The organism is [Actinomadura] parvosata subsp. kistnae, from assembly GCF_900323885.1.
In the GTDB taxonomy this organism is placed as follows: Bacteria; Actinomycetota; Actinomycetes; order Streptosporangiales; family Streptosporangiaceae; genus Nonomuraea; species Nonomuraea composti.
In genome coordinates this window covers 2124364-2237987 of sequence record NZ_OOHJ01000018.1, presented here as the reverse complement: position 1 = coordinate 2237987, position 113624 = coordinate 2124364, and the positions used below count along the sequence as shown (strand labels likewise).

Sequence of the window (113624 nt, the reverse complement as noted above, 5' to 3'; positions counted from 1 at the left end):
CGCCGCCGGCCAGCCGCTCCTCGACGATGGCCGCGGTCAGGCCGCCCCGCACGGCGCGGTCCACGACGTTCTCGCCCGCCGGCCCCGCCCCGATGACGATGACATCGAACTCGTCAGCCACCCCTGCCTCCACAAGACTCGTTCGGCTATCGAGAAGATGCTTTCACGGCCGATCGGCGCCCCGCGAACCCGGCCCCGAGGCGCGGGTCACCCCCGGCCATTCGCCCGCACGTAGGGGCGGCGTCGAAGTCCGTTAACCCGCGCGCCCTAGCGTGCCCGCATGGCGGATGACTACCCGACTTCGGTGCCGTTCCGGCAGGCGACGGACGGCTACCACACGTTCCGGATCCCGGCGGCCGTGGTGACGCGGGCCGGCACGGTGCTGGCGTTCGCGGAGGGGCGGCGCGGGTCGGCGTCCGACTCCGGGCACATCGACCTGGTGCTCAAGCGGTCGTCCGACGGCGGCCGGACGTGGGGCGGGCTCCAGGTGGTGGCGACGGAGCCGCAGCGGGGCACGGCGGGGAACCCGGCGCCGGTGGTGCTCGACGACGGCCGGATCCTGCTCGTCTTCGTGCGGCAGGGCCCGTCGGCCACCGAGGAGAAGATCCGGCGCGGCCAGGTCCCCGCGGCGGCAGGGCGGCGGGTGTTCGCACAGGTCAGCGAGGACGACGGGGCCACGTGGTCGGCGCCCAGGGAGATCACCGGGAGCGTGAAGAAGCCCGAGTGGCGGTGGTACGCGACCACGCCCGGGCACGCGGTCCAGCTCCGGCAGGGCGAGCACGCCGGGCGCGTCGTCGTGCCCGCCAACCACTCGCTGCCGCCCAGCGGGCAGGACAACGGCACCGAGGGCAAGTACAACGGCGGCCACGCGCTGCTGAGCGACGACGGCGGGCAGACCTGGCGCATCGGGTACGTCGACGACAACCCCGACGGCTACGTCAACGTGAACGAGACCACCGCCACCGAGCTGCCCGGCGGCCGGCTCTACCTCAACACCCGCACCGACTCCACCGCCCCCGGCACCAGGGCCGACGCCTGCTCGGCCGACGGCGGGCAGACGCTGGAGCTGCCGTTCCGCCCGCAGGCCGGGCTCGCCGGGCCGGTGGTGGAGGGCAGCGTGCTGTGGTGCGACGAGCCGGAGGTGCTGCTGTTCTCGGGGCCCGCGGCGCCCGACGCGCGGGCCCTGATGACCGTGCGCGCCAGCCACGACCACGGCGTCACCTGGCGGGTGGCGCACACGGTGTCGGGGCTGCCCGCCGCCTACTCCGACCTGGTGCGGGTGGACGGCGAGACGGTGGGCCTGCTGTTCGAGACGGGGAACTTCGGCCCGTACGAGAGCATCGCCTTCCGCCGGATCCCGGTCGCGGAGCTGGCCGCCCGCTGAGGGGAGCCAACGGCCGGCCGGGCGCTGCCGGGAGCCACTGGCCGGCCGGGCGCTGGGGGAGCCGCCGGGCGGCTGGGCGCGCGTAAGCTGCGGCGGTGGACACGGAAGCGGTGCGATCGTTCGTCCGGGCGGCGGAGCTCGGCCAGTTCCAGTACGCGGCCGACGAGCTGGGCGTGACCCAGCAGGCGGTCTCGAAGCGGATCGCCGCCCTGGAGCGCGAGCTGGAGGTGCGCCTGTTCACCCGCACCGCCCGGGGGGTCGAGTTGACGCCCGGCGGCCAGGCGTTCCTCCCGCACGCGCGGGGCATCGTCGCGGGCGTCGAGCACGCCATGGGCGCGGTCCGGCCCGACGCGCGGCTGCTGCGGATCGACGTGCTGGGCTTCCGCAGCGCGCAGGCCGTCGTCCTGCACGACTACTGGCGCTCGAACCCCGGGATCCAGCTCGACGTGGTCGCGTTGAAGGCGGGTGACCCCGGGACGGCGGTCGCGGCCGTCCGGGCGGGCGAGGTCGACGCCTCCTTCCGGGCCGTCACCGACCCGGCCGCGCTGCCCCGCGACGTCGAGATGGCCCGGGTGCTCGACGTCCCCTTGGAGCTGCTCGTGGGGCCGGGGCATCCGCTCGCCGCCGCCCGTACGGTGACGCCGGAGCAGCTGCGCCCGCACCGGATCCGGATCGCGGGCCTCGCGCCGCGCAGCGAGTGGGCCGACTTCTACGACCAGCTCGCCACCGCCTTCGGCCTGCGCATCGACGGGGAGGGCCCCAACTTCGGGATCGAGCCCTTGCTCGACACGCTCGCGGAGTCGGGTGACGTGGCCACGCTCGTCGGCGCCCGCGACCGGCTCGCCTGGCCGGCCGGCCACGACCTGCGCCGCATCCCGATCGTGGACCCCGTGCTCGCCTACCCGCACGCGCTCCTCATGCCACGGGCGAACCCGCACCCCCGGCTCCGGCCGATCATTGACTACTTCCGGAGCCTGGCGGGCGCGCCCAGGACGGCCTGGGTGCCGTCCTGGGCCACGTCACGCCGCTAGGGCTCGACGACGATGACCTCGTACGTCGGCGACGTCGGCGGGATCGTGCCGAGGTGGCCGTTGACCACCGCGAGCCGGTGACGGTCGATGAGCGCGGCCGTGGTGGGGAAGTCGAAGAGCGGGCTGGTGATCGTCTTCTCCAGCACGCCGCCGGACAGGTCGTGGCTCAGGCGGAAGCGGGAGACCTGGCTGGTCGAGTTCACCACCCAAAGGCGGTCGCCGGACAGGACGAGGCCGTCGGGGCTCGGCACGTCCACCCCGGCGATGGGCGTGCTGGCGCCGGTGGCGGGATCGACCGTGTAGAGCCGGCCGAGGCCGGTGTGGGCGACGATGGGGGTGCGGCCGGCGACCTGGATGCCGTTGAGGTTGACCTCGCCGCTGGTGTCGGCGGCCGGGCCGGTGACCGTGAGCGTGCGGGCGGGGCCGAGCCGGCCCTTGTGGCCGATCGGCACGAAGTACAGCTCGGCCCGCCCGGAGTTGGTGAACCACACGCCGTCGCGGCCCAGGGCCGCGTCGTTGATGAGCCCCGCATCGGGCGCGGCGAGCTGGTACGTGGCCACCTCCACTCCGGAACGCAGGTCGTAGACGTACGCCTGGCCGGTGAAGCCGCCCGCGACGAACAGCAGGCCGTGGCGGTGATCGGCGACCATGCCCACCGCCATGCGCCCGTCGGGCGCGTCGATGAAGCGCTCGGCGGTGCCGCGCCGGGCGTCGCCGCGGAAGATGTCGCCGCCGAACAGGTCGCCGGCGTAGAAGGTGCCGCCCGGCCCGGCGGCGATGCCCTCGGCGGAGGTGGCGCCGGGCAGGACGATCACGTTGTCCTGTGCCACGGCGGCGGCGGCGGGCGCCCACGCGGCGACCGCGAGGGCCGGCACGAGGAGCAGCCTCAGGAATAAGGAACGACGGGGTTTCACACGCATGCGCATCTCCTAGCCGTCGGAGTTGACCACGTTCATCACCATGATGAGGCCATGAACGGTGTCGTCCTCCGTGCGCAGGTGTGAGAGCTGCACGGTGAGCGGCGCGGGGCGGCCCCGGCGGTTGACCGCGTCGAGCACCAGCCCCTCCACCTCCACCAGCGGGTTGGTGCCGTTGGCGAGCGCGGCGCGCAGGCGCGGCAGGAGCAGGTCGAGGGGCAGGCCGATGTCGAGCCCGGCCAGCGGCTCGCCCACGGCCTCGTCGGAGCGCACCCCCCACAGCTCCTCGGCGCCCGGGCTCCAGACCACCACGCGCAGGTCGTCGTCGAGCACCACCACGGCGTCGCCGAGGCTGCGCACCACCGAGGAGACGAACCGGTTGACCTCGTCGAGCTCGATGGTGCGGGCGGTCAGGGCGTCGTTGATGTGCTGGAGCTCGTCGTTGGTGGACTGGAGCTCCTCGTTCATCGTCTCCAGCTCTTCGTTGGTGGACTGGAGCTCTTCGTTGGTGGTTTCCAGCTCCTCGTTCGTGGACTGGAGCTCCTCGTTGGTGGTCTCCAGCTCCTCGTTGAGCGACTGCAGCTCCTCGTAGGCCTGCTCGAGCTGCCGGTTGGCCTGCTCCAGCTCGTCGCGCAGCTTGCGGTAGCGCGTGACATCGTAGAAGTGGATACCCATCCCGACCAGATTGCCCGAGGCCAGCAGGGGGACGACCGAGACGTCGAAGACGCTGGGCTCCGGCGACCCGACGCGGTGCCAGACGACGTCCTGCAGCTCCACCGGGCGCAGGTCGTGGCGGGCCTGCTCGATGACCGAGCGCAGCTCCACGGGGCGGTAGGAGACCTCAAGGTCCTGGAAGGGGCGGCCGACGTCGCGCGGGTTGAGGTTGAACAGCGCCTCGGCCTTGGAGTTGGCCAGCGCCAGGTTGCCCGAGACGTCGACGACGAGCTGCGCCACCGGGCCGGACGCCAGCGCCACGGACGCCAGCGTCGGCAGCCGCGAGGCCAGGTCGGTGGCGGCGCCGGTGACCGACCACGGGGCGCGGTTTCCGTGGTTGGCCGGCCTGATCTTCCTGAACAGGCGCATGCGCAGGTCGACGGGCTCGAACTTGTCGCTGTGGTTGAGCAGCATCTCCGCCTTGCCCAGGAACAGGAACCCGGGGTCGGACAGCGCGAAGTGGAAGCGCCGGATGATGTTGAGCTGCATCTCCGTGTTGAAGTACATCAGCGTGTTGCGGGCCAGCAGCAGGTCGACGCGGGAGATGGGCGCGTCGTGGGTGAGGTCGTTGCGGCCGAAGATGAGCTGGCGGCGCAGGTCGCGGCGGAAGGTGTAGCCGTTCTCGACCCGCTCGAAGTAGGCCTCGCGCAGGTCGATCGGCACGTCGGCGAGCGCCCGGTCGTTGTAGACGCCCGTGCGGGCGACGTGCAGCGCCTTCTCGTCGAGGTCGGTGCCGTAGATCTTCACCCGGTCGCGGAACCCGTCCATGCCGAGCTCTTCGGCCAGCACCATGGCGATGGTGTAGGCCTCCTCGCCGGTGGCGCACCCGGCGCTCCAGATGCGGATGGGCTGGCCCGCCGGCTTCTGGTCGAGCAGGGCGGGGATGACGAGCTCGCGCAGCCGCTGCCACGCGGCCGCGTCTCTGAAGAAACTGGTGACATTGATCAAGAGACTGTCGAAGAGTCGGGTGAACTCCTCAGGCTCCAACTCCAGTAGATCGCGGTATTCGCCGTAGTCGTGCAGCTTGAGCGCCTCGAGCCGGCGGGCGATCCGCCGGATCAAGGTGTTGCGCTTGTAGCCCGTGAAGTCGAAACCGCGCGTCTCCTTGAGGAGAAGGAGGAGGTCGTCGAACTCACGCTCTTCCTCTGTCGTCACAACGGAAGCCTACGCCGATCGACCCTGCTCAGTCCGCCAGCAGCGTGTCACCATTGCGACCGATGCGCGATTGCAGCATGCGAATGGTGTTCAGTGCCTCGCTGGTGCGTTCCTCCTCCTCGTGGAAGTAACGCAGCGACAGCTCCTGGCCCCGCTCCTCGGCGGAGCGGCGCATGCGCTCCAGCACCCGCAGCCGCTCCTCCAGCCGCTGGATGGCCACCCACAGGGCGCGCTCGACGGCGTCGGACTGCGCGTTGATCATGCTGTCGCGCGACCAGGCGTGGCCGACGCGGCACACGTACCGGGAGGATGTGGCGCTCTTCTGCTCGTAGATGGGGCCGTTGCACTCCGGGCAGCTGAACGCGATCAGTTCCCCTTCCGGCTCGCCCAGGGACGGCGCCTCGCGCAGGAACTGCTCGATCTCGCGCTCCATCTCGTTGTCGTACACCTGGACCTCCGTACTCACAGGGGTACGGCTCTGCTCCAGGACCCACCCGGCCAGCTCGCGCACGGGCAGGGCCCGCGCGGCCGGCACCGCCGTCATGGCGGCTCGCGGCATGCCGGGAAACGCGCACTCCGCAAGATCCTGTACGGCGACCGCACCCCCGTGCTTGTAGATCGCCTCGCACCCTCTCGCCCCGTCGTCCAGGGTGCCGCTCAGCACCACGGCCGCCACGCGCGCTCCCGCGTCGAGAGCCGCGCTCACGAACAGCGGATCGGCCGCCGGGCGGTGCCCGTTGTGCTGCGGGCCGCGCGTCAGCCGGATCATGCCGTCGCTCATGAGCAGGTGGAAGTCGGGGCGGGCGACGTACACGCGGCCAGGACGGATGATCTCCTGGTCCTCGGCGGGGGCCGCCTTGAGCGGCCCGGCCCGGTCGAGGATGCCGGCCAGCCTGCTGCTGCCCTGCGGCGGCACGTGCAGCACCACCAGCACCGCCGCCGGCAGGTCCGCCGGCAGCTCGCTCAGCAGGACCCGCAGTGACTCAACGCCGCCCGCCGATGCGGCGACCACGACCACGTCACGTCCTGGAGCCTCCATGTCCCCCCTCTATCCCGGATGAGAGGCCTCATGCGCGCTCAGGACAGATGGGGCCGCTCCTGGCTCGCCTCGGCCAGCGTCAGGATCGAGCGGGCTTCCGACAGGCTGCTGCGCATGGCCATCAGGCTGTCGTCGCAGCGCCGCCGGGTCGTCAGGAGCCGGGCGCGGGCCTGGGCCGCGGCGGTGAGCCGGTTGTTCAGCGCCTGCTGCTGGTGCAGCGCCTGGTCGCGCAGCGAGCGCGCCTCGAAGATGACCGACGGCAGGCTGCTCACGTCGAGCTCGATCTCGGCCGCGCTCGGGCGGGCGGCCTGGGCGGCCTGGGCGGCCTGGGCGGGCGCCGGCTCGCGCCGCGACCTGGCCTGCGCCCGCACGGGGGACGGAGCGCGCGGCACGGTGCGCAGCCGGGGCAGGTGGCGGCGCCGCAGCGCCGGCTCGGCCGGTTGGTACGCCTCCACGCCCGCCGCCGCCAGCGCCTCGGCCATCGTGGCGAACACCGGGATCGTCGCCGCCGACTGCTCGGTCATCAGCGCGATGAGGCGGCGCAGCGGCGGCTGCACCTCCGCCAGGGCCAGGTGACCGCCCTTCTCCTGCAGCGCGCGATGGGTGCGCGCGAGCAGGTCGAGGCCGTTGAGGTCGCAGAACCACAGATCGCCCGCGGCCACCAGCACGTGCTTCACCGTGGTCTGCGGCAGCGGGTCGAGGAAGGCGGCCAGCACGGGTTTCGTCGTCGAGTCGAGCTCTCCGGTCAGCGCGATCACCAGTGTGGTGTCGTCGACGGGCACCAGGCGTACGGACAGCTGCATCATGGCGAGCCCCCTCCCTCTGGGTCGGCGCGCCTTCGGGGACGGTCGCGCGCGGCAGATTGCGGCTCGAACCCCATCTTCCCGCTCCACCGCCCAAAGAGCCAGAAGATTGGGCTCACGCGTGGCTGTGCGCGCCGAGATAATTCGGCAGACCGGTCCAGCTGTCGCCCGGCGGAGCGCCGTCCAGGCGGGCCACCAGGTGGGCCTTGACCATGAGACGCGCGCCGAAGAGCGCGCCCCTGGCCGCCCGTACGTCGGGGGTGTCCGGCAGCGCCGCGAACGCCCGCCTGGCGGCGGCGGCCACGACCTCCCACAGCCGGTCCTCGGCGTCCCTGTCGCCCTGCCCGAACAGCGCGATCAGGCTGCCGAACGTGGTGCCGGCCAGCGAGCCGAACAGCTTGGCGTGCAGCACCGCCGGATCGTCGCTGAGCAGCCTGGGGCTGACCGGCGGCACCTCGATCCCGTGCCGGGCCAGCCGGGCGGGGCTGATCCGCACGTCGGCCAGATCCCGGTAGACCAGCCGGTACGGCAGGCCGTCCGCGCCCAGCGCCACCAGCAGGTTCTGCCCGTGCGCCTCCAGCGCCACGCCGAGCGCCAGCAGCCCCAGCGTGTCCGTCAGGGCCAGGCGGGCGAACGCGGCCAGCCAGGCGGCCGGGTCGCTCACCATGGAGCGGGTGACGGCGGCGACCGGCAGCACCGTGCCCGGCTCGGCCGTGGGCTCGCGAAGCATGCAGGACAGGTCGGCGCTGTGCCGGCCCGCCACCTGGCCGGCGGCCCCGGCCAGGTAGCGGGCGATGCGCAGGGTGCCGCCGCACTTGGCGGCCAGCGTGGTGAGCAGGTCCGACAGCGGGACGCAGTCGCGGACCGAGCCGGGCGAGATGTCCCTGATCCCCGAGGTCATGCGGGTGGTGAAGGCGGTCTTGAGATGCGGGCCGCCGTCGAGCGGGGCCAGCGTGCGTACGGACATGAGCGGGCGGGCCCGGACGACGCCCGTCGCGTGGGGACGCAGGCCCAGGGCGGGCAGGACGTGCCGGGTCTGCCACGGGTGCACGGGCAGCAGCAGCCGGTCGCCGTCCACGAGCGAGGCCGGCCACGGCCCCGTGACCAGGCATTCGCGCAGCGGCAGCGCCAGGAGGTCGAGGGCGACGGTGGGGCGGTGCTCGGGCATGTACGCCAGCTGCTCGGCCACCGACACGCCGGGCCGGTTGCGGCAGCCCGGATGGTACGGGTGCCCGTCCACCACGCTCTGCTCGTGATCCTCCACGGTGTCGCCGGGCCGCGGGGAGGCGCCGGCGCGCGACAGCGCCATGGAGGCCACGCTGTGGTCGAGGTCGTCCACGAGGCGGGCCGAGCCCGGCAGCCCGAGGGCGGCCAGCAGCTCGGCCGGATGGCGGTACGGGCGGCCGGCCAGCCGGAGCTCGGGTTCCTCCCGCAGGTCGTACGGCCGCCGCTCCGGGCCCGTCAGCTCGCGGCCGTCGGCCAGCAACACGCGGGACGGGCCGGTGGCGGTCAGGCGGGGGAGGGGTTCGTACAGGAGCCCTCGCCACAGCCGCCCCAGGACGGCGGCTCGCGCGCCGGGCAGGGCCGCCGTGTAGCGGTCCGACAGGTCGGGCCGGACGAGAGCCAGTTCGGCGGCGAACTCGCCCTCTAAACGCCTCATATCTCTCATCTTTCCCAGAAACCCGCCTGATAGCTACTCTGTGGGCATCAATGGGGACAAAGGGTAGGAGTAGGGTCGCCATGGCATTCACTGACGGCCTCCTGCCCGCCGCAGGGCCGGGGCTCGAAGCCGAGTCCCTTGCGGTGACGGCGCTGCTGAACTGTCTCCTCCGCGAAGTCGCCACGCCCGCCGACCCCTCGGCTCCTGCCGGCCCCGTCGCGTCCGCTGAGCCCTTCGCGTCCGCCGGCCCCTTCGCGCCCGCCGAGCCTCGCTTTTTTGTGCTGCCCGCGACCGGGCATGTGCTGCGTGTCGGTGGTGCCCGGTTTCCCGCCGAGCCCGCCCTGCGCACCCCCGACGGCTGGCGGCCGATCCCGCTGCCGGAGCTCGTCGAGCTGACCGCCGCCGAGCTGCGGGCCGCCACCGGGGCCGCCAACGACGCGCTGCCCGGCGAGATCCTCGACAGCCGGGACGTCACGGCCGTCCTGCTGGCGGCCAGGCGTGCCACGGTGCCGCCCGCCGACGCGTACCTGCGCTCCGAGCAGGCCCTCGTCGCCGGCCACCGCTACCACCCCGCGCCCAAGGCCAGGGGCGGCGGCGGGCCCAGGGAGTGGCTGCGGTACTCGCCCGAGGCGCGGGCGAGCTTCGCCCTGCCGCTGCTCGCCGTACCGGCGGACGACCTGGTGGTGGACGGGGACGCGAGCGCGCTGGACCGCCTCGGCCCCGCGCCGGGCGCCGGCCTGGCCCTGCTGCCCGCCCACCCCTGGCAGCTCGAACTGCTGGGCGAGACCGGCCTGCGGCAGGCGGGCGTCAGCGCCGCCACGGCGGTGGCCACCGCGTCCATCCGCACGGTGTACCTGCCGGAGGCGGACCTGTTCTGCAAGTTCAGCCTCGACGTGCGGATCACGAACGACGTCCGCCGCCTGTGGCTGCACGACCTGCGCCGCCTCTCGCTCGTCGCGGCCCTGGTGGACGTGGCCTTCGACGACCTGCCGTGCCACCTGCCCCGCCCGGCCGTGCTGCGCGACCGGGGCTGGCGCAGCGCCCGGCTGGGCGGCGACGGGGGTGAGGGGCTGGCCGTGATCGTCCGCGACGGGCTGGGCGAGCACCTGCTCCCCGGGCTGACCGCGCTGCTGGCGGCGGGCATCAGCGAGGGCTTCCCCGGCAACCCGATCGACGGCCTGGACGAGGACGGGGCGCTCGTGTGGTGGGAGCGGTATTTGGAACATGTGGTGCCGCCGGTGCTGCACGCGTATTTGAGGCACGGGGTCGTGCTCGAATGTCACCTGCAGAACGTGCTGGTCGCGGTGGACGCGCACGGACTGCCGGGGCAGGCGCTGTTCCGCGACCACGAGGGCGTCAAGCTGGTCGCCGAGCGCCATCCCGGGCTCACCGCGCCCGTGCTGGGCGGCGTACGGGCGTGGGAGCGGCTGGTCTACTGCCTGCTGACCAACAACCTGTGCGAGATCGCGGGCGCGGTGGCGGAGCGGCATCCCCGCCTGGTCGGCGAGCTGTGGACGCGGGCCAGGGCCGTGTTCGCGGCGGCGGCCAAGGAGTACGGCGACCCGCCGGAGCTGCGCGACCTGCTGGCCGCCACGCACATCCCGGCCAAGGCCAACCTGCTGCTGCGCTGGCTGGACGCCGACGGCGCGGCCATGCGGTGGGTGCCGATCCCGAACCCGCTGCGGCTGTTCGCACCCTGATCGCTCAAGAGCACATCCTGATCGCTCAAGAGCACATCCTGATCGCTCAAGAGCACATCCTGATCGCTCAGAGCACGTCCTGATCGCCTCAGGGCACGTCCTGATCGATCAGGGGCGCTCCTGGAGCCAGGACGGCGGCGCCTGCTCGGCGTCCTCGTGGTGCCGCTTCTTGGACGGCCGCGGCGCGGCACCCACCACGATGCCGTACAGCACGTGGTCGGCCAGCAGCGCCACCCGCTCGGCCCGCCCGTGCCGGCGCGTCAGGCCCAGTGCGGGCGCGATCGCCGTCTCGAAGGCGGCCCAGGCCAGCACCCCGTAGACGGGCCCCGCCCAGCGCCGCCGGCGCACCGCCTTGGGCAGGAGGCCGAAGAACGCCCCGCCGACCGCCCCGTACGTCCAGTGCACGGCCTCCACGACGGCCGGCCGCCGCTCGTCCGGCACGCTGTGGAAGGCTTTGGGCGCGGTCCGCTTGAGCACGGACTCGGGTGGCGTGCTCGGCACCATGCCGAGCGCGGTGGTGAGCTGCCGCAGGCCCGACATCGCCATGGAGCCGATCACGCCTCTGGCGGCCGCCCGCACGATCGGCCTGCGCTCGCGTTCGGGCTGAACGTCCTCGCGCAGGTGGGCGGGCTTCTGCAGGGTCTGAGTCATGGAGTGCCGCCTACCGAACGGCGCGCGGGCTAAACCTCCTCGGGCAGCGAGCGCATCCGTCCGATGATGGCGGTCGTGGAGCGGTCCGGCAGGTAGCCGAGCACCCGCACCTCGCCGCCGAGCGCGCGCACCAGCGGCGCCTCGGGCAGCATCTCCGCCGTGTAGTCGCCGCCCTTCACGTACAGCTCGGGCCGCATCATCCTGATCAGCCGCTCCGGCGTGTCCTCGTCGAACTCGGTGACGTAGTCCACGTCGTTCAGCGCGGCCAGCACCGACATCCGGTCCTCGCACGAGTTGACCGGCCGGCCGGGGCCTTTCAGCCGGGCCACGCTGGCGTCGCTGTTGACCGCGACCACCAGCACGTCGCCGAGCTGCCCCGCCTGCTCCAGGTACGTCACGTGCCCCCGGTGCAGCACGTCGAAGCAGCCGTTGGTGAACACCACCCGCTCGCCCCTGCGCCGGTGCTCGTCGAGGAGCTGGGCCAGCCGCTCGGCCGTCTGCACGGTGCCCTCCTGGCGGCGCAGTGCGCGTACCAGGTCGTAGCGGGTGCAGACGGCGGTGCCCTGGCGGCGCACGACGACGCCGGCCGCCGCCTGCCCGGCCTCCGCCGCCTCCTCCGGCGAGGCGCCGCTCGCCAGCCAGAGCGCGAACGCGGCCGTGTACGTGTCGCCCGCGCCCGTCGCCATGTGCTGCGGCGCGGGCTGGGCGTAGGTCCGGTACGGCGGGTGGCCCCGGCGGTGCAGCAGCGTGCCCTCGCCGTCCAGCGTGGTGACCACGATCCCGGCGCCGGTCAGCTCCAGCAGCCGCTCGGAGCGGCCCATCAGGTACGCGGGCCGGTCCACGGCGCCGCCGTCGTCGCCGAGCAGCCGGACGACCTCGGCGTAGTTGGGCAGCACGGCGGCCGGGGCGCACTCCCGCCACGGCGCGACCGCGTGCGCGTCCACGACCAGAAGCGGCAGCCCCGCCAGCGCCCGCCGCACGGCCGGGGTGCACACGCCGCCGCCGTAGTCGCAGGCCACCACCACGTCGGCGCCCGCGACGGCCTCCTCGACCCGCGCGAGCAGGTCGCGCTCGGCATCCTCGGGGATGACGGACAGGTCCTCCTCGTCGTAGCGGGCCGTGAGCTGGCCGCTGGTGACCAGCCGGCGCTTGTGCGCGGTGCGCCGCCCCGGCACGGTCAGCAGGTCGGTGCCGACGCCGAGCAGCCGCAGCGCGTTGTCCAGCTTCTCCCCGCACTCGTCGTCGCCCACCACGCCGACGAGCCGGACACGGGCCCCGAGCGCCACCAGGTTGGCGGCGGTGTTGGCGGCGCCGCCGGGGGCGTCCTCGGTCGCCTCCAGGCTCATCACGGGCACCGGCGCCTCCTGCGCGAGGCGCTTGGCCGAGCCGTGCAGCCACGAGTCGAGCATGACGTCGCCGACGACCACGGCGTTGATGATCTCATCTGTGCCCATGAGGAGCGTGTACCTGCAAAAGACCAGCTCAAACCCTATATAAGGGAAGTTACGGACGCTGAGGGCCGGGTAGCCAGGCCGCTATGCACCGCCCTTCAGACCTCGACGTGCTCGTCCCGACCAGGGACCGGCCGGCCGCGCTCGCCGTGACGCTGGCCGGGCTGGCGGCCCAGAGCGCCCGCGGGTTCCGGGTCGTCGTCTCCGACCAGTCGGAGATGCCGGTCACCGGTGACCCGCTGGTCGCGAGCGCCGTACGGATCCTGGAGCACCTCGGGAGCGAGGTGGCGCTGCTGCGGCACGTCCCCGCGCGCGGGCTGGCCGAGCAGCGCCAGTACCTGCTGGAGCAGGCGGGCCGGCCGCTGTGCCTGTATCTCGACGACGACGTGTGGCTGGAGCCCGACGCCGTGGGCGTGCTGCTCGCCGCGATGGCGCAGCTGCGGTGCGGGTTCGTCGGGTACGGGCTGCACGGGCTCTCCTACCGCGACGACCGGCGGCCCGACGAGCTGGAGCCTTACGAGGAATGGGCCCGCGAGGTGTGGCCCGAGCGGGTCCGCAGGGGCAGCCCCGCCTGGGGGCGGCACACGCTGCACAACGCGGCCAATCCGCTGCACCTGGCCGAACGGGTGGGGGCGCGGCTGGCGTGGCAGGCGTACAAGGTGGCCTGGATCGGCGGCTGCGTGCTCTACGACCGGGAGCGGCTGGAGGAGTGCGGCGGGTTCGCGTTCTGGCGCTCGGTGCCGCCCGCGCACGCCGGCGAGGACGTCGTCGCGCAACTGCGCGTCATGGAGCGGTACGGCGGCGCGGGGCTGCTGCCCAGCCGCGCCTACCACCTGGAGCTGCCGACCACCGTCGTGGACCGCGGCGCGGAATGCTACGACTACGTGCTGGACCGAGCATGAAGGCACCCGGACCTGACACGAGGGCGCTCATCGGGGACGTGCGGCGCATCGCGGTGCTGCGGGCCAACGCCATCGGCGACTACCTCATGGCCGTGCCGGCCCTGGAGGCGCTCAAACGCGCCTACCCCGGCGCCCGCCTGACCCTGCTCGGCACCGCCTGGCACGCCGCCTTCCTCACCGGCCGCCCCGGCCCCGTGGACGACGTGGTGGCGCTGCCGCCGATCTCGGGCGTCTCCACCCGCGAGCCGGGCCACCGGGCGCCGGAGGAGCTGTGCGAGCGGTTGCGGCAGCGCGAGTTCGACCTGGCGGTGCAGATCCACGGGGGCGGCCGGTTCTCCAACCCGTTCGTGCGCCGGCTGGGCGCCAGGGTGACCGCGGGGCTGCGCGCGCCGGGGGCCGAGCGGCTGGACCGCTGGGTGCCGTACACCGACTATCACCACGAGACCCTGCGCTTCCTCCAGGTGGCGGCGCTGGTCGGCGCCGTGGACGGCGGGCTGGAGCCGCGCGTGGCGGTCACCGCCGCCGACCGCGCCGACCTGGCCCGCGCGCTCGGGCAGCCGCCCGCCGGGCTGGTGGCCGTGCACCCGGGCGCGACCGACCCGCGACGGCGCTGGCCGGTGGAGCGCTTCGCCGAGGTGGCCGATCAGACGGGCCGCCCCGTGGTCGTGACCGGCACGCGCGATGAGCAGGACCTCGTGATGGGCGTGGTCGAGGCCATGCGCCGGCCCGCGATCCCCGTCGTGGGCGCGCTCGGCCTCGGCGGGCTCGCCGCCCTGTACGAGCGCTGCGACCTCGTGATCGCCAACGACACCGGCCCCCGCCACCTGGCCGCCGCCGTCGGCACCCCCACCGTCGCTATCTACTGGTGCGGCAACCTGATCCAGGCCGGCCCGCTCAGCAGGACCGCGCACCGGCCCCTGATCTCCTGGACCACCGCCTGCCCGCGCTGCGGCGCCGCCGGCGTGGACCCGGCCGCCGAGCGCTGCCCGCACGACGAGTCATGGGTGCGCGACGTCACCGTGGACATGGTGGCGGAGCAGGTGGACGACCTACTGACCAAGGGGGACCGATGAGCGGACACGCCGTGCTCGACGAGCTGCGACAGGCCATCGACGAGGTGTTCCACGGCCGCGAACGGGTGGCGATGCGCGACGTCTACGCCCAGGCCTCGCGGCACGTGAACCTTTCCGCCGACCTGCTGACCCACCTCAACGAGCTGCCCGAAGGCCCCTACGACCGGCGGGAGCTGACCGAGGCGATCAACGAGGTGATCACCCGCAGGGGCGAGCAGGACACGCTGGGCCTGCTGGAGGTGCCCCAGCAGGCCGGCGCGGCCCCGCTGGAGTACGTCAACCCCACCCCGACCGTCCCCGACGAGAACGAGGGCCCCGACCTGATGCGCTAGAACTCTTGTCGATCCAGGCATAGCGGGAGCACCACCGGGGCGTCTGAGAGGGTGATGTCGATTCCCTGGAGGTGACCGTGGACGCCGCGGACGAGCAACGGTTCCGCGAGTTCGTTGACGCGCGTTCTCCCGCCCTCATGCGGCTCGGGTACCTGCTCACCGGCGGTGACCAGCACGCGGCCGAGGACCTGGTGCAGACCGCGCTGGCGAGGCTGGCGGCCAAGTGGCGGCGGGTGACGGCGCCCGAGGCGTACGCCAAGCAGATCATGTACCGGCAGCAGGTCAGCTGGTGGCGGGCGAGCACGCGGCGGGGCGAGGTCTTACAGGCCGGCCCGCCCGAACGGGAGGCGCGCGACGCGCACCACCAGAGCGAGCTGCGCCTCGTGCTGCGCTCCGCCCTCGCCCGGCTCACCGCCCGCCAGCGCGCGGTGGTGGTGCTGCGTTACTACGAGGATCTGCCCGAGCAGGAGGTGGCCCAGGTGCTGGGCTGCTCCGTCGGCACGGTCAGGAGCACCGCGCACCGATCGCTGGCGCGGCTGCGCGAGACGGCCCCCGAGCTGGCCCTGGAGCTGGCCCGCGACCTGGAGGTGACCACGTGACCCGGCTGCTGCGCGACACGCTGGAGGACTGGGCGGGCGAGGCCAGGGTGCCCCCCGGCCTGGCCGACCGGGCGCTACGGAGGCGCGCCTGGAAGCCTTACGGGGCCGCCGTGCTGGTGGCGGCCATGATCGCGGCCGTCGCCGTGTTCGTCACCGTGCAACGCGACCCCGTGCCGCCCGTCGCCCGCCCGCTCAGCGGCATCACGCTGCCGCCCCGGCCGTCGCCGGCGCCGACGGACATCCGCACGGACACCGAGCACAGCCCGCCCGCCAAGCTCGTCGCCGCCGGGCGGATGGCGGTGTCGGCGTACTACGTGACCCGGCAGGAGCCGGTCGAGGGCGACCGCACGCGCGTCCGGCGCACCTGGTCCGTGTACGACCCGGGCACGGACGGCTACCGCGAGACCCCGTACGCGTGGGTGGACGTCGCGCCGGGGCTGCAGGTCGCGGCCGTGATCCAAGGGGACCTGATCGGCAACCGGGTGGGCGTGCTCAACCTCGACACGGGGCAGATGCTGGCCACGTACGAGCTGGAGCACCCGGTGGGATCCGTCGTGTGGTCCCCGGACGGCACCAGGATCCTCGCCACCGCCTACTCCAGCTACCCCGATGTCTTCCAGGAGGACAGCGCCGAGATGGGCAGCCCGCGCACCGGCTACTACGTCATCGACACGGGGACGGGCGAGTCGGTCTACCACGAGCTGCCCCCGCTGCCCGACGGCATCTACAGCGACGCCGAGTACACCAACGGCAACGGCCGCCAGGACCTCGGCTGGAGCCTGGACGGCGAGCTGATCTGGGGCCCCACCTCCTCCTCGCCCGACAGGCGCTTCTACACCCTGGACGGCTCCCCCACGGACGCGCCCAAGGGGGAGCGCTACCGGCGCGGCAGCGGCCTGTCGGCCACCTCTCCCGACGGCCAGCTGGTGCTGGGGGATGACGGCATGCCCACGAAGATCACCGAAGCCGCGACGGGGAAGGTCGTCGGGCGGCAGCGCGTCCTGCAACTGCACGCCTGGGCCGACAACGACAACGTCCTCGCCCTGGGCTGCGCCGGGAAGTGCGAGAACGAGTTCAACAACGGTCTGGTGCTGGTCAGCGTGGACGGCTCGAAGACGATCCAGCTCGCCGCCAACCGCGACAGCGACGCCGACGGCTCCTGGCGCTGGGTCCTCACCCCGAGATAACTGCTTGTCTCCGGACGATCCGCTCGGATAGGAAGCATGCGTGCTGAAAGGCAAGAAAATCGGGCTCAGGGCCCGCCATGAGGACGATATTCCGATCCTGCTGACCGAGCTCTACGACGACCCCGTCAACTCCTCCCGCGCCGAAGGCGGGCCCTGGCGGCCGATCACGCCCGGCACGAACGACTCGCGGCTCGTGCCGGACGACAAGGACCAGTCGAAGGTCCCGTTCTCGGTCGTGGAGCTCGACGGCGGGACCCTGGTCGGCAGCGCCAACCTGTGGGGGATCGACACCCACAACCGGTCCGCACACATCGGGCTGGGGCTGCTGCCGTCCTGCCGCGGCAAGGGCTACGGCAGCGACGTGGTGGCGACGCTGTGCCACTACGGGTTCGTCCTGCGCGGGCTGCGGCGGCTGCAGATCGAGACGCTGTCCGACAATTACGCGATGCTGCGGGCCGCCGAGCGCAACGGCTTCGTCCGCGAGGGCGTGCTGCGCTCGTCGGCGTGGGTGCTGGGCCGCTTCATGGACGAGGTGCTGCTCGGACTCCTCGCCGAGGAGTGGAAGCCGGACACGCCGAGCTAGGCACTGGGAGCTCAGATGAGGCCCGCGTCGTGGGCGAGGAGTGCGATCTGGGTGCGGTTGTCCAGGTCGAGCTTGGTCAGGATGCTGGAGACGTGGGCCTTCACGGTCGTCACGCCCATCACGAGATCGGCGGCGATGTCGGCGTTCGTCCGGCCCTGCGCGATCGCCAGGGCCACCTCGTGCTCGCGCGGCGTGAGGGCCGCCAGCGCGGCGCGGGCCCGCTCGTAGGCGCCCGCCTGGGCGATCGTGCGCTCCATCAACCGGCGGGTGATGTGCGGGGACAGGATCGGGTCGCCGGCGGAGACACGGGTGATCGCCTCCACGATCCGCGGCGGCGGCGTGTCCTTGAGCAGGAACCCGGCGGCGCCCGCGCGCAGCGCGTGCAGCACGTTCTCGTCGGTGTCGAACGTGGTCAGCACGATCACCTCGGGCGGCCGCGCGCGGGCCCGCAGCCTCCGCGTGGCCGTGATGCCGTCGAGGCGCGGCATGCGCAGGTCCATCAGGACGACGTCGGGCGCGTGCGCGTCGGTGGCGGTGATCGCCTCCTGGCCGTCGGCCGCCTCGGCGACGACGGTGATGCCCGCCGCTCCGTCGAGCATCATGGACAGCCCGGCCCGGACCAGGGCGTCGTCGTCGACCAGGAGGACACGGATCACGGCGGCCATGGTAACCGAGCCCGCAGCACGAACTCCGCGCCGGTGCCCTGGTGGTCGAGCCGCCCGCCCGCCAGGCGTACCCGCTCGGTCAGCCCCACCAGGCCGAGGCCGCTGCCGGGCACGATCGGCGCGGTGCCCGGCGGGGGCAGCGGGTTGCGCACGTCGATCAGCAGCGGTGTCCCCGGCGCGCCCTCCAGCAGCACCTCCACCGGTTCTCCCGGCGCGTGCTTGCGGGCGTTCGTGAGCCCCTCCTGCACGACCCGGTAGGCGGTACGGGACACGGCCGGCGGCAGGGACGTGGTGCCGGTGATGCCTTCGCGCAGGCGTACCGGCTGGCCCGCCTCCCGCGCCTCCGCGACCAGGCCGGGCAGGTCGGCCAGGTCCGGGTGCGGTTCGAGGTCGTCACCCTCGTCGTCCTGCTCGCGCAGCAGGACGATCACCTGCCGCAGCTCCTCCAACGCCTGGTGCACGCCCGTGCGCACCACCCCGGCCGCCTTGGCGATCCGGTCGGGAGAGGCGTCCGGACGGTACTCCAGCGCCCCCGCGTGCGTGGCCACCAGGGACAGGCGGTGGGCCAGCACGTCGTGCATCTCCCTGGCCAGCCGGTGCCGCTCCGCCATGCGGGCCTCCGCCACCCGGCGCCCCTGCTCGGCCTCCGCTCTGGCGGCCCGCTCGCGCAGGGAGATGAGCAGGGCCCGCCGCGAACGGGCCAGCGCGCCCCAGCCCAGCAACGCACCGTACGCGGCGCAGATCAGCAGCAACCACCAGCCGAACGAGATGCCCGAATTGGGCCGCCACAACCCCTGCACCAGGTGAGCCGCCATGCCCGCGGCCGTCACGGCCGCCGCCACGGGGAACCGCCTGCGCTGCGCCACCTGCAACGCGCCCGTCGTCGCCGCCGGCGTGGCCGCCGGGGAGAGCGTGGCCAGCACGGTGGCGGCCAGCGCCCCGTGGACCGGCCAGCGGAGCTGGGCCAGCGCGGCGACCAGGCTCACCGCCGCCACCGCCACGTCCAGCCACCACGTCGGCCCGACCTCCCGATCCCACAGACTCACGGTGCTCAGCGCGCCGATCGTCAGGCCCACGGCCGCCACCGCCAGCGGGTGCGAGGGGCGTATCTGACTCATGCGGCCAGGCTAAACGGGGGGCTGGCGGGGCCGGCACCTACGAAAGTAGGAGCCGTACCCCGCTGGGGGAGGGGACGGCGCGGCCGGGCGCCCGATGTGGCGGGGCGGGGTGACGGGCGAGGCTGATCCGCATGAGAAACGTCTCGACGAACAGCAGGCCCACCCCCTCCTCCTCACGCAGAAGGCCGAGCGACATGAACACTCCCGCCAACCCCACGCCCGCCGGCACGACGCCCGCCGGCACGACGCCCGCCGGCACGACGTCCGCCGGCACGACGTCCGCCGGCGCGACGCCCACCGGCACGACGTCCGCCGGCACGACGTCCGCCGGCGCGACGCCCACCGGCACCAGGCCTGCCCGCACTCGCGTCAGGCGGCTGCTCGTCGTGATCGGCGCGTCCGTGGCCGCCCTCGCCGGATGGGATCTGGCGGTCCCGGTGGGGGGAGCGGACCTGAGCGCGCGGATGGGCGCCGGCACGGACCCGCAGCCGGTCGGGCCGGTGGCGGTCGTGGTGGCGAGCCTGCTGGTCGGCCTGGCGGGCTGGGCGCTGCTGGCCGTGCTGGAGCGCTTCACGCCGCGCGCCGCCCGCATCTGGACGATCGTCGCCCTGATCGTGCTCGCCCTGTCCCTGCTCGGCCCGCTCGGCAACGCCGTCGGCCTGGCCGCGACGCTGGTCCTGACCGCGATGCACCTGGTCGTCGGTGCCGTGCTGGTGACCGGGCTGCCCCGCCGATGATCCACCTGCTCGCCTCGGAAGGAGACCTGACATGACGGTGCTGGCCAGAGCGATCGACGTGACCCGCCGTTACGGCGGCGTGCGGGCGCTCGACGGCGTCTCGCTCGACATCAGGGCGGGTGAGCTGGTCGGGCTGCTCGGCCCGAACGGCGCGGGCAAGTCCACCCTCATCAACCTCCTCGTCGGGTTGCGCCGGCCGACGTCGGGCACGGTGGAGCTGTTCGGCGGCTCGCCGCTGGACCCGGTCATGCGGCGCGGCATCGGCGTGACGCCGCAGGAGACGGGGCTGCCGGAGTCGTTGCGGGTCGGCGAGATCGTCGACTTCGTCTCCGCGCACTACCCGGAGCGGCTGGGCACGGGGGAGCTGCTGGCCAGGTTCGGCCTGGGAGAGCTGGTCAGGCGGCAGGTCGGCGGCTTGTCGGGCGGGCAGCGGCGGCGGCTGGCGGTGGCGCTGGCGTTCGCGGGCCGGCCGAAGCTGGTGTTCCTCGACGAGCCCACGACCGGGCTGGACGTCGAGGCGAGGCGGGCGCTGTGGGACGGCATCAAGGCCTTCCACGAGGACGGCGGCACCGTCCTGCTCACCAGCCACTACCTGGAGGAGGTCGAGGCGCTGGCCGAGCGGGTGCTGGTGGTCGGCCAGGGCCGGGTGCTGGCCGACGACACCATGCGGGCGGTGCGCGGCCTGGTGGGCACGCGCCGCGTCTCCCTCGTCGCCGACCGCCTGCCCGACCTGCCGGGCGTGCTGAGCGCCGAGCGGGTGGACGGCCGGATCGACCTGGTCGTCACCGACCCCGACCGGCTGGTGGTGGAGCTGGTACGTGCCGGGGTGCCGTTCTCCGGCCTGGAGATCAGGCCGGCCACCTTGGAAGAGGCGTTCCTCGCCCTGACCACGAATCCCCCGAAGGAGACCGCTCATGTCTAATCTGGTCCTCGCCCACACCCGCTACCTGGTGATCGAGCAGATCAGGGTGCCGATCGGGATCCTGGCCAGTGCGTTCTTCCCGGCCCTCTCGATGGTGGCGTTCGTGGTGCCGTTCGCGGGCCAGGACCCGGTGGGCGCGACCACGGCGACGGGCTCGCTGATGCTGTTCGGCGCCGTGTCCGCGGCGCTGACGGGGCTCGGCATCGCGGTCTCGCAGGATCGTGAGCAGCCGTGGAACCCGTACCTGCGCACGCTGCCCGCGGGCCCGCTGCCGCGGTTCGCGGGGCGGATCCTGGCGACGCTCGCCGCCGTGCTGATCTCGGTGGTGCCGGTGCTGGTGGTGGGGGCGCTGCTCACGGAGGCGACGATCACGCCGGTCCGGCTGCTGGCGGGGCTGGGTGCGCTGGTGGCGGGCGTGCTGCCGTTCATGCTGATGGGGTTGTTCGTCGGGTTCGTGCTGGCGTCGAAGGCGGCGATGGCGGTGTCGCAGCTGCTGTTCTTCCCGATGGCCATTCTCGGCGGGTTGCTGCTGCCGCCGGCGGTCATGCCGGAGTTCGTGCAGGCCCTGTCGCCGTACGTGCCGACCAGGGGTGCGGCGGAGCTGGTGTGGTGGGCGATCGCGGGGATCCCGGCGAACGGGGTGTCGATGGCGATGCTGGCCGTCTGGACGGTGGCGATGGCGGCGGCGGCCGGCTGGGCGTACCGGCGGGACGAGGGCAGGCGTTTCTCCTGACCCCCGAATTGGACCGATCGTTCTCGATACTGCTAGGGTGCACGACGTGGCAAGAACCAAGGAGTTCGACCCCGAGGTCGCGTTGCAGCGGGCGCTGGAGCTGTTCTGGGAGCGCGGCTACGAGGCGACCTCAATGGCCGACCTCGTCGACCGGCTCGGGGTGGCGCGGGCGAGCATCTACGCGACGTTCGGCGGCAAGCGCGAGCTGTACCTGAAGGCGCTGGAGCGCTACCTGGAGCAGCGCAACGTGGTCGAGCCGCTGTCCCAGCCGGGGCCCGCGCTGCCCGCCATCCGGGCCTTCCTCGACTCCTACGTGGCCGAGATCCTGGCCGACGAGCTGCGGCGGGGCTGCATGGTGGTCAACACGGCCGTGGAGTTCGCCTCGCGCGACGCGACCGTGCTGGCCAAGGTGGCGGCGAGCTGGGCGGAGCTGGAGACCGCGCTGGCCGGCACCCTGGTCAGGGCGCGCGCCCAGGGGGAGATCCCGGCGGGCAAGGATCCGTACGCGCTGGCCAGGTTCCTGCTCGTGCTGCTGCAGGGGCTCAGGGTGCTCGGCCGGGCCGACCCGGACCCGCGCCGGTTGCGTGACGCGGTCGATCAGGCCATGACGGCTGTCCAAATTTGAGAATGATTGGTCTTGAATAAGATGACTCAACGGTTCGCAGGCAAGGTCGCGCTCGTCACGGGCGCGAGCGGGGTCGTGGGGCGGGCGGCGGCGCTGGCGTACGCGAGAGAGGGCGCGGCGGTCCTCGTCGCCGGCCGCGACGCCGACCGGCTGGCCGAGGTCGTGAAGGCGATCGAGGCGGACGGGGGCCGGGCCGGCGCGTTCACCGCCGACCTGACCCGGTCTTCCGATGTCGCCGCCATGGTGGAGGCCGCCGTCAGCCGCTTCGGCGGGCTCGACGTCGCGCTCAACACGGCCGGCGTCTTCGGCATGCTCGCGCCGCTGGCCGACTACGACGAGGACGTGTGGGACGACGTCCTCGCGATCAACCTCAAGGGCGTGTTCCTGTCGATGAAGCACGAGATCGCCCACATGCGCGCCCACGGGGGCGGCGTCATCGTCAACGTCTCCTCCAACCTGGGGGCGCACTGGCGGCTGGCGGGCGCGAGCGCGTACGCCGCCTCGAAGGCCGCCGTCAGCCACCTGACGCGGGCGGCGGCCCGCGACCACATCGCCGACGGCGTCCGCATCAACGCCCTCAGCCCCGGCCCCATCGACAGCCCCATGTCGGCGCGTCCCGGCGAGACCAGGGAGCAGCGCGACGAGCGCATGCGCGCCGCGCTGCCCATCGGCCGGGTGGCGGCCCCCGAGGAGATCGCGGCCGCCGCGCTGTGGCTGTCGTCACCGGAGTCGAGCTTCGTCGTGGGCGCCGACCACGTGATCGACGGCGGCGCGACCGCCTGACGGATCAGCTCGTGGGCTCGCCGAACCACTGCCGGAGCCGGCCGTCCAGCTCCCGCTGGCCGTCACCGACCCAGGCGACATATCCATCCGGACGCAGCAGGACACCCGGAACGTCCAGATCGGCGGTGGGATCCGCGAGCAGGTCGACCCGATCCGCCCAGCCGCCGGCACTCAGACGTCCGGTACGGTCCAGCAGCAGGCCGCGCCCCTGGTGCAGCAGGTCGTAGAGACGGCCCTGCTTCACCTCGACGTCCGGCAGCCGGCGGCCGAGCAGGTCGTGGCCCTCGCCGAGGTCATACCGGACACTGATCGCGGTGATCTTCTCCGTCAGGTGGCGGTTCACGACGTCGAAGTCCATCAGCTCGGTGAGCAGCCGGCGCACCGCCCGCGCGCCCGGCTCGGCGGAGTACAGCTCCATCTGGGCGCGGGTGTTGTCCAGCACGTCCGCCGCGACCGGATGACGCTCGGCATGGTACGTGTCCAGCAACGTCCCGGGCGCCCAGCCGCGGATCTGCCCGGCCAGCTTCCAGCCGAGGTTGAACGCGTCCTGAACGCCCAGGTTGAGGCCCTGCCCGCCGGTCGGCGGATGGATGTGCGCCGCGTCGCCGGCCAGCAGCACCCGCCCCACCCGGTAGTGCTCGGCCAGCCGCGTGGCGTCCCCGAACCGGGACATCCAGCGCGGCGAGTGCACCCCGAAATCGGTGCCGGCGACGGCCCGCAACTGCCGCCGGAAGTCGTCCAGCGTGGGCGGCACCGCCCGGTCGCCGACCTCGGCGGCGGGCACCACGACGCTGTAGACCTTCTCGCCGAAGGGCCGCAGCCAGAACCGCTGAGGGGTGTCACCCAGCCGCCTCAGCGCGGCGGCGACCTCCTCCGGCGGCACGCCCACCTCCATCTCGCCCATCAGCGTGTCGGCCCGCGCGGGCTCGCCGGGGAACCCGACGCCGAGCAGCTTGCGCACCGTGCTGCGCCCGCCGTCGCACCCGACGAGGTAACGCGACCGCAGCCGCTCCCCATCGGCCAGCTCGACGGTCACCCCTTCGTCGTCCTGCTCGAGACCGGCCACCGCACACCCGTGCCGGACCTGCGCGCCGAGCGCGACCGCGTGCTCTTCGAGCAGCCGATTCACGACCGGCTGCGGAATGCCCAGCAGGTAGCCGTAGGCGGAATCCAGACCGGCGGGCGCCGGCTTGTGAATACCGGCGAACAACCCAGCGGCCGGCCGCTTCCGTCCGTGCGCGGCGACGCGCTCCAGCAGGCCGCGCATCGCGAGCAGTTCGAGACTGCGAACGTGCAGGCCGACGATCCGCACGAACGACCCGGGCTCGGTGTCCTTCTCCAGGACGAGAACCCGGACGTCGTGCAGCCGCAGCTCGGCGGCCAGCATCGCACCGGTCGGCCCGCAGCCGGCGATGATCACGTCGAACGAGAGAGGCGCGCGGTCGGCTTTCGAAGAAACCATGGGTGTTGCCTTTCGGAAGTGCCTTGTCTTGGAGGCGCTCCCGGCGACACCTACGTCAATCGCCCGACCGCGACGGCAAGGGGGAGCACCCATCGATACACAGTCATGGGTCTCACCTCCTCGGGCGGAGTCACGGTCACCGGCAAGCTACAAGCCCGCACTCGATCCCGTCCAACCCTTTTCCGGCAGACGCGGCCGCAGCCACAGGTAGAGGCCCATCGCCACGACGAAGACCGGCAACCAGACGCCCTCGCCGAAGCGATCCCACAGCCCGTACCTCAGGGGGCCGGCCGACAGGTCGTCACCGACACTGACGGCGAGCACGATCGTCCAGTAGCCGATGAGAACGGCCGGCGCACGGCGGGCCACCGTCGCCCCGGACACCGCGGCCACCTCCTCGCCCGGCCCCAGCACCTGCGTGGCGACCAGCACCAACAAGGCCGCCACCAGCGACGGCGCCCCCTCGTACGCGTGCCGGACCACCTCCCCGAACCACTGCCCGCCGAAGATCGGCACCGTCTGGCAGACCGTGAAGTCGAAGTACGGGGCGGACAACACCTGAAGCACCGCGAGCAGCGTGAGCCCCGCCGCCGCCCGCCGCCCCGCCGTCGCGGACCGCCGGCGGGCGAAGGCGGCCAGCACGATGATCGCGGGCACGGCGCTGAGGGACGATCCGCGCACGAGCAGGTTCAGGTCCGCCCGCAGGGGCTCGGCGAGGGGCTCTAAGAATTGCCGCCACGGCTCGTACTCGCGGAAGACCACACCACCGCACCAGAACAGCTGTCCCGGATTGACCACGGAACGCCAGAGCTGCCACGTCGGGAAGACGGCGGCCCCCAGGGCACCCACCCAGACGACGGCAAGGGTTAATCGCGACAAGTTGATCTCCATTCGGGGGACTCAGCAGCAGCGGATGCTCGCCTCAGCCTGCCCGAAATCCCCCGCCTGGAAGGCCTTCACCGGGATCGTGAAGTACATCGTCCCGGCATCACCCCACCCCCACCCCAGCTCGCCGTCCGAGGCCAGCTGCAGCAGGTGGACGGCGGGCCCGTCGGCGTCGCGGCGGGTCACCGGAGAGGCGTAGGAGGTGTCGGGCCAGCCGAACGCGGCGTGGCAGTCGGCGGTGTTGCCGTCGAGACCGTCCATCTCGGTGAGGATGAGCGACGACACGCCCCAGTGCTCGTCCTCGTCGAACTCGACGTCGCCGGTCTCGACGTCCCAGCAGTCGGGCAGCATGGTCACCGGCGCCGCGTGGACGGGCGTGGCCGGGTAGCTCCTGGCCGGCTCGGGCGCGGCCGCCTCGACCGCCCTCGCCGGATCGGCCGGGATCACCCGGCACGCGCCGGGATCGGACAGGTCCAGCTTCCGGTACACCTCGTACGGCACATCGGGATCGAGGTAGAAGAAGTTCAGCAGCCCGGGCCGCGTGGGCAACTCGTCCCCGAGCCATGGGACGAGGGCGTCGGTGTCGAGCACGGCATGCAGCGAAAGGGGAAAACCGCCCAGCTCAGGCCACGAAGCACCGGGTTCCAGCAACGCGGGTCCGCCGAGCCGGCAACGACCGGTGGCGGGCGCGGTGCCCGTGGACGGGGTCAGCAGGAAGCCGCGCCGGGCCATCGCCGCGAACTGCCGCCCGGCCCGCTCACCGAGCCGTTCCGTACAGATCTGGAGCATACGGACCGGATCATCGAATTCCATACCGGATCTTCTACCAGAGCGTGAGCACCGGCCGGGGGACAGCGGGAAGCCCTCGGCGTCGGAGCCTCGGCGCCGAGGGCTGGTTTGTGCCGCCGGTGGTGTTACGCCACCACCCGGTCGGGGTCGTCGAGCCAGATTTGCTGGCCGGAGGGGCTGACGGTCATGCCGAAGCGTTCGCGGCCGGGCTGGCCCCAGCTCACCCAGCGGAAATACGCGTTCAGGACCTCGTCCCAGAGGGGCCGGTCGCCCACCTGGTACAGCTCGTACTCCGAGGAGCCGGGTCGCCAGTCCAGGGCCAGCCAGGAGTAGGAGTCGCTCGGGTCGGAGAGCCAGAGGCGGTAGAGCTCGCCGTTCTCGTCGGACAGGTCGCGGCCGTTGGCTTCGAGGCCGGTCAGTGCCGCGATGGCCAGGTGCGCGCCGGGCGGGGCGTAGGCGATGACGCGCGGGTCGACGTACGTGGTCAGGTGGTGCTTGTCGGGGTGGGTCGTCCTGCCGTGGGAGCTGGAGCGCTGCGAGCGCATCATCATGTACGAGGCGTAGCCGGGGAAGCGGCCGACCGCGGTCCGGTCGGGGCGGACCACGAGCCGCAGCGAGTGATTGGTGCCGAAGTTGGGGCAGAACGGCAGCACGATCGTGGCGCCCGCCCGGCACTGCTCGACCCACGCGTGGGGCACGGAGCGTACCCCGCAGGTGACGTGCACGCGGTCGTAGGGTGCCCGGTCGGGGCAGCCCAGCGCGCCGTCGCCGATGAGCAGGGCCGGCTGGGCGCCGGCGGCGGCGAGGTTCTTGGCGGCCTGTTCGGCGACGGCGGCGTCCACCTCGATGGAGGTGACCTCGCCGTGCCGGCCCACCAGGTGGCAGAGCAGGGCGCTGGTCCAGCCCGTGCCGGTGCCGACCTCGAGGACGTGGTTGCCGGGGTCGGGGTCCAGCAGGGTCAGGAGGTTCGCGACCGTCCATGGTGACGACGACGAGGACGTGTAGCCGCCGTCCATCTCGGTCACGGGCGTGGTGCCGTCGCTGAGCTGGGTGATGATGGGCTCGTTGGAGTAGACGGTGTTCCACCAGCGGTGCGGGTCGGCGTTCCGGTCGATGAGGTACGCGGACGTCTTCTGCGAGACGAGCCCGATGGGAGGGACGAACTGGTGGCGGGGCACGGCGCGCATCGCGTGCTTCACCTCGTTCGAGATGTCCCCCTCGGGATCGAGCCCGGCGATCAGCCGGTCCATCAGGGGTGTGACATCCACTAGCGCTTGCCGTCCTTGTCCTCGTCGTCGTTGTGCTTGCCCATGCCCTTCTTGTATTCGTCGCCGGTGCTGCCCATGCCTCCTTGCTCCTCGGGGTCGAACGGCTTGTCCTTCGGGGTGTCGGGGTTCTCGTGACGTCCCATGTGCGCTCCTCCGTGTTCGTTCTCTTGCTGAGAGTGACGATACAGGGGTTGGGCGTATCGAGACAGCCATATGGTCATTACTGTGCTGGAGCGGCTGGCGGTCGCGGCCTTGGGCGAGGGGTTCTTCGCCTTCATGGCCCGTGCCGGCATGCGGACAAGCGAACGGCCCGCGCCCGGGAGGGGGAGCGGGCGCGGGCCGTTCGGTGCGGAAGGGGTGCGGAAGGGTTACTGCTTGCTGATGCGGACCGCGTCCGCGATCACGTAGCCGGTGCCGGACGTCCACCGGCTCACCCCGACCACCGGGTACGTGCCGGCGTTCAGGGAGAACGAGCCGATGCTGCGCCAGGCTCCGCCGCCGGATCGTTGGTCGACGTAGACGGTCTGGTTGCCGCTGGAGGTCGCCACTATGTACGGCGCCGAGCTGTTGTATCCGGGGTCGGCCGGATACCAGACCTCGACCTGGTACGTGCCGGCGCTCGGGATCGTCGCCGAGTACCAGGCCGGGTCGCTGGCGGCGACGGGGTCGGCGAAGCGGTAGTCGGCGCCGTAGCGCTGGCTGGAGTAGGTGGAGGTGCCCCAGTTGTCACTGGCGGTGAACTGGCCGGAGGTGGTGTTGTCCACCGTGGTGGTCCACGAGGGGGTGCCGCCGCCACCGGTCACGTAGTTCATGTACGTGGTCCAGTTCCAGTGGGAGCCGGGGTCGGTGTGGGTGGCGCCCGGGACCTCGTTGTGGCCGATGATGCCGGTCCTGGTCTTGGGGATGCCGTACTTGTCGCAGAGGTAGCGGGTCAGCGCGGCGGAGGCCCGGTACATGGCGTCGGTGAACCAGGAGGCGTCGTTGACGTACCCCTCGTGCTCGATGCCGATGGAGCGGTTGTTGTAGGTGGAGTTGCCGGCGTGCCAGGCGACGTCCTTGTCGCGGACCATCTGGGTGATGGCGCCGTTGGAGGACTTGACCACGTAGTGGGCGGAGACCTGCGCGCTGGGGTTCTGGAACCAGGAGATGGTTCCGGCGTAGGAGCCCTGGGTGACGTGGATGACGACCCGGTCGATGTTGTAGCTGGTCTCGCGGTTGGAGACGCGGTAGTTGCTGGAGCTGGCCGGGACCCACGCGGCGGGCGGGTAGTCGGTGCTGGCGATGGCGACCGGCGAGTCGGCGGGCTCCCCGGCCTGCTTGCCGGCGCGGGCGTTGAGGTCGCGGGCGTTCGCGTACTCGCCGCGGTCGGCGGTGATCTCCTGCGGCTTCACCTGGACGCCGCGGGTGTCGATGCCGAGGCCGAGCTGCTCGTAGACGGCGTCGGCGTACAGGCGGGCCAGCTCGGGGGAGGAGGCGTTGCCGTACTGGGCGACGGCCCGGTACCAGCGGCCGGTGTCCTTCCTGGCGGCCTCGTCGAGGCCGAGCTTGTCGGCGAGGGAGCGGAGCACGGCGGCGCCGCCGAGGACGTTGGCCTCGTCGTCGGTCTTGAGCCGGTCGGCGGGGAGCCCGGTGAGCTCGGCCGCCTTCTCCAGCGAGTGGTTGGTGGGGTTGCTGACCAGGTGCATGACGCCGTAGCCGTTGCTGGCGCTGGGCTCGCCCTGGTGTCCGTCGAGGTGGGTCTCGGCGTAGGCGAGGGCGACGAGCAGGTCACGTGGTACGTCGTGCGCGGCGGCCGCCTTGGCGAAGGCCGCGGCCAGCGGGGTGTCCTTGACCGTCGCCGCCTGGGACTGCGACCAGGCGGCCTGGGTGGCGGTGAGGGGGGCGAGGGCGAGGATCGAGGTGGCGAGGGCTGCTACTAATCGCGTGCGGGCGAGAGTCATAAGGGGCTCCTCGTTCACATGGTGACGGGGAGCACGCTACGGCAAGGTTCTGACTGATGTCGATAATTGACATTACTTCTGAGTTAAGTGAAAATTCTCGCCTTTCGCGGCCCATGCCGGGAACGTCCGATGTTTGTGAAGACTATTGCGCTTTGTGGCGGATGCGCTGAAACTTCCCTTCGTGACCGCGCTCCCGCGTACCGTCCTCGCGGTGCTCATCGCCGCGCTCCTCAGCCCCTTCCTCAGCGCCCTCCACACCGCACCCGCCGCGGCGGCCGCCTGCGCCACCGACCCCGCCACCCCCAAACGGCAGCTCCGAGGCATGTGGATCTCCTCGGTCGCCAACATCGACTGGCCCAGCCGAACGGGGCTCAGCGTGTCGGCGCAGCAGGCGGAGTTCCGCGCCTGGCTCGACCTGGCCGTCTCCAAGCGCATGAACGCCGTGTTCGTGCAGGTCAGGCCGACCGCCGACGCGTTCTGGCCCTCTCCGTACGAGCCGTGGTCGCAGTGGCTGACCGGCACCCAGGGCGGCAACCCGGGCTACGACCCGCTCGCGTTCATGGTCAACGAGGCCCACGCCCGTAACCTGGAGCTGCACGCCTGGTTCAACCCGTACCGGATCGCCAACCACGACGACCCCGCCAAGCTGGTCTCCACGCATCCGGCGCGGCAGCACCCCGACTGGCGCTTCGCCTACGGCGGGAAGCTCTACTACAACCCGGGCATCCCGGAAGTACGCGACTTCATCGAGGACGCGATCATGGACGCCGTCTCCCGCTACGACGTGGACGGCGTGCACCTCGACGACTACTTCTACCCGTATCCGGTCAGCGGCCAGAGCATCCCGGACGCGGCCACGTTCACGAAGTACGGCGGCGGGTTCTCCAACGTCGGCGACTGGCGCCGCGACAACGTCAACCTGCTGGTGCGCGAGCTCGACCAGCGCATCCACGCCGCCAAGCCGCACGTGTCCTTCGGCGTCAGCCCGTTCGGGATCTGGCGCAACGCGGGCACCGACCCGCTCGGCTCGCGCACGTCCGGCCTGCAGTCGTACGACGCGATCTACGCCGACAGCCGGCAGTGGGTCAAGCAGGGCTGGGTGGACTACCTCGCGCCGCAGATCTACTGGCATCTCGGCTTCTCGACCGCCGCCTACGAGGTGCTGACGGCGTGGTGGTCGGAGCAGGTCAGGGGGACGGGCGTGCAGCTCGTGGTGGGCCAGGCGGCCTACCGGGCGGGCGCCTCCGGGCAGGACGCGGCCTGGCAGGACTCGGCCGAGCTGAGCGACCACCTGTACGACAACCGGCAGCATCCCGAGGTGGCCGGCGACATCTACTTCAGCGCCAAGGACGTGAAGGCCGACCGCATCGGATCGTTCACCAGGGTCGTCAACGCGCACTACAGCAAGCTCGCGCTGCTGCCGGCCCGCGGCTCGGCGGCGGCGCCGGCCGCGCCCGCGATCACCTCGGCCACGCGGACGTCGGGCGGCGTGCAGGTCTCCTGGACGGGCTCCGGCACGTCGTACGCCGTCTACCGGGTGGACGGCACGCCGTCGGCGGCCGACCCGTGCTTCTTCGCCGACGCCCGCAACCTGGTCAAGCTCACCCGGCAGACCTCGTTCACCGACACGACGGCCGCGGCCGGGTCGGCGTACACCTACTACGTGACCGCGCTGAACCGCACCCACCAGGAGAGCGCGGCGAGCGCGGGCCGGGCCGTCACCGGCTCCGGCGGCGGGTTCAGCGTGGTGGTCGACAACGCGGACGCCGGGTTCGCCGCGAGCTCCGCCTGGGGCACCTCGACGTACTCCGGCCAGCTGCACGGCTCCGACTACCGCTTCGCCGAGCCGGTCGCGGCCAGCGATCCCGCCTGGTTCCGTACGGCGGTGCCGAGCGCGGGGAGCTACCGGGTGGAGGTGTGGTATCCGGCCAACTCCGGCTACAACAGCGCGACCCCGTACATCGTGGCGGCTTCCGGCGGGAACCAGACGGTCACCGTCGACCAGCGCACCGGCGGCGGGGCGTGGCGCGAGCTGGGCACGTTCACGCTGAGCGCCGGCACCTACAACGTGGTCGGCGTCAGCCGCTGGACCTCCACCACCGGGTACGTCATCGCCGACGCCGTCCGGCTCACGAAGGTGTGACCGGCTACCCGTCCGGGGATGGGCAGACACGCCCGGTGATCGTACGATGAGGCGGTGGACGGTGCCCGCGCGCGACCGATCGACGCCGTCGCGGTCCTGGTCGCGGCAGGCCTGACGCCCCCGACCGGTTACACGGGCGCGACTCTCGTGATCGTGTCGGCGGGGGCGCTGCCGCTGTTGTGGATGCGCCGGGCGCCCCTCGCCGTGGCGTGGATCTGCGCGGGCGTGGCGCTCGCGGTGCCCGTGCTGGGGCTGGTGGCGCCGTCCGTGATCGCGCCACCGGCCGCGGACGCGCTCCTCTGGCCGCCCGCGGCGCCGTTCGCCGCCTACGGCGCGATGGTGTTCGCGGCGGAGCGGCGCCCGCTGCACCGCTGGATGCCGGTGATCGCGATCGCCTTCGCCGTGCTGACCCTGCCCGACCGGCTCCCGCTGGCCGGCCGCAGCGGCGCGGTGATCGCGATCGCGGTCACGTACGGCCTGTATGTCGCGGTCAGGGAACGGCTGCGCGCCGAGCTGGCCGAGCGCTCTGAGCGGATCGAACGCGAAAGGCTGGCCGGCGAGCTGCACGACGTCGTCACCCACCGCGTCAGCCGGATCGTGCTGCAGGCCGGCGTGCTGGCCCTGTCCGCCGGTGACGACCGGGCCAGGGCGGCGGCCGAGGACATCCGGGCGATCGGCTGCGACACCCTCGACGAGCTGCGGCACATGGTGGCGCTGCTGCGGCGCGGCACCGGCGAGGGCTTCGACCTGGGGCTGCCCATGCCCGACCTGCGGCCCCTGGTGATCGACTCGGCCCGCGACGGCGTGCCCGTCGAGCTGGTGGTGGACGGGCCGCCGGCGCCGGTCTCCGGCATGGTGGGGCGCACGGCGTACGTGGTGGTCGAGGCGGCCCTGGCCAACGTGCGCAAGCACGCGCCGGGGGCGGAGGCGCGGGTCCTGGTGCGGTACGCGCCCGGCACGGTGCGGATCGTGGTCCGCAACACGGGCGGCTCGCCGGACGCCTGGGTCCCCGCCACCGGGCCCGGCATGAGCCTGGCCGAGCTGCGGACCCGGGTGGAGCTGGCCGGTGGCACGCTGGTGTGCCGCTCGCCGGGCGATGGCGGCTTCCGCGTCGAGGCCACCTTCCCCACCGGCTGAGCCACCGGCCGAGGACACCGCCCGAGTCAGCGGCCGAGGACACCTCCTGAGTCAGCGGCCGTAGACGACCGACAGGAAACGCACCAGGACCGCCTCCCTGGCGGGCGCGGGCAGCGCGTCCAGGACGGTGTTGACCACCGCCATCTCCGGTTGGCCGGCGCCCGGCCGCAGGTCCACGCCCACCGACGCGCTCAGCTCCGCGAACGCCGCGTCGTCGATCGCCTCCAGGTCCAGCCCGGCCACCAGCTCGACCAGCCCGTCCGGCAGCACGACGGGGCCGCGCTCCCTGGCCGCTTCGGCCGACTCCGCGATCACCTTCAGCAGGGCCTCGACCCCGGCCAGCGTGACCCCGGTGACGGTGATGTGCAGGTTGGCCGGGATGCCGGCGTAGGAGAGCTGCGGCTGCAGGAACCAGCCGCGCGCCCGCGCCTCGTCGGCCAGCACGAACACGTCCACGCCGGCCCCCTCGAAGGCCACGAGCGACGACTCGGGCTCCCCGAGCACCCGCAGCCCCGGGATCGCGGCCAGCCCCTCGCGCAGCCTGCGGGTCGCCTCAAGGGTGGCCCGGCCCAGCTCGGCGTACCCGTCGCGGCCCAGCGCCTGGAGGGTGGCCCAGGCGCCGCCGAGCGGGCCCGCCGACCTGGAGCTCTGCACGGTCGCGTTGATGATCGTGTAGCCGGGCCAGGCCGCCGACGCGAAGTACGCCTTGCGCCGCATCGCCGGATCGGCGAACAGCAGCACCGAGGCGCCCTTGGGTGCGTAGCCGAACTTGTGCAGGTCGCACGAGATCGACGTCACCCCGGGCACCGACAGGTCGAACGGCGGCACGTCCGCGCCCGCCTCCCGCAGCCAGGGCAGCAGCCAGCCGCCCACGCACGCGTCCACGTGGAACGGCACGCCGTCCACCGCCGCCGCGATCTCCTCGATGGGGTCGATCACGCCCTGCGGGTACGACGGCGCGGAGGCCACCACGAGGATCGTGTCCTCGTCCACCGCGCCCGCCACGTCGCGGGCCCGCACCTTGTACGTCTCCAGGTCCACCGGCACGGCCCTGACCTCGACGCCCAGGTAGTGGGCCGCCTTGTGGAAGGCGGGGTGGGCGGTGACGGGCAGCACCAGGTTCGGGCGGGGGCGGGCGGCCCGGTCGCGGGCGGCCTTCACGGCCAGCATGATCGACTCGGTGCCGCCGCTGGTGAAGATGCCGTGCCCGCCGCCGAGCAGGTCCGCGACCGCGCCGACGACCTGCCGCTCCATCTCCACCACGCTGGGGAACGCGGTGGGGTCGAGGCAGTTGACCTCCAGCATCTCCAGGTACGCCCGCGTGGCCGCGTCGTGCACCCCGGCCCGGCCGGTGTCGTAGACGTAGGCGGTCACCTGGCCGCCGCGCACGGGCAGGTCGTGCTCCTTGAGCCGGGCCACCTCGGCGAGCAGGTCCTCGGTGGTTCTGCCGGTCGGCGGCAGGTTCACACGGTCTCCTTGGTGGTGAGCCGCCCGTACCGGATGACGAACGGCAGGCTGATCAGCATGAGCAGGGCGGGCAGCGCCGTGAACCCGAGCAGCAGCCCGGTCAGAGCGCCCGCCGGCTGCGCGACCGGGGTGTCGACCGGCGCGGAGACGAACCCCGACGCGGTCAGCACCAGCGCGAACAAGCCGGGGCCGAGCGCCAGGCCGGCCGTCTCGCCCGCCGTCCACAACCCGGTGAACGCGCCCGCCTGGGCGTGCCCGGTGCGGGCGGTGTCGGCGTGCACGGTGTCGGGCAGCAGTGACAGCGGCAGCAGTTGCAGCGCCGCGTAGCAGACCCCGGCCAGCGCGGTCAGCGCGAGCGTCGCCACGGTCCCGCCCGCCGCGACGGCCGGGATGAGCGCGACCGCGACGGCGCAGAACCCGGCGGAGGCCACCAGGTAGCAGCGCACGGGCCCGTGGACGCGGGCCAGCCGGGCCCACCCGGGCACGGCCAGCATGCTCGGCCCGACGAGGCAGACGAACATCACCGAGGTCAGCCCGTAGTCGCCGAGCCGGTAGGAGGCCACGTACGGCGCGCCCGCCAGCATCACGGCCACCGCCAGCGCCTGCGTCACGAACGCCGCCAGCAGCACGAAGAACGGCACGTTGCCCCTGGCCAGCCGGAACGCGGCGACCGGGCCGAGCTGCCGCGGGCCGGGCCTGGACGGCACCCAGCGGGTCGCCAGCGTCGCCCCGGCCAGCGCCGCCGCCATGACGGCGCCGACCGTCACGCCCATCACGGCGTAACCGGCCCGGCCGCCGCCCGACACGTCCACCACGGCCGGGGCCAGCCCCCCGGCGACGAGGATGCCGACCGTCAGGCACACCACCCGCCACGACATGATCCGGGTCCGCTCGGCCCGCTCGGCCGACATCTCGGCGGGCAGGGCCACGTACGGCACCTGGAAGCAGGCGAACGCGGTGGCGGCCAGCAGGAACGCCGCCCCCGCCCAGACCGCGCCGGACACGCCTTCCGGCACCGCGAACATCAGCGCGAACGTCACCGGCAGCGCCACCGAGCCGATCCCCAGCAGCCGGGTCCTGCGGCCGGTGCGCACGGCCTCGCGGTCGCTGGCGGCGCCGACCAGGGGGTTCAGCAGCACGTCCCAGATCTTGGGCGCCACCAGCACGAGGCCCGCCAGGGCGGCGGGCACGCCGAGCACGTCGGTCAGGTAGTACAGGAGCAGCAGGCCGGGCACCGCGGAGAACACGCCGGTGCCGACGGAGCCGATCCCGTAGCCGAGGAGGCGGCCCCGGCCCAGGCTCGTCACCGGAAGTCGCCGGGCAGGCCGAGCGTGCGGTGCAGGCTCTGGTGCAGGTGGGCGCGGAAGCGGCGGAGCGCGGCCCGGTCGCCGGCCGCGCGGCGGCGGCCCTCGGCGTCGAGCACGCCGCCCTTGGCGAAGCCGTGCACCGTCCAGATGACGCTCCAGACGGTGTAGTCGAGGTCGGTCTCGGCGGCGATCAGGCCGGCCTCGACGGCGGGGCGCAGCGCGGCGCTGACGGCGGCGAGCAGCGGCTGGACGTACTGGCGCTCCAGCTCGGTGATGTCACTGGCGTCGGAGAGCCAGCGGTGCATCCACAGCGCGGGCACCTCGGGGTGGTCCACGCAGAAGTCGAGGTAGTCGTCGGCCAGCCGGTGGATGGCGGCCACGGGGTCGTCGCCGGGCAGCCTGGACAGCGCCTGCTCCAGGGCAGCCTTCTCCGCCTGGTGGGCGGCCTCCATGACGGCGAGGTACAGCTCCCGCTTGCCGCCGACGTGGTAGTTGACGGTCGCGATGTTCAGCCCGGCGGCGTCGGCGATCTGGCGCGTGGAGGTGCCGTCGTAACCGAGCGCGGCGAAGAGCTGCGTGGCGGCCTTGAGGATCACGGCCGCCTGGCCGGAGGTCATGCGACCGAAGGTAGTTCGGTCACCCCCTCCCGGTCAATCATTTGATGGAAGCCCGGCTACTCGAAGCTCAGCAGGCGCTCCAGCTCCGCCTGGGCCGCGGCCGGGTCGTAGCCCGGCAGGGCCTCGCGCATCAGGTCGTGGGTCTGCCGCTCGGCGTCGGCCGCCGCCGCGCCCACCGCGGCCAGCGTCTCGTCGGCCAGCTCGTGGCTGCTCAGCCGCAGCGCGCGGGGCCCGTAGACGACGTCGAGAACCAGGCCGTTGGCATCGACCGTGGCCTTGACCTGCCCGGACGGCCCTTCGCCGGTGCCGATGACCTTGTCGAGCTCCTCGCGGGCGCTCTCCAGCCAGGCCAGCATGCGCTCGCCCCGGTCGGCGGCCTCGTCGATGTCGTGGTCCCTGAGATCGGCGGGATCCATCCGCCCGAACACATGTGCCTCCAGCTAAAGAAGATCGAGGGCCGCTTGCTCGACCCGTTGGCGCACGAACGTCTCGTCCAGCGGCGCCGGCAGGGACGCGCTCCTGCCCGCCGCCCGCTCGGCGATCTCCTGCGCCTGGCGCCCGGCCTCCTCCTGCGCGGTCCGCAGCACCTTCGTCACCGCCCGGCCGAGTGCCGCCTCGCCGAGCCGCAGCGCCCGCGGGTCGATGCGCAGCCGGGTGAGCACGCCCTGCCCGGCCGCGGCCGCCTCGATGAGCCCGTCGTCGCTCTCCGCCCGGCCCTCCACCTGCCGCATAGCGGCACGGGCGGCCTGGAGGTCGCGCAGGACGCGGCGGCTCTCGGCGAGGTACTGGGCCAGGTACTCGGCGTCGTCCTCCGGTGCGGGTGACCGCATCGTCCACCTCCGGCTGTCAGGGGCTTGCTGCGGCGCCAGTCTAGACAGATCCCGACCAGCTTGACGTTGAGGTGTATGTCTCATGAATCACATAAGTCAGACAAAGCTCGATATGGTGCACGGGTATGACGGGGTTTGAAATCGCGCTGGGCGCGGTCGGCCGCGAAAGTGAACGGGTCGGCGCCCACAGCGGGGAGTACGAGGCCGCCGTGCGGCGGCTGTGGGAACGCGGCGACAGCGTCGCCTCCTGGGCCGACGACGGCCTGTTCGCGGGGATCGTGGCCGCGTACGCCGAATGCAACCAGGTGTCGCTCATGGCACTGACGGGCGTCTCCGGCGAGATCGGCCACACGGGCGAGGCGCTGGCCGGCGTGGTGGCCAACACGCGGACCGTGGAGGATGTCAACGCCGAGAACGCGCGGCGGGTCACATGGGCCTGATGCTCTCGCCCGAGCTGGACGGATTCCTGAGCCTGCTCGGCATGCCGTGGCCGAACATCGACGAGGACGAGATCAGGAAGGACGCCACGGCCTGGCGGGTCGTGCAGGCCGGGTCGGAGCCGGTGGGCGCCGAGGCCGACGCGTCGGTCCGCAGGACGCAGCAGGTCTACCACGGCGACTCGGCCACGGTCCTCGCGCAGCACTGGAGCAGCGTCGGCGGGGACGGCGGCCACATCGCCCAGGCCGCCGCCGCCGCGCGCGTGGCGCCGCTGGCGCTCGACGGCACCGCGAACGTCGTCAGCGCGGTGAAGGTGGCGGTCGGCACGCAGGCCGCGGCCGGGTTGACGTCGGTCATGCAGGCGCTGGTCTTCGGCGGCGCGGTGGGCGCGACGGCGGCCACGGCCCGGATGTACCTCGTGCGGCACGCCATGGCGAAGGCGATGCGGGAGGGGTCCGAGGGCACCGCCAAGGTCCTGGCGCCGGCGCTGTCCAGGAAGGTGACCGACCCGATGCGCCGCATCCTGGACACCCTGCGCCGCCCGGGAGGCCCGGGAGGCACCCCCGCGCTGGCCGGCGCCGGCGGCCGGATCCCCGTCCGGCCCGCCGGGCTCAGGACGCCGGCCGGGCCGCGGTCCGTGCAGGACGGCATGGCCGCGATGGGCCGCAGGAAGGGCAACGCGGGCGGAGGCGGCGGCGGGGGCCGCGGGTTCAACAGCCGGCACGCCGAGCAGCGCAAGGAACAGCGTGACATCAGCCAGGGCGAGATCGATGAGACCCTGTCGAAGGGCTCCAAGAAACCCGGCAAGAACCCCGGGACGTCCGAGTACCAGAAGGACGACGTCGTGGTGATCAGGAGTGACACCAACTTCAAGATCGTCACGGTGTTCAGAAGGAACAAGAAGTAGCGGCGCGGGAAGGTTTGGCGTGCGGATCGAATACGGCGAGGAGAACGACGTCGCCTACATCTACCTGGCCGACCACATCGGCAAGGGCGAGGCGGTCAGGCAGGTGGTGGTCGACGACGACGACCTCCGGGGCGAGGTGATCATCGACGTCGACCGCGACGGCAAGGTGCTGGGCGTCGAGATCGTCGGCGCCACCCACGTCCTGCGGCCCGAGACCCTGGCGACCGCGGATCGCCACGACGAGGAGGACCCCTACGGCTGGCCGCCGCCCCCGGCGTCCTGACTCAGTCGGGGGCCCAGTACTTCTCCATGATGCGATCCAGCTCCCGGACCACCGGCTGCCAGGTCCGGGGCAGGTCGTAGGCGTCCGCCCGGCGCTTGCCGTAGGCCAGCGTGTACTTGATGAAGTCCGCGCCCTGCGGCGGCCGCTGCGAGTGGCCGATCTTCAGGTGCTTGAGGTGGCCGCGCAGCCTGCGCGCCTCCTTGGCGGTCAGGCACTTGTCGACCGTCGGCCCCGTACGGCGGCTGAGCCGTACGCAGCCGTTGCCGTAGACGACCACGCGGTCGTTCAGCCCCGCGAAGCCGCCCTGCTTGCGCAGCTCGACCAGCACCCGCTTCGCGGCCACCTCCGCCTGCGCCGGAGCCATGGACGTGCTCAGCGCCAGCATGAGCACGGGCAGGAGCACGATTCGCCAGATCCTCATGCTCTCTTGGACGTACGGGAGCGCCGATCGGCTCACCTGAGCGCGTCGACGGGCTCCATCCTGGCCGCGCGCAGCGCCGGGTAGAGCCCGGCCAGCAGCCCCACCAGGGCTCCCGCGACCGGCGCGGCGACCGCCAGCCGCACGTCCAGCAGCGGCGTCCACTGCTTGACCGCCGACACCGCGACCACCGCGACCACGCCGAGGGCGGCCCCGATCACGCCGCCGGTCAGCCCGATCAGCGTGGACTCCAGCAGGAACTGCGCCGCGATGTGCCGCCGGGCCGCGCCCAGCGAGCGGCGCAGGCCGATCTCCTGGACGCGCTCCATCACCGTCACCAGCGTCACGTTGGCGATGCCGACGGCGCCGACGACCAGCGAGACCAGGCCGAGGATCAGGAACAGCGCGTTGACGTCGTCCTGCGCGCCGTCCCGCGCCCGGGTGGGGCTGGGCGGGGAGATCACCTGGAGCAGGTCGCCGTTGCCGGGGCTGAGCGCCGACGGCGCCTGGCCGGCGATCAGGCCGGCGGCGCCCAGGCTCGTGTTCACCAGCACCCTCGTGACGTCGCGCAGCCCGAACTGGCGGCCCGCCGTGGGCGGCACCACCACGGCGGTGCGCAGGTCCCGCTCGCGGCGCAGGTCGCCGAGGATGCCGATCACCGTGTACGCGTGCTTCCCGATGAAGATCGCCGGCGCCCGGTCGAGCCGGGTGACGCCCAGCATCCTGGCCGCCTCGTCGCCGAGCACCGCCACCCGGTCGCCCCGCCTGACGTGCCCGTCGTCGTAGAAGCGGCCCTGCGTCATCCGGCCGCGCGCCGCCTCGGGCAGGCCGGGCGTGGCCGCCAGCACGGTCAGGGACTGCGTGGTGACCCGGGTGGGGTCCACGAGGTCGTTGGAGCGTACGGACAGGTTGGTGCCCTCGGCCGCGTCGGCCACCGCGGCGGCCGACTCCACGCCGCGCAGCCTGGTCACCCGCTCCACCGCGTCCCAGCTCACCAGCGGCGGGCCGGTCGTGGTGCCCGGCACCTCCACGGTGATGGCGGTGGCGACCAGCTCGTCGAACCGGCCGACGATCTGGTTGCCCGCGGTCGCGGCCACGCCGAGCGTGACGACCAGCGTCGTGATGCCGAGCACGGTGCCGAGCGTGGTCAGCGCCGAGCGCAGCGGCCTGGCCAGCACCCCGGCGACCGCCTCGCCCGCGAGGTCGCGTACGTGCATCACTCCTCCACCAGGACGCCGTCGGTGATCCGCACGCGGCGCCCGGCCCGCTCGCTGACCTCCTGCTCGTGCGTGATGACCACGATCGTCAGCCCCTGCTCCCGCAGCTCGGCGAACAGGTCGAGGACCGCCTCGGTGTTGCGGCTGTCGAGGTTGCCCGTGGGCTCGTCGCACAGCAGCAGCGACGGAGCTCCCAAGAGGGCCCTGGCGATGGCCGCGCGCTGGCGTTCGCCCCCGGAAAGCCGTCCCGGCAGGAAGCCGGCCCGGTGTCCGAGGCCCACCCGCTCCAGCGCCGCCAGGGCCCGCTCCCGCCTGCCCCTGCGTTTCCGCGCGCCGTAGACCTCGGCGAGCATCACGTTCTCCACCACACTGCGGTGGGGGAGCAGGTGGAAGGACTGGAAGACGAAGCCGATCCGGTCGCCGCGCAACCGGGTCCTGGCTCCGTCCCGCAGCGTAGTGGTCTCCGTGCCGTCCAGGAGGTAACTACCGGAAGTGGGGCGATCCAGGAGCCCCAGGACGTTCAGCAGCGTCGACTTGCCGGAGCCCGACGGGCCGACGATCGCCAGGTAGTCGCCCCGGTCCACGCGGAGCGAGATCTCGTGCAGGGCGCGGACCGGCGGCTGCGCGGGGAACCGCTTGCAGACGTCGCGCAGCTCGATGACGGGCTCCTCAGGCATCGCCGATCACCACCCGGTCGCCCTCCTTGAGCGCGCCGGTGACCTCGACGTTCCCGTCCGCCGTCAGGCCCGTGCGGACCTCGACGTCCTTGGTCCGGTCCGTGGCGTACTCGACCCGCACCCGCGCCTTCCCGTCCGCCGAGGTGATCACCGCGGCCACCGGCACGACCAGCACCGGCTCGTCCGTGGCCCCGACGGTGACCCGCGCGGTGACGGCGGTGCCCGCCCGCAGCCCCTTGCTCCCGGACGGCGTGATCAGGACGGGCAGCGAGCCCTCCGGCGCCTCCTCGCCGCCGGGCAGCCTGGCCTTGTCCCCGACGGCGGTGAGCACGGCCGGGTACGTCCTGCCCGCGTCCACCTCGACGGTCGCCTCCATCCCGGGCCGCAGCAGCTCCGACTCGGCCGCCTCCACCGACCCCGTCACCGCGAACGTCGAGCTGGTCACGGTCGCCACCTCGTCCTCCACCCGCCGGCCCGCCTTCACCGACACCTTCTGCAGGCGGGCGGGCAGCTTCGGCAGGAACACCACCTCGCCGGGCGGGATCGACACGCCGTACGTGCGGGCGAAGTCGGCCAGCAGCTCCTTGGCCGCCGCGACGTCCTCGCGCGCGTGGGCGACCTTGAGTCGGGCCGGGGAGAGCTGCCTGGCCTGGCGCAGCGCCTGCTCGGCGGTGACCACCGCCTCCTTCGCCGTCCGCACTGCCTTGCGCAGCTCTTCGAGCTTGGCGTCCCTGGCCTCGCGCGCCTCCTCGCGCGCCCGGTCGAGAGCGTCCTGGGCCGCGGCCAGGTCCGCCCTGGCGTTGGCCACCTTGAGTTCCAGCAGGCTCGTGTCCTCCTCGGACGGGGTGGGCTGGGGGACCGGCGTACCCGTCGGGGTGCCGGTAGGGGTGCTGGTCGGCCGGGTCCTCGCCGCCGTGAGCGCCTGCTCGGCCTCCGCCAGCCGCTCCTCGGCCGCCCGGACCGCCGACTCCGCCGCCGCCAGCCTGGTCTCGTCCGCGGGCGTGAGCTCACGGGACTCGGCCCCGGCCAGCGCGGCCCGCGCCGCCTTCAGGTCCGTGCGGGCGTTGTCCAGCCGGACCTTGAGCGGCAGCACGTCCCGGCCCCGGTCCAGGGCCTGCTTCTCGGTCGCGAGCGTCTCCTGCGCCGTCCGTACGGCCTTGCGCAGCGTTTCGTACGTCTGCCGGTCGGTCGTCGTCGGCTGCTGCGCCTCGTAGCCCTTCTTGGCGTACATCCTGGTCACGGCCGCGACCGTGGCCCCGTCGAACACGCCGGTGGACGGCGCGCCGTACCCGAGCCGGCGCAGGGCCCGCTGCAGCTGCTCGACGTCGTCCCCCTTGGTGCCGGGGGCGATCGTGCGGTGCATCGGCACGGTGCCGCGCAGCGCGAACACCGGCCGCCCGTTGACCTCCATCAGCACGGCGCCCTCCTTGATCCGGCCCTTGCGCGGCGCCCGGGTGACCCGCTGCTGCTCGGCCGTGCCGCCGACGACGCCGGCCAGGGCGATCGGCAGCGGGGAGCCGTACTCCAGGGTGCCGCTGAGCACGACGGTGCTGACGAGCTTGCGGCGCTCGACCGCGGCGGTGACGAGGGAGGCGGCGGGTGCGGCCCGGCGGGCCGCCTCGTCGGCGGGGGAGCGCAGCCGGGAGCCGACCGCCCAGCCGGCCCCGGCGACGACCACGACGCCGGCGACGACGCCGGCGAGGAGCTTCTTCATGGCGGGGTCGTCAGAACGCGAACTCGTCGTTGACCCGCCGCTGGACCTCGGCCGCCTTGGGGGCGTAGGCCGCGTAGAAGTCCTTGCCGCACTCCAGGTCGTCGAGGGCGGCCTTGATCTCCTTGTCCAGGTACGGGCGGGCCTGCTGCGGGGTGAGCGTCGGCATGACGAGCTGCTTGGTGTTCTTGGTCATCTTCGGGCCGCCGGCCATCTTGGGGTCCTGCTCGCGGCCGATGGCGCTCTGCCGCTCCATGAACTCGTTCTCGCCGCGGCGCGCGACGGCCGTCGGCTTGGTGTCGGAGACCCGGTAACCCTTGCCCTTGAGGCAGGTGCTCATGGTGGCGGCCAGCTCCACCAGGTCAGGGTCACCGTCGAGCTCGGCGGTCTTGGCGCGCCGGTGGGCCAGGGCCATGTGGTTGAAGTAGTCCATGTTCGACTTCAGGTCCAGGCCGAGCACCTGCTTGCCGACGACGACCATGCAGGCGTTCTTGGCCTCGTTGTAGGCGTCGAGCTGGGCGGTGGACAGGGAGCCCTGGATGTCGGCGTTCGGGTCGGGGTCGGCCATCTCGGAGCCGGGGCCCTGGATCTCCTTGGGGTAGACGTGCACGGCGAACACCCCGAACCCGTACTTCTGACGATATTTCAGCATCGCCTGGTAATCGCCTGAATCGCGCAGGCGCTCGTCCTCGCTGGCGGGCTCCGTCGGCCGCACGTACGGCACGTACTTGAAGCCCTTCTGCTTCATGCAGTCGGCCTTGGCCGCCTCGAACTGGTTCCGCTTGTCCTTGACCGCGGCGCTCGCCGCGGGCGAGGGCTGCGCGGCGGTCTCGGCGGCGCCCCCGCAGCCGCAGAGGACGGCCGCCGAGCAGGCCAGGGCAAGGGCCAGGTGTGATCGCTTGGGCATGGCAGGAGACCATACTCCGTTCTACGAAGTATGGTCAATCCAGACAGTGCCGCCGCTGCCGCAGCGGCGCGAACGCGGCGGCCACGAGCAGCAAGAAGAGAATCCCGGCGTACGCGAGGTGCTGCCGCTCCAGATACTCGACGTGGAAGGCCAGATCGCAGGAGAGCAGCAGAAGATAGATCCCCGACGCCAGCACCCACCGGTAGTCGCGCGTCAGATAGCCGGCCGCCACCACCAGCCCGAACACCGCCACCTCGACGCACATCCTGCTCAGGCTGATCGGGTACCGCGTCTCCTCCGGCAGCCACTGCGGCCCGGCCCACGCCACCGGCACGACCACCGCCCACCACCACCACGACCGGGCCCGCACCGGCCGCCGCGGCCACGCCAGCACCGCCAGGCCGATCAGCACGACCGCGTAGCCGGCCGCCACCACGAGCGGGTCGCTGTCCTGGAACAGGGCCCGGCCGGTGAGCCGGCTCGGCGACACCGGCAGCAGCGTCACGTCGAACGCCTGGAAGCCCGCGGCGATCCCCACCGCCTTCACGCCGGTGAGCAGCGTGAGCGCGAACGCCGTGCGCGACCGGCCGCGCAGGATCGCCAGCAGCGCCAGCGCCGACAGCAGCGTCCACAGCGGCAGCGCCTCCGCGTACGGCAGCAGCGCCGCCAGGTTCACCGCCGCGACGGCCGTCACGCCCAGGTGCACGCCGTCCACCCAGACGCTGCCGGTCGCCTGGTGCACGATCCGGCTGCGCACCCCGCCCGCCAGCAGCCCCCACGCCTCCCTGAGCACGGGGACCCTGCGGCCGGGGGCGGCGTCCTCCAGGAGCACGTCGAGCAGTTCGTCGCCGTGCTTGCGCCGGTACGCGCGCGGATAGGCCAGCAGCAGCCTGCGGTAACGCCGTTCGAGAGGTGTCATGCGCCGGACGGGCGCAGGACCAGGGCCGCCGCCTCCTGCATGCGCCTGGCCTCGGCCTCCACCAGCGCCTGGCCGTCGGAGGTGATCCTGAAGTAGCGCCGGTTGCGGCCGTTGACCGTCTCCTCGCGGTCGACGGTGATCACGCCGCGCTCGTTCAGCCGCTCCAGGATGCCGTAGAGCGTGCCCACGGACGGCTGGACCCGCCCCCGCGACAGCTCCTTGATCGCCTTGCTGATCGCGTGCCCGTGCAGCGGGCCGGCACGGAGGGCGGTGAGCACGAAGTACATCGGCTCGCTGACTTCAGAGGTTCCCCTGGGCATGGGGACGACAGTATTCCGTTCAACGAAGCGTCCGCAACGCCCAGGGGACTCACGTGCCTACTTGCAGCGCACGCCGTTGAGGTGGAACACCTCGGGCGCCGGGTTGGGGCCGGAGGCGTTCGTGCCGTTGAAGCCGAACGTCACCTTCTGCCCCGGCTTGATCTTGCCGTTCCAGCGCAGATCCTTCGCCGTCACCACCGAGCCCGACTGCGCCAGCTCCGCGCCCCACGCGTGCCCGGCCCGCTGGCCGCTCAGGAACGACCAGCGAAGGCTCCAGCCGTCCACGACCTTCTTGCCGGTGTTCTCGATCTCGACCTGCGCCGTGAACCCGCCCGGCCACGAGCCGTGCGCCGTGTACCGGACCCGGCAGTCGGCGCGCCCGCCCTCGTCGGCCAGGAACGCCGAGACCCAGGCCAGCGGCGAGTTCCAGTTGATGGTCAGCTCGTTCGTCGCCCACGACTCGATGTGGTCGATGTAGCAGAACTGCGGCTTGCAGCCCTTCAGCAGGCGCTGCGCGAGCGGGTCCTGGATGGCCGAGTTCGGGCCGCCGGCCAGGGTGCCGCGCGGCGGGTTCGGCAGGGACGCGTCGAGCTGGTGGGCGTACCAGCGGCTGTGCTGGTTCTGCGAGGCCACCTCGCCGTAGCCGGTCACGTACGACTGGTTGAGCGCGTTGCGGCCCAGGATGTAGTCCATGCCCTCACGCACCGCCGCCCGGTACTTCTCCTGGCCGGTCAGGTCGTACGCGGTGGCCATGACCACCATGTTGTTCAGCACCAGGTTGTTGGAGCCCCAGTCGAAGTCCGGCGGGTTGTACGGCAGGCCGTACGGGTGCGCCTGCTGCGTCGCCAGATACTTCTCCGCCCCCTCGACCACCGAGCGCCGCACCCGGTCCCGGTCCGGCAGCGCGTTCGGGACGGTCGCCAGCTCCAGGCGTCCGAGCTGCGCCGTGTTGCCCCAGTCGAAGCCGCGCTCGCGCCAGATGTCGCCGGTGTGGTGCGGCGAGGCCAGCACGAAGTCCCTGAACTCCTTCTCGCCCGTCGTGATGAACAGCTCCGCCGCCGCCCAGTAGAACTCGTCGCTGACGTCGCCGTCGTTGTAGGCGCCGCCGCCGACCCCGTCGTTCGGGTCCGCGTACTTGTCCGGGTTCGCCTTGGCCGCCGCCCACGCCTTGCGGGCCGCCGTCAGGTTCCGCGCCGCGAACTCGGCGTCGTACGGGGCGAACAGGCGGGCCGCCTGCGCGGCCGTCGCCGCCAGGTTCAGCGTGGCCGCCGTGGACGGCGGGTGCAGCTCGCGCGGCTGCGGGTCCAGGTGCGGCAGCAGCGGCAGGCCCGTCCAGTTCCGGTCGTGGATCTTGTGGTGCGCCATGCCCTCGAACGGCTTGCCGTCCGGAACCTGCATGCTCAGCAGGAACTCCTGCTCCCAGCGGGCCTCGTCCAGGATGTCCGGCCGGCCGTTGCCGCTCTCCGGGATGGCGAGCTGGCCGTCGCCGAACGCGGCCTTGTCCCGCTCGTACGTCGCCATCAGCTGATGGACCGAGATGCCGCCGTTGACCACGTACTTGCCGTGGTCGCCGGCGTCGTACCAGCCGCCCTTGACGTTCAGGCTGTAGTCGCAGACGCCCGGCTGGCACGGCACGTTCACGTCACCCTGGTTCGGCGCCACGCCCACGTGACCGGCGGGACGGCCGTAGCCGGGCCGCAGGTCGTCGCGGATCTCGATGCCGCTGCGCTGCGTGTAGTAGAACTTCAGCGCGTCCACCGGGAGCTGCTCGTACAGGTCCGCCGCGATGTCGAACGGCCGGCTCGTCTCGCCGTCGGCCGTCAGCGTGTAGTCCTCGCCCGCCTTGCGGTAGGCGCCGAAGTCGAGTGTGTGGACGTTCTGGCCCGAGCTGGCGTCCACACCCCTGGGGACGGTCTTCCCCTTCGCCACCGTCTCCTTGTCGGCGTTCTTCAGCTCCCACTCCAGGGGCTCGGTCGCCTCCGTCACCAGCGTGGCCTTCTTCGGGCCCGACGGCAGGTAGCCCACCATGTTCACGCGCACGCGCGGGCCGGTGTCCGGCTCGTACACCTCGGGCTCGGCGCCGCCCTTGAGCGACACGTCGTCCATGCAGAACCTCCAAGGCTCGGCGCTGCCGCCCAACTGGAAGACGACCTGCGCGTTCGGCAGCGACACGGGCGCGGTGAACGTGTAGGAGTAGCTGTTGCCCGAGACGCTCATCTCCGGCGCGGCCGACAGGTATTGCGTCCAGGGGTCCACCGGGAGCTGGATCAGCGCCTTGCCGACCTTGGCCGGGGTCGCCGAGGCGAAGAACCGGTAGGCGTACGTCTCGCCCTCCACCAGCGGGAGGTCGTTCTGGCCGATGATGACGTCCCACGGATTGGCGGTGCCGCCGGGGATGTCGGCGCAGGCCCGCCCGTCCTGGACGGTGAGGGCGGTGTTGCCGGTGGTCCACCAGGGGGCGGTGCCGGCGTCGAAGGTGCCGTTGACGATCTGCTCGGGCCCCTCGTCCTCGGCCAGCGCGGCCGGGGCGGGGGACAGGGCGACCATGGTGAGAAGGGCCAGTAAGGCGGCCCGGTATCGGGTCATGGAGGTCCTTGAGGGCGAAGGATTGGGAGCGCTCCCAAAAACAGCGCGGATTCCGATCCTCCTTTCCCGCCGCCGCCCCGTCAACGGCTGCGCACACCGGGCCGCCGAGAATCGTGAAACTTTCATGGACACCGACCGTGCAGGCGCCGAAGGATGGCCTCTGACCTGTGCTGATCGTAAGGGGCGGACAGGCGGATCGCCGTGGCCCGCGCCTGCTCGGCCGCCTTCCGCGCCCGGCCTGGGCGGCCGGCGGCCTCCAGGACGAGGGCGCGGGCCCAGCCGAGCCGGGCCGCCGCGCCCGGGTTCCGACTTCGGCAACCGGCAGACGATCGTCACCCGGACCGGCAACGTGACCTTCAACCTGCGCGAGTTCGACCCGCCCATCACCACCGGCGGCCTGGACCTGGGGAACGCGTGGGCCCACGGCTACCACTGCGACGACCTGGACGAGGGGGAGACCTACGGGGAGCAGAGCGTGCTGAAGTCGAGCACGTGGTCGTACACGGTCTGGCTGAAGCTGACCGGTCAGTAGGCCGGCGGGCCCCGCCGGATCCCCTCCCCGGCGGGGCCTTCTCCGGCGCGCGGGGATCTGGGAGGGTTCGAGCGTGGTCCTCTCCCTGGCGGGGCGCCCGCTGCACGAGCTGCTCGACCGCCAGACCGCCAAGCTGGCCAGGCGGCTCGTACGGGGCTTCGCCGAGCAGCTGCCCGTCTACCGGCGGCTGCCGGAGGAGGAGCTGGACGGCGACATCACGGCCATCACCGAGCACAACCTGCGCCTGATCTCCCGTGCCTTCCGCGAGCGCCGCCCGCCGGCCAGGGCGGACCTGGCGCCGTTGCGGGAGTCGGCGGCCCGCCGCGCCCAGGAGGGGGTGCCGCTGGAAGCGCTGCTCGCGGCCTACCACCTGGGGGCGCGGATGGTGTGCGAGCGGCTGTTCGCGCGGGCGGGGCCGGACGACCTGGGCGACGTGCTGGAGGCCGGGCGGATCGTGCTGCTCTACATGGAGGCCGCCACGACCGCCGTCTGCTCGGCGTACCTGGAGGAGCGGGAGAGCCTGCTCAGCCAGGAGCAGCACGCCATGCACGCCACCGTCGCCGCGCTGCTCGCGGGGGACCGCGCGGCGCTGGCGGGGGTGCGGCTGCCGCCGCGGTACCTGGTGCTGGCGGTCGCGGCGGGGCGGCATCCCGACGAGGACGGGCCGGGCGCGCCGGTCGCGGGGCGGCGCAAGCTGCACCGGCTGCGCACGGCGCTGCAGCGGTACGCGGCGGAGCCGGTGCTGCCCGCGCTCGACCCGGCGGGCGGGCTGGTGCTGGTGCCGGTGCAGGGGGCGGAGCCGGAGCCGGGCGAGCTGGCGGAGGCGGCGGGCAAGGCGGCGGGGGTGCCGGTGTGGCTGGCCGCCGAGTGCGCGCCGCCGCAGGGGGTGCCGGCGGCGGCGCGGCTGGTGGAGGAGGTGCTGGAGGTGGTACGGGTCTTCGAGCAGCCGCCGGGCGGCTACCGGCTGGCCGACGTGCTGCTCGAATACCAGCTCACCCGGTCGAGCCAGGCGACGGCGCTGCTGGCCGGGCTGCTCGACCCGCTGCTCGACAACCCCGACCTGCTCAGGACGCTGACGGCGTACCTGGACACGGGCCTGGACCGGCGGCGCACCGCGGAGTTGCTGCACGTGCACCCGAACACGGTCGACTACCGCCTGCGCAGGGTGGTCGTCCTGACGGGGCTGGACCCGATGGACCCGGCCCACCTGCAGCGGATCGGGGCCGCGCTGGCGGCCCGCCGGCTCATCCGGCCCCCGTGACGGCGGCGAGCGGCGCGCCGGCTCACAAGGCGCCCGTCACGGCGCCCGTCACGGCCGCGGTCACGACGCCGGCGAAGCCGCGCATGCCCGCCGCGTTCGGGTGGAACGGCGCGGCCGGCGAGGCGGGCACGTACGGCTCGATCCACCGCGTCGAGGACGAGGCGCACGGGTCGTGGCCGACGCTCGGGGTCTGCAGGTCGATGAAGCCGACGCCGGCCGCGGCGGCCTGCTCGGCCAGCATCTGGTTGAAGTACATGAGCGTGGCCCTGATGTAGTTGGCGTCCGCCTTGATGATCGGGACGCGCGGGTAGCAGCCGTCGGGCCGCGCGTACGTGCCGTACCCGACCATGAAGATCCTGGCCTGGGGGGCGCGGGCGCGGATGTCGGAGACGAGGGTCGTCAGGTGGGGGCGCAGCGCGTCGGTGTCGACCCGCCACTTGTCCTGGCCGCCCACGTTGTAGTCGTCGTTGCAGGCGTCGCCGATCGGCGGGGGCAGCAGGTTGAGGCAGTCCTCGATGAAGTCGGTCAGCCCGACGTCGTTCGCGCCGATCTGCACGGTGACCAGGGTGGTGTCGGGGGTGAGCGCGTCGAGCTGGGGCGGCACGTCGCCGAGCTCGGTGCTCTGCGGCTGGTACATGTCCTCGGTCTCGGCGCCGGAGCAGGTCGCGTCGCGGAACGTGGCGGCGCCGATGGCCTGGGCCGTCAGGCGGGGATAGTTGTGGTCGGAGCGCAGGCAGCCGAGGTGGATCTGGTTGGGCACCAGGGGGCCGGCGGCGGCCGAGTCGCCCAGCGCGACGTACACCTCGGCCTGGGCCGCGTGCGCGGGCGGGGCGAGGGAGAGGGCGAGCAAGAGCGGGGTGAGGAGGAGGAGCGTGCGGCGGACCATGGTGGACTCCTTCCGGCTGGGGGTGGGGGGTGCGGAATCCGTGGTCTGGAGGAGGCGCGGGCCCAGCGGCCGATGTCTGCGCCCGTGCCCGCGTCTGTGTCTGTGTCTGTGCCCGGGTCTGCGGCGGGTCAGCGGCGGAAGGGGCCCGTCACCTCGTAGGTGATGCCGCCGGTGCCGGCGGTCTCGCCGCTGGTGCCGCGCTGGGAGGAGAAGTAGAGCCGCGTCCCGTCGGGTGAGAACGCGGGCCCGGTGATCTCCGACCGCGCCTGCCCGTCGAGGCGCATGATCGGGGCGACGACGCCGTCGGGCGTGATGATGTTGATCTCCATGTTGCCGCCGTCCTCGGCCACGTAGAGATCGCCCTTCTGTCCGGTGATGTTGTCGACGCCGTCGAGCGTGCCGGTGCCGTCGTAGATCGCGGTGACGGTCTGGCGGGCGGTGTCGTACGCCCACACCTTGCGGTCGCCCTTGGCGGTGAAGTAGCAGACGCCGGCGGCATAGTGGCAGCCCTCGCCGCCGTTGAAGTGCCTGGCCTCCGGCACCTGGTGCCGGGTCTGGCGGGCCAGCACGCCGGGCGTGGGGTCGGGCACCTCACGCCAGGGGACGCCGTCGCCGCACAGCACCTCCAGCCGCCCGCTGGACAGGTCGCCCCAGGTCGTGGGCGTGAACCGGTAGAAGCAGCCGTCGCTCTCGTCCTCGGTGAGGTAGATGACGCGGTGGTCGGGGTCGCAGGCGGCGGCCTCGTGCTTGAAGCGGCCCATGGCGGGGCGGGGCTGGGCGGCGCGGGCGCCGTACGGGTCGGTCTCGTGGACCCGGCCGCGGAAGATCTCCTCGCACGACAGCCAGGTGTTCCAGGGGGTCGCGCCGCCCGCGCAGTTGAGGTTCGTGCCGCTGAGGATCCGGTACGCGCGCTCGATCGACCCGTCGGCCCTGAACCTGATCGCCGAGGCGCCCCCGATGAGCGGCACCTCGGAGTTGGAGACGTAGATCCAGCCGGTGCCGTCGGCGAAGCAGGCGCCGCCGTCGGGGGCGGGGTGCCAGAGCGTGCCGCCCACGCTGCCGCCGACACTGTGGCCGGACCTGGCGACGACGCGGCCGGTGAAACCGGCGGGTAACGCCATGCCGTTGGCGTCGGGCGCGCCGAGCGGCCCGTACGGGCTCTCGCCGGCGCGCACCGACGCCACGGCCTCGTGCCACACCGCCCCCGAGAACGCCACCGACGCGGGCAGGGCAGTCAGGAAGGTACGGCGGCGCATGTGGGCTCTCCCGTGGTCGCGGTTGGATTCGCAGACACACGATGAGCCATGCTCGTCATTCTGTGAACTGGACAGCGGAGTAAATGTCGGCGGTCAAATCTGTGACGCCTCACAAACGCGCCTCACGAACACATCAGACGGTTCCGGGCCGCCACATCGGCCAGTACAGGGTGCCGTCCGGCAGGGCGAACGGCTGCCGCGCCCGGTATCCGTGCCGCGCGTAGAGGTCCCGGTTGCGCGGGTCGCTGGCCTCCAGGTACGCGGGCAGCCCGTCGAGCCGGGCGTGCTGGTAGCGCAGCAGGGCGGTGCCGAGGCCCTCGTTCTGCCGGTCGGGGTGCACCGCCAGGAACGCGAGGTGCTGGTGCGGCTCGGCGGGATGGTTCTGCTCGAACAGCCCGTTGAGGACGCGGAACCGCTCGGCCCATTCGCCGGTGGCCTCGGTGAGCCGGCGCTCGTAGTCGGCGGGGGCGGGCAGCGGCGAGGTGTAGGGGAACCACACGGCCACGGCGGGGCCGTCGTCGATGAGGTGGATCTCGCCGTGCTCGACGGCGTGCTCGACGAAGATGCGGAAGCCGGCGGCGATGACGCGGTGCCGCGCCCTGCGGTCGGGCACCAGGTAGGCCATCGGCCGCAGCCCGGAGAACGCGGTCGCGATCAGCTCGGCGACCTGCTGGGCGTCGTCGGCCGTGGCCGGGCGGACGGCGGGTCGTAACGCGAACGCGGCCCCGCTCTCGCGGTGGTACACCGGCCAGGGCCCGAACGCCTCGCGCGTCACCCGGCCGGCCTCGTAGGTCTCTCCCATCGGCCCACATCTCCTCTCGTCGATCATGCGCCGTCGGGGACGGTGGCCGCCTTGGCGCCCGTCCCCACCGCAGCGTAAACGGCGGGTCGCCCGGCACGCAGCACGAACGCCCACACCACTCCGAGCACCGCGGCGACCGCGTAGACGGCCGGCAGCACCCAGGCCAGGGCGTCGCCCTGGGGCACGCCGAGCAGTGCCCAGAAGTTGTCCAGCGCGAACCACACCATCACGGCCAGCGCGATCGCGGCCGGCACCGGCGCGATCACCCGCCGGCCCAGCGTCTCGCCGCTGGGCCGCCTGGCGAAGAAGGCGATGACCGCGACGGAGGTCACGAAGATCAGCAGCAGCACGCCGAGGCCGCCGAAGGAGCCGCCGTAGAAGAAGAGCTGCACGAGCGGGTCGAGGCCGAGGAGCGCGTACAGCGTGATCGTGGCCAGGCCGAGCACGCTCTGGGCGATCGAGCCGGCCTGGGGCGCGCCGCTGCGGGCGCGCGTGCGGCCGAAGACGGCGGGCAGCACGCGCTCGCGGCCGAGCGCGAAGAAGTAGCGGGCGGTGGTGTTGTGGAAGGAGATCATCGCGGCGAGGACGCTGGTGGTGAACAGCACCCGGGCGATGTCCACGACGACGGGGCCGAGGTGCGCCTCGGCCAGCACGAAGATGGTGTCGGCCTGGTCGCGGCGGGCGGTGGCGACGATGGCGTCCGGCCCGGTGGCGACGGTCATGGCCCACGACGACAGCGCGTACACGAGCGCGATGATCGCCACGGACGCGTACGTGGCCAGCGGCACCGTCCGGCGCGGCTCCCGGCTCTCCTCGGAGAACACCACCGACGACTCGAACCCGACGAACCCGAGCGTGGCCAGCACCAGCAGCGCCCCACGCCCGGCACGAACAGCGCGGCCGGCGACAGCGTCCCGGTGGCGTAGCCGGCGGCGGCCGGGTTGGCCAGGTCGGCCAGGTCGAACAGCAGGATGACGGCCACCTCGGCGGTCAGCAGCACGGCCAGCAGGCGGCCGTTGACGTCCACCCGCATCAGGCCGAGCGCCGCGACGAGCGCCCAGGCGGCCAGCGAGAGCGCCCACCAGGCGGGCGTGACGCCCAGCCACCGCTCGAACAGCGGCGCCGACGCCACGCCGAAGGCGCCGTAGAGCGCCACCTGCAGCGTGTTGTACGCGATGAGCGCCACCCAGGCGGCCGCGATCCCGGCGGGGCGGCCGAGCCCCCTGGTGACGTAGGTGTAGAACGCGCCGGCGTTGGCCAGGTGGCGGGCCATGGCGACGTACCCGACGGCGAAGACCGCCAGCACGACGCCGACGACCAGGAAGGCGACGGGCAGCCCGGTGATCCCGGTGACGGCGTAGCCGGTGGTGACGACGCCGGCGACGACGGTGAGGGGCGCGGCGGCCGACAGGACGAAGTAGACGACAGTGGGCGCGCCGAGCCGGTCGGCGGCGAGAGCGCGGCTCACCGGGGCGGGCCCGGCGCCGCTCTGGGCGGTCGGCGGCTTGCTTGCTTCCGGGGGATGCGACACCCCCGTATGGTGCGGCCGATCGCCGGGTCCGGCCAGCACCTCGCGGGTCATCCCTTGTTTACGGGTGTCCGGTTCGTGACGACGTCATGGGTGATCGGTGATCGCCTCCATGGTGAGAGATCTGCTCTGATCAGCAGGCTTGTCCCCATGAAACGCCTGCTCGCGATCGGCGCGACCGCCGTCGTCACCCTGACCGCCCTGACCGCCCTGACCGCTCCCGCCACGGCCGCCACCACCTGGGGCCCGTGCGCGGCGGGCTCCGACCCGCGCCAGGAGTGCGCCACGATCGAGGTGCCGCTCGACTACGCCGCCCCGGCCAAGGGCTCGATCTCGCTGGCCGTCTCCCGGATCAGGACGGCCCGGCCGCAGTTGCGCCGCGGCGTGCTGCTGCTCGTCCCCGGCGGCCCGGGCAGCCCCGGCCTGTCCCGCCCGAGCACGTACGTCTCCCGCCTGCCGAAGGACGTGCTCGACCGCTACGACCTGGTCGGCTTCGACCCGCGCGGCGTCGGCGCCAGCACCCCGGTGAGCTGCGGCCTCGACCAGGAGGACCTGGCCTTCACCCGGTTGAAGCCGTACCCGGCGGCGGACGGCGGCATCGCGGAGAACGCCGCCTGGTCCCGGAGGATCGCCGAGGCGTGCGCGCGGAACGGCGGCCCGCTGCTGCGCCACATCAGCACCCGCAACGAGGCCAGGGACATGGACACGATCAGGAAGGCGCTCGGCGAGCGCCGCCTCTCCTACTGGGGCGTCTCGTACGGCACGTACGCGGGCGCGGTGTACGCCACGATGTTCCCCGAGCGGACCGACCGGGTCGTCCTGGACAGCAACGACGACCCCGACCCGGCCAGGGTGGCGCGCGCGTGGCTGGCCAACTACTCGGTGGGAGTGGAGGACCGCTTCCCCGACTTCGCGGCGTGGGCGGCCGGGCACGATGCCGAGTACGGCCTGGGCGCCGACGCCGCCGAGGTCCGCCGCACGTTCCTGGACCTGGCCGGGCGGCTCGACCGCGAGCCGCTGCCGTGGCCCGGCGCCAACCCGCCGCGGCTGACCGGCAACGCCCTGCGCGAGAGCATGCTGAACGCCCTGTACTCCGACAGCGGCTTCCCCGGCCTGGCGGCGCTGATGAAGGCGGCGCTGGCCGGGACGCCGCTGCCGGCCGCCGCCACGCCGCCCGCGGCCGTCATGCAGAACAGCGCCGCCTCCTCGGCGGCCACGCTCTGCAACGACGTGGAGTGGCCTGCCTCGATCGCCCGGCACGAGCGGCTGGTCGCGCGGGACCGGGCGGCGTACCCGCTCACGGCGGGCATGCCGGTCAACATCGGGCCGTGCGCGTCCTGGCCGTACCGTCCGGCCGAGCGTCCGGTGCGGGTGACCTCGCGCGGCCCGGCGAACGTCCTGCTGGTGCAGAACCTGCGGGACCCGTCGACGCCGTACAGCGGGGCGCTGAAGATGCGGGAGGCGTTCGGCGCGCGGGCGCGCATGGTGGCCGTGGACTCCGGCGGGCACGGCAGCTACCTGGCCAACGGCAACGCCTGCGGCGACGCGGCGGTGACGGAGTTCCTGGTCACGGGCGTGCTGCCGGGGCAGGACAAGCTCTGCTGACGTGTCCCTTACGCGGTTGGGAGATCCACTTGTCCCGCCCTGGGGTATCGGTGCCCGTGATCACGATCAGGAGGCACCGCAGATGGCCGACTTTCCCATCGTTGTCGGGATAAATCGCACCCAGGATGGCTCCATAGCCGTCGCGGTGGGCGAGTCCGGCATGTACAGCCTGCAAAAGGAACGCATCAGCCGCCGCAAGCACCACTGGGGCCGGCTCGGCGACCTGCCCGACCGTTACCTGCCCGCCATGCCGCTGCTGAAGGAGCCGGTGGACCTGGTCGTGGAGGGCTACTCGTCGGACACCGAGATCGAGCACGCGCCCGCGTACCAGGAAGAGGTGCGCGAGACGCTCGGGCTCAAGGACGGCGCGCCCATCGTGCTCGTCTCCCACCACCTCAGCCACCTCTACAGCGCCTTCTACCCCTCGCCGTTCGAGGAGGCGGCCGGGCTGGTGATCGACGCGCAGGGCAGCCACGTCCGCGACTTCACCGAGGACGTCCCGCTGCCGCCCGGCACCGACGGCGACCTGCTGGAGGTGGCCTCCTTCTACCGGTGCCGGCGCGGGCGCCTGGAATGCCTGGCCAAGCAGCTCTGGGACGGCGACTGGGCCAGGCCCGCCGGGCTCGGCTGCTTCTACGCGCTGCTGACCAAGATGTTGTGGCCGGAGGGCGAGGGCAATGAGGGCAAGGTGATGGGGCTGGCCCCGTTCGGCGACCCCGGCGCGCTCGGCCTGCCCGGCCTCGACGTGCACGGCCACGAGGTGCACATCCCGGACGCCTGGCTGGAGACGTTCCGGCATCGCGACGCGTTCGTCTACGAGCCGGGCGGCGAGGAGTTCCGCCGCGCCGCGAACCTCGCCGCCGCCGGCCAGCGCGCCTTCGAGGAGGCGCTCAACCGGGTGGTCGCCTGGCTGCACGCCGAGACCGGCCTCGACGCGCTCGCCTTCGCCGGCGGCACCGCGCTCAACTGCTCCGCCAACGGCCGGCTCATCCGCGAGTCGCCGTTCCGCGAGGTGTTCATCCCGCCCAGCCCGCACGACGGCGGCACGGCCGTCGGCTGCGCCCTGTACGGGCTCATCGCCTGCCTCGGCGTCGACAGCGGCTTCCGCTGGACCGACGACTTCCTCGGCCCCGACCCCGACGAGGCCGACATCGAGGCCGCCGTCCGCGCCCTGCCCGCCGGCCTGTACGCCGAGCAGCCGGCCGACCTCGTGGGCGAGCTGGCCACGCTGCTGGACAGCGGCCGGGTGATCGGGCTGCACCAGGGCCGCAGCGAGTCGGGGCCGCGCGCGCTCGGCAACCGCAGCATCCTCGGCGACCCGCGCAGCCCCGACATGCAGGACTACATCAACTTCCAGGTGAAGGGCCGCGAGTGGTTCCGGCCGCTGGCGCCGCTGGTACTGGCCGAGCACGCCGAGCAGATCTTCGAGGTGGACCGGCCCGCCCCGTTCATGCAGTACGCCGCCGCCGTCCGCCCCGAGCACCGCGACCGGCTGCCGGGGATCACGCACGTGGACGGCACCGCCAGGCTCCAGACGGTCACCCGCGCCACCACCCCGTTCCTGCACGCCCTGCTCAGCCGGTGGCACGAGCGCACCGGCACGCCGGTGCTGATCAACACCTCGCTGAACGGGCCGGGGGAGCCGCTCACGGAGACGCCGGAGCACTCGATCCAGACGCTGGCCGCGACCGGCATGCACGCGCTGGCGATGCCGCCGTACCTGATCCGCAAGCGCGAGGAGCCGCCGCTGCCGGGCGAGCCCGCCTGACCCGCGATCTTCAACCCAGGCGGTCGAGCACGTTCGCCGTGATGCGCTCGACCGCTGGCGAGGTCGCCAGGCCGCGCACCCAGTCGGTGGTGGCGGCGTTGAAGACGGTGCCGCCATCGGTGTAGAGGCCCATGGTGGCGGCCCCGTTGCCGAGCCCCCAGCCGCTCGCCCGCGCATCGCCCACGCCCAGGATCGTGAACCCGGGCGGCGTGCCGTCGGCCCCCGCAGGCACGTGGGGCGGCCCGGCGTCGCGGTCGAACGCGGCGCCGTCGCACTCGTACCCCACCAGGTTCTCCGCCAGCCCGAACACCTCCCCCTCACGCAGCCCCGTGCCCTCGTACACCCAGTGGCCGGCGTGCTGCACCCGGAAGCCCACCGGCAGCGGGTGCTCGTCGCGGTCGCGCTCGCCGCCGTTGCGGAAGCTCACGCCGATCAGCTCGTTCTCCGGCGCGCCCGCCTCGTGCCAGAAGCCGACCCGGGAGAAGGTGACGGCGTCGTGGAAGACGACCCGCCACCAGCAGGTGTTGCCGCCGAAGAAGGCCGCGTTCCCGCCGCCCGCCACGTGCCGCGCCACGGCCGCGCGCATGGCGTCGCTCCAGTACTCGTCGTGCCCCGCGCTCACCAGCAGCCGGTACGGCTCCAGCAGCTCCGCCCCCTCCCGGTGCAGGTCCACGTCCGTGCACAGGTCCACCGCGTACCCGTGCCGCTCCAGCCAGGCCACGAACGGGCCGTCCCAATGCACGTACGTCTGGCGCGGTGTCGGGTCGTACGGGTCGAAGTTCGTGATGTCGTACGGCGTCGCGCCCGTGCCGCCGCCCGGCCGGTGCAGCCCCACCCCGGGGGAGAGCCCGCCGGGCACCTCCTCGGGGCGCGGCATGTTGTACAGGCACCAGTGCCCGGACGCCTGCGCGGGGTCGTAGGCGTGCCCGTCGATGAGGTTGTAGGCGTGGTAGGTCAGCAGCGGCAGCTTGTAGAGGATGCGGGCCGCCGGTCGCGGGGGACGGACCACGAACAGGGCCTTGGCCGCGCGCCCGTCGGCCGTCGTCCGGTCGGGGTCGGTCCGGTCGCGGCCGCTCTCGTCGCCCTCCACCAGCACCGCGACGTACACGCCGGGCTCGGCGGGGGCCGGCATCGGGTAGGCGGGCCAGGCGGGCAGCGGCTCGCCGCGCAGCCCCGTGCCCGGCCGGCCCCAGTCGTGGGCGGGCAGGTGCGGGGGCGCGTCGGCGCCCGGCAGCCACGGCGACTTCTCGCACAAGGTCAGCCCGTCGCCGCACCGGTGCAGCTCCACCCTGAACCGGGGCGCGTCCGTCGACACCCGCAACGTCACCTCGCCGCCCGCGAACGGGCTCGGCTGCTCTGCGTAACCTCGGATCACACCCTCGGATCCTCACCGCCGCGCGTCCGGCGGAAACCCGGTTCGCGACACGAAATCGCAGGTCAGCGCCGGTCTTGGGTTTCCGGGGCGGGGCCCGGTACGGTCGGTGCCATGCGTGCTCACCGAGCCGGATCCGCGTCACCGGCCCCGCTCGCCCACCGAGCCGGGCCGGCGGCGCTGGCCCTGCTCACCGCGCTGTCCGCAGCCGGATGCGGTGGCGGTGGCGGTGCCGTGCCCGCCGCCCGGGAGGCGGCGCTGCCCGCCTCCCCGCCGTCCGGCAGCCCCTCCGGCACGGCGGCGCCGCTGGCCGGCAAGACCGTCGTCATCGACCCGGGGCACAACGGCGGCAACGCCGCGCACCCGAAGGAGATCAACCGCCAGGTCGACATCATCACCGGCCGCAAGGCGTGCAACACCACCGGCACCGAGACCGCCGACGGCTACCCCGAGCACGCCTTCACCTGGGACGTCGCCGGCGACCTGAAGCCGATCCTGGAGCGCATGGGCGCCAAGGTCGTGCTCACCCGCCCCAATGACAAGGGCGTGGGCCCGTGCGTCACCGAGCGGGCCGCGATCGGCAACGAGGCCAGGGCGGACGCCGTGCTGTCCATCCACGGCGACGGCGCGGCGCCGAGCGGGCACGGGTTCCACGTGATCATGCCGGGCCTGCTGCGCGGGCACAACGACGACGTGGTCAAGCCGTCGGCGAAGCTCGGCCGCGACATCCGCGACGCCTACCGCGCCGGCACCGGCATGCCGTACGCCACCTACACCGCGAAGAACGGCCTGGCGACCCGCACGGACCTGGGCGGGCTCAACCTGTCGACGCGGCCGGCGGTGTTCATCGAGTGCGGCAACATGCGCAACAAGGGCGATGCCGCCAAGATGTCCGACGCCGCCTTCCGCAAGCGCATGGCCGCCGCGCTCGCCGACGGGATCAGGCGCTACCTGGGCTAGCGTAGGCCCGCAGGAACGCGGCCACCCCGGCGTCCGCCAGCCGGTCGAGGTCGGCCTCGGTGTAGTGGCCGCCGCCGCCCGAGAACATCGCCTTGTTCACCGGGATCCACAGCAGCAGGCCGACGAAGTGCTCGGCGGCCAGGGCCGGGTCGTCCGTGCGCAGCAGGCCGCGCTCGGCCAGCCGCCCGAACGCGGTGGCCATGGTCTCCAGCGAGCGCTCGAAGCCCTGGGCGTACCAGGTGCGGCCGAGGTCGGGGAAGCGGTCGGCCTCGGCGATGACCAGGCGGCGCAGCTTGAGCACGTCGGGGCTCATGATGCGGGCGAGGAACTGGCGGGCCAGCTCGCGCAGGTCCTTCTCCAGGTCGTCGGTGTCCTCCAGGGCCGCCGTGATCATCTTGGCCAGGCCCTCCACCTGGCCGGTGGTGTCCATGATGATGCTGGTGAAGAGCTGTTCCTTGTCGGTGAAGTGCTTGTAGACGGTCTGCTTCGACACGGAGGCCAGTGCGGCCACCTCGTCCATGCTCGTGCCCACGTAGCCGTTGCGCAGGAACACCGGGAGCGCCGCCTCCAGGATCTGCCTGCGCTTGCGTGCCGTCCGGCCGTCCTCTTCCGCTGCCATGACCGCCTCCTCGTTCGCGTACCCAGAACAGTACTAGACAGTTCCGTACCGATGTGAGTACTGTACCGTCTAGTTCCAGCGACGAACAGGATGGAAACGGACATGAGTGACCTTCAGCAGCAGGTGCAGGCAGCCGCCGACAAGCTCGTCGAGTCGGGCGCGGAGCGCGGGCTCCAGGTGGCCGTCTACCAGGACGGCGTCCAGATCGTGGACGTCGTGGCGGGCGTCGCCGACCCTGGAACCGGGCGGCCGGTGACACCCGACACGCCCTTCTACAACTTCTCCATCGGCAAGGGCGCCACCGCCGCCGTCGCCCACGTGCTCGCCGAGCGCGGCCTGTTCGGCTACGACACGCCGGTGGCCGAGCTGTGGCCCGAGTTCGCCCGGCACGGCAAGGAGCGCGTCACCGTCCGGCACGTGCTCTCGCACACGGCCGGCGTGCCCGGCGTGCCCCTCGACACCACGCCCGAGGACGTCTGCGACTGGGGCAAGATGGTCGCCGCCCTGGAGGACGCGGAGCTGTGGTGGGAGCCCGGCACCAAGATGGGCTACCACGCCTACACCTTCGGCTTCATCGTCGGCGAGATCGTCCGGCGGGTGACCGGCAAGCCCATCTCACAGGTGCTCAAGGAGGACGTCGCGGGGCCGCTCGGGGTGGCCGACGAGCTGTACTTCGGCATGCCGGAGCGCGAGCACGCGCGGCTGGCCCGCCTGGAGGACGCCCCCATGGACCCGTCCGCGTGGGGCGAGATGCCGGCCGACCTGCCCATGTTCAAGGCCGCGCCGATGTCGCTCATGCCGAACGCCGAGCTGGGCAACCGGCCCGACTACCTGTCGGCCGACATCCCCGCCGGCGGCAAGACCTCGGCCAGGGCCATCGCGCGCATGTACGCCGCGCTGCTCGGCGAGGTGGACGGCGTGCGCCTCATCACCCCCGAACGGCTGCGCGAGGCCACCGCCATCGTGTCGAGCGGCGTCGACGAGATCTTCGGCATGCCGTCGGCGTGGGGGCTCGGCTTCGGCATCGGCGCGCACGGCAAGACGCCCGAGGAGTCGCCGACCGTGTTCGGGGTCGGCGGCGCAGGCGGCAGCACGGCCTGGGCCGACACGGCGACCGGCACCGCGTTCGCCCTGACCAAGAACCGGCTCGCCCACGACTTCACGACGGCCGAGCTGATCGGCGACCTCGTCACCGCCGCCCGCTGATGCCGGAAGGGGGCCGGCCGGCGGCGGCGCCTTCCGCAGGCACCCCGGGGTCAGCCGTCGCGGCGGCTTTCACGGGCACCTCAAGATCAGCCGTCGCGGCAGAGGGGCGTGCCGCCGACCACGCAGGCGATGTCGTCGAGCTCACAACTCAGCAGGGTGCCGTCCATGCCGAGCACGAGCACCAGGTCGCGCCGGGACGGATGGGCCAGCATGACCCGGCCCACGACGCCGTTGTCCAAGATCACGGTAGGGCGGCCTGCCGCGTTGTCCATGCCCTCGTGACTCCTCTCCAGGTCCGGAACGAGCCCCGCGCCGGACCCGTCCCCACCAGGATGCACAGGCCGGGCCCCGGAGCGCATCGGTCATGCGGCGGTAATTCCGTACGCCATGGGGAGGAGTCGGCGGCTCACCTACCGGACAGGTATCAGGGTCGAATGCCCTTGACGGAGACGGCGCCCTCCGGTATAGAGGGCCGGCCGGTCAGTACGACTTGAGCGCGATGTCCGAGGCGTACTTGTCGCCCATCTTCGTCATCAGGCCCATGAGCAGGCTCGACCTGAACATCCAGTTGCGCATCCGGATGCGGGCCGCCGTCGGGGGCGCGAGGAAGGGGCCGGCGTTGCCGTTCCTGGCGATCCTGGCGTACTGCTTGAACAGCCGCTCGTACGCGGCGAAGGCCGCCCGGTGCTCGCCGCCCGCCGCCGCCAGCTCGCCCGCCAGCACGTACGCGCCCACCAGCGCCAGGCCCGACCCGAACCCGCCCAGCGTGTTGCCGTACCCCGCGTCGCCGAGCAGCGCCACCCGGCCCTGGGTGTAGCGGTCGATCCGCACCTGGCTGATCGAGTCGAGGTACACGCTGCCGGAGCGGCGCACCGCCTCGATGATGCGCGCCGTCTGCCAGCCCATGCCCTGGTACGCCCGCGCCAGCACCGCCTTCTGCTGCTCGCCGTCGTAGCGGTCGTAGGTCAGCGGCCCGGAGGCGAAGACGAAGAACGCCGGCGCCTTCGGCCCGCCCGTCGCCACCATCCTGCCCGGCTCGTTGTACATCTGCGGCATCGGGCCGAAGTCCCCCTCGACGTCGGCCAGCGCGTAGTAGTAGCCGAGATGCCGGACATAGTCGGACTCGGGGCCGAAGACGAGGCGGCGCACGTTCGAGTGGATGCCGTCGGCGCCCACGACCAGGTCGTACGTGCGGGGCGCGGTGCGCTCGAAGGTGACCTGGACGCCGCCGGGGGTCTCGGTGAGCGAGGTGATCGAGTCGCCGAAGACGTACTCGCAGTGGGGGGCCGAGCGCTCGTACAGGATCCTGGCCAGGTCGCCGCGCCTGATCTCCAGGTCGCCGGCGGTGAACGCGCCGGGCAGGAGCGCCAGCCTGCGGCCGTTCGCGTCCACGATCTCCTGGTCGGTGCCGCCGGTCTGGAGGCGGCGCACGTCGTCCAGGATGCCCGTGCGGCGCAGCACGGTCAGGTGGGTCTCGCCCTTGAAGTCCACCGCCTGCCCGCCGGGGCGCAGGGCGGGCGCCTTCTCGACGACGGTGACCTGGAAGCCGTGACGGGTGAGCCAGTAGGCGAGGGCGGGGCCGCCGATGCCGGCGCCGGAAATGAGAACGTTTCGCATGTCAGGGAGCTTCGCGAGCACCGCTGACAGCGGGACGACGACCCACTGACAACCCGGCACGGCCCTGTCAGCCCGCCGACTCAGCCCGCCGACTCGGCCCGCCGACTCAGGGCGCCGCGTCGGCGGGCTGCCTCAGCTCGCCGCCGCGCGCAGTGTGGTCAGGGCCTCCTCGCGAGTCAGCGCCACGCCCTTCGCGTACGCCGCCGCGAACCCCTCAGGGCCGAGCACCCGCGTGGCGCCGGCGGCGGTCGCGGCCACGTCCCGATCCCCGGCCACGGCCATGCCGCGCACGGCCGCCCCGATCCCGAGCAACAACGCCGCCCGCTCACCCGCCTCCCGCGACGCCCGGCCCGCGTCCCCAACCGCCCGATCCGCGTCGCCGGCCGCCCGGGTCGCCTGGTGGAGTGCGTGGGCGGCCAGGCCCTCCGCGACCTCGGCCACGTCGTTGGCCAGCGGGGAGTCCAGCGCGATCGCCAGCGCCTGAGCGTGCAGGCGGGCGGCCCGCTCCACGTCGCCCCGGGCGGCGGCCAGGCGGGCCAGGGCGGTGTGGACGCGGGACCTCATCCCGCCGGCCGTGAAGGCGCCGGTCTCCGAGCCGGACAGCGCCGCCTCCAGCCGCCGCTCCGCCTCGGGAAGGTCGCCCTGGAGCCGCGCGATGTCCCCGAGCTGGAGCTGCACCCAGGCCATCAGCTCCGGCCGCCCCAGCCGCCGCTCCAGCTCGCCGGCCCGCTCGATGTCGGCCCGCGCGGCGACGGGGTCGCCCGCCCGCCAGTGCGCGTTGGCCCGCCTGCTCAGGACGTCCGCCAGCTCGTCGAGCGCGCCCAGCTCCGCGAACAGGGCGAGGGCCCGGTCCCACAGCTCCATCGCCCGCCGCCAGTCGCCGCGCCAGCTCGCGATCAGGGCCAGCCAGTCGAACGCCTGCCCCATGCCCCACCGCTCGCCCAGCGCGCGGAAGGCCGCCAGCACCCGGTCCATCCCGGCCTCGGCGTCGGCGATCCGGCCGCTGTGCAGCAGCATCAGCGCGATGCCGAGCCGGTCGAGCGCCCGGCTCCAGGGATCCGAGCTGAGTACCAGCTCGCTGGTCCGATCCGTCGGCACCCCGCCGTCGGGCGGGCCCGCGATCATGCCCCACAGCGCCACCCCGAACCGGTAGCGCATCGGTCGCTCCAGCGACGCGACGATCTTCTTCGCCCGCGCCCAGTGCGGCGACCCGGTGTCGGGCACGGCGTGCAGCACCGCCAGCACGTACTCCTCCTCCAGATCGGCGGGCGGCGTGCCGCCGGTGCCGTCGAGGAGGCGTTCGGCGTGCCGGGTGGCCTCGCCGCGCCGCCCGGTCAGCCACCAGTACATGCCCAGCGTGCCCACCAGCCGCCACGCCGTCGGCGGGTCGTGCTCGACGCTCCAGCGCAGCGCCGACTGCAGGTTGGCGTTGTCGGCGGACAGCCGGGCCAGCCAGTCGAGCTGCTCGCGGCGGTAGAGGTGGTCGTGCGCGTTCGCCGCGAATTCCAGGAACCACGCGGCGTGCGCCTGCCGCAGCCGCTCCTCCTCGCCCGCCTCCGCCAGCCGCTCCAGGCAGAACAGGCGGATGGTGTCGAGCATCTGGTAACGCTCGCCGTCGGTCTCGACCAGCGACTTGTCCACCAGATCCGCCAGCCCGTCGGCCAGGTCCGTCCACGTCCCGCCGGTCGCATCCGCCGACGTCCCGCCGGTCGGATCCGCCCACGCCCCGCCGCTCGGATCCGTCCACGTCCCGCCGGTCGCATCCGTCCACGTCCCGCCGGATGTCAGGTCCCCGGGCTGCCCAGGCGGGCCGGCCGCGCCGCAGACGCGTTCGGCCGCCTCCAGCGTCGCGCCGCCCGTGAACACCGACAGGCGCCTGGCCAGCGCCTGCTCCGCCGGCCCGAGCAGGCTCCAGCTCCACTCCACCACCGCGTGCAGCGTCTGGTGGCGGGCGGCGGCGGTGCGGTCGCCGCGCGACAGCAGCCGGAAGCGGCCGTGCTCGGCCAGCCGGTCGGCGATCTCCGCCACCCCGAACGTGCGCACCCGCGCCGCCGCCAGCTCGATCGCCAGCGGCAGCCCGTCGAGCGCGGCGCAGATCCGCAGCACCGCGTCCAGGTTGCCGGGGTCGAGCGCGAACCCCTGCCGCACGGCCGCCGCCCGGTCGGCGAACAGCCGGACCGCCGGGTAGCTCAACGGGTCCCGCGCGTCGGGCGGCGGGGTGGGCAGCGGCGAGAGCGGGACGATGTGCTCGCCGGTGATCCCCAGCGGCTCCCGGCTGGTGGCCAGGATCGTCACGCCGGGGCACTGGGCGAGCAGGCGCCGGGCCAGCGTGGCGGCCTCGTCTATGACGTGCTCGCAGTTGTCGAGGACGAGCCGCAGTTCCTGCCCGGCCAGCGCGGCGACCAACCGCTCCACCGGATCGGGCCCACCGGCGGCGGCCGGCCTGAGCGCCGGCTCCCGAAGCCCGAGCGCCCCGAGCACGACGTGCGCCACCTGCCCGTCCACCGACGTGCCGCGTACCCCGCTCGCCACGGCCTCCCTCGGCCCGTCCACGAGCGACAGGTCCACGAACGCCACCGCACCGGCGGCCCGAGCCCCATCGTCCGGCGGGATCGGCGCGCCGCCCGCACCGGGCAGCGCTCCCTGAGCGGAGGCGCGCTGTGTCGGCACCGGCCCGGTGGCGGGTGGTCCGGCCGGGCGTGAGAGTGCCGGGCGGTGGGTGGTGGATTCGATGGCGAGGCGGGTCTTGCCGGTGCCGCCCGGCCCCACGATGGTGACCAGCCGGGCCGAGCCCAGCGCGGCCAGCCGGGCCAGCTCGTCCTCGCGCCCCACGAAGCTGGTGAGCTGCGCGGGCACGCCCGTCCGGACGGCGGGGGGCCGCGCGGGCGGACCGCCCGGGTCGGGGTGACCGCGCAGGATCGCAAGGTGCAGGGCGGCGAGCGAGGGTGACGGGTCGGCGCCGAGCTCGTCGGCGAGCAGCCGCCGCCCTTCCTCGTACGCCGCCAGCGCCTCGGCCTGCCGCCCCGCCGCGTGCAGGGCCCGCATGAGCAGCTCGCGGCCCCGTTCGCGCAGGGGATGGGCGGCGACCAGCTCGCGCAGCCCGGCGGCGGGCCGGGCGTCGGGGAGTGACAGCTCGGCCTCGTACAGGTCTTCGGTGGCGGTGAGCCGCAGCTCCTCCAGCCGCACGGCCTGCGGCTGCGCGAAGGGCGCGCCGGCGACGTCGGCGAGGGCGGGGCCGCGCCACAGCGCGAGCGCTTCCCGCAGCAGCGCGGCGGCCTGGGCGGGCAGCCCGGCGGCGAGCAGGCGGCGCCCTTCGCGGGTCAGCCGTTCGAAGCGGTGGGCGTCGACGGTGTCGGGCTCGGTGGCCAGCCGGTAGCCGGTGCCGTGGAACTCGATGAGGCCGGCGGGCAGGTGCCGCCTGAGCCGGGACACCTGCGCCTGGACGGCGTTGGCCGCGCCGGTCGGGGGCCGGTCGCCGTACTGGCCGTCGATGAGCCGTTCGACGCTGACCAGCCGTCCGGCGTCGAGCAGCAGCATGGCCAGCAGGGCGCGCGGCCGGGGCCCGCCGACGGTGACCGGGCCCCCGTCGGCGTCCCATACGGCGAGCGGACCGAGGACACCGAACTGCACGCCCCCGATTGTCCCCCACCTCACCTGGCGAAACGGAATTATCGGTATGCCTACCGATGCACATACGTATTTTCCCGCCGTCACTGAGGGCTTAGCGTCGGGCGGCATCAAGGCGAAACGGCCCGCTCGTCATCCTCCAAGCACCCCCCATCACCCCCCATTTCCCTGACGCCGGCGCGAACCCAGGAGACCCCGGGTCACGCGCGGGCCGCCGCGCGCCCACCAGCGCGCGGCGGCCCAGGGAAAGCGCCGAAAGGAGCAAGACAGCCGTGAAACGCACAGCCTTACTCGCCGCGGTCGTCGGCATCGCCACGGCCGCGACCGTCGTCTCACCCGCGCACGCCGCCCCTCCCGGAGCGGCCAAATCTCAGGAGAGCGTCGCGGCGGCGGCCGATCCCGCCTCGCTCGCGGCGGCGGTGGCGGACAAGGCCGTCGCCAGCCAGGTGGACGAGCTGACCAGGGGTCCGGACGAGGCTTACAGCAGGGTCTCGGTGACGCCGGGCGCGAGTGACATGTTCTACGTGGCGTACGAGCGTACGTACAAGGGGCTGCCCGTGGTCGGCGGCGACGCCGTCGTGGTCACCGACGCGGCGGGGCACGTCAGGGACACGGCGGCGGCGTCGGGGCCGAGCCCGCGCGGCCTGTCGACCAGGGCCGCGATCACCGCCGGCCGCGCCACCGAGGTCGCGAGGACGAAGCTGGAGCGGGTGGACGACACGGCGGAGCCGCGCCTGGTCGTGCTGGCCTGGGGCGAGCGGCCCCGGCTGGCGTGGGAGGCCGTGGTCAGCGGCGTGGCGGCCGGGAAGCCGAGCATCCAGCACGTGTTCGTGGACGCGCGGACCGGGAAGGTCGCCGACTCCTACGACCTCGTCCGCGCCGGCACCGGCAACGGCTACTACTACGGCCAGGTGACGATCGGCACGAGCGGGTCCGGCAGCTCGTACTCGATGACGGACTCCTCCAGGCCGGGCATCCAGTGCGGCGGGCAGAGCGGCAGCGCCTACACCGGCACGGACGACGCGTGGGGCAACGGCTCCGGCACCAACCTGGAGACGGCGTGCGTGGACGCCCTCTACAGCGTGCAGCGCGAGTGGGACATGCTGCGTGACTGGCTGGGCCGCAACGGCATCAACGGCAGCGGCCGCGGCTTCCCCGCCAGGGTCGGGCTGGCCGACGTGAACGCGTACTGGAACGGCAGCTACACGAACTTCGGCCACAACCAGGCCAACACGCAGCAGGCGACCCCGATCGACGTGGTGGCCCACGAGTTCGGGCACGCGATCTTCCAGACCACGCCGGGCGGCGCCGGCTCCGGCAACGAGAACGGCGGCATCAACGAGGGCACCGGCGACATCTTCGGCGCGCTCACCGAGCACTACGCGAACAACCCCAACGACCCGCCGGACTACCTGGTCGGCGAGGAGGTCAACCTGGTCGGGCAGGGGCCGATCAGGAACATGTACAACCCGGGCGCGCTCGGCGACCCGAACTGCTGGTCATCCTCGATCCCGAACACCGAGGTGCACGCGGCGGCGGGCCCGCTGAACCACTGGTTCTACCTGCTGGCCGAGGGCAACAACCCGGGCGGCGGCAAGCCGTCCAGCCCGATCTGCTCCGGCGGGCCCTCGTCGGTCACCGGCGTCGGCATCCAGAACGCCGGCAAGATCTTCATGGGCGCGCTCGGCAGGAAGACCTCGTCGTGGCGGTACACGAACGTGCGCGCCGCCTCGGTCGCGGCCGCCGTCGAGCTGTTCGGCGCGAACAGCGCGGAGTGCAACACCACCAAGGCCGCGTGGAGCGCGGTGAGCGTGGCGGCGACGTCGGGCGAGCCCGCGTGCGGCACTCCGGGCAACAACGACTTCTCGCTGACGCTCAACCCGTCGTCCGGCAGCGCGACGCCCGGCCAGCAGGTCACGGCCACGGTGAACACGCAGACGACGTCGGGCAGCGCGCAGACGGTGACCCTGTCGGCCTCCGGCGCGCCGTCCGGGACGACGGTGACCTTCAGCCCCACGTCGGTGACCTCGGGCGGCTCCGCCACGATGACCGTGCGGACCGGCTCGGCCACGCCGCAGGGCACGTACCCGATCACCGTGACCGGCGCCGGCACGACCTCGCACAGCGCCACCTACACGCTCACGGTGGGCCAGGGGCCGAACCCCGGTGACCCGCCGGACGTCAGCCTCACCAACGTCAAGGCGCACCTGACGCAGCTCCAGTCGATCGCCACCGCGAACGGCGGCACCCGCCGCTCCACGGGCAACGGCTACCTGCAGTCGGTGTCGTACATCGAGGAGAAGCTGCGCGCGGCCGGCTACACCGTGACCAGGCAGAGCTGCACCACCTCCTACTGCAGCAGCGGCGCGGGCCCGAACCTGATCGCCGACTGGCCCGGAGGCGACGCCAACCAGGTCATCATGTCGGGCGCGCACCTCGACAGCGTGGCCGCCGGGCCCGGCATCAACGACAACGGCTCAGGCTCGGCCAACCTCCTCGAGGTCGCGCTGACCCTCGCGCAGCGCAACCCGACGCTGGCCAAGCACGTGCGGTTCGGCTGGTGGACGGACGAGGAGCAGGGGCTCAACGGCTCGGAGTACTACGTGGCCTCGCTCAGCTCCACCGAGCGGTCGCGGATCCAGGTCTACTACAACTACGACATGACCGGCTCCACCAACGGCGGCTACTTCATCAACAACATCAACACCACCGGGGCCGCGTACCTGAAGGAGTTCTACGACCGGCTGAGCCTGCAGCCCGAGGAGAACGTCGAAGGCGCCAACCGCTCCGACGACGCCTCCTTCCGCAACGCCGGCATCGCCAGCTCCGGCGTCGCCGCCGGCGCCAGCGCCACCAAGACCTCGGCGCAGGCGGCCAAGTGGGGCGGCACGGCGGGGCGCGCGTACGACTCCTGCTACCACTCCGCCTGCGACACCACCAGCAACATCAACGACACCGTCCTCGACCGGGCGGCCGACGCGGCCATGTACGCCATCTGGAAGCAGGCGGTCGGCGGCACCCCGCCCACCCGCGACTTCTCGGTGACGGCGAACCCGGCGAGCGGCACCGTCCAGGCCGGCTCGTCAGCCACCTCCACCATCGGCACCAGCACCACGGCCGGCACCGCCCAGACCGTGAACCTGTCGGCGAGCGGGCTGCCGTCCGGGGCCGCCGCCACCTTCAACCCGGCCTCGGTGACCTCCGGCGGGTCGTCCACGCTGACCATCACGACCGCGCCCACCACCCCCGCCGGTAACTACACCGTCACGGTGACCGGCACCGGCGAGACGGCCACGCACACGACGACGTACGCGCTGACCGTCCAGGGCACCTCGGGCGGCCGGACGTTCACCAACGACACCGACTACCCGATCCAGGACTACGCCAACACCCAGAGCTCGATCACCTCCACCGCGACGGGCACCGCGACCTCGCCGGTCCGGCTGTCCATCACGATCAGCCACACGTGCGCGGAGGACCTCGACATCTGGCTGCGCGGGCCCAACGGCACCTGGTACGCGGTCGACCGGTACGGCGGCACGACCTGCACCCCGTACGGCACCAGGACGTTCTCCGTCCCGGTGAGCCAGCAGGCGGCCGGCACGTGGGTGCTCGACATCGAGGACGTCTACTCCGGTGACACCGGCTACCTCGACTCGTGGAGCATCACGGTCTAGCCGCTTCCCTCTCAGGACTCGGGGGTGACGGGCCCCGGCCGGTGCTCCGGCCGGGGCTCTCTCACCTCCGCCCGCGTGCGCACGCCGAGCTTCTGCAGCACGCGGGCCACGTGCGTGTCCACCGTGCGCTGCGACAGGAACAGCACCTCGGCGATCTCCCTGTTCGTCCGGCCCAGCGCGACCAGCCTGGCCACCTCGCTCTCGCGCGGCGACAACACCCCGCCGCCGCCCCTCCTGCTCCGCCGCGCGGGGGCCGCCCGGGCCCCAGCTCGCGCAGCAGCCGCCGGCACCGGGCCGCGTCATGCGTCGCCCCGAGCACCGCATACCGCTCGGCGGCCTCCGCGATCAGATCGGCGGCCCGCTCCCGCTGACCGCCCGGCTCGCGGTCGATGGCGCGCTCCCGCTGGCCGCTTCGATCCCGGTCGGCGGCGCGGTCGCGCTGGGTGGTCCGGTCCTGGTCCGCGAGGGTGAGCCGCGCGCCCGCCTCCAGCTCGGCGGTCCGTGCCGCCGTATACGGGCGGGGCATCGCGAGGTACGCGGCCCGCGCCCGCGCGTAGCGGCGGGCGGCCTCGTCGCAGGCGCCCGCGGCGCCGGCCAGGGCGCCCCGGGCCAGGTCGAGCCCGGCGTGCGCGGACGGCGCGTTCCTGCCCTCGATGCCGGCCGCGAACTCGGCGACCAGCCCGGCCGCCGCCTCCGACCGCCCGGCCTTGAGCAGCGCGGTGACGGCCGCGGGGACGAGCTGGTCGCCCCACACCCACACCCCCTTGCGCCGCAGCCGGGTCACCGCGAGGTCGGCCGCCGCCAGCGCGGGCTCCAGGGCGCCCCTGGTCAGGTGCAGCTCGACAAGCCCGCTCGACCCGGCGACGGCGACCGGCAGGAACCCGGAGTCGAGGTCGCGCACGCCGGCCGCCTCCAGGTGCTCGCCGGCCTCGTCCCACTCGCCCCTGGCCAGGGCCAGGACGCCGAGCGCGAGCCGGGCCTCGACGGCCAGCAGCGGCGCCTCGTACGTCATCTCGACGGCGGCCAGCGCCCGCTCGCGCAGCCCGTCCCAGCGGCCGGTGAGCAGGTCGAGCCGGATCGACGACATCTCGACCAGGAATGCCGGGTACAGGGCGCCGGTCTCCTCGGCGACGCGCCTGCTGCGCTCGGCGAACCTCCCGGCGGCGGCGTAGTGGCCGAGGGCGAGCGCGGCGTCGTACAGGTTGGAGTAGCCGCGGGCCACCTGGCGGCGTACGGCGGTGGACGGGTCGTTGACCGGCAGCGTGCCGGCCAGCTCGAACGCGTCGGGCGAGCCGACCAGCATGGCCATGCTGACCTTGTTGGCCTGGACGGCGGCGGTCAGCTCCGGGTCCTGGCCCTCCGCCAGCAGTTTCTCCGCCTGGGTCATCCATTCCTCGTGCATGGCCAGCGGCTCGCCGCCCCACACGGGCATGGCCAGCAGGGCCAGGCCGCGGGCGGCCAGCGAGGGGCTGTCGGCCAGGTCGGGGAGGGCGGCGAGGATCTCCTGGCGGCCGGCGGTGATCGCGCCGGCCTGGTTGGACAGCAGGACGCCGAGGTTGAGCCGGGCCTCGCCGCGTACCCGGGGGGAGAGGAAGTCGTCGGACAGGAGGTGGCGCAGGATGCGGACGACGCGGCGGTGCGACAGGCCGATGGCGGCGACGCGGCTGAGCCGCAGCGCCAGCGGGCCGCGCGCCTGCGTGGGCAGGTTGGGGTCGGCGAGCAGACCGTCCAGCAGCTCGACGGCGAGGGGGATGTCGCCGATGGCGGCGGCGTGGTCGGCGGCGGCGGCGCCGTGCCGCTGCCAGGCGGCGACGTCGCCGGCGTGGCGGGCGTGGTGGGCGAGCTGGACGAGGGGCGGCGGGTCCAGCGCGGCCAGGGCGGCCATGGCGCGGCGGTGCGCGAGCCGGCGGTCGGGGCCGGGGATGGCGTCGTAGACGGCCTGCTGGGCGAGGGCGTGGCGGAAGCCGTACAGGCCGTCGGGCTGCTCGCGCAGCACGCCGGCCTGCAGCGCCTCGCTGAGCCCGGATCCGCCCGAGACGGCGTTGATGAGCGGTTCGTCCGCGGGGAGCCGCAGGACGGCGGCGGCGTGGACGGCGTGCAGGGCGGCCGGCGACAGGCCGGTGAGGCGTTCTGCCATGGCCTCGCGCAGCAGCACGGGCACGCCCATCCGGTCGAGCGCTTCGGGCTCGGGCAGGCGGCCCTCGCCGTCGAGGAGGGAGCGCACGACCTCCTCGATCACGAACGGCACCCCGGCCGTCCGCTCGTGCAGCTTGCGGGCGAAGGCCGCGGAGATCCCGGAGCTCCCGGAGATCCCAGTGAGCGCGGCCGGCCCGGAAGGCCCGTCAGGCGCCGACGCGAGCAGCGTTCCGGCGAGGCTGCGCACGTCCTCGACGTCGAGCGGGGTCAGCGAGATCACCTCGCTGCGCACGCCGGGCGTGCGCCGGTAGGCGTGCCCGAAGGGCAGCCCCGGCACCGGCAGGTCCTCCCGCCGGAACGTCACGACGAGCGCCAGCCCCTCGGGCGGCTGGTCGGTGAGGAAACGCAGCAGGTCGCGGGTGCCGTCGTCGGCCCAGTGCAGGTCCTCGACGACGAGCACGACGGGCCCGGCGGCGCCGAGCAGGGCGTGCACGGCGCGGAAGAGGTGGTGCCGCTCGGCGCGCGGGTCGCCCATGGGCGGCGGGGTGGGCGCGGGCGGCAGGTGCCCGGCCAGCTCGGGCAGGTAGCCGCGCAGCGCCCCGGTGACGGGGCTGAGCCGGTCGCGCTCGGGCAGGGCGGCCGCGACGTGCCGCAGCGCGTCGAACACGGGCCCGTACGGGAACGGCTCGCGGATCTGGTGACAGTGCCCGATCAGCACGGTCGCTTCGGTGAGCGGGCCGATCGCGGCTCGGACGAGGCTGGTCTTGCCGATCCCCGCCTCGCCCTGCACCTGGATGACGGCGGGCGGGCAGGTGATGGCGCCGATGAGTAATCGCAGGGGGGCGTCGCGCCCGACCAGCGCAGGAGAAGCCAGGCTTGCCATCGGGGTCTCCGTAACAGTGGCAGGTTCTCTCCATTCACCTCGCGAGTGTGCTGGCTTCTCACTGTTTCGTCCATCGCCTGTCGGATCGGTTCGTCAGATCCGCGTTTCGTGTCCCGTACATGATCTTGATGAGGGATAATGATCTTGTGCGAGCCCTGACCGCAGCCGGGGCTCGCACGCCTGCCGCAGGTAGGCTGGGCCCATCATGGAGACCACCGTGGGGCTGCGGGAACGCAAGAAGGCCGAGACCCGGCAGGCCGTGCACGAGGCGGCCCTGCGGCTCGTGGTCGAGCACGGCCTCGACGCCGTCACCGTCGAGGCGATCGCCGACGCCGCCAACATCTCCCGCCGCACGTTCTCCAACTACTTCTCCGGCAAGGAGGACGCGCTCCTCTACGGCGAGGAGCAGCGCATCCGGGCCCTGGTGGAGCAGGTGCGCGCCCAGCCCGAGGGGCTGACGGCCTGGCAGGCGCTGCGGGCCTCCATCGAGGACCTGCACCGGGAGCTGGGAGAGCCCGAGCGCGAGTGGGCGCTGCGCACCCGCCTCGCCAAGCGCCACCCCTCGCTCCTGGCCCGCCAGCTCGCCAACCACGCGGCGCTCGAACGCGACCTGGCCGAGGCCGTCGCGGGGCGAAAGAGCGCGGTGCCGGGGCGGGTGCTGGCGGCGGCCTTCCTGGTGGGGCTGCGGGTGTCCACACACCTGTGGACGGAGGAGCACGAGGCCCGCACGTTGCGCGAGGTCATGAACGAGACCCTCGACCACCTCGCCCAGCCGTTCGCCTGACGACGTGCGAGCACCGCCTCGCCCAGCCGTTCGCCTGACGACGTGCGAGCACCGCCTCGCCCAGCCGTTCGCCTGACGACGTGCGAGCACCGCCTCGCCGAGCCCTTCGCGTGACGACGTGCGAGCGCCCGTCCCCGCGGTGCTCGGTCAGGAATCGCGGGGACGGGCGCTCGGTCCGGAGGGTCAGGAGCAGGTGGCTCCCGCGGGCTGGCTGCTGGGCCCGTTGGCGGTGAAGCCGACCGCCACCGACGCGCCCGGCGCCAGGTTCTTCGACCAGTCGGGGCCCTTGGCGGTCCAGGTCGTGCCCGACTGCGTGACGACCGCGTTCCAGCCGTTGTTGAGCGTCACCCCCGACGGGAACGTCCAGGTGGCGCTCCAGCCGGAGAGGGTGGAGGTGCCGGTGTTCTTGACGGTCAGCTCGCCCTGGAAGCCGCCCTGCCAGGAGTTCGTCTCCTTGTAGGTGACCGTGCACTGCCCGGGAGGAGGAGTGACGGGGGGCGTCGTGGTGGAGCCGCCACCGCCCACGGGCGGGATCAGGTACGGCTGCAGGATGTCCTGCTTGGCCTGGTTGATGGTGGTCCAGTCGTCGTTGGCGATGCCGCCGGTGTCACCGGAGTTGGGGTTCCACGACCAGTACGTGAACGACATCCCGTTCACCCCCGTCCCCATGTACTTCATCAGCTCCTGCAGCCACACCTTGTCCACGTTGGAGGTCATCGTGGTGCCGAACTCGCCGAGCATGATCGGCGCGATGTTCTGCTTGTAGAGGTAGCCCCAGTACTTGTCCCAGATGGCCGGCATGTTCGCCGGGTAGTCGGGCGCGTCGAACCACGACTGGTGGTAGACGGAGGTGGCGTACTCGTGCGGCGAGTAGACGAGCCGGTTGGCCACGTTGAGCCGCACCGGGTACTGCCCGGCCTTGGTCAGGTTGCCGCCCCACCAGCCGCAGTCCTCGTCGTTGGACGGGTCGCCGTCCCAGACGTTCGACAGGCCGCCGCTCGGGCAGCTCACGCCCTCGACGAAGATCAGCCAGTTGGGGTTGACGGACAGGACGGCGTTGCCGGCCCGCTCGGCGGCCAGGCGCCAGTCGCGGTTCTGGTCGCCGCAGCCCCAGCAGGCGCCGGTGGCGTTCGGGTTGGTGCCTTCGGCGTGCGGCTCGTTGTGCAGGTCGGCGCCGATGACCGTGGTGTTGCCGGCGTAGTGCTGGGCCAGCGCCTTCCAGTCGTTGATCCAGGTGCTCTCGGGGGTGGCGGAGACGTACCAGAGGGGGGACTGTCCGGCGGAGGTGGGGCGATGGCGGTCGAGGATGATCCGCATGCCCTTGCTGCCGGCGTAGTCGACGACCTTGTCCAGGATCTGCAGCGGCGTCAGCCCGATCAGGTCGGGGTTGACGTAGTCGTTGATGCCGGTGGCGGTGGCGCCGGGCTTGAGCGCGTCGTTGGAGTACGGCACCCGCAGCGTGTTGTAGCCCAGCGAGGCCATCTTGTCGATCTGGCCCTTCCACGGGTTGCTGGACCACAGGCCGTGGAAGGTCTTGTTGTCGGTCTCCATCCCGAACCAGTTGATCCCGGTCAGGCGCACCGTCGCACCGGTGCTGTCGACGATCTTGTTGCCGCTCGTCCGCAGGTATCCGGTGCCCGTGCCGGCCGCGGCCGAGGCGGGGGTGGAGGTCACGGCGACGGCGACCGCGGCCGCGGTGACCAGCGTGGCCAGTGCGGCCGTCGCGGCCTTGGGCAGGTGCATGAAGGTGCCCTTTCGGAAAGGGGTTGGGGCGCGGCGATATGCTCGCCACGCCCCCGGCGCACGTCAATGCGTCACGCCCTGAAAGGGCCTCTGACCTGCGACGACGCGTGAAAGTTTCACATCGTCCACTGCTGCGGGAACAGTCCGTTGCAGTCGTAGATCTGCAGCTTGGTGCCGTTGGCCGTGGCGCCCTCCGGGGCGTCGAGGCAGCGGCCCGACTGCGGGTTGAACAGGGAGCCGTCCGAGCGGTGCACCCACTTCTGGGCGCCGCTGCCGTTGCACTCCCACAGCTGCACCTTGGTGTGGTTGGCGGTGCCCTGCGCGTCCACGTCCAGGCACTTGCCGAACGCGCGCAGGCTGCCCTCCGGGTGCGTGGACCAGCGCTGGCCGGTGGCGACGCCGCAGTCCCAGAGCTGGGCGGCGTTGCCGTTGGCGTTGGTGTTGGTGTCGACGTCCAGGCACTTGCCGCCGGGCCCGACGACCTGCACGGCCGGCGACGGCAGCGTGCCGAGGCCGTACCTGACCTGGCACTGGTTGCCCGTCAGGTGGGTGGCGGTCAGGTAGAGGAAGCCGGTGCCGTTCGCCGACGGCACGATGGGCGAGCTGTAGCCGGGGCAGGACGGCTCGCCGGGGTTGTAGCCGCCGGTGGGCGCGGTGAGCACGGGCGCCTCGATCTCGGTCCACGCGCCGGCGCCGAGGTTGGTGTTGGCGAACAGCACCTGGCCGGACTCGCCCAGCACGGTCTTGTTGCCGGTCGGCCCGGCCACGACGCGCTGGCCGGACAGCAGCAGCGTGCCGTTGGCGCCGCCGCCGGGCAGCCACGTGACGTACGGGGTGTGCAGCAGCTCCCGCTGGTCGGCGGTGCGCACGAGCGTGCCGGCCCCCGAGCCCCAGCTCAGGCCGTCGGAGCTGGTCTTGATGTAGACCTCGCACGCGTGGTCGGCGTCCGTGGCGTCCCTGCACAGCTCGTACGCCATCAGGAACGTGCCGTTCGGCAGCCCCGTCACGATCGACATGCCCGGCCGGGCCAGGTTGTCGCTCGGGAAGGCGACGTCCTGCGTCATCGTCGAGCTCCAGGTCTGGCCGCCGTTCGTGGAGGTGTAGTGGCCGATGACCTGGTTGTTGGTGGCGCTGTTCGCGGGCCGCTCGTCGGAGATGAAGCAGGCCAGCGTGTTGTTGGGGGCGAGCAGGAACCACGGCTCCCAGATGCCGTGCCCGATCGTGTCGGGCAGGCCGCTGGTCTGCGTGCAGTTCGACAGGTACGTCCACGTCACGCCGTGGTCGGTGCTCTTGAACACCTCGACCTTCTGCGCCGTGTAGTCGCCCTCCACCCAGGCGGTCCCGGCGGCCAGGATGTCGCCCTGGTTGAGGCCGTTCGCGGTGCGCGGCACCTCGTACAGGACGGGCGCGCCGATCCCCCAGCCCGGGGTGTGGGAGGTGATGGTGGAGATCGGGCTCGCCGTCCAGGTGCGGCCGCCGTCGGTGCTGCGGTAGATCGGGAACGAGGCGGGCGCGTTGTGGCCGCGTCTGGCGAACGTGGCCAGCATCGTCTCGTTCGCCGAGCCGTCGTGGTCGAGCCGGACCGCCCTCGGGTAGCTGGCGTCACCCTGGGGGAACGCGGTCAGGTTCGGGGAGTAGAGCACCTGGCCGGCGGGCGCCGCGGAGGCGGGTCCGGCCAGGGCTCCCAGGCTGGTGGCGATCAGGGCTAACGCGGTCAGAAGCCGCGCGGGGGATGTGAGTCGCACGTGCTGATCTCTCCTTAGCGGTCGTCCCCGATGACGGGGCCGGTGTGGGTGTCCACGTCCAGGGCGGAGCGGGCGATGACGGCGCCGTCGCTGACCAGCGCCACGTGCAGGCGCCCGCTGGTCCAGCCGGCCGGCAGCTCGGCGCGCACCTCGGCGGCGCCGCTGAGCAGGAACGGCTTGGCCTCGATCCACGGGCCGTCGGCGTCGAAGGCGGCGGGGGCGGCGCCGAAGACGGGGGTCCAGGCGGTGCGCAGGTGGCCGTTGACCGGCTCGGTGCCGTGGTGCGAGACGCGCACGGGCACGCTCACCTCGCGCGAGTCGCTGAGCAGGTCACGGCCGGGCGCGACGGGCACCACGTCGAGCACGAGCGTGGTCGTGGCGTTGACGTCGGCCGGGTTCACGCCGGCCAGGTCCTTGGGGCGGCGCTCGAAGTCGAGCAGGCCGGCCATCTCGTGCTCGATGTCGTACAGCTCGGTGTAGACGTAGCCGGCCACGCGGTCGTGGCGGCGCAGCTCCTGGGTCTGCCAGCGCAGCTGCCAGCCCCGCTCGACGGAGGTGAAGCCGGTGCCGTACTCGCTGTTGAGGTTCGGCAGGCCGCGCAGCGGCTGGTCGGGGTGGCCGGCGAGCTTCTTGCGGACGACGAAGTCGGGGCCGAGCTTGACGGGGAAGTCGTCCTGCTCGCCGTTCAGCAGCGCGGCGACGGTCCTGCCCCAGGAGGCGGCGGACTCGTCGTAGTAGTGCCAGTCGAGCAGGTCCGTCTTGACGTGCGTCCAGCCGGAGTTGTCGACGGCGGGCCGGCTCGCGTCGAGCGCCTTGAGCAGGTCGTACGCCTGCGCGGTCGCCCGCTGCTTGGCCGGGTCGCCGGGAATGTCCCAGTCGAGGCCCCATTCCTCGTTGTAGAGGCCCCAGATGATGATCGCGGGGGAGTTGCCGTCCCGCTCGACCATGGGCGCGATCTGCTCCTCGAACGCCGCCACCGAGTCGGCGGAGAAGCGGCCGGTCGCGGCCGGCTCGGCCCAGACCAGCATGCCGAGCACGTCGGCGTGGTGGACGAAGCGCGGGTCCTCCAGCTTGAGGTGCTTGCGCACCAGGTTGTAGCCGGCGGCGGCGGCCAGCTCGATGTCGCGGCGCAGCGCGGCGTCGTCGGGCGGGGTGATGCCGGTGCGCGGCCAGTAGCCCTGGTCGAGCACGCCGCGCACGAACAGGCGGCGGCCGTTGAGATACAGGTCCTCGCCGATCACCTCGATGCGGCGCAGCCCGGTGTAGGCGGCGACGGTGTCGGTGCCGTCGGCCGAGGTCAGCGTGGCGTCCACGTAGTAGAGGTGCGGGTCTTCGGGGGACCACAGGCGTGGCTCGGCCACCGGGAGCACGGCCTCGGCCCGGCCGTCCACGACGGGCACCTCGACGCTCACGTCCGTGCCGCGCAGCGCCAGCGTGAGCGTGGCGTCGGTGTCTCCGGAGACGCGGGCCTCGACCTCGATGGCGTCCAGCGCCTGCGACGGCCGCAGCTTCAGGCCGGCGACATACGTCGCCGGCCTGGCCTCCAGCCAGACGCTCTGCCAGATGCCCGACGAGGGCGTGAAGCAGACGCCGTCGAAGTCGTCGCGCGGGACGCTGCGCTGCTTGCCGTGCGCAATCTCGCGCTTGTCCAGCGGCGCGGAGACCCGGACGACGACCTCCTGCTCGCCCTCCTTGAGCGCGTCGGTGATGTCGGCCTCGAACGGCGTGTAACCGCCCCGGTGGCTGACCACCTCCACGCCGTTCACCCACACGGTGGCCTCGTGGTGCACGGCGCCGAACTGCAGCACCACCCGCTGCCCCGCCCATCCGTCGGGCACCGTGAACGTGCGGCGGTACCAGGCCAGGGGCAGCCAGTGCGCCTCGATGCCCGACGCCGGGGTCTCCCAGGCGAAGGGCACGGTGATGGTCCGGGTGTAGTCGCGCTCGGTGTCGGCCCGGAAGTCCCAGTCGCCGTTCAGGCTGGCCCAGGCGTGTGACCGGTCGAAATGCGGCCGGGGGTACTCCATGGTGCTCTCTTTCATGATCCGGGTCAGCCCTTGACGCTGCCCGCGAGGATTCCGTTGATGAAGTGGCGCTGCAGCAGGACGAAGATCACCAGCAGCGGCAGCATGGCGATGCTGCCGGCGGCCAGCAGCTCGCCCCACACGGTGGCGAAGTCGGCGCCGATGCGGTTGCCGGTGACGTTCTGCGCCAGCGTGGCCAGCACCACCTGGAGCGTCTGGTGCTCGGTGTCGTTGACGGCGACGACCGGCCAGACGAAGTCGTTGTAGATGTTCATCGTGGTCAGCACGGCCAGCGCGGCCAGGCCGGGCCGGATCACCGGCAGCACGACCTTGTAGAAGATGCCGAACTCGCCGGCGCCGTCCACCCGCCCCGCGTCGATCAGCTCGTTCGGGATGGCGGCGATCGTCTGCCGCATCCAGAAGATGCTGAACGCGTCCACGCTGCCCGGCAGGATCAGCGCCTGGTAGGTGTTCACCCAGCCCAGCGCGCTCATCTCCAGCAGCAGCGGGATGATCAGCACCAGCGTCGGCAGCATCAGCGTCAGCAGCACGACGCCGAAGAGCACGTTCTTGAACGGGAAGTCGTACTTCGCGAAGGCGTAGCCGGCCAGCGGGCAGAAGACCATCGTCATCCCGCCCTTGACCAGCAGCACCAGCGCCGTGTTCAGGAACCCGGTGCCGATCGGCACGTCGGCGAACATCGCCCGGTAGTTGTCCAGCGTCAGCTCGCCGATCGACAGCGGGCTGGCGATGATCTCGGCCGCCGGTTTGAGCGAGGAGCTGACCGCCCACCAGATCGGGTACAGGAACACGATCGCGAGCAGCGTCAGCAGCACGTACTGGCCGATGCCCGGCCGGTTGCGGCTCATGAGACCTCGTCCTTCGGGCGCAGCATCCTGACCGACACCAGCGACAGGCCGAAGACCAGCAGGACCAGCAGGAACGAGTTCGCGGCGCCGGTGCCCAGGTCGGAGGCGTTGATGTGGTCGTACAGGTAGAGCCCCGCGGTGGTGGTGGAGCCGTACGGGCCGCCCTCGGTGACCACGCGCGGCTCGGTGAACATCTGGAAGACCGCCAGCGTCTGGATGACCACGAGGAAGGCCATGCTGCGGCGCACCAGCGGCACGGTGATCGACCAGAACTGCCGCCAGCGGGAGGCGCCGTCGAGTGACGCGGCCTCGTACACGCCGCCGGGGACCGCCTGCAGCCCCGCGAGCAGGATGATGATCGCGAACCCGGTGGTCTTCCACAGGAACAGCAGCGCCAGCGTCGGCTTCGACCACGCCGTGGACGTCAGCCACGCCACGTCGGGCAGGCCCACCAGGTTGAGCAGGTAGTTGACCAGGCCGTAGTCCTGGTCGAACACCACGATCCACACCTGCGCCATCGCCACCAGCGGCGTCACGAACGGCACGATGAACGCCACCCGGAAGAAGCCGCGCAGCCGCAACTTGGCGTTGGCCAGCAGCACCGCGCCGCCCAGCCCGGCGACGATCTGCAGCGGCACGATCAGCAGCCACATGACGGCGCTGTTGCCGAGCGACGACCAGAACTCCGGGCTGGTCAGCAGGTACAGGTAGTTGTCGAAGCCGACCCAGCGGGCCTGGCTCCCGCCCCGCCAGCGCATGAAGCTGAGCTGCAGGGCGTAGATCAGCGGGTAGAGCCCGAACGCGCCGAAGACGGCGAAGAACGGGGCGATGAACAGGTACGGCGTCAGCCGGACGGAACGCAGCCTCATGAGCGGTCGATCAGGTTCTTCTGAATCTTCTCGGCCGAGTCGCTGATCACTTGGTCAGGGGACATCTTGCCTTCCATCAGGCGTTGCATGTTGTTGCCGAGGTAGTCGACCGACTGCGCCCACCACCACGGGATCGGCGCGGCGGCGGGGATGCTCGCCCCGGCCTCGACGGCGACCTTCCACAGGTCCTGGCCGCCGAGCGCGTCGATCGGCTTGAACAGCGGCTTGGCCGGGTCGGCCGCCGGGGTGTAGCTGGGGATGGAGGTGGACAGGCCGCCGGGGTAGACGTCGTTGGGGCCGTACACGGCGGTGTAGCCGGGCTCTTTGAAGCACAGGAACTCGTACAGCAGCCAGGCCAGCTCCGGGTTCTTGGCCTTGGCGGGGATGATGAAGCTGCTGCCGCCCATCGCGCCGCTGCGCGCGCCGCCCGGCGTCCACGCCGGCAGCGGCGCCGCCCGCCACTTGCCCTTGGTGTTCTTGAGGAGCTGCTGCGGCGCGAACGACCACCAGATCGCCCATGGCACGAACACCTGCTGGCCGTTGTCGAGCGTGTTGACGTCGGTCTGCTCCAGGTAGGGGGCGTGGGTGACGAGGTCGTCCTTGACCGCGCCCTGGATCCAGGCGAAGATCCGCCGGTACTCCTCGGAGTCGAGCCGCAGCTTGCCCTGGGCGTCGGTGAGGCTCGTGCCCTGCTGGTTCGCCAGCATCTCCAGCCAGAGCTGGCTGAGGAACGGCGTCTTCTCCAGGTGGATGGGCTTGGTCTTCGGGTCCTTCTCCTTGATCGTCCGCGCGGCTTTGAGCAGGTCGTCGTACGTGGCGAGGGTCGCCGGGTCGATGCCCGCCTTGTCGAGGACGTCCTCGCGGTACCAGAGCAGGCCCGGATCCAGGTCCCACGGGACGCCGTAGATCTTGCCGTCCACGGTGTTGACCGACAGCTTGTACGCCGACGTCCGGTCCTTGTAGGGCGCGATGAGGTCGGTCAGGTCGAAGAGGTGCTCGGCCTGCCCGCCGATCTTGGCGTCGTCCCAGAAGCTGCCGTCGGGCACGTCGGTGCCGCTGATCAGCGTGTTGGCCAGCTTGGCGTCGATGTCCACGGCCTGGTGGTTGACCTTGACGTTCGGGTACGCCTCGCGGAACTTGGCGATCGCCGCGTCGAACACCTTGAACAGGTCCCCCGACCGGTTCCAGATCGTGATCTCGCCCTTGGCCGACGACGCGGACGCGGCCGGCGCGGCCAGCTTGCTCGGCTGCGCGCCGGTGCCGCCCGGCGCCGCGCACGCGGCGGCCAGCGAGCCGGTGGCGGCGAGCGCGCCGACACCGAGGGCTCCCTTGAGGAAGCCGCGGCGGCCAATGGGTGATGTAGTCATCTTCGACTCCTCGCCGGACGGGGGAAGGCGTTGTGAAGGCTCTGCAACGATGCAGACATAATGCATACTCGTCTGCAACGATGCAAGACCAGGTTTAGGATCTTCCCAAGAACGGCAGCCGGAGGTATAGGAGACGCATGGCCGGTCCAACCCTGCGCGACGTCGCGAAACTGGCGAACGTGTCCATCCGAACGGTGTCGAACGTCGTCAACGGATACGCGCCGGTCTCCGACGAGCTGCGCGCCCGGGTGCAGGTGGCGCTCGACGAGCTCGACTACCGCCCCAACCTCATCGCCCGCAACCTCAAGCAGGGCCGCACCGGGATGATCGCCTTCGTGGTGCCCGAGCTGGACGTGCCGTACTTCGCCGAGCTGGCCCGCGAGGTGATCAAGGCCGCCCGCGCCCACGGCTACGTCGTCATGATCGACCAGACCGACGGCGACGGCGACAAGGAACGCGAGCTGCTCGGGCGCGACTCGCGGGCCACCATGTTCGACGGCCTGCTGCTCAGCCCCCTGTCCGTCTCCGCCGAAGAGCTGCGCGAGCGCGGCAACCGCGTCCCGATCGTGCTGCTCGGCGAGCACATCTACAACGGCAGCTTCCCCCACGTCGCCATGGACAATGTCGCCGCCGCCCGCGACGCCACCGCCCACCTGCTGCAGCTCGGCCGCCGCCGCGTCGCCGCCATCGGCGACCAGCCGTACGCGACCGGCGAGACCGCCCAGCTCCGCACCGCCGGCTACCGGCAGGCGCACGCCCGCGCCGGGCTGGAGGTGCACGACGAGCTGATCGTGCCCACCGCCCACTTCCACCGGCGGCTGGGCGCCGAGGCCATGGAGCGGCTGCTGGCCCTGCCCGAGCCGCCCGACGCCGTCTTCTGCTACAACGACCTGCTCGCCCTCGGCGCGATCAGGGCCCTGACCAGGGCCGGTCGCCGCGTCCCCGACGACGTGGCCGTGGTCGGGGTCGACGACATCGAGGAGGGTCAGTACAGCACGCCCAGCCTGACCACGGTCGCCCCCGACAAGGGGGAGATCGCCCGGCGGGCGGTGGACACGCTGATGGAGTCGATCAGGGGCGAGCTCGGCCCGCCACCCGAGATCGTGGTGCCGCACCGGCTGATCGTCAGGGAGAGCACCGCCGGCGAGGAGTAGCACGGGCCGGGGTTGTGGGCCGGGGTTGTGGGCCGGGGTAGTGCGGGCACTACCTGAAGCCCTCGTTCCCACGCCCGTGTGCGGGCGGCCTGGCGCGGCTTGGATGGCCGGTATGAATCACGAAATGCCAGGGCGCTGGGTCGAGGGCGCCGGACTGCTGCTGGGCCCGCTGCTGCTCGCCGCCGGAGTCCTCACCCGTCTGGGAGAGGACGACTTCTTCCCCGGCCAGCTCGCCGCCTACGCCGCCGACCCCACCCGGATGGCCTGGTCCTACGCCCTGTACGCGGCCGGCACCGTGCTCCTGTGGCCTGCGGTGACCGCCCTGGGCCGCCGGATCGGGCCCACGGGGTGGGCGCGGTGGGGCGTCACGCTGGTCGTGCTCGGCCTGTTCGGGCGCGTGTTCCACGCCGGGATCAGCCACCTGGCGTTCCAGCTCGTGGACGTCCTCGGCCTGGAGGCCGCGCAGCGGGCCGTGGAGGGCACGTACGGCGCCTTCCACGTCTTCAAGGCCACCAACGTGTGCATCATGGGCGGCTGGATCGTCCTCGCCGTCGCCGCCTACCGGGCCAGGGCGCTGAGCCTGGTGCGGTGCGTGGCGCTGGGCCTGGCGGCGGGGCTGCCGCTGGGCGTGCTCAAGGGCAGCACCGACCCGTTCGCGCTGGCCGCCATCGCCGGGTTGATCGTCGCGCTGGTGCCCCTGGGCGTCACGGTGCTCCGGGAAGGGCCGGCGCCACGGTGGTGGGCGGTGGGGCTGGCGGTCGCGTTCGTGCCCGTCGCCTTCCTACTGGGCCTGTCGGGGTAGGCGCGAGCACAGCGCCAGCAAACCCGCGACCAGGTACGGCCAGTTGACCAGGGCCAAGGTGCTGGAGCAGCCGTGTCCCGCACCCGACAGGAACCAGGCGACCGGCATGTAAAGAGCGGGCACCAGCAGCACCAGGCCGAGGAACGGCGCGGCTCGGTGCCCGGCCAGCACGGCGCCGATCGTGGCCACGCCGACCCAGTAGTACTGGGCGTGCGCGATGTCGAGGCGCATCTCCGCCAGCGCCCAGTCTCCCGTCAGGTCCGCCCAGCAGATGAGATCCACGCCGGCGACGCTCCTGGCGAGGGTCGTGCCGAGCGCCAGGAGCACGACCGCGCTCCAGACGGCCGCCTGCCGCTTGGGCAGCGGCGGCCCCGGGCGGGACAGCAGCAAGGCGACGAGGGAGACAGCCGCGCAGACCGCCGGCAGCCACCGGCCCGTGGGTGCGCCGCAGGGCCAGGCGTAGGGGACGGCGAAGGTCAGCGCGTTGGCCGCCAGCGTCACCGCCGCGGCGACCGCGCCGGCCTTCGGCAGCCACCTCGGCGCCCAAAGGGCCAGGAGCGCCAGCACGACCGGCAGCAGCGCCGTCGCGTATCCGGCGGTGCCCCAGACCGCGACCGCCAGCGGCGTCGGCTGCACCACCTCATAGGCGAACCAGCCGCACTCCACGAGCATGAAGGCGGATAAGAAACTCGGCGCGGTGGCCGCCAGGATGGCCACGAAACGGAGCATCGGCGGAGCCTCTCAGTCGGTGAGGAGCTTCACGATAGCGATCACGCCGATGCAGACGATCACCCCGCGCAACACCGGCGCGGGCAGCCTGCGCCCCACCCGCGCCCCGAGGAAGCCCCCCGCCATCGACCCCATCGCGACCAGCAGCACCGCCGTCCAGTCCACGTCGGCGACGAGCGCGTACAGGATGGCGGCCGTGCCGTTGACCAGGACGACCAGCACGTTCTTGGCCGCGTTGACGCGTTGCAGCTCCTCGTCGATGAGGATGCCCATCAGGCCGATGAGCAGGATGCCCTGCCCGGCGCCGAAGTAGCCGCCGTAGGCGCCGGCCGCCAGCGCGCCCAGCCAGAGCCAGGGGCCGCCGTGCGCCCGCTTGGGCCGGTCGGCGAGGGCACGGCTGAGCCGGGGCTGGATCACGACCAGGGTGCAGGACATCGCGATGAGCACGACCACGACCGCCGTGAACGTGCTCTCCGGCAGGTTGAGCAGCAGCAGCCCGCCGGCCAGCGCGCCGGCCACGGACGCGGGGGCGAGCCGGAGCAGCCGGCCGCGCTGGCCGGTCAGCTCCTCGCGGTACCCGGCGACGCCGGTCAGCCCGCCGGGGACCAGGCCGATGTTGTTGGAGACGTTCGCGGTGATCGGCGGCAGGCCCACCGCGAGCAGCGTGGGGAACGTGATCAGCGATCCGGACCCGACGACAGTGTTGATGGCCCCGCCCGCCACGCCGGCCGCGAGCACCGCGACCATCTCCCAAGGTGTCATGGTGTGCGACTCTAGAGCATGTCTTAACCAGTAAGACAAATCGTACCGCTATGTGAGAAGACCACTCCGGCGGACCTGCGGAAAACCACAGCCCGATCCGGGCACGCGCATCATTCCGGCGACCCAGGCCCGAAACCTAGCGTTCCTGGTCATGAAGGAGAAGTTGTTCGACGTTCCCCGCCGCGTCCTGGCCGGGGTCGCGGCGCTGCTGGCGCTGGCCGCCGTGGTCGTGCTGACCGCCATGTCCGGCAGCACGATGCAGCCGCTGCCCGCCTCGGCGCCGGCCGGGGAGTTCAGCGCGGAGCGGGCCTTGAAGCATCTGGAGGCGTTCGCCACCCGGCCCCGGCCGATCGGCAGCCAGGCGAGCGCGCAGGCCAGGGACTACCTGGTGGAGCGGATGCGCGCGGCCGGGCTGGAGGTGCGGGTGCAGCGGGCCGTGGGGGCGAACCCGTCGACGGGGCTGGCGTCGTTCGGGCAGGTGGACAACGTGGTGGCCACCCGGCGCGGCACCGACCCGACGGGCACGGTGGTGATCGCCGCCCACTACGACTCCGCCGCCATGGGCCCCGGCACCTCGGACGACGCGGCGGCCGTGGCGTCGATGCTGGAGACCGTACGGGCGCTGGGCGACGCGAGGCTACGCAACGACCTGGTGTTCCTCATGACGGACGGCGAGGAGGACGGCGTGCTCGGCGCCGAGGCGTTCGTCAGGGAGCACCCGCTCGGGAGGAAGGGCGGCGTGCTGCTGAACTGGGAGGCGCGCGGGGTCAGCGGGCCGTCGCTGATGTTCGAGACGTCGCCGGGCAACGCCGGGCTGGTCGGGACGTTCGCCGACGCCGTGCCCTTCCCGAGGGGCGACTCGATGATGGTCGAGCTCTACCGGCTGCTGCCGAACAACACCGACTTCACGCCGATGACCAAGGCGGGGTTCAGGGGGATGAACTTCGCCTACATCCAGGAGTCCTCGCGCTACCACACCGCCGACGACTCCCTCGCGCACCTGAACCGGGGCAGCCTCCAGCACCACGGCACGAACATGCTCGCCCTGGCCCGCACGCTCGGCGCGGCCGACCTGCCGGCGCTGGACGCCGATCACGACGTCACCTACTTCCGGCTCTTCGGCGTCCTGCTCACCTACCCGAACGGGCTGGTGTGGCCGCTGGCCGGGCTCGCGGTCGCCGCGGTGGCCGGGCTGGCGTTCGTGGCGTGGCGGCGGCGGCTGGCCGGACCGGGGCGGATGGCGGTCGGCGCGATCTCGGGGGTCGTGCCGGTCGCGGCGGCGGCGCTGCTCGCGCAGGGCTTGTGGGAGGTGCTGGTCGCGATGCGGCCCGACTACTACGGCATGGGCGGGCTGCTGCACCGGCCCGACGTGTTCCGCCTGGCCGTCGCGGTGCTGGCCGGGCTGGCGGTGCTCGGCTGGTACCTCCCGCTGCGGCGCCGGCTCGGCCCGGCGGCGCTGGCCATCGGGGCGCTGGCCTGGCCGGCGCTGCTCGGCGTGGTGTGCGCGCAGGTCGCGCCGGGCGCCTCGTTCATGTTCGCGCTGCCGGCCCTGTTCGCGGCGCTCGGCGGCCTGGCCGCGCTGCTCCTGCGCCGTCCTGCCCTGAGGGTGGCCGCGCTGACGGCGGGGCTGGTCGTGGGGGCGGCGCTGCTGCCCGGGCTGGCGTTGACGGCGTTCGACGGGATGGGGCTGGCGCTCGGCGGGGCGAGCGCGGCGGTGCTGGCGTTGTTCGGGCTGGTCGCGCTGCCGGCCGTCGAGCTGTGGCTGCCCGAGCCGCACAGGCCGCTCGCCCGTCCGGTCGCGTTCGGGGTGCCGCTGGTGGCCGCCGCGCTGGCGGTGGCGCTGGTGCCCGCCGGGCTGGCGGTGGACGCGTTCGACGCGGCCCACCCGAGGCGGACGCACCTGGCGTACGTGATGGACGCCGAGACCCGGCAGGCGGGCTGGGTCAGCGCGGACCTCGCCCCGTCCGAGTGGACGAGACGGTACGTCTCCGGCCGCGACACCTCGTCCCTGCCGCCCGGCTACGCCCGCGGCGCCCTGTGGACCGGCCCCGCGCCGGCGGTGGACCTCGACGGGCCGCGCGTCACCGTGCTGCGTCAGGACGGCGGCACGTACCGGCTGCGGGTCACCGCCGGGAGGGGTGCGCGTTCGCTCACCCTGCGCGTCGAGCGGCCGGTCGTCGAGGCCACCGCGAAGGCCGACGGGATGCGGGCGGTGACCGTGCCCGTGACCGGCACCCGGGCCAACACGTGGCCGGGCGAGGTGCGCTTCCGCGGCATCCCGGCGGGCGGCGCGGAGATCACGCTGAAGGTCGTGGGCACGGGCGAGCTGCGGGTGACGGCGATCGGCGAGCGGGACGGGTTCGCCTCCGTGCCCGGGTTCGCGCCGATGCCGGCGGGGCTGGTGGCCGCCACCCGCGAGGACGGCGGCCTGGTCGCGATCACCCGTACGTACCGGCTCTGAGCCGGGGCAGGGCCCGCTTGAGTATCTTGCCGGTGGGGCTCATCGGCAGCTCGTCCACGAACGACACGTGACGGGGATACTTGTACGCGGCCACCCGCTCCCGTACGAAGTCGCGCAGCTCCTCGCAGGTCACGGGGGCGCGCAGGGCGACCACGGCCTCGATCTCCTCGCCCAGCCCGGGGTGCGGCACGCCGAACACGGCCGCCTGCCGCACCGCCGGGTGCTCGTAGAGCACCTCCTCGACCTCGCGCGGGTAGACGGTGTAGCCGCCGCGGATGATCACGTCGCGGCGGCGGTCGACGAGGAAGAAGTAGCCGTCGCCGTCCACCCGCCCGAGGTCGCCGGTGTGGAACCAGCCGTCGCGGATCACCTCGGCGGTGGCGGCGGGGTCGTTCCAGTAGCCCTTCATGACGTTGGGGCCGCGCACCACGATCTCGCCGATCTCGCCGGCGGGCAGCTCGCGGCCGTCGTCGCCGACGATCTTCATCTCGACGCCCCTGATGGGCCAGCCGATGGAGCCGGCCCTGCGGTGGGCGCCGCCCCGGTTGGTGGCGGCGACGGGGGAGGTCTCGCTGAGGCCGTACCCCTCGACGATCTCGCAGCCGAAGCGGGTCTCGTAGGCCCGCAGCACGTCCAGCGGCAGCGCGGCCCCGCCGGAGGCGCAGACCCGCAGCATCGACATGTCGGAGGCACCGGGGTGGTCGAGCAGCGCGATGAACATGGTGGGCACGCCCTGGAAGACGGTCACCCCGTCGCGCCTGATGACCTCCAGGGCGCGGCCGGGGTCGAAGCGGCCGAGCAGGGTCAGCCGGGCGCCGGCGTGCACGGTCGCGTTGAGCGAGCAGGTCTGGCCGAAGGTGTGGTAGAGCGGCAGCGCGCCGAGCACCACGTCGTCCACGCCGAGCGCGTGCATGCGGGCCACGGTGGCGGCGTTGCCGCCCAGGTTCGCGTGGGTGAGCTCGATGCCCTTGGGCCGGCCCGTGGTGCCGGAGGTGTAGTGGATGACGGCGGTGTCGTCGTGCTCCATGTCGGCGACCTCGTGCTCGGCCGCGACGCCGCGCAGCAGCCGCCTGAACTCGCCCGGCACCACGAAGAAGCAGTCGGTGCCGGCCGCGCCGGCCTCGGCCGTCTCGGCGAACGCGTGCCAGGCGATGAGCAGCCGGGCCCGGCAGTCGCCCAGGTAGGCGGCGATCTCGCGGCGTTTCAGCAGCGGGTCCAGCGGGACCACCACGGCCCCGGCCCGCAGCACCCCGTAGTAGACGACGCCGAACTCCGGCACGTTCGGCAACATGATCGCGACCCGGTCGCCGGGGCCGATCCCCCTGCACCGCAGCAGGCCCGCCAGGCGGGCGCTCAGCTCGTCGAGGGTGCCGTAGGTGAGCTGCGCCTCGTCCAGCGTGAGAACCGCTCTGCCGCCGAGCCGGGCAGCGGCGGTGTGGAGCCGGTCAGCGAGGTTCATGGAAAGACCGTACGTCCGATCTCCCACGGCTCTCATTGGTCGCGGCGGCCAGTCTTTCCCGCCCGGCATTGGTCGGGAGGGCGTCCTGGAGGGCGATCGCGACGAGCAGCTCCACCAGATCGTTGATCGAGCGCAGGCTGCGCCCGGTGCGCTCCTGGATGCGGCGCATGCGGTACTGGGCGGTGTTCGGGTGGATCTGCAGGCGTTCGGCGGCGGTGCGCAGGTTCAGGTCGGCGGCGGCGAACGCCCTGATCGTGGCCGTCAGCACGCCGCCGCGCGCCCGGTCCTCCGACAGCAGCGCGGTGATGCGCGGGTCCACCAGGTTGCGGGCGGTGTCATCGGCCTTGAGCGCCAGGTACTGGAAGGGCGTGATCCTGGGCAGCGCGGCCACGCCGCCCTCCTCGGGCACGAAGTCCAGCACGGCCCTGGCCTCCTGGTAGGCCTGCGGGATCTGCGCGGCGCCGGTGCAGACGGTGCTGACGCCCATGGCCAGCCGCACCCCCTCGACGGCCAGGCTCTCCACCACGCCCTGCAGCCGGTCGCACAGCTCCTCGGGCCCGGTGCCGGGGCCGAGCACGGGGACGGCCACGATCTCCGAGCGGCGCACGACCGACAGCGTACGGGTGCCGTTCCCGGCGATCCTGGCGATGGCCGCGCACGCGGAGTGCCGGGCGTCCTCGGGGTCGGCGGCGCTGCCGGCCAGCACGGCGGTCACGACGAGCAGCGGCGCGCGCACGTCGGGGCCGAGGCCGTGCGCCTGCGCGGCGGCCACCTCCCTGCCGCGCGTCGGCAGGCACCCGGACAGCAGCGTCTCCAGCAGGTCGCGGGTCTCGCGCACCGCCTCCGCCGCCGCGTACTGCTGGAACTCCATGTAGGCGTTGGCGGCGTGCGTGCTGGCGAAGTCGCAGTACCGCATGAGTGGCGTGGCCAGCGACAGCGCCGCCTCGCGCCCCGCGTACGTGGGCCCGGCCCGCGCGACCACGGCCTCCCAGAACACCTGCTGCCCGACCCGGAAGGCGTTGATGTAGTCGGCCAGCGCCACGCCCGCCCTGGCCCGGCGCATGGCGGCGCGGCGGGTGAAGGAGATGTCCTCCAGCGTCACCGTGCGCTCCTCCAGGAGCACGCCGAGCTTGGCGCGGTAGTGCTTGACCACCTGGTCCCGCACGTCGGCGTGGAAGGCCGGCCCCATGGCGTCGTAGGCGGGGATCTCCTCCCGCATGGTCGTGACCGCGACGTCGGCCAGCTCCCGCACGTCACCGAGCAACCCGGACAGGATGCGCGTGCGTTCCGCGCGTACGGCGGCTTCCACGGTGCTCGAACCAGTGGACATGCCGGGATGATCCATGGCCGGTGCCTCACGGTCAACGGGTTGTGACCGTGATGAGACCCAGCCTGTGCTCAGAGGACAACTCGCCGCGGACATCTTGGGTCACCGTGCCCAATGCGGCCCCTGACGAGCGGATCCTACGCTGAGCCCACCATCAGAACATTGTTCTCCAGGAGGCCGGATGCTGGAGGTGCACGATCTTACCGTTCGCTTCGGCGGCATCACCGCGCTGGACGGCGTGGGGTTCGGGGTGGCGGGCGGCGAGATGGTGGGGCTCATCGGGCCGAACGGCGCCGGCAAGACCACCCTGTTCAACTGCCTCACCCGGCGCTGCACGCCGCAGTCCGGGTCGATCACGTACGAGGGCAGGGACCTGGTCGCCGCGGCGCCGCACGCCATCGCGGGCCTCGGCATCGCCAGGACCTTCCAGAACCTGGGCCTGTTCCCCCGCCTGTCCGTCCGCGACAACGTGCTGGTCGGCGCGCACCACAGGGGCCGCGCCGGCTTCTTCTCCGCCGGGCTGCGGCTGCCGGGGGTGCGCCGCGAGGAACGCGCGCTGCGCGCCGACGCCGACGCCGTGCTGGAGCGGCTGGGGCTGGCCGGGGTGGCCGCGCATCCGGCGACGGGCCTGCCGTTCGGCACGCTGAAGCGGGTCGAGCTGGCCCGCGCGCTCGTCGCCCGCCCCCGGCTGCTGCTCCTCGACGAGCCGGTGAACGGGCTGAACGCGGCGGAGGTGGCGGAGTTCGCGGGCACGCTGGAGTCCGTCCGCGCCGAGTACGGGCTGACGGTCGTCGTGGTCGAGCACCACATGGGGTTCGTCATGGGCATCTGCGAGCGCATCGTCTGCCTCGACTTCGGCCGCAAGATCGCCGAAGGCCCGCCCGAGGAGGTCCAGCGCGACCCGGCCGTCATCGAGGCGTACCTTGGGACGGCGGCATGAGCACCGACTTGGTGGTGTCGGACCTGGTGGCCGGCTACGGCGACGCCCAGGTGCTGCACGGCGTCAGCTTCACCGTGCGGGAGGGCGAGGTCTGCGCCATCCTCGGCCCCAACGGCGCCGGCAAGACCACGCTGCTGCGCGCCCTGTCCGGCATGGTCAAGGCGCGCGGCACGATCACGCTCGGCGGCGCCGCCCTGACCGGCCGCCCGCCCGACGCCGTCGCCCGGCTCGGCGTCGCCCACGTGCCCGAGGGGCGCGGCACGTTCATGCCGCTGACCGTCGAGGAGAACCTCCGGCTCGGCGCGTACGTGCGGCGCGGCCCCTCCGTCGAGGAGGACCTCGAACGCGTCCACCAGTACTTCCCGGTGCTGAAGAAGCGGCTCAAGCAGGCCGCGGGCAGCCTCAGCGGCGGCGAGCAGCAGATGCTGGCCCTCGGCCGGGCCCTCATGCTGCGCCCCCGGCTGCTGCTGCTCGACGAGCCGTCGCTGGGCCTGGCCCCGCTCGTCACCCGGGAGCTGTTCCGCATCGTCAGGACCATCAACGAAGAGGAGCGGACCACCGTGGTCGTCGTCGAGCAGAACGCCCACCTCGCCCTGGGCATCGCCCAGCAGGCGCACGTCCTGGAGACCGGGCGGATCGTGCTGTCGGGCACGGCCGCGCAGATCCAGGCCGACGAGCAGGTCGCGCAGTCCTACCTCGGGTACCGGGTGTAGCGCGATGGCCGGATTCGTGCAGCAGGTCGTCGAGGGGCTCGGCGCGGGCGCCATCTACGCCAGCCTGGCGCTGGCCCTGGTGCTGATCTACCAGTTCACCGGCATCGTCAACTTCGCCCAGGGCGAGCTGGCCATGTTCTCCACCTACATCGCCTGGCAGTGCGTGGCCGCCGGCATGCCGTTCTGGCTGGCGCTGGTCGTGACGCTGGCCGTGTCGTTCGCCGGCGGCATGCTCATCGAACGGGTGATCATCCGGCCGGTCGAGGGGGCGCCGGAGCTGACCATCGTCATCGTCACCGTCGGGCTGTTCATCTTCGTCAACGCCGCCGCCGGCTGGATCTGGACGTTCCTCATCAAGGACTTCCCGAACCCGTTCCCCGGCGGCGCCCTGGAGGCCGCCGGGATCAGCGTCAGCTTCTCCACGCTCGGCGTGCTCGGCGTGGTCGCGCTGGTCATGGGCCTGCTGTACGTGCTGTTCCAGTACACCAGGATCGGCCTCGGCATGCGGGCCGTGGCCACGAACCCCGCCTCCGCCCGCCTGGTCGGCATCCGCGTCGGCCGCACGCTCGCGCTCGGCTGGGGCCTGGCCGCCACCGTGGGCGCCGTGTCCGGGGTGCTGGTGGCGCCGCTGCTGTTCCTGGAGCCGAACATGATGGGCGGCGTCCTCATCTACGCCTTCGCCGCCGCCACCCTCGGCGGCTTCGACAGCCCGCTCGGGGCCGTCACCGGCGGGCTGATCGTCGGCGTCGCCGAGACGCTCGCCGGGGCCTACGTCGGCTTCATCGGCTCCGACCTCAAGGTGGGGGTGCCCCTCGTGATCATCCTCGGCGTGCTGCTGCTGCGCCCCCAAGGGCTCTTCGGACGGGCGGCGGTGGAGCGGGCATGAGCACGACGAAAGTGCAGGCCAAGCCGGTCGCCGTGGAGCGGCGCAGGAGGTTCGACCGGCGCTGGGCGGGGCTCGCCCTGCTGCTCGCCGCCGCGATCTACGCGCCCTTCCAGCTCGTCCCCTTCCACGTCTTCCAGCTCACGATGGTGCTGGTGTACGCGGTGGCGCTGCTCGGGCTCAACCTCCTCGTCGGGCACGCCGGGCAGATCTCGCTCGGCCACGGCGCCTTCTTCGCCGTCGGCGCCTACGCGGCGGCCGTCCTCATGGACCGGTGGGCGCTGCCGTACCCGCTGACGCTGCCGCTCGCGGCGGCGGTGGCGTTCGTGCTCGGCCTCGCGCTCGGCGTGCCCGCCATGCGGCTGCGCGGCCTGTACCTCGCGCTCGTGACGCTCGCCATCGCGATCTTCCTCGTGCCGCTGCTCAAGCGGTTCGAGGAGCTGACCGGCGGGTCCATGGGGCTGACGCTGGCCAAGCCGCAGCCGCCCGCGTGGAGCGGGCTGGCCGAGGACCAGTGGCTGTACTTCCTCACGCTGGCCATCGCCGTCGCCTCCTTCCTGCTGGCCGCCTCGCTGCTGCGCTCCCGGGTGGGGCGGGCCCTGCACGCCGTCCGGGACAACGAGACGGCGGCCGAGGTCATGGGGGTGCGGCTGTCGTTCTACAAGACGCTCGCGTTCGCCTGGAGCGCCATGTTCGCCGGCGCGGCGGGGTGCGTCTACACGTGGGTGATCGGGTTCGTCTCGCCGGACTCGTTCACCGTGAACCTGTCGATCACCCTGCTGGCCGGCCTGGTCGTCGGCGGCCTCGGCTCGTTGTCCGGGCCCGTGCTCGGCGGGTTGTTCGTGATGTTCGTGCCGAGCATCTCTCAGGACGTCAACGACGCGGCGCCCGGCGTCATCTTCGGCCTGCTGATCATCGCGGTGATGTACGTGGCCCCCACGGGGCTGGCCGGTCTGGCCGGGCGCCTGATCAAGAAGATTCCCCGGAAGGAGTAAGAGGGATGCGAGTTCCTGCGATCGGCTGTGCCGCGCTGTTACTGCTCGCCGTCGCCGCCTGCGGAGGGCGCGACGCGGCCACCGGCGGCGGCACCGGGGGCACGGCGGCGGCCGGCGGCCAGTGCGCCGGGCAACAGACCACCGGCATCACCGACAAGACCATCAAACTGGGCGGCATCTACCCGCTGTCCGGCCCCGCCTCCGCCTACGGCGACATCCCCAAGGGCATCAAGGCGTACTTCGACTACGTCAACGCCGAGAAGGGCGGCATCGGCGGGCGCAAGGTCGAGTTCGTCGTCCGCGACGACGGCTACCAGCCGCCCAAGGCCGTCGAGGAGGCCCGCAGGCTCGTCGAGCAGGAGCAGGTCTTCGCCCTGTTCCAGACGCTCGGCACCCCCTCCACCGCCGCCACCTGGGACTACACCAACCAGCGCAAGGTGCCGCAGGTCTTCGTCGCCACCGGCGCCTCCATCTGGGGCACCGACACCGCCCACCCGTGGACGATCGGCTGGCAGCCCAACTACATCTCCGAGGCCCGCGTCTACGCCGCGTACCTGAAGAAGGAGAAGCCCGAGGCCAAGGTCGCCGTCCTCTACCAGAACGACGACTTCGGCAAGGACCTGCTCGGCGGGTTCAAGCGGGCGCTCGAAGGCACGAAGGTACAGGTCGTGGCCGAGCAGAGCTACGAGGTCTCCGACCCCAGCATCGACCCGCAGATGCGCAACCTCGCCGAGTCGAAGGCCGACGTCCTCCTCAACGTCACCACCCCCAAGTTCGGCTCGCAGGCCCTGGCCGCCGACGCCAAGAACACCAAGTGGAACCCGCTGCACATCGTCAACAACGTCGCCGCCTCGATCACCGTTCTCAAGCCCGTCGGGTTCGAGAACGTGCAGGGCGTCGTGTCCGCCACCTACTACAAGGACCCGAACGACCCCACCTGGGCCAACGACCCCGAGATGCAGCTCTACAAGCAGAAGATGCAGCAGTACGCGCCCGGGGCCGACGCCAACGTGCCGTACCACACCTTCGGCTGGGCGGCGGCCAGCAGCTTCCACAAGGCCATGGAGGCGGCCGCCTGCCCGACCCGCGAGGGGCTGCGCGACTCCGTGCGCAACCTCAAGGGTGTGAAGGTGGACATGCTGCTGCCCGGGGTCACGCTCGACACCGCGCAGGGCGACGGGTTCCCGATCGAGTCGATGCAGCTCATGCGGTTCAAGGGGCAGCGGTGGGAGCTGTTCGGGGACGTGATCGACACCCGCAAGGAGTTCGGCCCGCTGGGCGGCTGACGCGTCAGGGCTTGATCGTTCCGGCCCGCACCAGCCAGTCGACCGCCTCGGAGACGGCCTCCAGCGAGGTGTACCGGGGCCGGTGCCCCAGCAGCCGCTCCGCCTTCTCCATGCTGCAGTGCGGGCTGTGCAGGATGTGATCGTAGGTGAGCTGGGCGTCGAACTCCGACACCGTGCCCCGCCACTCCTCCCACGGCAGGAACGTTAGCCGCGCCTGCCTGCCGAACCACCCCGCCACCGCCTCGGCGAACCCGCGCAACGTCAGGGCGGTGGCGGCGACCGAGTGGAAGCTCTCCCCGACGGCCGCCGACCGGCTCGCCATGGCGTCCACGAACAGCCGCGCCACGTCGTCGGCGTGCACGTGCTGCACGGTCTCCATGCCCAGGTTGGGCAGCGCGACCTCGCTGCCCTCGGCGAGCTTCTGGAACACCTCCGGGTTCACGTTCCCGGCCGGGTTCACCGGCACCCACCCCGGCCCCGTGATGTGCCCCGGATGGATGATCGTCACCGGGAACCCGTCGCGCTGCGCCCGGTCGAGCAGGTGGGCCTCGATGGCCGCCTTCTGGATGCCGTACTCGCCGAACGGCGCCCGGCGCGCGGTCTCGGTCGTCGGCACCTGCGCGCTCGGCCCGTGCACCCAGATCGTCCCGCAGTGCAGGAAGTGCCGCACCCGCCCGGCGAGCGCGTCGGCGATCTTGCGGGCGCTGTCCTCCTTGAAGCAGATGAGGTCGATGACCACCTCACCGTCCAGCTCGGCGATCCGCCGCCCGAAGCTCCCGTCGGCCTCCTCGGCCTCCCGGTCGGCGACGACCGTGGTGACCTGCTGCCAGGCGCCGTGGGGCGTGTACGGCTCCCGCTTCCCCCGGCTCACGTTGATCACCTCGTGCCCGGCGCCGACGAGGCGCGGGATGAGGTACGTACCGATATGTCCACTGCCACCGATGACTACGACCCGCATGGAAGCAGCGTAGACCTCCCCGCTCGGCGCCCGCGCCCGGCAGGGTCAGCGCGGGTGGCCGAGCGCCATCCGCACGGCGCCCGACGGGTCGCCGCCGCGCCACGCCACGTGCTGGTCGGGCCGGACCAGCGCCAGCGGCTCGCCCGGCAGGTCGACCACCCGCAGCGGCACCCCCAGCTCCGCCGCCTCCGCCACCACCACGGCCGCCCCGGGCGAGCGCTGGTCACCGACGAGGCTGAACGCGGGGCCCAGCCGGTCGTACAGGGACTCGCCGGGCGCCAGCCACCGGTGCGGCAGCCGCTCCCCGGCGCCGGAGGAGACGATCGAGGAGCCGGCGTAGGTGTAGCCCAGCACCAGGTCCAGGCTGTGGAACTCGCTGTCCTTGGTGCGCAGCACCGCCTCCGCCACCGCCGGCCGCACCTTCTCGAACTCGGCGTCGTCGCCCATCAGCGCCGGGTCGGCCAGCTCGGGGGCGAGGGTGGCCATGTTCCTGGCGGCCTCCTCGATGGTGTCGGCGGCGACGGGGCGGCGCTCGCTCTCGTACGTGGCCAGCAGGCTCGCGGGCGCCCACCCGTGCAGCACGGCGGCCAGCTTCCAGCCGATGTTGACCGCGTCGCCTATGCCCGTGTTGAATCCGTGACCTCCGTAGGGCGGGTTCTGGTGGGCGGCGTCGCCGGCCAGGAAGACCCGGTCGGTGGCGTAGCGGTCGGCGAGCAGCATCCGCGCCGTCCACGGGTCGGTGGCCAGGATCTCCACGTCGATGTCGGCGCCCGCGAGGTTCCTGACCAGTTGGACGGGGTCGGCGTCCTCGGCGCGCACACCCTGGGCGATGCACCACCAGGTGTCCTTCAGGTCGAGGCGGCCGAGCATGCCGGGCTGGGCCGGGTTCAGCACCCAGTAGTGCACGGCGGGCCCGTGCGGCATGCGCTCGGCCAGGCCGGGGGCGCGGAAGACGACGTTGAAGTTGGGGCGGGCGTCCTGGCGGCCCTCGTACTTGGCGCCGATGGCGGCCCTGGTGACGCTGCGCGGGCCGTCGCAGCCGACGACGTACTGGGCGCGGACCTCGCGCTCCTCGTCGCCGGAGGTGATCCGGACGGTCACCCCGTCGGCGTCCTCCTGGAGGCCGGCCACCTGCCAGCCGGTCAGCAGCGCGTCGCCGACGGCCTCCCGCAGCACCTCCTCCACCAGCGGCTGCGGCACCTGCTGGCCCGGCTCGGCCGCCAGGTCGGAGCCGACCAGGTCGAGGCCGAAGCAGCCGCCGATGCGGGTGATCTCCCGCCCGAGCAGCCCCGTGACGAACACCGCCTCGTCCGACCACGACACCGCCAGCGGCGCGCGCGACCGCAGCGTCTCCGCCAGCCCCCACCTGCGCAGCAGCTCCATCGAGCGGGCCGAGGTGGTCTTCGCGCGCGGGCGCAGCCACGACACCGTCTCCCGCGGCTCCACCACCAGGCACCGCACGCCGTGATGGGCCAGCTCCACGGCCGTCGCCAGGCCCACGGGCCCGCCTCCGGCGATCAGTACGGGCACGGCGTCAGGAACTTGCCTTACCGAATTCATGGAACAGGTATATTCCTGGCGCCGTTCGCCCACCGTCAAGCAGGCCCCGTGCGTACGCGGGCGGCCCGGTGATCGCGATGCGGACATCGCCATGGTACGAGCTGGCAACGATTGATGATCTCACCTGGTGGACGGTCGCCCGGCTCAGTACGGTGCTACCAAAAATTGACGATCTCCCAGGGGTTGCATATGAGCGAGACCTCGACGATGCCGTTGCACATGCGGCGGGTGGAGTTCCATCCGGCACCGGAGCTGGCGGCCGCGCGGGACCAGGATCGGGTCAAACGGGTCATGACGGCGTTCGGCACCGAAGCCTGGCTGGTGACCCGCTACGCCGACGTGCGCGAGGTCCTCGGCGACGCCGATCGGTTCAAGATCGCCCCGACGAACATCGCGCGGCTGCCCGGAGCGCCGCCCATGACCGAGGAGCAGCTCGCCAAGGTACGCGCGGGCAACCTGCTGGGCGTGGACCCGCCCGAGCACACGCGGCTGCGCCGGATGCTCACGCCGGAGTTCACCATCCGCCGCATCAACCGGCTGGAGCCGCGCATCCGGCGCATCGTCGAGGACCACCTGGACGCGCTCGAGGCCGCGGGGGCACCCGCCGACCTGGTGCCGGCGTTCGCGCTGCCGATCCCGTCGCTGGTGATCTGCGAGCTGCTCGGCGTCCCGTACGAGGACCGCGAGACCTTCCAGCAGCGCACCGCGAAGATGCTCGACATGACGTTGCCGGGCGAGCAGCGGATGATGCTGCAGTTCGAGCAGCGGGCGTACATGGAGAGCCTGATCGCCCGCATCCAGGCCGACCCGGGCGAGGAGCTGCTCGGCATGCTCGTGCGCGAGCACGGCGACGACCTGTCCACCGACGAGCTCGTCGGGATCGGCGGGCTGCTGCTGTTCGCCGGGCACGAGACCACCTCCAACATGCTCTCCCTCGGCACGCTCGCCCTGCTGCGCCACCCCGAGCAGCTCGACCTGCTGCGCAAGGAGCCGGAGCGGATCGACGCCGCCGTCGAGGAGCTGCTGCGCTGGCTCAGCATCGTCAACTCCGGCACCACCAAGGTCGCCACCCGCGACACCGAGATCGGCGGCCAGCAGATCAAGGAAGGGGAGCAGGTGCTCGTCACCCTGCCCGCCGCCAACCGCGACCCGTCCTTCCTGCCCGACGCCGACTCGTTCGACATCGGCCGCGGCGCCCCCGGCCACCTCGCCTTCGGCCACGGCGTCCACCACTGCCTGGGCGCCCCGCTGGCCCGCATGGAGCTGCGCATTGCCTTCCCCGCCCTGCTCAAGCGCTTCCCCGGCCTGCGCGTCGCGGACGCCGAGCCGCGCTTCCGCTCCTCCTCCGTCGTGTACGGGCTCAGCTCCCTGGAGGTGACCTGGTAGCCCCTGGGAAAATGTCGGCCCCGTTGGCTAGCGTGCAAGCGTCATGCCTAGCGACGCCGCGGCCCACGAGCTCATCGGCAGGGAGCACCCCGCCGCGCTGCTGCGTGCCGAGATCACCAGGCTCATCGACAGCCACGGCGGCCTGGTGCTGGTCACCGGCGAGGCCGGCATCGGCAAGACCACGCTCGTCACCAGCGCGGTGGGCGAGGCCAGGCGGCGCGGCGCGCTGGTGGTGGGCGGCGCCTGCTGGGACGCCGGCGGCGCGCCGGGCTACTGGCCGTGGGTGCAGGTCATCCGGGCACTGCGGCGCACCGCCGAGCCGGAGGAGTGGGCGGCGGCGGAGGAGGCGACCGGCGGCAGCCTGACCACCCTCCTGGGCGAGGCCCGCGCCACCCCCGAGCCGTCCGACGCCTTCCGGGTGTTCGACGCGGTCACCTCCGCGCTGGTCACGATCGCGCAGCGGCGCCCTCTCGTCGTCGTCATCGACGACCTGCACGCCGCCGACCCGGCCTCGCTGCGGCTGCTGGAGTTCGCGGCCCGGCAGACGTGGTTCGAGCGGCTGCTGCTCGTCGGCACCTACCGCGACGCCGAGGTGGAGCCGGTCGAGCACCCGCTGCGCGACCTGCTGTCGCCGCTCGTGGCCAAGGCCACCACGATCACGCTCACCGGCCTCGACCGGGCGGGCGTGGCCGCGCTCATGGCCCGCACCGCCGGCCACGACCCGCCGCCCGACCTGGTGGACGAAGTGCACGTCCGCACGGGCGGCAACCCGTTCTTCGTCGAGCAGACCTCCCGGCTGTGGCGCAGCGGCGGCTCGGCCGGCGCCGTCGCCCCCGGCGTGCGCGACGCGCTGCTGCGGCGCCTGTCGCTGCTGCCGCGCCAGGTGGCCGAGCTGCTGCCCGCGGCGGCGGTGCTGGGGCGCGAGTTCCACCGCCAGGTGCTCGCCGCCGCCATCGCCGCCCCCGTCGCGCACGTCGACCGGCTGCTGGAGCTCGCGGTGGTGGCCAAGCTCATCGTGACGAAGGGCGGCGGCGTGTTCGCGTTCGCGCACGACCTCGTCCGCGAGACGCTCTACGACTCCCTCGACGACCCGCGCGACCGGCACGCCGCCGTCGTCACCGCCGTCCGCGGCTCACCCGCGCTCGCCGGGCGGCTGCCGCCCAGCGACCTGGCCAGGCACGCCTACCTGGCCGGCGACCGGCTCGACCCCGACCTGGCCATCGACCTGCTGCTCGACGCCGCCCGCGAGGCCAGGGGGCGGTTCGCGACGGAGGAGCAGGTCGCGCACCTGCGCAGGGCGTACGAACGCAGCGCCGCCGCGAGCCCGCGACGGCGCGGCCTCATCGCGCTCGACCTGGGCAGGGAGCTGCACCACGACGGGGAGCGCGCGGCGGCCAGGCGGCTGTTCGAGGAGGCCGCCGCCATCGCCCGCGACACCGACGACCCCGAGCTGCCCGCCCGCGTCGCGCTGGTCTTCCACCGCCACTACGGCCGAGACCAGGCCCTCGACCTCCTCAGAGCCGCCCACCGCGAACTCGTGCGCGGCGACGGGTCGGCGGGAGGCGGCACTGCGCCGTCCGACGAGGGGCCGGCGGGCGACGGTGCCGGGCCGTCCGGTGAGGGGCTCGCCATGGCCCTGGTGCTCCACCTCGCCACGCGGGCCAGGCAGGGCGGCGACGACGACGCGCTCGCGTTCAGCCTGTGGGCGCACCACGACATCATCTGGGGGCCGGGCACAGCGGCCGAGCGGGTGGCGCTCACCGGCGAGCTGATCGCCGTGGCCCGCCGCACCTCCGACCCCGACCTCGAACACTTCGCCGCCGCCCTGCACTGGGTCGCCATGATCGAGCAGGGCGACCCGCGTTACCTCGCCGAGTTCCGCGCCTACGCCGACCGGGGCCGACGCAGCGAGCGCCCGCACCTCGTCATGGCCACGAACGTCGACGCCAGCATCATCGCCGGCCTCGAAGGCCGCTTCGCCGAGGCCGAGTCCCTGCTGGAGGCCGTTCATCCGGAGGCCAGGCACGAGCATTTCACGTTCATGCTCAAGCACCACGAGTGGGCGCTGATGGCGTTGCGCGGCCTGACCGACGGGCAGGAGCGGCTGCTGCGCGAGCTCAGAGGCTCCGCCCACCCGTGCGTGCCGCTGCTGGAGGCCCTGACCGCGCTGCACGCGGGCGACCTCGACACCGCGCTGCGCCACCTCGACGACGAGGAGCCCGCCGACCGCGTGATCCAGCCGGTCTGGCTGCGCTTCCAGGCCGAGCTGGCCGTGCTCACGCAAGACCCGGAGCTGTGCGCCCGCGTCCGCGCCCGGCTGGTGCCGCACCGGGGGCAGTGGGTGGTGTCGCTGTTCGGCTGGGAGATCAGCGGGCCGTACGACCTGTGGCTCGGCCGCGTGGACGCCGCCCTCGAACGCTGGACGGAGGCCGTCGACGAGCTCACCGCCGCCTGGCGCTCGGCCGACGCCATGGGGGCACGGCCGTGGTCCGTCCTCGCCCGTACGCACCTGGCCGAGACCCTGCTCGCACGGGGTGCGCCCGGCGACGCGGAGAGGGCCCGCGAGCTGCTTGAGGAGGTGCGACGGGAGGCGGAGCACCTGGGCATGCGCCAGGTCCTCGACTACGCCCGGCGCGCCACCGCCCGCCCACCGGTCGCTTCCGAGAGCACGGGCGGGGACCAGCGGCCTGGCACCAGAGAGGCGCCCGGTCATACGGGCGGGGCGGCGTCTGCCAACGGCGGCGGGGAGTTCCGGCGCGACGGTGCGGTCTGGGCGCTGGCCTTCGCCGGCCGCCTCGCCCACCTGCCCGACGCGAAGGGCCTGCGCGACCTGCACACCCTCCTCGCCCACCCCGGCGACGACCTACCGGCCGTGACCCTGCTGGCCCCCGAAGCGGGCGAGGCGGTCGTGGCGGCCCGCCGCATGGGCGGCGACGAGGTGCTCGACGACGAGGCCAAGGCCCGCTACCGCCGCCACCTCGCACGGCTGGACGAGGAGATCGACCGCGCCACCGCCCGGGGCGACGACGACCGGGCGGCACGGCTCGACGAGGAACGCGCCGCGCTCCTGGCCGAGCTGCGGGCGGCGGCGGGCCTGGCCGGCCGTACGCGCAGGCTGGGCGACGAGGCGGAGCGCGCCCGCAAAACCGTCACGGCCCGCATCCGCGACACCCTCCGCAAGCTCGACCACGCCCACCCGGAGCTGGCCGCCCACCTGCGCGCCTCCGTCTCGACCGGCTCCACCTGCCGCTACCAGCCCCAGGAGAAGATCATCTGGCGCCTCTGAAAACCGTGAGGTTCGCCAGGACGGCGGCCAGTCCAAGCCCATGACGATGAACATCATCTACCGAGGATGGGGAGAGCCCATCAAAATCACAGCGCTGCCCAAGCACTTCATCACCGAAGACTGGTGATGACTACATTCGGGACGACACGATCGACATCAGCAGTTATCGGGCTCAAACATGCGGCTCGTTGCTGGAAGAATCGTGCGCCTGGGAATTCTCTGCGCTCGGAGCAGATCGAGCGGGAATGAGTTTTGCAGTCTGTAGTGCCTTGTAAACGGTGCCGCGAGCAAGTCCAGTAAGTCGACTTATGTGGCGTATGTTCTTTTCGCCGGAGAAGTAGAGATCTACCGCTAGTTGTTTTCGCGTTTCGATGGACGCTCCCGACTCTTTCGCTTCGAGTGTCCGCACGATCAGCGCCTTGCGGTTGACATCGTTCGGCTCCAGATCGTCCAGTGGAGCATCGGGGACGACCTCGGCGGCGGCGGGAGTCACTCCCATGGTTGATACAAGGCCCGCTAACAACTCGAGAATGCTCACCTTTCTGCCGTCTGCGGTCTTCTCCGGCTTCATGCCCAGATGGAGCATTAGGAAATAGGCCAGAGATGATGAAGCCTCGCAGACGTCAGTGTATATCCACGTTCCGGACATCTCTGCAATATCTGCGCAAAACCCTTGTACTTCCCATACGCTTATCAGGACGTCCTCGATCGTCTTGTGTGTGTTCACGGTGCGCGCATGATCGTTTCCGTTTCGGTCTCGGTACGAAACTTCCAACTTCTCCCTGACCTGCCGAAATGCGATGAATCTGTAGTATCTCAGGGCAACCGGAAAAGCGTCACGATAGATCTCGAGACAGTGCACGCGTACGTCGGTCGCGGCATCGAGGGCATGTCTATCATTGAGGGATAAATCGGACGCGTTGCGGGCGGCAAAGATCCGTGCGCGGCATCGATCGATATCGTCCACATTGATCACGTTGCGCCTCCTTCTTGGGTGGTAAAACGTGGTCAGCATACAGAGTCCTCGGAGGGTGTCCACGCTTGAACATGTTGTGTTTGAACATAACCCCGGCAGGTGGGTATGGATCTCTTATTCTCAAGCGCATTAATCGTCATCCAAGAGTGGTGAAGCTCTACCGAAAGGCTGAATACCGGCCCTGGCATGCATTGTGATCAACCTCTAGCTTGAGTGCAGCACGGCGCTCGGTCGGGTGTCGCGCACAACTCGTATCAGGAAGGCAAACCAGATGCCAGAAGAGGAGGCTGACTGGCGAAAGCTGGTCGCGAAAGAAATCGGGCGGACGGTGCGGACCGCAATCGGAAGTAGGACCCGCACCGTCCACCTCTGCGTCCTGTTGATCGCATTCGCGCTAGCTGGCTCGCTAGTGCTTGCGGTCTACACGACAACAGCAGGCTAGTCGGAACCGCTGGCGAGGGCTAGGCTTTCGGCATTCGAATGAGTGCCTGCGGCCTGGTCCTTTCCGGTATGCCGGTCTGAAGCTCCGGCGCCCGAGATCTAGGGCCGCCGTACGTGAGAGCCGGCCCTGGAATGAACCTTTCATCACCTCAGCGGTATTCGCCCTGCTCACCGCATTCATGCAGTGACGGATCTTGCCGGGGTGGCGGGCCGCGTCGTCCAATGCACGGTGATCGCATTCCACGCCATCCGGCCCTTCACGAGGGGAGAACTGGTGCGTCGCAAAGTCACCGCCTTAGCCCTGCTCGCGGTCACCGCCCTGGCGCCTGCCGTGGCCACGACCACGCCGGCGCATGCCGCGTCCGAGCTCAAGATGGTCTACAGCTACCTGCCGTACGACACCTGCATCGCCTTCGGCCAGTCGGGTCAGCAGACCGGCCGCTGGCAGACCTGGTGGTGCAGCACCCACTACCCGCAGACCTACCCGGGTTACTACACCTACGACCTGTGGGCGTACGTGAACTGACGCTGTTCAGTGCGGGTCGCGCAGGCTGACGGCCGGGTGGACGGGCGTGTCCGGCGGTCGCAGCCACTCGGGGGTGCGCCACTGCTGGACGTTCGACCAGGTGCAGGGACTCATGGACAGCGTGGCGAAGTCGGGCTCCAGTTGCAGGCACAGGCCGGTGGCGGCGTGCTTGATCTCCCAGTACAGCCAGTCGTTCCTGGGTGAGCGGTAGGTGAGGCGCCAGAGCTGGCCGGGGCCGCCGGTGCAGGGCTCGCGGACGGGCCGGCGTGGTGCGGGGGAGACGCCCAGGCAGGTCCCCATGATCTTCATTTCGTAGGAGCCCCGGATGTCGCGCCGGTAGGTGAAGGACTGGTTGGCCCGGCCGTGACAGCCCCAGGTGATCAGCTCCGGCATGCCGACGGCGGCGTCCAGGCAGACCCCGTTCTGCGCGCTGGCGACCGAGCTGCCGAACCCGGACGGCATGCGACCGGTGGCCAGCCAGCGTTGCGCCGGCCTGCCCGCGGTGCAGGCGCGCAGGACCAGCGGGGCACCCTCGTCGATGGAGCCCCGGTCGGGCTCGACGCACAGCCCGCCCTGCGCGATGCCACCGTCGCCGGTGAGCCGCCAGAGCTGCTCCGGCGAGTCGCCGCAGGCGGCGTCGGTGAGGTAGCCGCCCTCTGTGAGGTCGCGGGCCTCGCGGGTCAGGCAGCGGCGGCTCTGCCGGTTCCGGAGCCGGTACAGGTAGGAGCCGTCGTACTCGTCCGGAACGAGGTCCCACCGGTACATCGCGGCGGGGCTCTTGCTGATGACCGACGGGCCGAGCTTCGCACGCGGAGGGGCGGTCTCCGACCCGGTCACCGCCAGGTACCGGCCCGGGGCGTACTGGGAGAGGACGATCTGGTTCGGCCGGTAGAGCGAGCCCCGGATGCGCTTCTCCGCGTACGACACGTACCCCAGGAAACCGCCCGTCGCGAGCACGACCACCACGGTCACGAACGCCATCAACCTGACGGCCCGCCTGGGCACCGGCGGCGCCGGATCGACCAGCCCCCGGTACGCCGCCAGCCACGCGTCCACCACGGCGGCATCGCGCACGTCGTGCACCGCGAGGAAGGCGCGAATGATCGGCTCGGCCCGCCCGGCGTCGAGCAGCCAGCGCGTGCCCTTGTCCTTCTGCGTGACCAGCTCCAGCTCCGCCCGCCCGACCTCCAGCCCGAGCTCGGCGGCCCGCCGCTCCAGCTCCGCGAAACGCGGCCCGCCCGCGTCCTCCCGCAGCTTCTTCAACAGCCCCTTGTACGCCTCCAGATCCACCGCCCCGAACGGCTCGGCCGCCCTCGCCCGCCGCGCTTTGACGTAGTCGCGCAGGGGCGGGACGGCGCAGGCCAGGCAGGAGAAGAGCAGGGCGGGCGGGACGTGGGCGGGGTTCAGCTCGGGCTCGCCGTCGGTGGCGAAGTTGAGGAAGATGCCCGCCCCCGTGGTGAGCAGGGCGGTGAGGCCGCCGGCCAGGGCGATCTCCAGGGCCGGCTCGCGTACGTGCCTGCGCCGCATCCGCCCTCCGCATGCCACTGTGGGTTATGGATGCTAACGGAGGGTGCACATTCAGTGCCAGGCCCCCTGGACGAGCCGCACCTCCTCAAGGCTTCCCTCGGCGACCCGCCGCGAGACCTCCTCCCACTCGCGCACCACCCGCCGGCCGCCTCCGGGGACCAGCGGCCAGTCCGCGCGGTGGTACCACTTGCAGACCGCCGTGACCACCAGTCCCGCGTCCAGCGCTTCGTGGAGGAACGGCTCTACGTACAGGACGTTCTGCCAGGTGTCGGCGGAGCGGTCCTCGCTGCGGATCGCGCCGTGATCGAGGAACCGGCCTCGATGTCGACGAACGCGGTGATCGTGCGCATTCGATCGGAAGTCGGGTGTAAGGGGCCATTATTTGCGGTTGTAGAGGCGCATCGTCAGGGTGCCGAAGACGGCCACCAGGACTGCTGACGACACCAGGACCCAGGTGATCTCGCCCACGTCCGGGGTGCCGCCCATCAACGAGCGGACCGAGGTGACCAGGTGGGAGATGGGGCTGGCGTTGACGAAGACCTGGAGCCAGCCGGGCATGGTGGAGGGGTCGACGTAGACGTTGCTGAGGAAGGTGAGGGGCATCATGACGAGCATGCTGACGCCCATCACCGACTTCTCGTTGCGCATGAGCAGGCCGAACATCGTCCACACCCACGAGAACGCGAAGGAGAACACCAGCAGCAGGGCGATGCCGAGGGCGACGCCGGTAAGGCCGCCCTGGGGGCGGAAGCCGAGGAGGAGGCCGATCAGGAGGATGACGGTGGAGGCCATGAAGTAGCGCAGGACGTCGCCGAGCAGGTAGCCGACCATCGTGGACGGGCGCCAGATGGGCAGGGTGCGGAAGCGGTCGAAGACGCCCTTTTCGATGTCCTTGTTGACCTCCACGCCCGTGTACATGGTGATCATCACGACGCTCGTCACCATGATGCCGGGCAGCAGGAACTGCAGGTATTCGGTGGGGGAGCCGGCCAGGGCGCCGCCGAAGAGGTACGTGAACATCAGCGTCATCATGATCGGGAACGCCGTCACGTCGAAGAGCTGCTCGGGGACGTGCTTGATCTTCAGCATGGCGCGCCAGCCGAACGTCATCGAGGCCGACCAGGCGCTGGGGCGCGGGGGTCTGGCGGCCGGGGCGAGGACCGAGGCGAGGGTTTCGGCGGCGGGGGAGTAGGTGGTCTCAGCGGTGGTGGTGCTCATGCCGCGGTCTCCTGGGTGACGGTGGTTACGGTGGTGGAGGCGGTGGAGGCAATGGTGGTCATGCCGCGGCCTCCTCAGGGGTGGCGGGGTGGTCGGTGAGGGCGAGGAAGACCTCGTCCAGGCTGGGCTGGCCGAGGGAGAAGTCGTCGACGACGATGCCGGCCTCGGCCAGGCGGCCGAGCGCGCGGGCGGCCTGGGCGGACTCGTCGCCGGCGCCGGTGACGCGGGCGGTCAGCGCCACCGGGTCCGCCTCCAGGTGGACGGGCGTGTCCAGGGTTTCGGCGAGCAGGCGCGCGGCCTCCGGGCGGGCGGAGGCGTCGCGGAGGCGGACGTGGACGGAGCCGGAGCCGACGGACGACTTCAGCTCGCCGGGCGTGCCCTCGGCGATGACCCTGCCGTGGTCGATGACGGCGATGCGCTGCGCGAGCCGGTCGGCCTCCTCCAGGTACTGGGTGGTGAGCAGGACGGTGGTGCCGTGGGCGACGACGACGCGGACGATGTCCCAGACCTGGTTGCGGCTGCGCGGGTCGAGGCCGGTGGTGGGCTCGTCGAGGAAGAGCAGGTCGGGGGTGTTGAGGATGCTGGCCGCGATGTCGATGCGCCGCCGCATGCCCCCCGAGTACGTCTTGACCTGCCGCCCCGCCGCCTCCGTCAGCCCGAACGCCTCCAGCAGTTCGGCCGCCCGTTCGCGGGCCGCCGGTTTGCGGTGGCCGAGGAGGCGGGCGAGCAGGACGAGGTTCTCGGAGCCGGTCATCTCCTCGTCCACGGAGGCGTACTGGCCGGTCAGGCTGACGCGGGAGCGTACGGCGTCGGCCTCGCGCACCACGTCGTGCCCGAACACGGTCGCCTCGCCGCCATCGGGGCGCAGCAGAGTGGCGAGCATGCGTACGGCGGTCGTCTTGCCCGCGCCGTTGGGCCCGAGCACCCCGTACACGGCGCCGGCCGGCACGGACAGGTCGAGGCCGTCCACGGCGCGCGTGTCGCCGAAGACCTTGACCAGGCCGGAGGTGTGGATGGCCGGTTCTGACATGGATGGTCCCTTCATCAGACGTAGGGCTGGGTGCGGCGTCCCGCGCGCAGCGTGCGGCCCCACCAGGTGAGCTGGTCGAGCAGGGCGGCGACGGCGCGCAGGCGGTCGTCGGTGTCGAGGGGGCGGCGGCTCGCGCCGTCGGTGCCCGGGCCGAGCGGGTCGATGCCCGGGCCGAGCGGGTCGGTGCCCGTACCGAGCGGGTCGGTGCCCGTACCGAGCGGGTCGAGGCCGGCGGCGTCGAGCAGGTCGAGGCCGACCCAGTCGCGCATGGTGACGGCGTGCAGGGCGGTGAAGACGGTGCGGAGCTGCTCGACGGCGTAGTGGCCGCAGGAGCCGGAGCCGTAGGCGACGATGCCGACGGGCTTGGCCTGCCACTCGTCATAGGCGAAGTCGATCGCCTGCTTGAGCGAGGCGGGGAAGCTGCGGTGGTATTCGGGGGTGACGACGACGAAGGCGTCCGCGCCGGAGACGGCATCGGCCCACTGGCGCATGGACGGCGTGCTGTGCTGCGGGTAGCAGGCGGGGAAGGCGTAGGCGGCCAGGTCCACCACCTCGACGGCGAGGTCGTCGCGGCGGCGGGCGTGGCCGGTGAACCAGGTGCCGACCGTGTCGCAGACGCGGCCCGCGCGGGTGCTGCCGATGATCACCGCGACGTGCAACGGTTCCGTGGTCGTCATGGTGTCACCCCCTTCACAGAAGGAGGCGCTAGATCGCCCGCTAGATCGGATCTAGCGGGGCGGGCAGGTGCAGGGCGGGCAGCTACAGGGCAGGCAGCTACAGGGCAGGCAGCTACAGGGCAGGCAGGGCAGGCAGGTGCAGGGTGAAGACGGTGTTGCCCGGCTCGCTGGTCACCTCCACCCGCCCGTCGTGCGCCGCCGCGACCGCCGAGACGATGGCCAGGCCGAGCCCGCTGCCCCCGGCCAGCCGCGAGCGCGAGCCGTCGCCCCGCGCGAACCGGCCGAACACGTGCGGCAGCACGTCGGGCGGGATGCCGGGCCCGTTGTCGGCCACCCGCACGCTCACCTGACCGGGGGCCAGCAGCACGGTGGTGGTGACGGTGGTGCCGGGCGGGGTGTGGGTGCGGGCGTTGGCGAGCAGGTTGGTGACGACCTGGTGCAGGCGGTCGGCGTCGCCGACGACGAGGGCGGGCTGGTCGGGCAGGCTGACGAGCCAGCGGTGGCCGGGCGCGGCGGCGTACGCGTCGCTGATGGCGTTGACCACGAGCGGCGAGAGGTCCAGTTCGAGCCGGTCCAGGGGGCGGCCGGCGTCCAGCCGGGCGAGCAGCAGCAGGTCTTCGACGAGCGTGGTCATGCGGCCGGCCTCGGAGCGGATGCGGCCGAGCGCGTGCGCCGTCTGGGGGCCGTGCGGCTCGCCGCTGCGGCCGGTGAGCTGCGCGTAGCCGACGATCGAGGCGAGCGGGGTGCGCAGCTCGTGGCTGGCGTCGGCGATGAACTGCCGCAGCCGCGTCTCGCTCTCGTGCCGGACGGCGAAGGCCGTCTCGACGTGCCCGAGCATCCGGTTGAACGCGCCGCCGACCTGCCCGACCTCGGTACGCGGGTCGGTGTCCACGTCGGGCACCCGGGCCAGCCGAACGGCGTCGCCGGTGGCGAGGGGCAGCTCCGACACGCGGGCGGCGGTGGCGGCGAGCCGGCCGAGGGGGCGGACGGCCCGGCGGACGAGCAGCGTGCACGCGATCGCCATCAGCGCGACCCCGGCGAGGGTTACGGCGGCTTCCACGACGATGAGCCTGGTCAGCGTGGTGCGCATGCCGGTGAGCGGCAGCCCGACGACGAGCGTGTCGCCGTCCCTGGTGGGCGCGCCGACCATCCGGTAGTCGCCGAGCGGCCCCAGGTTGACGGTCATGGGCTCGCCGGTGACGGCGGCGACGGCGGGCGGCGCGGGCACGTCCTGGACGGACCCGGGGTCGGTGAGCACGGCGGCTCGCCGGATCACGCCCTGCCGCACCCGCGCGCCGAACGTCTCCATCGCCTGCCCGGGGGTGAGCAGGAACGACACCTCCCCGGCCGACGGGGGCTGATTGCTCGGCCCGGCCGTACGGGTGGAGCGGTGGGCGGCGGAGTACACCTGGACGTCGAGCCGGTCGGTGAGGAAGTCCTGGAGGAACAGGGTCGTCGCGGTGGCGATGACGGCCGAGACGACGGCCAGCAGCGCGATCGACGAGACCACGAGCTTGGTCTCCAGGGACATGGTCATCCGGCCGGCCGCAGCGTGTACCCCACTCCGCGCACCGTGTGGATCATGGGCTTGCGCTGGGCGTCGATCTTGCGGCGCAGGTAGGAGATGTACAGCTCGACCACGTTGCTCTGGCCGCCGAAGTCGTAGGCCCACACCCGGTCGAGGATCTGCGCCTTGCTGAGCACCCGTCCCGGGTTGTGCATGAGGAAGCGCAGCAGCTCGAACTCGGTCGGCGTGAGCCGGATCTCCTTGCCGGCCCGCCGCACCTCGTGGGTCTCCTGGTCGAGGGTGAGGTCGCCGACGACGAGGGCGGCGTCGGGCCTGGTGTGCGCGGCGCCGGAGCGGCGCAGCAGGCCGCGCAGCCTGATGACGACCTCCTCCAGGCTGAACGGCTTGGTGACGTAGTCGTCGGCGCCCGCGCGCAGGCCGATCAGCCGGTCCTGCACCGAGTCCCGCGCGGTCAGGAACAGGATCGGCACGCCCGGCAGCACCGCACGCAGCCGGGGCAGGAGCTCGATGCCGTCCATGTCGGGAAGCATGATGTCGAGGACGATCGCGTCGGGACGGAACCCGCGGGCGGCCCTGATGGCCTCGCTGCCGTTGTACGCGCAGCGGACGTCCCAGGACTCCTGGCGCATGACCATCGACAGGAGCTCCGTCAGGGACGGCTCGTCGTCCACGACGAGGATGTTGATCGAGCTGCCGTCGGGCCGGCGCACGGGCTCGGACCGGTGGTTCGCGCTGGTCGTGTGCATAGTCGTGACGATGGCGTCCCTGGATGAGTGTTTGATGAAGGACTGCCTGTGAATACTCTGTGAGCTGCGCGGAAGGGCCCGGCACGGCGGCCGGGCCCTTCCTATCCCTTTAAGACGCAGTCGGAGCTACCCAGAGCCCATCCCCCTTCCCTTGTTCGTTACACCAGCTTCCCGGACCAGACCGCGGCGGCGGCCGTGTAGACGCTGTAGGTCTCGCCGTCGAAGTACGGCGAGCTGATGTAGTCCACGCGGTCGTTCTCGTCCTGGTCGTAGAAGCTGCTCGTGACGCCGTTGAGGTAGCCGACCCGCTTGGAGCTGTTGTACTTGAGCAGCCACGGGCCGCCGTCCGCGCCGGCGGTCATGGAGCACTTCAGGCCGACGTGCTCCTCGATCTTCTTGGCGGCCGAGCCCACGGTCTTGGCCGTGGTCGTGCCGTAGCACCACTTCGGCGTCACACCCGTGAACGGCTTGTTGCCATCGGGGTGCGCGGCCTGCGGATAGCCGAAGACGTAGTGCGCCTTCTTCAGCGGCTGGTTCCAGGCGATGCCCTGGCCGCCGACGTTGTCGCCCAGGCGGCCGGCGTCCTCGACCTCGATCGAGCCGCGGTGCCGCTTGGAGTCGGTGTCCTTCGAGATCGTCACGCCGTTGTAGACGGAGACGAACGCGTAGTCACGGTCGTAGTCCTCGTAGACGCTGTAGTCGTAGTGGACGAACGCCTGCTTGCCGACGTAGATGCCCCACGGGGCCTTGCCCTGGTAGTAGCCGGGCACGAAGACCCAGTTGTCCATGAGCTGCTCGTCGTTGGCGGTGTCGTACACGCAGTGGCCGGCGGTGGCCACGAGGTTGGCGTACTTGCCCTGGATCGACGAGGCCGAGCACCAGTGCTTCTCGCCGTCCTGGTCGACGAAGAAGACCTTGCCGATGGTCTTCGGCAGGTTGACGTTCTTCGACTTGGAGGTGGAGGTGGTGGTGCCGGTCGGCGCGACCGAGCCCGCCTTGGTGTCGGCGGTGGCGGTGCCGGTGGACTTCAGCTTGTCGACCTTGGTCGTGTCCTCCTCGACGTAGGTGGCGGCTTCGAGCGCGGCCCCGTTGTTCTCGAACCAGAACTGGGCGATCGCCTTGGCGTTGGCGGCGCTGACGCTCTCGGACGACTTCCAGTGCGGGTTGGCCGTCGCCTGCGCGGAGCCGGCCAGCGAGGCGCCGAGCAGGGCCGCCGCGGCGAGCCCGCCGCCGATGGGGGCGAGGGTGTGCTTGATCTTCAAGGGATTTCTCCTTGTTCGTCGCGGGAACGCGCTGAGCGTTCGGTGCGTCTATGGGGCAGGAACGTATCCCTCTTGACTGCGCCTTTATGTCCCCTTTGTCCGGATTTAGCTGGCGCACAGACTCCCGTGATCTTCCCGTGATCATCGAGAAGATCGTCTTTAGGGACGCGTTTCGCAAGGCGGGCGCGGAACCTGATGAAAAATCCGATAAAAGCCTGAGAAAAGCGTGTGAGAACCTATGTGTTGCAGATCACTAGGTCTCTGAGCTGCGCTTACCTGATTCATAAGCTCGTGACAGGGCTTTCTCAGGTTCGGTCGGCAGAGTGCTGGGCGTGGATGACCTTCGGGGCTGAATTCAGAGGTTCGGCCAGGTCCGTCCAGGATTGGAATCATTACCAGTGCGCTTCGCCAAGCCCTTCACCGTGACCCTCGCCAGCGCGGCCCTCATCGCCCTGCCCTTCGCCGGCTCCGCCCTCGCGGACGGCGCCCGGCCGCAGCCCGCCCCCACCGCCAAGGCCCCGCACGCGGAGCCGGCCCAGCAGGTGCGCAAGGACGACAAGCACAAGGACGCAAGGCGCCAGGCGATCTCCCTCAAGGTGGCCGTCAACCCGAGCCGCGTGCGCGCCGGCTCCTCCTATGGCGTGACGATCCTCGTCCGGGGCCTGTCCTCCGGCACCGCCGTCGTCACCAGCCCCGAGGGCAAGAGCTACCGGGTCTCCCTCTCGGACGGCCGCGCCACCAAGAAGCTCACCGTCCCGTCGAGGACGCGGGCGGGCAGCAAGACCGTCACCGTCAAGGTCGGCAACAAGACCGCCACGGCCGACTTCACCGTCGTCGCCCCCAAGGAGCCCCAGAGGCAGGACC

Annotated in this window: 101 protein-coding genes and 1 pseudogene (2 of these 102 only partly in view); 39 read left to right on the top strand and 63 right to left on the bottom strand. The window is 72.4% G+C overall.

Going from position 1 to position 113624, the window contains the following annotated elements; genetic code table 11:
• Positions 1 to 121, bottom strand: partial view of a dihydrolipoyl dehydrogenase family protein gene (locus tag KIS93_RS30330; RefSeq protein WP_080044429.1) — the start only. Its footprint begins 1286 nt before the window's first position; 121 of the gene's 1407 nt are visible here — the first part of the coding sequence; its start codon is at positions 119 to 121; its stop codon lies beyond the left edge, outside the window.
• A gap of 159 nt (positions 122 to 280) precedes the next feature.
• On the opposite strand from KIS93_RS30330, the gene KIS93_RS30325 reads away from it, so the two are divergent.
• Together KIS93_RS30325 and KIS93_RS30320 are read left to right on the top strand one after the other, a co-directional pair.
• Positions 281 to 1384, top strand: a complete 1104-nt coding sequence (locus KIS93_RS30325; RefSeq protein ID WP_080044430.1) for a sialidase family protein — start codon at positions 281 to 283, stop codon at positions 1382 to 1384.
• A gap of 95 nt (positions 1385 to 1479) precedes the next feature.
• Complete coding sequence (locus KIS93_RS30320) at positions 1480 to 2415, top strand: LysR family transcriptional regulator (protein WP_080044431.1); 936 nt, start codon at positions 1480 to 1482, stop codon at positions 2413 to 2415.
• On the opposite strand, the gene KIS93_RS30315 is transcribed toward KIS93_RS30320, so the two are convergent.
• The 5 genes from KIS93_RS30315 to KIS93_RS30295 form a co-directional block, all read right to left on the bottom strand.
• The gene (locus tag KIS93_RS30315) at positions 2412 to 3335 is read right to left on the bottom strand and encodes an SMP-30/gluconolactonase/LRE family protein (RefSeq protein ID WP_222107664.1); all 924 of its coding nucleotides are present in this window, start codon (positions 3333 to 3335) and stop codon (positions 2412 to 2414) included. The two genes, KIS93_RS30320 and KIS93_RS30315, sit on opposite strands and share 4 nt — an antisense overlap.
• A gap of 9 nt (positions 3336 to 3344) precedes the next feature.
• A complete protein-coding gene (locus KIS93_RS30310) occupies positions 3345 to 5201 on the bottom strand; it encodes a CheR family methyltransferase (protein WP_080044433.1) in 1857 nt (618 codons plus the stop codon).
• Between the two features lie 28 nt (positions 5202 to 5229).
• On the bottom strand, positions 5230 to 6240 hold the full coding sequence (locus KIS93_RS30305; RefSeq protein ID WP_080044434.1) for a chemotaxis protein CheB: 1011 nt from the start codon (positions 6238 to 6240) through the stop codon (positions 5230 to 5232).
• A 38-nt stretch (positions 6241 to 6278) separates the two neighbouring features.
• Complete coding sequence (locus KIS93_RS30300) at positions 6279 to 7046, bottom strand: STAS domain-containing protein (protein ID WP_080044435.1); 768 nt, start codon at positions 7044 to 7046, stop codon at positions 6279 to 6281.
• Positions 7047 to 7158: 112 nt separating this feature from the next.
• Positions 7159 to 8703, bottom strand: coding sequence for an IucA/IucC family protein (locus tag KIS93_RS30295; RefSeq protein ID WP_080044436.1), 1545 nt, complete (start codon positions 8701 to 8703; stop codon positions 7159 to 7161).
• Positions 8704 to 8783: 80 nt separating this feature from the next.
• Here KIS93_RS30295 and KIS93_RS30290 point away from each other — a divergent pair, with 80 nt between their 5' ends.
• On the top strand, positions 8784 to 10403 hold the full coding sequence (locus tag KIS93_RS30290) for an IucA/IucC family protein (RefSeq protein WP_186404515.1): 1620 nt from the start codon (positions 8784 to 8786) through the stop codon (positions 10401 to 10403).
• A 108-nt stretch (positions 10404 to 10511) separates the two neighbouring features.
• Here KIS93_RS30290 and KIS93_RS30285 read toward each other — a convergent pair whose 3' ends face one another.
• Together KIS93_RS30285 and rfaE2 are read right to left on the bottom strand one after the other, a co-directional pair.
• Positions 10512 to 11054: a DUF6789 family protein gene (locus KIS93_RS30285; protein WP_186404514.1), complete on the bottom strand. Its 543-nt coding sequence runs from the start codon at positions 11052 to 11054 to the stop codon at positions 10512 to 10514.
• 29 nt (positions 11055 to 11083) lie between these two features.
• Positions 11084 to 12508, bottom strand: a complete 1425-nt coding sequence (gene rfaE2, locus KIS93_RS30280) for a D-glycero-beta-D-manno-heptose 1-phosphate adenylyltransferase (protein WP_080044438.1) — start codon at positions 12506 to 12508, stop codon at positions 11084 to 11086.
• Between the two features lie 83 nt (positions 12509 to 12591).
• Between rfaE2 and KIS93_RS30275 the strand changes: the two genes are divergently transcribed.
• The 6 genes from KIS93_RS30275 (at position 12592) to KIS93_RS30250 (ending at position 17181) form a co-directional block, all read left to right on the top strand.
• Positions 12592 to 13407 carry a glycosyltransferase family 2 protein gene (locus KIS93_RS30275; RefSeq protein ID WP_080044439.1) on the top strand — a complete coding sequence of 272 codons (816 nt, stop codon included), beginning with the start codon at positions 12592 to 12594 and terminating at the stop codon, positions 13405 to 13407.
• Complete coding sequence (locus KIS93_RS30270) at positions 13404 to 14480, top strand: glycosyltransferase family 9 protein (protein ID WP_080044440.1); 1077 nt, start codon at positions 13404 to 13406, stop codon at positions 14478 to 14480. The genes KIS93_RS30275 and KIS93_RS30270 overlap by 4 nt, the downstream gene beginning before the upstream one ends.
• Complete coding sequence (locus KIS93_RS30265) at positions 14477 to 14812, top strand: hypothetical protein (protein ID WP_155128894.1); 336 nt, start codon at positions 14477 to 14479, stop codon at positions 14810 to 14812. The genes KIS93_RS30270 and KIS93_RS30265 overlap by 4 nt, the downstream gene beginning before the upstream one ends.
• A gap of 77 nt (positions 14813 to 14889) precedes the next feature.
• Positions 14890 to 15411: a SigE family RNA polymerase sigma factor gene (locus KIS93_RS30260; RefSeq protein WP_080047418.1), complete on the top strand. Its 522-nt coding sequence runs from the start codon at positions 14890 to 14892 to the stop codon at positions 15409 to 15411.
• Positions 15408 to 16598 carry a WD40 repeat domain-containing protein gene (locus tag KIS93_RS30255; protein ID WP_080044442.1) on the top strand — a complete coding sequence of 397 codons (1191 nt, stop codon included), beginning with the start codon at positions 15408 to 15410 and terminating at the stop codon, positions 16596 to 16598. The genes KIS93_RS30260 and KIS93_RS30255 overlap by 4 nt, the downstream gene beginning before the upstream one ends.
• 40 nt (positions 16599 to 16638) lie before the next feature.
• The gene (locus KIS93_RS30250) at positions 16639 to 17181 is read left to right on the top strand and encodes a GNAT family N-acetyltransferase (protein ID WP_080044443.1); all 543 of its coding nucleotides are present in this window, start codon (positions 16639 to 16641) and stop codon (positions 17179 to 17181) included.
• An 11-nt stretch (positions 17182 to 17192) separates the two neighbouring features.
• On the opposite strand, the gene KIS93_RS30245 is transcribed toward KIS93_RS30250, so the two are convergent.
• Genes KIS93_RS30245 through KIS93_RS30235 form a run of 3 tightly spaced genes read right to left on the bottom strand, consistent with a single transcriptional unit; the run spans position 17193 to position 19160 of the window.
• Entirely contained in the window at positions 17193 to 17846 is a 654-nt protein-coding gene (locus tag KIS93_RS30245; RefSeq protein WP_080044444.1) for a response regulator, read from the bottom strand.
• The gene (locus KIS93_RS30240) at positions 17834 to 18964 is read right to left on the bottom strand and encodes a sensor histidine kinase (protein ID WP_080044445.1); all 1131 of its coding nucleotides are present in this window, start codon (positions 18962 to 18964) and stop codon (positions 17834 to 17836) included. Before KIS93_RS30240 ends, KIS93_RS30245 begins: the two co-directional genes overlap by 13 nt.
• Before the next feature lie 37 nt (positions 18965 to 19001).
• A complete protein-coding gene (locus KIS93_RS30235; protein WP_155128896.1) occupies positions 19002 to 19160 on the bottom strand; it encodes a hypothetical protein in 159 nt (52 codons plus the stop codon).
• On the opposite strand from KIS93_RS30235, the gene KIS93_RS30230 reads away from it, so the two are divergent.
• The 5 genes from KIS93_RS30230 to KIS93_RS30210 are packed head-to-tail and all read left to right on the top strand — an operon-like array spanning position 19159 to position 22764.
• Positions 19159 to 19701 carry a DUF6069 family protein gene (locus KIS93_RS30230; protein ID WP_222107663.1) on the top strand — a complete coding sequence of 181 codons (543 nt, stop codon included), beginning with the start codon at positions 19159 to 19161 and terminating at the stop codon, positions 19699 to 19701. The two genes, KIS93_RS30235 and KIS93_RS30230, sit on opposite strands and share 2 nt — an antisense overlap.
• Before the next feature lie 31 nt (positions 19702 to 19732).
• Positions 19733 to 20623: an ABC transporter ATP-binding protein gene (locus KIS93_RS30225; protein WP_080044446.1), complete on the top strand. Its 891-nt coding sequence runs from the start codon at positions 19733 to 19735 to the stop codon at positions 20621 to 20623.
• Positions 20616 to 21356 carry an ABC transporter permease gene (locus KIS93_RS30220; protein ID WP_080044447.1) on the top strand — a complete coding sequence of 247 codons (741 nt, stop codon included), beginning with the start codon at positions 20616 to 20618 and terminating at the stop codon, positions 21354 to 21356. Before KIS93_RS30225 ends, KIS93_RS30220 begins: the two co-directional genes overlap by 8 nt.
• A 46-nt stretch (positions 21357 to 21402) precedes the next feature.
• The gene (locus tag KIS93_RS30215; RefSeq protein ID WP_080047420.1) at positions 21403 to 21981 is read left to right on the top strand and encodes a TetR/AcrR family transcriptional regulator; all 579 of its coding nucleotides are present in this window, start codon (positions 21403 to 21405) and stop codon (positions 21979 to 21981) included.
• A 21-nt stretch (positions 21982 to 22002) separates the two neighbouring features.
• A complete protein-coding gene (locus tag KIS93_RS30210) occupies positions 22003 to 22764 on the top strand; it encodes an SDR family NAD(P)-dependent oxidoreductase (protein ID WP_080044448.1) in 762 nt (253 codons plus the stop codon).
• Between the two features lie 4 nt (positions 22765 to 22768).
• Here KIS93_RS30210 and rox read toward each other — a convergent pair whose 3' ends face one another.
• From rox to KIS93_RS30180, 6 genes are all read right to left on the bottom strand, one after another.
• On the bottom strand, positions 22769 to 24226 hold the full coding sequence (rox, locus tag KIS93_RS30205; RefSeq protein ID WP_080044449.1) for a rifampin monooxygenase: 1458 nt from the start codon (positions 24224 to 24226) through the stop codon (positions 22769 to 22771).
• A gap of 147 nt (positions 24227 to 24373) precedes the next feature.
• Entirely contained in the window at positions 24374 to 25105 is a 732-nt protein-coding gene (locus KIS93_RS30200; protein ID WP_155128898.1) for a hypothetical protein, read from the bottom strand.
• 21 nt (positions 25106 to 25126) lie between these two features.
• Entirely contained in the window at positions 25127 to 25924 is a 798-nt protein-coding gene (locus KIS93_RS30195) for a DUF1963 domain-containing protein (protein WP_080044451.1), read from the bottom strand.
• 101 nt (positions 25925 to 26025) lie between these two features.
• Positions 26026 to 27168, bottom strand: coding sequence for a methyltransferase domain-containing protein (locus tag KIS93_RS30190; RefSeq protein ID WP_186404513.1), 1143 nt, complete (start codon positions 27166 to 27168; stop codon positions 26026 to 26028).
• On the bottom strand, positions 27168 to 27311 hold the full coding sequence (locus KIS93_RS30185) for a hypothetical protein (RefSeq protein WP_186404512.1): 144 nt from the start codon (positions 27309 to 27311) through the stop codon (positions 27168 to 27170). Before KIS93_RS30185 ends, KIS93_RS30190 begins: the two co-directional genes overlap by 1 nt.
• A 225-nt stretch (positions 27312 to 27536) precedes the next feature.
• The gene (locus tag KIS93_RS30180; RefSeq protein ID WP_080044454.1) at positions 27537 to 29108 is read right to left on the bottom strand and encodes a golvesin C-terminal-like domain-containing protein; all 1572 of its coding nucleotides are present in this window, start codon (positions 29106 to 29108) and stop codon (positions 27537 to 27539) included.
• A 181-nt stretch (positions 29109 to 29289) separates the two neighbouring features.
• Between KIS93_RS30180 and KIS93_RS30175 the strand changes: the two genes are divergently transcribed.
• Positions 29290 to 31251 (top strand): family 10 glycosylhydrolase, encoded by a 1962-nt coding sequence (locus tag KIS93_RS30175; RefSeq protein WP_080044455.1) that lies wholly within the window; start codon positions 29290 to 29292, stop codon positions 31249 to 31251.
• 54 nt (positions 31252 to 31305) lie between these two features.
• Positions 31306 to 32388, top strand: a complete 1083-nt coding sequence (locus KIS93_RS30170) for a sensor histidine kinase (RefSeq protein WP_080044456.1) — start codon at positions 31306 to 31308, stop codon at positions 32386 to 32388.
• Between the two features lie 51 nt (positions 32389 to 32439).
• Here KIS93_RS30170 and KIS93_RS30165 read toward each other — a convergent pair whose 3' ends face one another.
• The 5 genes from KIS93_RS30165 to KIS93_RS30145 are packed head-to-tail and all read right to left on the bottom strand — an operon-like array spanning position 32440 to position 36609.
• The gene (locus KIS93_RS30165; RefSeq protein ID WP_080044457.1) at positions 32440 to 33855 is read right to left on the bottom strand and encodes a pyridoxal phosphate-dependent decarboxylase family protein; all 1416 of its coding nucleotides are present in this window, start codon (positions 33853 to 33855) and stop codon (positions 32440 to 32442) included.
• Positions 33852 to 35162, bottom strand: a complete 1311-nt coding sequence (locus tag KIS93_RS30160) for an MFS transporter (RefSeq protein WP_080044458.1) — start codon at positions 35160 to 35162, stop codon at positions 33852 to 33854. The genes KIS93_RS30165 and KIS93_RS30160 overlap by 4 nt, the downstream gene beginning before the upstream one ends.
• Complete coding sequence (locus tag KIS93_RS30155; protein ID WP_080044459.1) at positions 35159 to 35779, bottom strand: TetR/AcrR family transcriptional regulator; 621 nt, start codon at positions 35777 to 35779, stop codon at positions 35159 to 35161. The genes KIS93_RS30160 and KIS93_RS30155 overlap by 4 nt, the downstream gene beginning before the upstream one ends.
• A 56-nt stretch (positions 35780 to 35835) precedes the next feature.
• Entirely contained in the window at positions 35836 to 36195 is a 360-nt protein-coding gene (locus KIS93_RS30150; RefSeq protein ID WP_155128900.1) for a YbaB/EbfC family nucleoid-associated protein, read from the bottom strand.
• 24 nt (positions 36196 to 36219) lie between these two features.
• Entirely contained in the window at positions 36220 to 36609 is a 390-nt protein-coding gene (locus KIS93_RS30145; protein ID WP_186404511.1) for a YbaB/EbfC family nucleoid-associated protein, read from the bottom strand.
• A 125-nt stretch (positions 36610 to 36734) separates the two neighbouring features.
• On the opposite strand from KIS93_RS30145, the gene KIS93_RS30140 reads away from it, so the two are divergent.
• From KIS93_RS30140 to KIS93_RS30130, 3 genes are read left to right on the top strand one after another with little or no spacing between them, the layout of a single operon-like run.
• Entirely contained in the window at positions 36735 to 37049 is a 315-nt protein-coding gene (locus KIS93_RS30140; RefSeq protein ID WP_080044462.1) for a hypothetical protein, read from the top strand.
• On the top strand, positions 37049 to 37954 hold the full coding sequence (locus KIS93_RS30135; RefSeq protein WP_155128902.1) for a DUF4258 domain-containing protein: 906 nt from the start codon (positions 37049 to 37051) through the stop codon (positions 37952 to 37954). The genes KIS93_RS30140 and KIS93_RS30135 overlap by 1 nt, the downstream gene beginning before the upstream one ends.
• A gap of 19 nt (positions 37955 to 37973) precedes the next feature.
• Positions 37974 to 38237, top strand: coding sequence for a DUF2283 domain-containing protein (locus KIS93_RS30130; protein WP_080044464.1), 264 nt, complete (start codon positions 37974 to 37976; stop codon positions 38235 to 38237).
• A 1-nt stretch (position 38238) separates the two neighbouring features.
• Here the strand turns inward: KIS93_RS30130 and KIS93_RS30125 are convergent, their stop codons facing one another.
• The 8 genes from KIS93_RS30125 to KIS93_RS30090 are packed head-to-tail and all read right to left on the bottom strand — an operon-like array spanning position 38239 to position 46992.
• Positions 38239 to 38658 (bottom strand): hypothetical protein, encoded by a 420-nt coding sequence (locus KIS93_RS30125; protein WP_155128906.1) that lies wholly within the window; start codon positions 38656 to 38658, stop codon positions 38239 to 38241.
• A gap of 32 nt (positions 38659 to 38690) precedes the next feature.
• Positions 38691 to 39872, bottom strand: a complete 1182-nt coding sequence (locus KIS93_RS30120; protein WP_080044466.1) for an ABC transporter permease — start codon at positions 39870 to 39872, stop codon at positions 38691 to 38693.
• On the bottom strand, positions 39872 to 40549 hold the full coding sequence (locus KIS93_RS30115; RefSeq protein ID WP_080044467.1) for an ABC transporter ATP-binding protein: 678 nt from the start codon (positions 40547 to 40549) through the stop codon (positions 39872 to 39874). Before KIS93_RS30115 ends, KIS93_RS30120 begins: the two co-directional genes overlap by 1 nt.
• The gene (locus KIS93_RS30110) at positions 40542 to 42263 is read right to left on the bottom strand and encodes a peptidoglycan-binding protein (protein ID WP_080044468.1); all 1722 of its coding nucleotides are present in this window, start codon (positions 42261 to 42263) and stop codon (positions 40542 to 40544) included. Before KIS93_RS30110 ends, KIS93_RS30115 begins: the two co-directional genes overlap by 8 nt.
• 10 nt (positions 42264 to 42273) lie before the next feature.
• Positions 42274 to 43167 carry a hypothetical protein gene (locus KIS93_RS30105; RefSeq protein ID WP_080044469.1) on the bottom strand — a complete coding sequence of 298 codons (894 nt, stop codon included), beginning with the start codon at positions 43165 to 43167 and terminating at the stop codon, positions 42274 to 42276.
• Positions 43168 to 43201: 34 nt separating this feature from the next.
• Positions 43202 to 44086 (bottom strand): hypothetical protein, encoded by an 885-nt coding sequence (locus tag KIS93_RS30100; protein WP_080044470.1) that lies wholly within the window; start codon positions 44084 to 44086, stop codon positions 43202 to 43204.
• Positions 44083 to 44406, bottom strand: coding sequence for a PadR family transcriptional regulator (locus KIS93_RS30095; protein ID WP_080044471.1), 324 nt, complete (start codon positions 44404 to 44406; stop codon positions 44083 to 44085). Before KIS93_RS30095 ends, KIS93_RS30100 begins: the two co-directional genes overlap by 4 nt.
• Before the next feature lie 57 nt (positions 44407 to 44463).
• Positions 44464 to 46992, bottom strand: a complete 2529-nt coding sequence (locus tag KIS93_RS30090; RefSeq protein ID WP_080044472.1) for a glycoside hydrolase family 9 protein — start codon at positions 46990 to 46992, stop codon at positions 44464 to 44466.
• Positions 46993 to 47341: 349 nt separating this feature from the next.
• Between KIS93_RS30090 and KIS93_RS30085 the strand changes: the two genes are divergently transcribed.
• Entirely contained in the window at positions 47342 to 47524 is a 183-nt protein-coding gene (locus KIS93_RS30085; RefSeq protein WP_080044473.1) for a hypothetical protein, read from the top strand.
• Between the two features lie 73 nt (positions 47525 to 47597).
• Entirely contained in the window at positions 47598 to 48785 is a 1188-nt protein-coding gene (locus tag KIS93_RS67665; RefSeq protein WP_155128908.1) for a PucR family transcriptional regulator, read from the top strand.
• Between the two features lie 22 nt (positions 48786 to 48807).
• Here KIS93_RS67665 and KIS93_RS30075 read toward each other — a convergent pair whose 3' ends face one another.
• The 5 genes from KIS93_RS30075 to KIS93_RS65790 all read right to left on the bottom strand — a co-directional run bounded on the left by KIS93_RS30075 (position 48808) and on the right by KIS93_RS65790 (position 53260).
• On the bottom strand, positions 48808 to 49671 hold the full coding sequence (locus KIS93_RS30075) for an SGNH/GDSL hydrolase family protein (protein ID WP_080044474.1): 864 nt from the start codon (positions 49669 to 49671) through the stop codon (positions 48808 to 48810).
• A gap of 128 nt (positions 49672 to 49799) precedes the next feature.
• Positions 49800 to 50927, bottom strand: a complete 1128-nt coding sequence (locus KIS93_RS30070; RefSeq protein WP_080044475.1) for an alkaline phosphatase PhoX — start codon at positions 50925 to 50927, stop codon at positions 49800 to 49802.
• 133 nt (positions 50928 to 51060) lie between these two features.
• On the bottom strand, positions 51061 to 51729 hold the full coding sequence (locus KIS93_RS30065) for a GNAT family N-acetyltransferase (RefSeq protein ID WP_080044476.1): 669 nt from the start codon (positions 51727 to 51729) through the stop codon (positions 51061 to 51063).
• 23 nt (positions 51730 to 51752) lie between these two features.
• On the bottom strand, positions 51753 to 52553 hold the full coding sequence (locus KIS93_RS63655; RefSeq protein ID WP_246005421.1) for an APC family permease: 801 nt from the start codon (positions 52551 to 52553) through the stop codon (positions 51753 to 51755).
• Positions 52448 to 53260 (bottom strand): APC family permease, encoded by an 813-nt coding sequence (locus KIS93_RS65790; protein ID WP_246005383.1) that lies wholly within the window; start codon positions 53258 to 53260, stop codon positions 52448 to 52450. The genes KIS93_RS63655 and KIS93_RS65790 overlap by 106 nt, the downstream gene beginning before the upstream one ends.
• Positions 53261 to 53407: 147 nt before the next feature.
• On the opposite strand from KIS93_RS65790, the gene KIS93_RS30055 reads away from it, so the two are divergent.
• The gene (locus KIS93_RS30055) at positions 53408 to 54862 is read left to right on the top strand and encodes an alpha/beta hydrolase (protein ID WP_080044478.1); all 1455 of its coding nucleotides are present in this window, start codon (positions 53408 to 53410) and stop codon (positions 54860 to 54862) included.
• Positions 54863 to 55022: 160 nt separating this feature from the next.
• The gene (locus KIS93_RS30050; RefSeq protein WP_230465732.1) at positions 55023 to 56630 is read left to right on the top strand and encodes a carbamoyltransferase family protein; all 1608 of its coding nucleotides are present in this window, start codon (positions 55023 to 55025) and stop codon (positions 56628 to 56630) included.
• Between the two features lie 10 nt (positions 56631 to 56640).
• Here KIS93_RS30050 and KIS93_RS30045 read toward each other — a convergent pair whose 3' ends face one another.
• Positions 56641 to 58005 carry a N,N-dimethylformamidase beta subunit family domain-containing protein gene (locus KIS93_RS30045; protein ID WP_080044480.1) on the bottom strand — a complete coding sequence of 455 codons (1365 nt, stop codon included), beginning with the start codon at positions 58003 to 58005 and terminating at the stop codon, positions 56641 to 56643.
• Positions 58006 to 58116: 111 nt separating this feature from the next.
• Here KIS93_RS30045 and KIS93_RS30040 point away from each other — a divergent pair, with 111 nt between their 5' ends.
• Positions 58117 to 58962 carry an N-acetylmuramoyl-L-alanine amidase gene (locus KIS93_RS30040; RefSeq protein WP_080044481.1) on the top strand — a complete coding sequence of 282 codons (846 nt, stop codon included), beginning with the start codon at positions 58117 to 58119 and terminating at the stop codon, positions 58960 to 58962.
• Here KIS93_RS30040 and KIS93_RS30035 read toward each other — a convergent pair.
• A complete protein-coding gene (locus KIS93_RS30035; RefSeq protein WP_080044482.1) occupies positions 58943 to 59581 on the bottom strand; it encodes a TetR/AcrR family transcriptional regulator in 639 nt (212 codons plus the stop codon). The genes KIS93_RS30040 and KIS93_RS30035 overlap by 20 nt on opposite strands.
• Before the next feature lie 102 nt (positions 59582 to 59683).
• Here KIS93_RS30035 and KIS93_RS30030 point away from each other — a divergent pair, with 102 nt between their 5' ends.
• Positions 59684 to 60787 (top strand): serine hydrolase domain-containing protein, encoded by a 1104-nt coding sequence (locus KIS93_RS30030; RefSeq protein WP_080044483.1) that lies wholly within the window; start codon positions 59684 to 59686, stop codon positions 60785 to 60787.
• An 86-nt stretch (positions 60788 to 60873) separates the two neighbouring features.
• Here the strand turns inward: KIS93_RS30030 and KIS93_RS30025 are convergent, their stop codons facing one another.
• The 3 genes from KIS93_RS30025 to KIS93_RS65785 form a co-directional block, all read right to left on the bottom strand.
• Positions 60874 to 61059 carry a hypothetical protein gene (locus tag KIS93_RS30025; protein WP_080044484.1) on the bottom strand — a complete coding sequence of 62 codons (186 nt, stop codon included), beginning with the start codon at positions 61057 to 61059 and terminating at the stop codon, positions 60874 to 60876.
• Positions 61060 to 61267: 208 nt separating this feature from the next.
• Entirely contained in the window at positions 61268 to 62404 is a 1137-nt protein-coding gene (locus tag KIS93_RS30020; RefSeq protein ID WP_080044485.1) for an FAD-dependent monooxygenase, read from the bottom strand.
• 132 nt (positions 62405 to 62536) lie between these two features.
• Positions 62537 to 66034: an AfsR/SARP family transcriptional regulator gene (locus KIS93_RS65785; RefSeq protein WP_230465733.1), complete on the bottom strand. Its 3498-nt coding sequence runs from the start codon at positions 66032 to 66034 to the stop codon at positions 62537 to 62539.
• A gap of 269 nt (positions 66035 to 66303) precedes the next feature.
• Here KIS93_RS65785 and KIS93_RS30000 point away from each other — a divergent pair, with 269 nt between their 5' ends.
• A complete protein-coding gene (locus tag KIS93_RS30000; protein ID WP_080044487.1) occupies positions 66304 to 69708 on the top strand; it encodes a M28 family peptidase in 3405 nt (1134 codons plus the stop codon).
• Positions 69709 to 69719: 11 nt separating this feature from the next.
• Here KIS93_RS30000 and KIS93_RS63650 read toward each other — a convergent pair whose 3' ends face one another.
• A complete protein-coding gene (locus tag KIS93_RS63650) occupies positions 69720 to 69902 on the bottom strand; it encodes a helix-turn-helix domain-containing protein (protein WP_246005382.1) in 183 nt (60 codons plus the stop codon).
• A gap of 2369 nt (positions 69903 to 72271) precedes the next feature.
• Positions 72272 to 72727: pseudogene (locus KIS93_RS65780) on the bottom strand (AAA family ATPase); the annotation flags it as partial.
• Positions 72728 to 72932: 205 nt separating this feature from the next.
• Between KIS93_RS65780 and KIS93_RS29990 the strand changes: the two are divergent.
• On the top strand, positions 72933 to 73511 hold the full coding sequence (locus tag KIS93_RS29990; protein ID WP_080044489.1) for a TetR/AcrR family transcriptional regulator: 579 nt from the start codon (positions 72933 to 72935) through the stop codon (positions 73509 to 73511).
• Positions 73512 to 73694: 183 nt separating this feature from the next.
• On the opposite strand, the gene KIS93_RS29985 is transcribed toward KIS93_RS29990, so the two are convergent.
• From KIS93_RS29985 to KIS93_RS29960, 6 genes are all read right to left on the bottom strand, one after another.
• Positions 73695 to 75254 (bottom strand): cellulase family glycosylhydrolase, encoded by a 1560-nt coding sequence (locus tag KIS93_RS29985; RefSeq protein WP_080044490.1) that lies wholly within the window; start codon positions 75252 to 75254, stop codon positions 73695 to 73697.
• Between the two features lie 116 nt (positions 75255 to 75370).
• Positions 75371 to 76999 (bottom strand): sialidase family protein, encoded by a 1629-nt coding sequence (locus KIS93_RS29980; protein ID WP_080044491.1) that lies wholly within the window; start codon positions 76997 to 76999, stop codon positions 75371 to 75373.
• 14 nt (positions 77000 to 77013) lie between these two features.
• Positions 77014 to 79026 carry a glycoside hydrolase family 2 protein gene (locus KIS93_RS29975; protein ID WP_222107660.1) on the bottom strand — a complete coding sequence of 671 codons (2013 nt, stop codon included), beginning with the start codon at positions 79024 to 79026 and terminating at the stop codon, positions 77014 to 77016.
• A gap of 23 nt (positions 79027 to 79049) precedes the next feature.
• Positions 79050 to 79892, bottom strand: coding sequence for a carbohydrate ABC transporter permease (locus tag KIS93_RS29970; RefSeq protein WP_080044493.1), 843 nt, complete (start codon positions 79890 to 79892; stop codon positions 79050 to 79052).
• Positions 79889 to 80761, bottom strand: a complete 873-nt coding sequence (locus tag KIS93_RS29965) for a carbohydrate ABC transporter permease (RefSeq protein ID WP_080044494.1) — start codon at positions 80759 to 80761, stop codon at positions 79889 to 79891. The genes KIS93_RS29970 and KIS93_RS29965 overlap by 4 nt, the downstream gene beginning before the upstream one ends.
• On the bottom strand, positions 80758 to 82128 hold the full coding sequence (locus tag KIS93_RS29960; RefSeq protein WP_080044495.1) for an ABC transporter substrate-binding protein: 1371 nt from the start codon (positions 82126 to 82128) through the stop codon (positions 80758 to 80760). The genes KIS93_RS29965 and KIS93_RS29960 overlap by 4 nt, the downstream gene beginning before the upstream one ends.
• Positions 82129 to 82265: 137 nt before the next feature.
• Between KIS93_RS29960 and KIS93_RS29955 the strand changes: the two genes are divergently transcribed.
• Both KIS93_RS29955 and KIS93_RS29950 read left to right on the top strand, forming a co-directional pair.
• Positions 82266 to 83282 carry a LacI family DNA-binding transcriptional regulator gene (locus KIS93_RS29955; RefSeq protein ID WP_080044496.1) on the top strand — a complete coding sequence of 339 codons (1017 nt, stop codon included), beginning with the start codon at positions 82266 to 82268 and terminating at the stop codon, positions 83280 to 83282.
• 124 nt (positions 83283 to 83406) lie between these two features.
• Positions 83407 to 84084, top strand: coding sequence for a hypothetical protein (locus KIS93_RS29950; protein ID WP_230465734.1), 678 nt, complete (start codon positions 83407 to 83409; stop codon positions 84082 to 84084).
• Here the strand turns inward: KIS93_RS29950 and KIS93_RS29945 are convergent.
• Positions 84064 to 84813 (bottom strand): hypothetical protein, encoded by a 750-nt coding sequence (locus KIS93_RS29945; protein ID WP_080044498.1) that lies wholly within the window; start codon positions 84811 to 84813, stop codon positions 84064 to 84066. The two genes, KIS93_RS29950 and KIS93_RS29945, sit on opposite strands and share 21 nt — an antisense overlap.
• A gap of 12 nt (positions 84814 to 84825) precedes the next feature.
• Positions 84826 to 85575, bottom strand: coding sequence for a sulfite exporter TauE/SafE family protein (locus KIS93_RS29940; protein ID WP_080044499.1), 750 nt, complete (start codon positions 85573 to 85575; stop codon positions 84826 to 84828).
• A gap of 151 nt (positions 85576 to 85726) precedes the next feature.
• Here KIS93_RS29940 and KIS93_RS29935 point away from each other — a divergent pair, with 151 nt between their 5' ends.
• A complete protein-coding gene (locus KIS93_RS29935; protein ID WP_080044500.1) occupies positions 85727 to 88036 on the top strand; it encodes a M28 family peptidase in 2310 nt (769 codons plus the stop codon).
• Here the strand turns inward: KIS93_RS29935 and KIS93_RS29930 are convergent.
• Positions 88014 to 89495, bottom strand: coding sequence for a long-chain-fatty-acid--CoA ligase (locus tag KIS93_RS29930; RefSeq protein ID WP_080044501.1), 1482 nt, complete (start codon positions 89493 to 89495; stop codon positions 88014 to 88016). The genes KIS93_RS29935 and KIS93_RS29930 overlap by 23 nt on opposite strands.
• Positions 89482 to 90825, bottom strand: coding sequence for a PucR family transcriptional regulator (locus tag KIS93_RS29925; RefSeq protein WP_080047422.1), 1344 nt, complete (start codon positions 90823 to 90825; stop codon positions 89482 to 89484). The genes KIS93_RS29930 and KIS93_RS29925 overlap by 14 nt, the downstream gene beginning before the upstream one ends.
• Positions 90826 to 91003: 178 nt before the next feature.
• On the opposite strand from KIS93_RS29925, the gene KIS93_RS29920 reads away from it, so the two are divergent.
• Genes KIS93_RS29920 through KIS93_RS29900 form a run of 5 tightly spaced genes read left to right on the top strand, consistent with a single transcriptional unit; the run spans position 91004 to position 95639 of the window.
• Complete coding sequence (locus KIS93_RS29920) at positions 91004 to 91762, top strand: ABC transporter ATP-binding protein (RefSeq protein WP_080044502.1); 759 nt, start codon at positions 91004 to 91006, stop codon at positions 91760 to 91762.
• Positions 91759 to 92475 (top strand): ABC transporter ATP-binding protein, encoded by a 717-nt coding sequence (locus tag KIS93_RS29915; RefSeq protein ID WP_080044503.1) that lies wholly within the window; start codon positions 91759 to 91761, stop codon positions 92473 to 92475. Before KIS93_RS29920 ends, KIS93_RS29915 begins: the two co-directional genes overlap by 4 nt.
• Before the next feature lie 4 nt (positions 92476 to 92479).
• Complete coding sequence (locus KIS93_RS29910; RefSeq protein ID WP_080044504.1) at positions 92480 to 93361, top strand: branched-chain amino acid ABC transporter permease; 882 nt, start codon at positions 92480 to 92482, stop codon at positions 93359 to 93361.
• A complete protein-coding gene (locus tag KIS93_RS29905) occupies positions 93358 to 94353 on the top strand; it encodes a branched-chain amino acid ABC transporter permease (RefSeq protein WP_080044505.1) in 996 nt (331 codons plus the stop codon). Before KIS93_RS29910 ends, KIS93_RS29905 begins: the two co-directional genes overlap by 4 nt.
• A 5-nt stretch (positions 94354 to 94358) precedes the next feature.
• On the top strand, positions 94359 to 95639 hold the full coding sequence (locus tag KIS93_RS29900) for an ABC transporter substrate-binding protein (protein WP_080044506.1): 1281 nt from the start codon (positions 94359 to 94361) through the stop codon (positions 95637 to 95639).
• Between the two features lie 4 nt (positions 95640 to 95643).
• Here KIS93_RS29900 and KIS93_RS29895 read toward each other — a convergent pair whose 3' ends face one another.
• Positions 95644 to 96597, bottom strand: a complete 954-nt coding sequence (locus tag KIS93_RS29895) for an NAD-dependent epimerase/dehydratase family protein (RefSeq protein ID WP_080044507.1) — start codon at positions 96595 to 96597, stop codon at positions 95644 to 95646.
• Positions 96598 to 96642: 45 nt separating this feature from the next.
• Entirely contained in the window at positions 96643 to 98127 is a 1485-nt protein-coding gene (locus KIS93_RS29890; protein ID WP_230465735.1) for an FAD-dependent monooxygenase, read from the bottom strand.
• A 219-nt stretch (positions 98128 to 98346) separates the two neighbouring features.
• Here KIS93_RS29890 and KIS93_RS29885 point away from each other — a divergent pair, with 219 nt between their 5' ends.
• Complete coding sequence (locus KIS93_RS29885) at positions 98347 to 99543, top strand: cytochrome P450 (RefSeq protein ID WP_080044509.1); 1197 nt, start codon at positions 98347 to 98349, stop codon at positions 99541 to 99543.
• A gap of 43 nt (positions 99544 to 99586) precedes the next feature.
• Positions 99587 to 102829, top strand: coding sequence for an ATP-binding protein (locus KIS93_RS29880; RefSeq protein ID WP_080044510.1), 3243 nt, complete (start codon positions 99587 to 99589; stop codon positions 102827 to 102829).
• 172 nt (positions 102830 to 103001) lie between these two features.
• Here KIS93_RS29880 and KIS93_RS29875 read toward each other — a convergent pair whose 3' ends face one another.
• Positions 103002 to 103805: a hypothetical protein gene (locus KIS93_RS29875; RefSeq protein ID WP_155128910.1), complete on the bottom strand. Its 804-nt coding sequence runs from the start codon at positions 103803 to 103805 to the stop codon at positions 103002 to 103004.
• 715 nt (positions 103806 to 104520) lie between these two features.
• Between KIS93_RS29875 and KIS93_RS29870 the strand changes: the two genes are divergently transcribed.
• Positions 104521 to 104772, top strand: a complete 252-nt coding sequence (locus KIS93_RS29870; protein ID WP_155128912.1) for a hypothetical protein — start codon at positions 104521 to 104523, stop codon at positions 104770 to 104772.
• A 6-nt stretch (positions 104773 to 104778) separates the two neighbouring features.
• Here the strand turns inward: KIS93_RS29870 and KIS93_RS29865 are convergent, their stop codons facing one another.
• The 8 genes from KIS93_RS29865 to KIS93_RS29830 form a co-directional block, all read right to left on the bottom strand.
• Complete coding sequence (locus KIS93_RS29865; protein ID WP_080044512.1) at positions 104779 to 106299, bottom strand: RICIN domain-containing protein; 1521 nt, start codon at positions 106297 to 106299, stop codon at positions 104779 to 104781.
• Between the two features lie 51 nt (positions 106300 to 106350).
• Complete coding sequence (locus tag KIS93_RS29860) at positions 106351 to 106506, bottom strand: hypothetical protein (protein WP_155128914.1); 156 nt, start codon at positions 106504 to 106506, stop codon at positions 106351 to 106353.
• A gap of 171 nt (positions 106507 to 106677) precedes the next feature.
• Positions 106678 to 107517 (bottom strand): ABC transporter permease, encoded by an 840-nt coding sequence (locus KIS93_RS29855; RefSeq protein WP_080044513.1) that lies wholly within the window; start codon positions 107515 to 107517, stop codon positions 106678 to 106680.
• Between the two features lie 58 nt (positions 107518 to 107575).
• Positions 107576 to 108547 carry an ATP-binding cassette domain-containing protein gene (locus tag KIS93_RS29850; RefSeq protein WP_080044514.1) on the bottom strand — a complete coding sequence of 324 codons (972 nt, stop codon included), beginning with the start codon at positions 108545 to 108547 and terminating at the stop codon, positions 107576 to 107578.
• 14 nt (positions 108548 to 108561) lie between these two features.
• On the bottom strand, positions 108562 to 109224 hold the full coding sequence (locus KIS93_RS29845) for an NADPH-dependent FMN reductase (protein ID WP_080044515.1): 663 nt from the start codon (positions 109222 to 109224) through the stop codon (positions 108562 to 108564).
• A 112-nt stretch (positions 109225 to 109336) separates the two neighbouring features.
• Entirely contained in the window at positions 109337 to 110761 is a 1425-nt protein-coding gene (locus tag KIS93_RS29840; protein ID WP_080044516.1) for a sensor histidine kinase, read from the bottom strand.
• Positions 110758 to 111498: a response regulator transcription factor gene (locus tag KIS93_RS29835; protein ID WP_080044517.1), complete on the bottom strand. Its 741-nt coding sequence runs from the start codon at positions 111496 to 111498 to the stop codon at positions 110758 to 110760. Before KIS93_RS29835 ends, KIS93_RS29840 begins: the two co-directional genes overlap by 4 nt.
• Positions 111499 to 111656: 158 nt before the next feature.
• Positions 111657 to 112760 (bottom strand): trypsin-like serine peptidase, encoded by a 1104-nt coding sequence (locus KIS93_RS29830; protein WP_168014901.1) that lies wholly within the window; start codon positions 112758 to 112760, stop codon positions 111657 to 111659.
• A gap of 398 nt (positions 112761 to 113158) precedes the next feature.
• On the opposite strand from KIS93_RS29830, the gene KIS93_RS29825 reads away from it, so the two are divergent.
• Positions 113159 to 113624: the 5' portion of a hypothetical protein gene (locus KIS93_RS29825; protein WP_080044518.1), read on the top strand. It continues 32 nt past the right edge of the window; only the first 466 of its 498 coding nucleotides appear in the window; its start codon is at positions 113159 to 113161; its stop codon lies off the right edge, out of view.

Bases quoted from the DNA above. Each gene is read 5' to 3' on its own strand.
- KIS93_RS30325 (WP_080044430.1), top strand. From the start codon at position 281: ATGGCGGATGACTACCCGACTTCGGTGCCGTTCCGGCAGGCGACGGAC.
- KIS93_RS30315 (WP_222107664.1), bottom strand. From the start codon at position 3,335: ATGCGTGTGAAACCCCGTCGTTCCTTATTCCTGAGGCTGCTCCTCGTG.
- KIS93_RS30305 (WP_080044434.1), bottom strand. From the start codon at position 6,240: ATGGAGGCTCCAGGACGTGACGTGGTCGTGGTCGCCGCATCGGCGGGC.
- KIS93_RS30300 (WP_080044435.1), bottom strand. From the start codon at position 7,046: ATGATGCAGCTGTCCGTACGCCTGGTGCCCGTCGACGACACCACACTG.
- KIS93_RS30295 (WP_080044436.1), bottom strand. From the start codon at position 8,703: ATGAGGCGTTTAGAGGGCGAGTTCGCCGCCGAACTGGCTCTCGTCCGG.
- KIS93_RS30290 (WP_186404515.1), top strand. From the start codon at position 8,784: ATGGCATTCACTGACGGCCTCCTGCCCGCCGCAGGGCCGGGGCTCGAA.
- KIS93_RS30285 (WP_186404514.1), bottom strand. From the start codon at position 11,054: ATGACTCAGACCCTGCAGAAGCCCGCCCACCTGCGCGAGGACGTTCAG.
- rfaE2 (WP_080044438.1), bottom strand. From the start codon at position 12,508: ATGGGCACAGATGAGATCATCAACGCCGTGGTCGTCGGCGACGTCATG.
- KIS93_RS30275 (WP_080044439.1), top strand. From the start codon at position 12,592: ATGCACCGCCCTTCAGACCTCGACGTGCTCGTCCCGACCAGGGACCGG.
- KIS93_RS30270 (WP_080044440.1), top strand. From the start codon at position 13,404: ATGAAGGCACCCGGACCTGACACGAGGGCGCTCATCGGGGACGTGCGG.
- KIS93_RS30265 (WP_155128894.1), top strand. From the start codon at position 14,477: ATGAGCGGACACGCCGTGCTCGACGAGCTGCGACAGGCCATCGACGAG.
- KIS93_RS30245 (WP_080044444.1), bottom strand. From the start codon at position 17,846: ATGGCCGCCGTGATCCGTGTCCTCCTGGTCGACGACGACGCCCTGGTC.
- KIS93_RS30240 (WP_080044445.1), bottom strand. From the start codon at position 18,964: ATGAGTCAGATACGCCCCTCGCACCCGCTGGCGGTGGCGGCCGTGGGC.
- KIS93_RS30230 (WP_222107663.1), top strand. From the start codon at position 19,159: ATGAACACTCCCGCCAACCCCACGCCCGCCGGCACGACGCCCGCCGGC.
- KIS93_RS30235 (WP_155128896.1), bottom strand. From the start codon at position 19,160: ATGTCGCTCGGCCTTCTGCGTGAGGAGGAGGGGGTGGGCCTGCTGTTC.
- KIS93_RS30225 (WP_080044446.1), top strand. From the start codon at position 19,733: ATGACGGTGCTGGCCAGAGCGATCGACGTGACCCGCCGTTACGGCGGC.
- KIS93_RS30220 (WP_080044447.1), top strand. From the start codon at position 20,616: ATGTCTAATCTGGTCCTCGCCCACACCCGCTACCTGGTGATCGAGCAG.
- KIS93_RS30210 (WP_080044448.1), top strand. From the start codon at position 22,003: ATGACTCAACGGTTCGCAGGCAAGGTCGCGCTCGTCACGGGCGCGAGC.
- rox (WP_080044449.1), bottom strand. From the start codon at position 24,226: ATGGTTTCTTCGAAAGCCGACCGCGCGCCTCTCTCGTTCGACGTGATC.
- KIS93_RS30195 (WP_080044451.1), bottom strand. From the start codon at position 25,924: ATGGAATTCGATGATCCGGTCCGTATGCTCCAGATCTGTACGGAACGG.
- KIS93_RS30185 (WP_186404512.1), bottom strand. From the start codon at position 27,311: ATGGGACGTCACGAGAACCCCGACACCCCGAAGGACAAGCCGTTCGAC.
- KIS93_RS30180 (WP_080044454.1), bottom strand. From the start codon at position 29,108: ATGACTCTCGCCCGCACGCGATTAGTAGCAGCCCTCGCCACCTCGATC.
- KIS93_RS30155 (WP_080044459.1), bottom strand. From the start codon at position 35,779: ATGACCTCCGGCCAGGCGGCCGTGATCCTCAAGGCCGCCACGCAGCTC.
- KIS93_RS30150 (WP_155128900.1), bottom strand. From the start codon at position 36,195: ATGGATCCCGCCGATCTCAGGGACCACGACATCGACGAGGCCGCCGAC.
- KIS93_RS30145 (WP_186404511.1), bottom strand. From the start codon at position 36,609: ATGCGGTCACCCGCACCGGAGGACGACGCCGAGTACCTGGCCCAGTAC.
- KIS93_RS30140 (WP_080044462.1), top strand. From the start codon at position 36,735: ATGACGGGGTTTGAAATCGCGCTGGGCGCGGTCGGCCGCGAAAGTGAA.
- KIS93_RS30135 (WP_155128902.1), top strand. From the start codon at position 37,049: ATGCTCTCGCCCGAGCTGGACGGATTCCTGAGCCTGCTCGGCATGCCG.
- KIS93_RS30125 (WP_155128906.1), bottom strand. From the start codon at position 38,658: ATGAGGATCTGGCGAATCGTGCTCCTGCCCGTGCTCATGCTGGCGCTG.
- KIS93_RS30120 (WP_080044466.1), bottom strand. From the start codon at position 39,872: ATGCACGTACGCGACCTCGCGGGCGAGGCGGTCGCCGGGGTGCTGGCC.
- KIS93_RS30115 (WP_080044467.1), bottom strand. From the start codon at position 40,549: ATGCCTGAGGAGCCCGTCATCGAGCTGCGCGACGTCTGCAAGCGGTTC.
- KIS93_RS30110 (WP_080044468.1), bottom strand. From the start codon at position 42,263: ATGAAGAAGCTCCTCGCCGGCGTCGTCGCCGGCGTCGTGGTCGTCGCC.
- KIS93_RS30105 (WP_080044469.1), bottom strand. From the start codon at position 43,167: ATGCCCAAGCGATCACACCTGGCCCTTGCCCTGGCCTGCTCGGCGGCC.
- KIS93_RS30100 (WP_080044470.1), bottom strand. From the start codon at position 44,086: ATGACACCTCTCGAACGGCGTTACCGCAGGCTGCTGCTGGCCTATCCG.
- KIS93_RS30095 (WP_080044471.1), bottom strand. From the start codon at position 44,406: ATGCCCAGGGGAACCTCTGAAGTCAGCGAGCCGATGTACTTCGTGCTC.
- KIS93_RS30090 (WP_080044472.1), bottom strand. From the start codon at position 46,992: ATGACCCGATACCGGGCCGCCTTACTGGCCCTTCTCACCATGGTCGCC.
- KIS93_RS30075 (WP_080044474.1), bottom strand. From the start codon at position 49,671: ATGGTCCGCCGCACGCTCCTCCTCCTCACCCCGCTCTTGCTCGCCCTC.
- KIS93_RS30070 (WP_080044475.1), bottom strand. From the start codon at position 50,927: ATGCGCCGCCGTACCTTCCTGACTGCCCTGCCCGCGTCGGTGGCGTTC.
- KIS93_RS30065 (WP_080044476.1), bottom strand. From the start codon at position 51,729: ATGGGAGAGACCTACGAGGCCGGCCGGGTGACGCGCGAGGCGTTCGGG.
- KIS93_RS30055 (WP_080044478.1), top strand. From the start codon at position 53,408: ATGAAACGCCTGCTCGCGATCGGCGCGACCGCCGTCGTCACCCTGACC.
- KIS93_RS30050 (WP_230465732.1), top strand. From the start codon at position 55,023: ATGTACAGCCTGCAAAAGGAACGCATCAGCCGCCGCAAGCACCACTGG.
- KIS93_RS30040 (WP_080044481.1), top strand. From the start codon at position 58,117: ATGCGTGCTCACCGAGCCGGATCCGCGTCACCGGCCCCGCTCGCCCAC.
- KIS93_RS30035 (WP_080044482.1), bottom strand. From the start codon at position 59,581: ATGGCAGCGGAAGAGGACGGCCGGACGGCACGCAAGCGCAGGCAGATC.
- KIS93_RS30030 (WP_080044483.1), top strand. From the start codon at position 59,684: ATGAGTGACCTTCAGCAGCAGGTGCAGGCAGCCGCCGACAAGCTCGTC.
- KIS93_RS30025 (WP_080044484.1), bottom strand. From the start codon at position 61,059: ATGGACAACGCGGCAGGCCGCCCTACCGTGATCTTGGACAACGGCGTC.
- KIS93_RS30020 (WP_080044485.1), bottom strand. From the start codon at position 62,404: ATGCGAAACGTTCTCATTTCCGGCGCCGGCATCGGCGGCCCCGCCCTC.
- KIS93_RS29990 (WP_080044489.1), top strand. From the start codon at position 72,933: ATGGAGACCACCGTGGGGCTGCGGGAACGCAAGAAGGCCGAGACCCGG.
- KIS93_RS29985 (WP_080044490.1), bottom strand. From the start codon at position 75,254: ATGCACCTGCCCAAGGCCGCGACGGCCGCACTGGCCACGCTGGTCACC.
- KIS93_RS29975 (WP_222107660.1), bottom strand. From the start codon at position 79,026: ATGGAGTACCCCCGGCCGCATTTCGACCGGTCACACGCCTGGGCCAGC.
- KIS93_RS29970 (WP_080044493.1), bottom strand. From the start codon at position 79,892: ATGAGCCGCAACCGGCCGGGCATCGGCCAGTACGTGCTGCTGACGCTG.
- KIS93_RS29965 (WP_080044494.1), bottom strand. From the start codon at position 80,761: ATGAGGCTGCGTTCCGTCCGGCTGACGCCGTACCTGTTCATCGCCCCG.
- KIS93_RS29960 (WP_080044495.1), bottom strand. From the start codon at position 82,128: ATGACTACATCACCCATTGGCCGCCGCGGCTTCCTCAAGGGAGCCCTC.
- KIS93_RS29955 (WP_080044496.1), top strand. From the start codon at position 82,266: ATGGCCGGTCCAACCCTGCGCGACGTCGCGAAACTGGCGAACGTGTCC.
- KIS93_RS29950 (WP_230465734.1), top strand. From the start codon at position 83,407: ATGCCAGGGCGCTGGGTCGAGGGCGCCGGACTGCTGCTGGGCCCGCTG.
- KIS93_RS29945 (WP_080044498.1), bottom strand. From the start codon at position 84,813: ATGCTCCGTTTCGTGGCCATCCTGGCGGCCACCGCGCCGAGTTTCTTA.
- KIS93_RS29940 (WP_080044499.1), bottom strand. From the start codon at position 85,575: ATGACACCTTGGGAGATGGTCGCGGTGCTCGCGGCCGGCGTGGCGGGC.
- KIS93_RS29935 (WP_080044500.1), top strand. From the start codon at position 85,727: ATGAAGGAGAAGTTGTTCGACGTTCCCCGCCGCGTCCTGGCCGGGGTC.
- KIS93_RS29930 (WP_080044501.1), bottom strand. From the start codon at position 89,495: ATGAACCTCGCTGACCGGCTCCACACCGCCGCTGCCCGGCTCGGCGGC.
- KIS93_RS29925 (WP_080047422.1), bottom strand. From the start codon at position 90,825: ATGTCCACTGGTTCGAGCACCGTGGAAGCCGCCGTACGCGCGGAACGC.
- KIS93_RS29920 (WP_080044502.1), top strand. From the start codon at position 91,004: ATGCTGGAGGTGCACGATCTTACCGTTCGCTTCGGCGGCATCACCGCG.
- KIS93_RS29915 (WP_080044503.1), top strand. From the start codon at position 91,759: ATGAGCACCGACTTGGTGGTGTCGGACCTGGTGGCCGGCTACGGCGAC.
- KIS93_RS29910 (WP_080044504.1), top strand. From the start codon at position 92,480: ATGGCCGGATTCGTGCAGCAGGTCGTCGAGGGGCTCGGCGCGGGCGCC.
- KIS93_RS29905 (WP_080044505.1), top strand. From the start codon at position 93,358: ATGAGCACGACGAAAGTGCAGGCCAAGCCGGTCGCCGTGGAGCGGCGC.
- KIS93_RS29900 (WP_080044506.1), top strand. From the start codon at position 94,359: ATGCGAGTTCCTGCGATCGGCTGTGCCGCGCTGTTACTGCTCGCCGTC.
- KIS93_RS29895 (WP_080044507.1), bottom strand. From the start codon at position 96,597: ATGCGGGTCGTAGTCATCGGTGGCAGTGGACATATCGGTACGTACCTC.
- KIS93_RS29885 (WP_080044509.1), top strand. From the start codon at position 98,347: ATGAGCGAGACCTCGACGATGCCGTTGCACATGCGGCGGGTGGAGTTC.
- KIS93_RS29880 (WP_080044510.1), top strand. From the start codon at position 99,587: ATGCCTAGCGACGCCGCGGCCCACGAGCTCATCGGCAGGGAGCACCCC.
- KIS93_RS29865 (WP_080044512.1), bottom strand. From the start codon at position 106,299: ATGCGGCGCAGGCACGTACGCGAGCCGGCCCTGGAGATCGCCCTGGCC.
- KIS93_RS29855 (WP_080044513.1), bottom strand. From the start codon at position 107,517: ATGAGCACCACCACCGCTGAGACCACCTACTCCCCCGCCGCCGAAACC.
- KIS93_RS29850 (WP_080044514.1), bottom strand. From the start codon at position 108,547: ATGTCAGAACCGGCCATCCACACCTCCGGCCTGGTCAAGGTCTTCGGC.
- KIS93_RS29845 (WP_080044515.1), bottom strand. From the start codon at position 109,224: ATGACGACCACGGAACCGTTGCACGTCGCGGTGATCATCGGCAGCACC.
- KIS93_RS29840 (WP_080044516.1), bottom strand. From the start codon at position 110,761: ATGACCATGTCCCTGGAGACCAAGCTCGTGGTCTCGTCGATCGCGCTG.
- KIS93_RS29835 (WP_080044517.1), bottom strand. From the start codon at position 111,498: ATGCACACGACCAGCGCGAACCACCGGTCCGAGCCCGTGCGCCGGCCC.